Source organism: Candidatus Competibacter denitrificans Run_A_D11 (genome assembly GCF_001051235.1).
Taxonomy (GTDB): Bacteria; Pseudomonadota; Gammaproteobacteria; order Competibacterales; family Competibacteraceae; genus Competibacter_A; species Competibacter_A denitrificans.
The window spans coordinates 1-115,343 of record NZ_CBTJ020000042.1 but is presented as its reverse complement, the minus strand read 5'-3'; the positions used below and the strand labels follow the sequence as shown (position 1 = coordinate 115,343).

The 115,343-nt window shown below is 57.2% G+C and carries 108 protein-coding genes and 1 tRNA gene (1 of these 109 running past the window's edge); 46 read left to right on the top strand and 63 right to left on the bottom strand.

Annotated features, from left to right (window positions below):
* The 3 genes in view from BN873_RS09840 to BN873_RS09830 are tightly spaced (at most 50 nt apart) and all read left to right on the top strand, a layout consistent with a single transcriptional unit that may run on beyond the window.
* On the top strand, positions 1-630 hold the 3' portion of the coding sequence (locus tag BN873_RS09840) for a 6-phosphofructokinase (RefSeq protein ID WP_048673400.1). 609 nt of this gene lie to the left of the window's left edge; the window shows 630 of its 1,239 coding nt (coding positions 610-1,239); the start codon falls outside the window, past its left edge; it ends in the stop codon at positions 628-630.
* Between the two features lie 42 nt (positions 631-672).
* Positions 673-990: a ribosome biogenesis factor YjgA gene (gene yjgA, locus BN873_RS09835; RefSeq protein WP_053085293.1), complete on the top strand. Its 318-nt coding sequence runs from the start codon at positions 673-675 to the stop codon at positions 988-990.
* Positions 991-1,040: 50 nt separating this feature from the next.
* Positions 1,041-2,171, top strand: a complete 1,131-nt coding sequence (locus tag BN873_RS09830; RefSeq protein ID WP_053085292.1) for an Rpn family recombination-promoting nuclease/putative transposase — start codon at positions 1,041-1,043, stop codon at positions 2,169-2,171.
* A gap of 104 nt (positions 2,172-2,275) precedes the next feature.
* Here the strand turns inward: BN873_RS09830 and BN873_RS21470 are convergent, their stop codons facing one another.
* Both BN873_RS21470 and BN873_RS09820 read right to left on the bottom strand, forming a co-directional pair.
* Positions 2,276-2,488, bottom strand: a complete 213-nt coding sequence (locus tag BN873_RS21470) for a hypothetical protein (RefSeq protein ID WP_048673398.1) — start codon at positions 2,486-2,488, stop codon at positions 2,276-2,278.
* Between the two features lie 98 nt (positions 2,489-2,586).
* Complete coding sequence (locus BN873_RS09820; RefSeq protein WP_048673396.1) at positions 2,587-3,249, bottom strand: response regulator; 663 nt, start codon at positions 3,247-3,249, stop codon at positions 2,587-2,589.
* Positions 3,250-3,332: 83 nt separating this feature from the next.
* Between BN873_RS09820 and BN873_RS09815 the strand changes: the two genes are divergently transcribed.
* Together BN873_RS09815 and BN873_RS09810 are read left to right on the top strand one after the other, a co-directional pair.
* On the top strand, positions 3,333-3,827 hold the full coding sequence (locus BN873_RS09815) for a TlpA family protein disulfide reductase (protein WP_053085291.1): 495 nt from the start codon (positions 3,333-3,335) through the stop codon (positions 3,825-3,827).
* A 36-nt stretch (positions 3,828-3,863) separates the two neighbouring features.
* The gene (locus tag BN873_RS09810; RefSeq protein WP_048673394.1) at positions 3,864-5,648 is read left to right on the top strand and encodes a sigma-54-dependent Fis family transcriptional regulator; all 1,785 of its coding nucleotides are present in this window, start codon (positions 3,864-3,866) and stop codon (positions 5,646-5,648) included.
* A 73-nt stretch (positions 5,649-5,721) separates the two neighbouring features.
* On the opposite strand, the gene BN873_RS09805 is transcribed toward BN873_RS09810, so the two are convergent.
* The 3 genes from BN873_RS09805 to BN873_RS09795 all read right to left on the bottom strand — a co-directional run bounded on the left by BN873_RS09805 (position 5,722) and on the right by BN873_RS09795 (position 12,294).
* Positions 5,722-6,762 (bottom strand): hypothetical protein, encoded by a 1,041-nt coding sequence (locus BN873_RS09805; protein WP_048673392.1) that lies wholly within the window; start codon positions 6,760-6,762, stop codon positions 5,722-5,724.
* A gap of 355 nt (positions 6,763-7,117) precedes the next feature.
* Positions 7,118-9,082 carry a histidine kinase dimerization/phospho-acceptor domain-containing protein gene (locus tag BN873_RS09800; protein WP_048673390.1) on the bottom strand — a complete coding sequence of 655 codons (1,965 nt, stop codon included), beginning with the start codon at positions 9,080-9,082 and terminating at the stop codon, positions 7,118-7,120.
* A complete protein-coding gene (locus BN873_RS09795; RefSeq protein WP_139031684.1) occupies positions 9,079-12,294 on the bottom strand; it encodes a hybrid sensor histidine kinase/response regulator in 3,216 nt (1,071 codons plus the stop codon). The genes BN873_RS09800 and BN873_RS09795 overlap by 4 nt, the downstream gene beginning before the upstream one ends.
* Positions 12,295-12,594: 300 nt before the next feature.
* Here BN873_RS09795 and BN873_RS09790 point away from each other — a divergent pair, with 300 nt between their 5' ends.
* The 5 genes from BN873_RS09790 to BN873_RS09770 all read left to right on the top strand — a co-directional run bounded on the left by BN873_RS09790 (position 12,595) and on the right by BN873_RS09770 (position 15,622).
* A complete protein-coding gene (locus tag BN873_RS09790; RefSeq protein ID WP_048673386.1) occupies positions 12,595-13,041 on the top strand; it encodes a hypothetical protein in 447 nt (148 codons plus the stop codon).
* Positions 13,042-13,108: 67 nt separating this feature from the next.
* Positions 13,109-13,474, top strand: coding sequence for a cupin domain-containing protein (locus BN873_RS09785; protein WP_048673384.1), 366 nt, complete (start codon positions 13,109-13,111; stop codon positions 13,472-13,474).
* Positions 13,475-13,556: 82 nt separating this feature from the next.
* Positions 13,557-14,372 carry a class I SAM-dependent methyltransferase gene (locus BN873_RS09780; protein WP_048673382.1) on the top strand — a complete coding sequence of 272 codons (816 nt, stop codon included), beginning with the start codon at positions 13,557-13,559 and terminating at the stop codon, positions 14,370-14,372.
* Positions 14,373-14,483: 111 nt separating this feature from the next.
* Positions 14,484-15,113: a nitrous oxide reductase accessory protein NosL gene (locus BN873_RS09775; RefSeq protein ID WP_048673380.1), complete on the top strand. Its 630-nt coding sequence runs from the start codon at positions 14,484-14,486 to the stop codon at positions 15,111-15,113.
* Positions 15,110-15,622: a nitrous oxide reductase accessory protein NosL gene (locus tag BN873_RS09770; RefSeq protein ID WP_374727160.1), complete on the top strand. Its 513-nt coding sequence runs from the start codon at positions 15,110-15,112 to the stop codon at positions 15,620-15,622. Before BN873_RS09775 ends, BN873_RS09770 begins: the two co-directional genes overlap by 4 nt.
* 104 nt (positions 15,623-15,726) lie before the next feature.
* On the opposite strand, the gene BN873_RS09765 is transcribed toward BN873_RS09770, so the two are convergent.
* Positions 15,727-16,416 carry a tellurite resistance TerB family protein gene (locus BN873_RS09765; protein WP_048673378.1) on the bottom strand — a complete coding sequence of 230 codons (690 nt, stop codon included), beginning with the start codon at positions 16,414-16,416 and terminating at the stop codon, positions 15,727-15,729.
* Positions 16,417-16,749: 333 nt separating this feature from the next.
* Between BN873_RS09765 and BN873_RS09760 the strand changes: the two genes are divergently transcribed.
* From BN873_RS09760 to BN873_RS09740, 6 genes are all read left to right on the top strand, one after another.
* Positions 16,750-17,115 (top strand): cyclic nucleotide-binding domain-containing protein, encoded by a 366-nt coding sequence (locus tag BN873_RS09760; RefSeq protein WP_048673376.1) that lies wholly within the window; start codon positions 16,750-16,752, stop codon positions 17,113-17,115.
* A 6-nt stretch (positions 17,116-17,121) separates the two neighbouring features.
* Entirely contained in the window at positions 17,122-17,424 is a 303-nt protein-coding gene (locus BN873_RS09755) for a hypothetical protein (RefSeq protein ID WP_048673374.1), read from the top strand.
* A 148-nt stretch (positions 17,425-17,572) separates the two neighbouring features.
* Complete coding sequence (locus BN873_RS09750) at positions 17,573-18,457, top strand: HpcH/HpaI aldolase/citrate lyase family protein (protein ID WP_048673372.1); 885 nt, start codon at positions 17,573-17,575, stop codon at positions 18,455-18,457.
* Between the two features lie 335 nt (positions 18,458-18,792).
* A complete protein-coding gene (wsfD, locus tag BN873_RS20075) occupies positions 18,793-20,166 on the top strand; it encodes a glycan biosynthesis hexose transferase WsfD (protein ID WP_477021196.1) in 1,374 nt (457 codons plus the stop codon).
* Positions 20,167-20,225: 59 nt separating this feature from the next.
* Positions 20,226-21,269, top strand: coding sequence for an FAD:protein FMN transferase (locus BN873_RS09745; RefSeq protein ID WP_171820449.1), 1,044 nt, complete (start codon positions 20,226-20,228; stop codon positions 21,267-21,269).
* Positions 21,270-21,294: 25 nt separating this feature from the next.
* Positions 21,295-22,224: an ABC transporter ATP-binding protein gene (locus BN873_RS09740; protein ID WP_048673370.1), complete on the top strand. Its 930-nt coding sequence runs from the start codon at positions 21,295-21,297 to the stop codon at positions 22,222-22,224.
* Positions 22,225-22,248: 24 nt separating this feature from the next.
* Here the strand turns inward: BN873_RS09740 and BN873_RS09735 are convergent, their stop codons facing one another.
* Genes BN873_RS09735 through BN873_RS09715 form a run of 5 tightly spaced genes read right to left on the bottom strand, consistent with a single transcriptional unit; the run spans position 22,249 to position 27,727 of the window.
* On the bottom strand, positions 22,249-23,469 hold the full coding sequence (locus BN873_RS09735) for a CoA transferase (RefSeq protein WP_048673368.1): 1,221 nt from the start codon (positions 23,467-23,469) through the stop codon (positions 22,249-22,251).
* Positions 23,470-23,481: 12 nt separating this feature from the next.
* The gene (locus tag BN873_RS09730) at positions 23,482-24,402 is read right to left on the bottom strand and encodes an HpcH/HpaI aldolase/citrate lyase family protein (protein ID WP_048673366.1); all 921 of its coding nucleotides are present in this window, start codon (positions 24,400-24,402) and stop codon (positions 23,482-23,484) included.
* A 3-nt stretch (positions 24,403-24,405) separates the two neighbouring features.
* Positions 24,406-25,251: an HTD2 family dehydratase gene (locus tag BN873_RS09725; protein WP_048673364.1), complete on the bottom strand. Its 846-nt coding sequence runs from the start codon at positions 25,249-25,251 to the stop codon at positions 24,406-24,408.
* A 26-nt stretch (positions 25,252-25,277) separates the two neighbouring features.
* Positions 25,278-26,504 carry a CaiB/BaiF CoA transferase family protein gene (locus tag BN873_RS09720; RefSeq protein ID WP_048673362.1) on the bottom strand — a complete coding sequence of 409 codons (1,227 nt, stop codon included), beginning with the start codon at positions 26,502-26,504 and terminating at the stop codon, positions 25,278-25,280.
* Positions 26,505-26,539: 35 nt separating this feature from the next.
* On the bottom strand, positions 26,540-27,727 hold the full coding sequence (locus tag BN873_RS09715; RefSeq protein ID WP_048673458.1) for a CaiB/BaiF CoA transferase family protein: 1,188 nt from the start codon (positions 27,725-27,727) through the stop codon (positions 26,540-26,542).
* A gap of 301 nt (positions 27,728-28,028) precedes the next feature.
* Between BN873_RS09715 and BN873_RS09710 the strand changes: the two genes are divergently transcribed.
* The 4 genes from BN873_RS09710 (at position 28,029) to BN873_RS09695 (ending at position 31,972) form a co-directional block, all read left to right on the top strand.
* Positions 28,029-28,826 (top strand): ABC transporter permease, encoded by a 798-nt coding sequence (locus BN873_RS09710; RefSeq protein WP_242434406.1) that lies wholly within the window; start codon positions 28,029-28,031, stop codon positions 28,824-28,826.
* Positions 28,827-28,997: 171 nt separating this feature from the next.
* The gene (locus tag BN873_RS09705) at positions 28,998-30,014 is read left to right on the top strand and encodes a TRAP transporter substrate-binding protein (protein ID WP_048673360.1); all 1,017 of its coding nucleotides are present in this window, start codon (positions 28,998-29,000) and stop codon (positions 30,012-30,014) included.
* Between the two features lie 66 nt (positions 30,015-30,080).
* Positions 30,081-30,692 carry a TRAP transporter small permease gene (locus BN873_RS09700; RefSeq protein ID WP_048673358.1) on the top strand — a complete coding sequence of 204 codons (612 nt, stop codon included), beginning with the start codon at positions 30,081-30,083 and terminating at the stop codon, positions 30,690-30,692.
* Complete coding sequence (locus tag BN873_RS09695) at positions 30,689-31,972, top strand: TRAP transporter large permease (RefSeq protein ID WP_048673354.1); 1,284 nt, start codon at positions 30,689-30,691, stop codon at positions 31,970-31,972. Before BN873_RS09700 ends, BN873_RS09695 begins: the two co-directional genes overlap by 4 nt.
* 80 nt (positions 31,973-32,052) lie before the next feature.
* Here the strand turns inward: BN873_RS09695 and mepK are convergent, their stop codons facing one another.
* The gene (gene mepK / locus BN873_RS09690; protein WP_048673352.1) at positions 32,053-32,646 is read right to left on the bottom strand and encodes a peptidoglycan L,D-endopeptidase MepK; all 594 of its coding nucleotides are present in this window, start codon (positions 32,644-32,646) and stop codon (positions 32,053-32,055) included.
* A 346-nt stretch (positions 32,647-32,992) separates the two neighbouring features.
* Between mepK and BN873_RS09685 the strand changes: the two genes are divergently transcribed.
* Positions 32,993-33,481 carry an aminoacyl-tRNA deacylase gene (locus BN873_RS09685; protein ID WP_048673349.1) on the top strand — a complete coding sequence of 163 codons (489 nt, stop codon included), beginning with the start codon at positions 32,993-32,995 and terminating at the stop codon, positions 33,479-33,481.
* A gap of 4 nt (positions 33,482-33,485) precedes the next feature.
* Complete coding sequence (gene rlmKL, locus BN873_RS09680; RefSeq protein ID WP_048673347.1) at positions 33,486-35,651, top strand: bifunctional 23S rRNA (guanine(2069)-N(7))-methyltransferase RlmK/23S rRNA (guanine(2445)-N(2))-methyltransferase RlmL; 2,166 nt, start codon at positions 33,486-33,488, stop codon at positions 35,649-35,651.
* Between the two features lie 65 nt (positions 35,652-35,716).
* Here the strand turns inward: rlmKL and BN873_RS09675 are convergent, their stop codons facing one another.
* Positions 35,717-36,268 carry a cob(I)yrinic acid a,c-diamide adenosyltransferase gene (locus BN873_RS09675; protein ID WP_048673345.1) on the bottom strand — a complete coding sequence of 184 codons (552 nt, stop codon included), beginning with the start codon at positions 36,266-36,268 and terminating at the stop codon, positions 35,717-35,719.
* A 753-nt stretch (positions 36,269-37,021) separates the two neighbouring features.
* Between BN873_RS09675 and BN873_RS18785 the strand changes: the two genes are divergently transcribed.
* The 6 genes from BN873_RS18785 (at position 37,022) to BN873_RS09645 (ending at position 42,081) form a co-directional block, all read left to right on the top strand.
* Positions 37,022-37,699, top strand: a complete 678-nt coding sequence (locus BN873_RS18785) for a lytic transglycosylase domain-containing protein (RefSeq protein ID WP_053085290.1) — start codon at positions 37,022-37,024, stop codon at positions 37,697-37,699.
* Positions 37,700-37,827: 128 nt separating this feature from the next.
* Positions 37,828-38,403, top strand: a complete 576-nt coding sequence (locus BN873_RS09665; protein ID WP_048673343.1) for a DUF1285 domain-containing protein — start codon at positions 37,828-37,830, stop codon at positions 38,401-38,403.
* Positions 38,390-39,862 (top strand): hypothetical protein, encoded by a 1,473-nt coding sequence (locus BN873_RS09660; protein ID WP_048673341.1) that lies wholly within the window; start codon positions 38,390-38,392, stop codon positions 39,860-39,862. The genes BN873_RS09665 and BN873_RS09660 overlap by 14 nt, the downstream gene beginning before the upstream one ends.
* 20 nt (positions 39,863-39,882) lie before the next feature.
* Positions 39,883-40,812, top strand: a complete 930-nt coding sequence (locus tag BN873_RS09655; RefSeq protein WP_048673339.1) for an SPFH domain-containing protein — start codon at positions 39,883-39,885, stop codon at positions 40,810-40,812.
* Positions 40,809-41,273, top strand: coding sequence for an NfeD family protein (locus BN873_RS09650; RefSeq protein ID WP_048673336.1), 465 nt, complete (start codon positions 40,809-40,811; stop codon positions 41,271-41,273). The genes BN873_RS09655 and BN873_RS09650 overlap by 4 nt, the downstream gene beginning before the upstream one ends.
* A gap of 34 nt (positions 41,274-41,307) precedes the next feature.
* Positions 41,308-42,081: a YdcF family protein gene (locus tag BN873_RS09645; protein WP_048673334.1), complete on the top strand. Its 774-nt coding sequence runs from the start codon at positions 41,308-41,310 to the stop codon at positions 42,079-42,081.
* A gap of 58 nt (positions 42,082-42,139) precedes the next feature.
* On the opposite strand, the gene BN873_RS09640 is transcribed toward BN873_RS09645, so the two are convergent.
* The 9 genes from BN873_RS09640 to BN873_RS09600 all read right to left on the bottom strand — a co-directional run bounded on the left by BN873_RS09640 (position 42,140) and on the right by BN873_RS09600 (position 52,576).
* On the bottom strand, positions 42,140-42,898 hold the full coding sequence (locus BN873_RS09640; protein ID WP_048673332.1) for an SDR family oxidoreductase: 759 nt from the start codon (positions 42,896-42,898) through the stop codon (positions 42,140-42,142).
* A gap of 45 nt (positions 42,899-42,943) precedes the next feature.
* Entirely contained in the window at positions 42,944-44,866 is a 1,923-nt protein-coding gene (gene cysN / locus BN873_RS09635) for a sulfate adenylyltransferase subunit CysN (protein ID WP_048673331.1), read from the bottom strand.
* Position 44,867: 1 nt separating this feature from the next.
* Positions 44,868-45,776 (bottom strand): sulfate adenylyltransferase subunit CysD, encoded by a 909-nt coding sequence (gene cysD / locus BN873_RS09630; RefSeq protein WP_048673328.1) that lies wholly within the window; start codon positions 45,774-45,776, stop codon positions 44,868-44,870.
* Between the two features lie 282 nt (positions 45,777-46,058).
* Positions 46,059-46,949 carry a fructosamine kinase family protein gene (locus BN873_RS09625; RefSeq protein WP_048673326.1) on the bottom strand — a complete coding sequence of 297 codons (891 nt, stop codon included), beginning with the start codon at positions 46,947-46,949 and terminating at the stop codon, positions 46,059-46,061.
* 48 nt (positions 46,950-46,997) lie between these two features.
* Positions 46,998-47,786, bottom strand: coding sequence for an endonuclease/exonuclease/phosphatase family protein (locus BN873_RS09620; RefSeq protein WP_048673323.1), 789 nt, complete (start codon positions 47,784-47,786; stop codon positions 46,998-47,000).
* A gap of 29 nt (positions 47,787-47,815) precedes the next feature.
* On the bottom strand, positions 47,816-48,439 hold the full coding sequence (locus BN873_RS09615; protein WP_048673321.1) for a thiol:disulfide interchange protein DsbA/DsbL: 624 nt from the start codon (positions 48,437-48,439) through the stop codon (positions 47,816-47,818).
* 47 nt (positions 48,440-48,486) lie between these two features.
* Positions 48,487-49,665, bottom strand: a complete 1,179-nt coding sequence (ccsB, locus tag BN873_RS09610) for a c-type cytochrome biogenesis protein CcsB (protein WP_048673318.1) — start codon at positions 49,663-49,665, stop codon at positions 48,487-48,489.
* Positions 49,666-49,762: 97 nt separating this feature from the next.
* Complete coding sequence (locus BN873_RS09605) at positions 49,763-51,799, bottom strand: cytochrome c biogenesis protein ResB (protein ID WP_048673316.1); 2,037 nt, start codon at positions 51,797-51,799, stop codon at positions 49,763-49,765.
* 168 nt (positions 51,800-51,967) lie between these two features.
* Positions 51,968-52,576 carry a c-type cytochrome gene (locus BN873_RS09600; RefSeq protein ID WP_048673314.1) on the bottom strand — a complete coding sequence of 203 codons (609 nt, stop codon included), beginning with the start codon at positions 52,574-52,576 and terminating at the stop codon, positions 51,968-51,970.
* A 144-nt stretch (positions 52,577-52,720) separates the two neighbouring features.
* Between BN873_RS09600 and yihA the strand changes: the two genes are divergently transcribed.
* Positions 52,721-53,362 (top strand): ribosome biogenesis GTP-binding protein YihA/YsxC, encoded by a 642-nt coding sequence (gene yihA / locus BN873_RS09595; protein WP_082161199.1) that lies wholly within the window; start codon positions 52,721-52,723, stop codon positions 53,360-53,362.
* A 16-nt stretch (positions 53,363-53,378) separates the two neighbouring features.
* On the opposite strand, the gene BN873_RS09590 is transcribed toward yihA, so the two are convergent.
* From BN873_RS09590 to lptM, 6 genes are all read right to left on the bottom strand, one after another.
* On the bottom strand, positions 53,379-54,107 hold the full coding sequence (locus tag BN873_RS09590) for a DUF484 family protein (protein WP_171820448.1): 729 nt from the start codon (positions 54,105-54,107) through the stop codon (positions 53,379-53,381).
* An 8-nt stretch (positions 54,108-54,115) separates the two neighbouring features.
* Positions 54,116-54,946, bottom strand: coding sequence for a diaminopimelate epimerase (gene dapF, locus BN873_RS09585; RefSeq protein WP_048673310.1), 831 nt, complete (start codon positions 54,944-54,946; stop codon positions 54,116-54,118).
* A 41-nt stretch (positions 54,947-54,987) separates the two neighbouring features.
* Positions 54,988-56,535 (bottom strand): bifunctional GNAT family N-acetyltransferase/carbon-nitrogen hydrolase family protein, encoded by a 1,548-nt coding sequence (locus BN873_RS09580; protein WP_048673308.1) that lies wholly within the window; start codon positions 56,533-56,535, stop codon positions 54,988-54,990.
* Between the two features lie 81 nt (positions 56,536-56,616).
* On the bottom strand, positions 56,617-57,039 hold the full coding sequence (locus BN873_RS09575; RefSeq protein ID WP_048673307.1) for a CoA-binding protein: 423 nt from the start codon (positions 57,037-57,039) through the stop codon (positions 56,617-56,619).
* Positions 57,040-57,063: 24 nt separating this feature from the next.
* Positions 57,064-58,311 carry a diaminopimelate decarboxylase gene (gene lysA, locus BN873_RS09570; protein ID WP_048673305.1) on the bottom strand — a complete coding sequence of 416 codons (1,248 nt, stop codon included), beginning with the start codon at positions 58,309-58,311 and terminating at the stop codon, positions 57,064-57,066.
* Between the two features lie 3 nt (positions 58,312-58,314).
* On the bottom strand, positions 58,315-58,458 hold the full coding sequence (lptM, locus tag BN873_RS19435; RefSeq protein ID WP_082161198.1) for an LPS translocon maturation chaperone LptM: 144 nt from the start codon (positions 58,456-58,458) through the stop codon (positions 58,315-58,317).
* 134 nt (positions 58,459-58,592) lie between these two features.
* Between lptM and BN873_RS09565 the strand changes: the two genes are divergently transcribed.
* Positions 58,593-59,276, top strand: a complete 684-nt coding sequence (locus BN873_RS09565; protein WP_048673303.1) for an alpha/beta hydrolase — start codon at positions 58,593-58,595, stop codon at positions 59,274-59,276.
* A 204-nt stretch (positions 59,277-59,480) separates the two neighbouring features.
* Positions 59,481-60,710: a pyrophosphate--fructose-6-phosphate 1-phosphotransferase gene (locus BN873_RS09560; RefSeq protein ID WP_048673301.1), complete on the top strand. Its 1,230-nt coding sequence runs from the start codon at positions 59,481-59,483 to the stop codon at positions 60,708-60,710.
* A gap of 89 nt (positions 60,711-60,799) precedes the next feature.
* Here the strand turns inward: BN873_RS09560 and BN873_RS09555 are convergent, their stop codons facing one another.
* Positions 60,800-61,243: an energy transducer TonB gene (locus BN873_RS09555; protein WP_048673299.1), complete on the bottom strand. Its 444-nt coding sequence runs from the start codon at positions 61,241-61,243 to the stop codon at positions 60,800-60,802.
* On the opposite strand from BN873_RS09555, the gene BN873_RS20385 reads away from it, so the two are divergent.
* Entirely contained in the window at positions 61,228-61,632 is a 405-nt protein-coding gene (locus BN873_RS20385) for a hypothetical protein (RefSeq protein WP_048673297.1), read from the top strand. The two genes, BN873_RS09555 and BN873_RS20385, sit on opposite strands and share 16 nt — an antisense overlap.
* 87 nt (positions 61,633-61,719) lie before the next feature.
* Here BN873_RS20385 and BN873_RS09545 read toward each other — a convergent pair whose 3' ends face one another.
* The 6 genes from BN873_RS09545 to BN873_RS09520 are packed head-to-tail and all read right to left on the bottom strand — an operon-like array spanning position 61,720 to position 67,171.
* The gene (locus tag BN873_RS09545; RefSeq protein ID WP_071244115.1) at positions 61,720-62,088 is read right to left on the bottom strand and encodes an ExbD/TolR family protein; all 369 of its coding nucleotides are present in this window, start codon (positions 62,086-62,088) and stop codon (positions 61,720-61,722) included.
* A complete protein-coding gene (gene exbB / locus BN873_RS09540; protein WP_048673293.1) occupies positions 62,081-62,503 on the bottom strand; it encodes a TonB-system energizer ExbB in 423 nt (140 codons plus the stop codon). Before exbB ends, BN873_RS09545 begins: the two co-directional genes overlap by 8 nt.
* A complete protein-coding gene (locus BN873_RS09535; RefSeq protein WP_048673291.1) occupies positions 62,503-63,126 on the bottom strand; it encodes a sulfite exporter TauE/SafE family protein in 624 nt (207 codons plus the stop codon). Before BN873_RS09535 ends, exbB begins: the two co-directional genes overlap by 1 nt.
* The gene (locus BN873_RS09530; RefSeq protein WP_048673289.1) at positions 63,119-64,174 is read right to left on the bottom strand and encodes a 4Fe-4S binding protein; all 1,056 of its coding nucleotides are present in this window, start codon (positions 64,172-64,174) and stop codon (positions 63,119-63,121) included. Before BN873_RS09530 ends, BN873_RS09535 begins: the two co-directional genes overlap by 8 nt.
* Entirely contained in the window at positions 64,167-65,045 is an 879-nt protein-coding gene (locus tag BN873_RS09525) for a hypothetical protein (RefSeq protein ID WP_048673287.1), read from the bottom strand. Before BN873_RS09525 ends, BN873_RS09530 begins: the two co-directional genes overlap by 8 nt.
* Positions 65,046-65,053: 8 nt before the next feature.
* A complete protein-coding gene (locus BN873_RS09520) occupies positions 65,054-67,171 on the bottom strand; it encodes a TonB-dependent receptor (protein ID WP_053085289.1) in 2,118 nt (705 codons plus the stop codon).
* Positions 67,172-67,321: 150 nt separating this feature from the next.
* Between BN873_RS09520 and BN873_RS09515 the strand changes: the two genes are divergently transcribed.
* From BN873_RS09515 to BN873_RS09505, 3 genes are all read left to right on the top strand, one after another.
* Positions 67,322-68,557 carry an ATP-binding protein gene (locus tag BN873_RS09515; protein WP_048673285.1) on the top strand — a complete coding sequence of 412 codons (1,236 nt, stop codon included), beginning with the start codon at positions 67,322-67,324 and terminating at the stop codon, positions 68,555-68,557.
* Positions 68,554-69,099: a response regulator transcription factor gene (locus tag BN873_RS09510; protein WP_048673282.1), complete on the top strand. Its 546-nt coding sequence runs from the start codon at positions 68,554-68,556 to the stop codon at positions 69,097-69,099. The genes BN873_RS09515 and BN873_RS09510 overlap by 4 nt, the downstream gene beginning before the upstream one ends.
* A 275-nt stretch (positions 69,100-69,374) precedes the next feature.
* A complete protein-coding gene (locus BN873_RS09505; protein WP_048673279.1) occupies positions 69,375-70,202 on the top strand; it encodes a hypothetical protein in 828 nt (275 codons plus the stop codon).
* Between the two features lie 63 nt (positions 70,203-70,265).
* Here the strand turns inward: BN873_RS09505 and BN873_RS21150 are convergent, their stop codons facing one another.
* Together BN873_RS21150 and BN873_RS20380 are read right to left on the bottom strand one after the other, a co-directional pair.
* Complete coding sequence (locus BN873_RS21150; protein ID WP_048673277.1) at positions 70,266-73,121, bottom strand: DNA translocase FtsK; 2,856 nt, start codon at positions 73,119-73,121, stop codon at positions 70,266-70,268.
* 69 nt (positions 73,122-73,190) lie between these two features.
* Complete coding sequence (locus BN873_RS20380; protein WP_171820447.1) at positions 73,191-73,349, bottom strand: hypothetical protein; 159 nt, start codon at positions 73,347-73,349, stop codon at positions 73,191-73,193.
* Between BN873_RS20380 and BN873_RS09495 the strand changes: the two genes are divergently transcribed.
* The 3 genes from BN873_RS09495 to BN873_RS09485 are packed head-to-tail and all read left to right on the top strand — an operon-like array spanning position 73,348 to position 75,951.
* Complete coding sequence (locus BN873_RS09495) at positions 73,348-74,523, top strand: GNAT family N-acetyltransferase (protein WP_048673275.1); 1,176 nt, start codon at positions 73,348-73,350, stop codon at positions 74,521-74,523. The two genes, BN873_RS20380 and BN873_RS09495, sit on opposite strands and share 2 nt — an antisense overlap.
* Positions 74,495-75,229 (top strand): leucyl/phenylalanyl-tRNA--protein transferase, encoded by a 735-nt coding sequence (gene aat, locus BN873_RS09490; RefSeq protein WP_048673273.1) that lies wholly within the window; start codon positions 74,495-74,497, stop codon positions 75,227-75,229. Before BN873_RS09495 ends, aat begins: the two co-directional genes overlap by 29 nt.
* On the top strand, positions 75,226-75,951 hold the full coding sequence (locus tag BN873_RS09485) for an arginyltransferase (protein ID WP_048673271.1): 726 nt from the start codon (positions 75,226-75,228) through the stop codon (positions 75,949-75,951). Before aat ends, BN873_RS09485 begins: the two co-directional genes overlap by 4 nt.
* A 48-nt stretch (positions 75,952-75,999) precedes the next feature.
* Here BN873_RS09485 and BN873_RS09480 read toward each other — a convergent pair whose 3' ends face one another.
* From BN873_RS09480 to mutY, 18 genes are all read right to left on the bottom strand, one after another.
* Positions 76,000-76,257: a YbdD/YjiX family protein gene (locus tag BN873_RS09480; protein ID WP_048673269.1), complete on the bottom strand. Its 258-nt coding sequence runs from the start codon at positions 76,255-76,257 to the stop codon at positions 76,000-76,002.
* Entirely contained in the window at positions 76,241-78,319 is a 2,079-nt protein-coding gene (locus tag BN873_RS09475; protein ID WP_048673266.1) for a carbon starvation CstA family protein, read from the bottom strand. The genes BN873_RS09480 and BN873_RS09475 overlap by 17 nt, the downstream gene beginning before the upstream one ends.
* A gap of 190 nt (positions 78,320-78,509) precedes the next feature.
* Complete coding sequence (locus tag BN873_RS09470; protein ID WP_048673264.1) at positions 78,510-81,803, bottom strand: efflux RND transporter permease subunit; 3,294 nt, start codon at positions 81,801-81,803, stop codon at positions 78,510-78,512.
* Positions 81,800-82,861, bottom strand: a complete 1,062-nt coding sequence (locus BN873_RS09465; protein ID WP_048673262.1) for an efflux RND transporter periplasmic adaptor subunit — start codon at positions 82,859-82,861, stop codon at positions 81,800-81,802. The genes BN873_RS09470 and BN873_RS09465 overlap by 4 nt, the downstream gene beginning before the upstream one ends.
* Before the next feature lie 99 nt (positions 82,862-82,960).
* Complete coding sequence (locus BN873_RS09460; RefSeq protein ID WP_102047024.1) at positions 82,961-83,713, bottom strand: adenosylcobinamide-GDP ribazoletransferase; 753 nt, start codon at positions 83,711-83,713, stop codon at positions 82,961-82,963.
* Positions 83,713-84,318 carry a histidine phosphatase family protein gene (locus BN873_RS09455; RefSeq protein ID WP_048673258.1) on the bottom strand — a complete coding sequence of 202 codons (606 nt, stop codon included), beginning with the start codon at positions 84,316-84,318 and terminating at the stop codon, positions 83,713-83,715. The genes BN873_RS09460 and BN873_RS09455 overlap by 1 nt, the downstream gene beginning before the upstream one ends.
* Entirely contained in the window at positions 84,315-85,373 is a 1,059-nt protein-coding gene (gene cobT / locus BN873_RS09450; RefSeq protein ID WP_048673256.1) for a nicotinate-nucleotide--dimethylbenzimidazole phosphoribosyltransferase, read from the bottom strand. Before cobT ends, BN873_RS09455 begins: the two co-directional genes overlap by 4 nt.
* Positions 85,370-85,888 (bottom strand): bifunctional adenosylcobinamide kinase/adenosylcobinamide-phosphate guanylyltransferase, encoded by a 519-nt coding sequence (cobU, locus tag BN873_RS09445; protein ID WP_048673254.1) that lies wholly within the window; start codon positions 85,886-85,888, stop codon positions 85,370-85,372. Before cobU ends, cobT begins: the two co-directional genes overlap by 4 nt.
* On the bottom strand, positions 85,888-87,264 hold the full coding sequence (radA, locus tag BN873_RS09440; RefSeq protein ID WP_048673252.1) for a DNA repair protein RadA: 1,377 nt from the start codon (positions 87,262-87,264) through the stop codon (positions 85,888-85,890). Before radA ends, cobU begins: the two co-directional genes overlap by 1 nt.
* A gap of 78 nt (positions 87,265-87,342) precedes the next feature.
* The gene (gene dnaB, locus BN873_RS09435; protein WP_071244107.1) at positions 87,343-88,845 is read right to left on the bottom strand and encodes a replicative DNA helicase; all 1,503 of its coding nucleotides are present in this window, start codon (positions 88,843-88,845) and stop codon (positions 87,343-87,345) included.
* A 162-nt stretch (positions 88,846-89,007) separates the two neighbouring features.
* Positions 89,008-89,457: a 50S ribosomal protein L9 gene (rplI, locus tag BN873_RS09430; RefSeq protein ID WP_048673250.1), complete on the bottom strand. Its 450-nt coding sequence runs from the start codon at positions 89,455-89,457 to the stop codon at positions 89,008-89,010.
* 19 nt (positions 89,458-89,476) lie between these two features.
* Positions 89,477-90,394, bottom strand: coding sequence for a DUF2232 domain-containing protein (locus tag BN873_RS09425; RefSeq protein ID WP_048673248.1), 918 nt, complete (start codon positions 90,392-90,394; stop codon positions 89,477-89,479).
* A 48-nt stretch (positions 90,395-90,442) separates the two neighbouring features.
* Positions 90,443-90,667, bottom strand: coding sequence for a 30S ribosomal protein S18 (gene rpsR / locus BN873_RS09420; protein WP_048673246.1), 225 nt, complete (start codon positions 90,665-90,667; stop codon positions 90,443-90,445).
* A 31-nt stretch (positions 90,668-90,698) separates the two neighbouring features.
* On the bottom strand, positions 90,699-91,028 hold the full coding sequence (gene priB, locus BN873_RS09415; RefSeq protein WP_048673244.1) for a primosomal replication protein N: 330 nt from the start codon (positions 91,026-91,028) through the stop codon (positions 90,699-90,701).
* Positions 91,029-91,051: 23 nt separating this feature from the next.
* Positions 91,052-91,480, bottom strand: coding sequence for a 30S ribosomal protein S6 (gene rpsF / locus BN873_RS09410; protein ID WP_048673242.1), 429 nt, complete (start codon positions 91,478-91,480; stop codon positions 91,052-91,054).
* Between the two features lie 211 nt (positions 91,481-91,691).
* A tRNA-Phe gene (locus BN873_RS09405) sits at positions 91,692-91,767 on the bottom strand.
* Positions 91,768-91,827: 60 nt separating this feature from the next.
* On the bottom strand, positions 91,828-92,100 hold the full coding sequence (locus BN873_RS09400; protein WP_048673240.1) for an oxidative damage protection protein: 273 nt from the start codon (positions 92,098-92,100) through the stop codon (positions 91,828-91,830).
* Entirely contained in the window at positions 92,100-93,185 is a 1,086-nt protein-coding gene (mutY, locus tag BN873_RS09395; protein WP_242434405.1) for an A/G-specific adenine glycosylase, read from the bottom strand. Before mutY ends, BN873_RS09400 begins: the two co-directional genes overlap by 1 nt.
* Before the next feature lie 49 nt (positions 93,186-93,234).
* Between mutY and BN873_RS09390 the strand changes: the two genes are divergently transcribed.
* Positions 93,235-94,137, top strand: a complete 903-nt coding sequence (locus BN873_RS09390) for an SDR family oxidoreductase (protein WP_048673236.1) — start codon at positions 93,235-93,237, stop codon at positions 94,135-94,137.
* Here the strand turns inward: BN873_RS09390 and BN873_RS09385 are convergent.
* Positions 94,134-96,563 (bottom strand): EAL domain-containing response regulator, encoded by a 2,430-nt coding sequence (locus tag BN873_RS09385; RefSeq protein ID WP_048673234.1) that lies wholly within the window; start codon positions 96,561-96,563, stop codon positions 94,134-94,136. The genes BN873_RS09390 and BN873_RS09385 overlap by 4 nt on opposite strands.
* A gap of 129 nt (positions 96,564-96,692) precedes the next feature.
* Complete coding sequence (gene ilvD / locus BN873_RS09380; protein WP_048673232.1) at positions 96,693-98,540, bottom strand: dihydroxy-acid dehydratase; 1,848 nt, start codon at positions 98,538-98,540, stop codon at positions 96,693-96,695.
* 210 nt (positions 98,541-98,750) lie between these two features.
* Between ilvD and BN873_RS09375 the strand changes: the two genes are divergently transcribed.
* Positions 98,751-99,365, top strand: a complete 615-nt coding sequence (locus tag BN873_RS09375) for a c-type cytochrome (RefSeq protein WP_048673230.1) — start codon at positions 98,751-98,753, stop codon at positions 99,363-99,365.
* A 28-nt stretch (positions 99,366-99,393) separates the two neighbouring features.
* On the opposite strand, the gene BN873_RS19425 is transcribed toward BN873_RS09375, so the two are convergent.
* Entirely contained in the window at positions 99,394-99,696 is a 303-nt protein-coding gene (locus tag BN873_RS19425; protein ID WP_242434404.1) for an SUMF1/EgtB/PvdO family nonheme iron enzyme, read from the bottom strand.
* A complete protein-coding gene (locus tag BN873_RS20870) occupies positions 99,617-100,795 on the bottom strand; it encodes a caspase family protein (RefSeq protein ID WP_053085288.1) in 1,179 nt (392 codons plus the stop codon). Before BN873_RS20870 ends, BN873_RS19425 begins: the two co-directional genes overlap by 80 nt.
* Before the next feature lie 435 nt (positions 100,796-101,230).
* On the opposite strand from BN873_RS20870, the gene BN873_RS09360 reads away from it, so the two are divergent.
* The 4 genes from BN873_RS09360 to BN873_RS09345 all read left to right on the top strand — a co-directional run bounded on the left by BN873_RS09360 (position 101,231) and on the right by BN873_RS09345 (position 104,610).
* Positions 101,231-101,911, top strand: coding sequence for a YMGG-like glycine zipper-containing protein (locus tag BN873_RS09360; protein ID WP_048673225.1), 681 nt, complete (start codon positions 101,231-101,233; stop codon positions 101,909-101,911).
* Between the two features lie 64 nt (positions 101,912-101,975).
* Complete coding sequence (locus BN873_RS09355) at positions 101,976-102,476, top strand: hypothetical protein (protein ID WP_048673223.1); 501 nt, start codon at positions 101,976-101,978, stop codon at positions 102,474-102,476.
* Positions 102,477-102,508: 32 nt separating this feature from the next.
* Positions 102,509-103,222, top strand: a complete 714-nt coding sequence (locus BN873_RS09350) for a tetratricopeptide repeat protein (RefSeq protein WP_048673221.1) — start codon at positions 102,509-102,511, stop codon at positions 103,220-103,222.
* Positions 103,219-104,610 (top strand): trypsin-like peptidase domain-containing protein, encoded by a 1,392-nt coding sequence (locus tag BN873_RS09345; protein WP_048673219.1) that lies wholly within the window; start codon positions 103,219-103,221, stop codon positions 104,608-104,610. The genes BN873_RS09350 and BN873_RS09345 overlap by 4 nt, the downstream gene beginning before the upstream one ends.
* Before the next feature lie 41 nt (positions 104,611-104,651).
* Here the strand turns inward: BN873_RS09345 and BN873_RS09340 are convergent, their stop codons facing one another.
* Genes BN873_RS09340 through BN873_RS09330 form a run of 3 tightly spaced genes read right to left on the bottom strand, consistent with a single transcriptional unit; the run spans position 104,652 to position 109,743 of the window.
* A complete protein-coding gene (locus BN873_RS09340) occupies positions 104,652-106,382 on the bottom strand; it encodes a hypothetical protein (protein ID WP_048673217.1) in 1,731 nt (576 codons plus the stop codon).
* Positions 106,363-108,747 (bottom strand): FtsW/RodA/SpoVE family cell cycle protein, encoded by a 2,385-nt coding sequence (locus tag BN873_RS09335; protein WP_048673214.1) that lies wholly within the window; start codon positions 108,745-108,747, stop codon positions 106,363-106,365. The genes BN873_RS09340 and BN873_RS09335 overlap by 20 nt, the downstream gene beginning before the upstream one ends.
* Positions 108,748-109,743: a hypothetical protein gene (locus BN873_RS09330; RefSeq protein WP_048673212.1), complete on the bottom strand. Its 996-nt coding sequence runs from the start codon at positions 109,741-109,743 to the stop codon at positions 108,748-108,750.
* A 103-nt stretch (positions 109,744-109,846) separates the two neighbouring features.
* Here BN873_RS09330 and BN873_RS09325 point away from each other — a divergent pair, with 103 nt between their 5' ends.
* Entirely contained in the window at positions 109,847-112,654 is a 2,808-nt protein-coding gene (locus tag BN873_RS09325) for a protein kinase domain-containing protein (protein ID WP_048673210.1), read from the top strand.
* A 75-nt stretch (positions 112,655-112,729) separates the two neighbouring features.
* Here the strand turns inward: BN873_RS09325 and BN873_RS09320 are convergent, their stop codons facing one another.
* Positions 112,730-114,532, bottom strand: a complete 1,803-nt coding sequence (locus tag BN873_RS09320; protein WP_048673208.1) for an acyl-CoA dehydrogenase C-terminal domain-containing protein — start codon at positions 114,530-114,532, stop codon at positions 112,730-112,732.
* Positions 114,533-114,965: 433 nt separating this feature from the next.
* Between BN873_RS09320 and BN873_RS21145 the strand changes: the two genes are divergently transcribed.
* Positions 114,966-115,100, top strand: coding sequence for a hypothetical protein (locus tag BN873_RS21145; protein WP_277921591.1), 135 nt, complete (start codon positions 114,966-114,968; stop codon positions 115,098-115,100).
* Positions 115,101-115,343: the final 243 nt, after the last annotated feature.

Genomic DNA, 115,343 nt, shown 5'->3' with positions numbered 1-115,343 from the left:
CCGCACCTGATTTATCTGCCGGAACGGCAATTCTCGATTGAGCGCTATCTGGCCGACATCGACCGCCTTTATAAACGGCATAGCCGCTGCATCGTGGCGATTTCTGAAGGGGTCTGGGCGAATCGGGACGCCAAGGGCAAGGAGATTCCGCTGGCGGCTGACCTGATGCGCAAGGCGGGCCGTGAACCGGAAGTGGATGCCCACGGGAATGTGCAGCTATCCGGCGGGGCGCTGGCCGATGAACTGGCAGCGACCGTGCAGCAACAACTGGGTATCAAACGGGTGCGCTCGGATACGTTCGGCTATCTGCAACGCTCCTTTGCAGGCGTGGTCTCCGATGTCGATGCCCGCGAGGCGCGGGAGGTGGGCGAAAAAGCGGTGCATTACGCCTGCGGACGTTACGAAAGCGGCTCGGTGGTGATTAAGCGCGTCGGCGATTATGCGGTGCGCTATGAACTGGCGGATGTGAAAGCCATCGCCGCCAAAACCCGGCACATGCCCGACGAGTTCATCAACGCCGAGGGCAACCATGTCACGGAAGCCTTCCGCCACTATCTACGGCCGTTGCTGGGTAGCGACCGGCCGGTGCTGGAACGGTTGTGGGCGCCAGCGGTAAAATTCGGTGACTGACTGCCCCTTTGACTTCTTATTGCCTGAGCGTAGCGACTCCAAATGACGCAAAACGATCCCTTTTTTGATGATGAATCGTATGAGATGGAGTCGCCGCGCCCGCCCAGCAAAAGCCAACTCAAGCGGGAAGCCACTGCGTTGCAGAGTTTGGGCGAAGCGGTGGTCAAATTGTCCGCAACCCAGCTAAAACAGATGCCGCTCAGCGATGAGTTGCTGGCGGCCGTCAAAGCGGCTCAAGCGATGCCACAACGTGGGGCGCATAAACGGCAACTGCAATTTATCGGTAAGTTGATGCGAGGTTTGGATGAGGCAGAAGTTGAAGGGATTCGCACCGCCTTGGCCGCTTTCCGCACAAAATAGGTCACTCATACGGTTAATTTCCGTCTAGGTTTCGCAACGACTATACCGTTATGATCTATGATCCGGCCTATAAAAAACTGTTCTCGCAACCTCGGCTCATTGAAGATTTATTGAAAGGTTTCGTGCCGCAGCCGTGGGTGGCTGAACTGGATTTCAGCACCCTGGAAAAGCGCAATGTGCATTTTGTGACACCTCAACTGGGCTGGCGGCAGAGCGATGTCATCTGGCGGGTGAAGTTACGCGATCACTGGTTGTATGTGCTGATCCTGCTGGAATTCCAATCCAGCATCGATCGGTGGATGCCGCTGCGGTTGTGGGTGTACCTGGGGCTGCTTTATTTGGAGCTGCTGGAACAGCAACAACTGCTGCCTAATGGCAAACTGCCGCCAGTACTGCCGATTGTGCTCTACAACGGTGCGCCGCGTTGGCGCGCCAGCACCCAACTGGCCGATTTGCTGGAAACGCTGCCGGGATTGGCGCCCTATCAGCCGCGCTTTGAGTTTTTACTGCTGGATGAAGGCCGCTACAGTGAGCAGGATCTACGCTTGCCGCGTAATCTGGTGGCGGCCTTATTCCGATTGGAACATTGCCAGGAACCGGCGGATATTCTACGGGTCCTTCAAGAGGTAATTCCGGCGATTCAGCAACACCCAGAACTGGACAAGGCTCTGCTGGCCTGGCTGAAAACGCTGCTGGTGCGCGTACAATTTCCCGAAGAACAACTCACCGGAATAGATCACTTGTATGAGGTGACGAGCATGTTAGAAGAGCGGATGCGAAGTTGGACCGAGCGCTGGAAGCAGGAAGGTTTTAGGCAGGGTATCGCGCAAGGCTTAGAACAAGGCTTGGAACAAGGCTTGGAGCAAGGCTTAGAGCAAGGCTTAGAGCAAGGCTTAGAGCAAGGCTTGGAGCAAGGCTTGGAGCAAGGCTTGGAGCAAGGCTTGGAGCAAGGCTTGGAGCAAGGCTTGGAGCAAGGCTTAGAACGCGGCTACTTGGTCGGCGAACGGGAAACTTATGTGCGTCTGACTCGTCTCCGTTTTGGAGAGGCAACGGCGAACCAGCTTGCCCTTTGGCTAGATCGCATTCATGACCGCGAGCGATTGGCGCACATCGGCGACTGGTTGATCCAGTGTGAATCGGGTGCGGAGTTGCTTGAGCGGCTACCGAAGTTGCTGGATTAGGCGCTCTGAAGCCAATGATGCTGGCCAATGCTTTAGCTTACGGCCTCTGATTTAGGCGGTCGCTGTATTTGCAACCCGGCCCGTCATAAAACGGGCCGGATTTTTTATGCCTTCAGAACATTACCCGCCGCCGCATCCAACCACCTATGCCAAGCAGTACGGTCAACAGCAGCATGGCCCATTGCGACCATCGCCGAGCCGTTGTACCAAAGCTGCTGGCCGGTGTCGTTCAGGCTGGCGGCCAGCACCAGCGATGAGAAAGAGAGACTGACCAATCCACTCGCTGCAATATAAAACAGAATGTTATGACGACGCACAGCGCGGTATCCCTTGAAATTTTCCTGATCGAACGAGCAGTAACAGCCCTGGGCAAACGCCTGGCGCTCTGCTTGGATTCACATGGCCCCAGCACTGATCAGCCAGTTTCCCCCAGCCGATAGCCCACCCCACGCACGGTGCGGATGATGTGCGGACTCAGCTTGCGCCGTAGATTATGGACGTGAACCTCGACGGCGTTGCTCTCCACCTCCTCGCCCCAGCCGTACAAGCGTTCCTCTAACTGCTCCCTGGACAGCACCGCACGCGGCGAATCCACCAAGGCATGGAGCAAGGCAAATTCTCGCGCCGAGAGAGCAACGGCTTCGCCTTGATATTCAACGGTATGCGCCACGGGATCGAGCCGCAACGCGCCAATTTCCACCCAGCCCCGCGCCCGGCCCGCTTGCCGCCGCAACAAAGCCCGCATCCGCGCCAGCAGTTCGCTTAAATCAAACGGCTTGACCAGATAATCATCCGCGCCGCTATCCAAGCCCGCCACCCGATCCGGCACCGCATCGCGGGCGGTCAGAATCAACACAGGCGTTGTGACATCCCGCTGCCGCCAACCGCGCAGCACGCTCAAACCATCCTTTTTCGGCAGACCCAAATCCAGCAGCACCAAGGCATAGTCGGTCGTCTCCAGCGCCAGTTCCGCGCTACGGCCATCCTGCACCCAATCAACGGTAAAACCCTCCAGGCGCAACCCCTTGCGCAAGCTCTCCCCGATCATCGAATCATCTTCCACCAGCAACACTCGCATCGCCTCTACCCCGGCAAAATCGGTTACGCTTACTCGGTACCAGAGCCACCCGTTCGTATTCCTTTGACCGATAGGTTGTTCTCATGATGGCTGCTCAACCGCTGTTGACCCTTCTACTGCTCGTGCTACTCGTCGGCTGCGAGGCAGAATCTCCCCTGCTCAGGATCGGCACAGCCGCACCGGCTTTCACGCTGAATCGGCTGGATGGCGTCACCAGTCATTTCCCGGAACAGTATGCTAATCAAGTGGTTGCTATCCGCTTCTGGGCGGATTGGTGCCCCTCTTGCCGCAGCGAAATGACCGCGCTGGAGCCGGTTTATCGCCAATATCACGACCGGGGCTTGGTGATTTTAGCGGTGAATGTGCTGCAACCGGCGGAAACGGTGCGGCCATTCGTTACACAACTCGGCATCTCCTACGATGTGCTGCTGGATACTCAGGGCGAGGTGACGCGCCAATATCAAGTCATGGCGCTACCCGTCACCTATATCATTGACCGCAAAGGTATCATTCGCACTCGCATTCTCGGTGAGTCCACCCCTGAGGTGTTTACCAAAGAAATCACCGGTTTGTTATAAGCAGCTAGCCGATCAAGACATGTCGAGGTCTTCACCATGACCGATATTGCTCAGTCAGCCCCCGCCGTTTTGATGGTCGATGACACGCCAGCGAATCTCGGTGTTTTGTACGAAGTCCTGAGCGCTGCGGGCTATAGCGTTTTAGTGGCTGAAGATGGTGAGAGCGCACTAGAACGAGCGGCCTATGCCCAACCTGATCTTATCTTGCTGGATGTGATGATGCCGGGTATTGACGGTTTTGAAACCTGTCGCCGCTTAAAGGAGCAGCCGGAGACCCAAGCGATCCCCATCATCTTCATGAGCGCCTTAAGCGATACGGTGGATAAAATCAGGGGATTACAGCTTGGCGCAGTGGATTACATTACCAAACCCTTCCAGCATGAAGAAGTGCTGGCTCGCGTCCACACCCACCTGACGCTGCAACAACTCAAGCGCACCCTGGCGGAGCGCGAGGCACGGCTATCGGCCTTGGTAACCAGCGCCATGGATGCGATTCTGACTTTCGATGCCGATGGCCTGATCACCCTGTTTAACCCTGCCGCTGAAGCGATGTTTGGTTGCAACGCTGCCGAGGTATTGGGCCAACCCCTGGATACCCTTCTGGCCGCGCCACTGCGCCAAGTGGTGCATGACTATCAGCGGCAAAGTGAAGCCCGGCTCTGGCTGCCAGAGGGTTTGCAGGCGCTTCGGGGCAACGGACAGCCTTTTCCCATTGAGGCAACACTGTCACGGACCCTCGTCACCGGACAGCCGTTTTATACGATGATCCTGCGCGACATCGAAGCCCGTCAGCAGGCGGAAGCCGAGTTCAACCGCTTACATGGCTTAAACCTTTACCTACGAGATGAAATTCAAGCCGAACACGATTTCGAGGAAATGATCGGCGCCTCGACGGCGTTGCGCGCTGTCCTACAAGAGGTGGAAGCCGTCGCAGGCACACAGGCTACCGTGCTGATTACCGGCGAAACTGGCACCGGCAAGGAACTGATCGCACGCGCCATCCACAACCGCAGCACCCGCCAGGCTAAGCCGTTGATCAAGTTAAACTGCGCGGCGATTGCGGCCAGCCTGGCCGAAAGCGAGCTGTTCGGCCATGAAAAAGGCGCGTTCACCGGCGCACTGACCCGCAAGATCGGCCGCTTCGAACTGGCCAACGGCGGCACTTTATTCCTTGATGAAGTGGGCGAGCTACCGCTGGACTTGCAAGCCAAGCTGCTGCGGGTGTTGCAGGAAGGCGAATTCGAGCGGGTGGGCGGCTCGCAAACACTAAAAACCGACGTGCGGGTGATTGCCGCCACCAATCGTGATTTAGCCCAACGCTGCCGTGAAGGGCAATTTCGCGCTGATTTGTACTATCGATTGAACGTGTTTCCGGTGGAATCGCCCGCGCTGCGCTCGCGGCGCGAGGATATTCCGCTGCTGGTGCGCCATTTTGTTCAGAAATACGCAGCCAGCCTCGGTAAGAGCATCGACACAGTACCGCTGGCGACGCTGGCGCGGCTGCAAGCTTATTCCTGGCCAGGCAATGTGCGGGAATTGCAGCATGTGATCGAACGCGCAGTGATCATCAGCCGGAGTTCAACGCTAGAATTTGGCGACTGGTTACGCGAACCCACAGCCGAGGCCGGGCCAGGCAAGGTGTCGGTTTTGACCCTGGAGGAAATGGAGTACGAGCACATTCTCAAGGCGCTGGAAACCACTAGCTGGCGGGTCAGTGGCGAGCATGGCGCCGCACGCCTGCTCGGCCTGAAGCCAACCACGCTGGAGGCGCGGATGAAAAAGCTCGGCATTGAGCGCAAGCGCGGCGGCTTCGAGGCTTGAAGTTGGAGACTTGGCGAATCTGCCGTCAGCCTATTGGAATCAGCCGCTTTGAGCGATTTAAAAACCGGCATTGCTATTCGGTATTCGAAAACACCCTGAATGCTCTCTCGAAAATACCTCTATCCTTGGCAGGTCCATCGTAAGCGTAATAAAGATGGTCAGGCGACTCTAAAAGCTTTTGCAGGTGCTCGACGAACGGCCACGCACTCTTATAAAGAGTGCCGCCACCAGATCGTATCTTGGAAAGGTCGGCGCTAATTTTGTTAATACCAGTGAGCATTCTTTGGTCGTACATGAGCACATCCTTCGTAACCCCGTTGGTCATTTCAACCAAATCCTTTAGGCCATGTTTTTGGGCCATTTCCCTAAAAGGATACGTTCTCCAATGCGATGATGTATAAGCGCACCGACCATCAAAAGGCATGGCGCCATTTGTTGCTTTTGTCATCTCTTTCTTTTGTGAATTAGTCGAATTAAAAATGTAAACCCGCATCGGATTATAATTGTAATACCACAAATCCCATGCTTTATGGCTACCCAGACGCTCTGCAATACCCGCCATTTTCAAAATTCGATTAAATTCTTCGCCTGGCTTGACAGAATTTTGGTATGAAAATGACACCGCAACACGAATGATTTTACTCATTGCGGTCATTTGAAGTTCCTTAACTCGATTGCGCCTTACAATCACGATCTCCCCATCAGATTCATCAAAATTAATCTCATCAGCGCTGGGTTTTTCGAAAAACATTTCCATCATCCAGCGGTTAGCAGCTAATGGGTCTTGGCGCCGATATAAGGTCGCCACCAGCTTGACAGAGCTGCCAGGGGGCACTTTATTTTCATTCCAGTATCGATGAAGCTTCTCCAAGCTACCGGATTTACGCACCAATGCCCTGGCAAATCGGCCGCCATCGGTTCGATAAACAATCCAATGCCGCAATTTGTGAGCGACATTGGCGGCAAAATCATCAAATGCGAGAGCGTACTTGACAGTTATTGTGCTGGTTGAGCCAACGTATTGATCGCGGCGTTCCATTGCTGCATTGTCACGCTTTTTGAGTACCGAAAGAGGTGTGTGATCGGTACGTAATTTCTGGCTTTCGTTACCCATTCTCATTACCTCGATAAAGGAGAAATTCTGTTAGCCAATCGTTAGCAATAAACCCAGCGCTTTTAGTTAGCTGTTTACTGATATTGGCTTCACTCCGTCATAAGCAAACCTTTCGCCAAATTGCCGAAAAAACATAAAAAATATATAATCATTTGATTTCAATATATTTTTTGAAAAAAACAATACAGCTATTAAAGTGATTCTTGCTGAGGGTCGTCGGTATCCCCAAAATATTGGGAATAACCCAACATCTTGGTAATGGTTGGGATAGGCTGAAAGCGGGAATAAATCGATTGCGGGGGTTGAAAAATCAACCGCCAAATTGCTTGGCAAACGCTACTGCAAAAGCCATCCGTCAGAATCGAAGCCGAGGATCGCTCAACAACCGCACCAGTTGGTTGACTTGAAAAGCGCGCGCCATCTCGCGCAATTGCTCGACGAATGGCCGGTAGTCAGCATCGCGCTGTTCCAATTCGTCCATCTGAACCAGTAGGCTCTTGACATCGCCCCGCTGGGCGAGAACCCGCAGCGCGGCGATGTCCGAGGCGGGGGGTAAAAAGCATTGATCGAGGATGAGATCAGATACCCCAGAATCTGCCGCCGGTCGTGCTGCACGCCGCGCCACGAATCCTTCTACATCCGGTGCTGCCAGTTTGGACAGATCCAACAAGTCATTGATCAAACCCGCCAGTCGCTCGCCGGACTGGTGGATGGTTTCGACGCCCGCCCGCTGCTTGTCGCTCAGACCGGCGTCACGCAGCAGGATTTGGGTGTAACCCAGGATACTGTTGAGCGGCGTGCGCAACTCGTGGCTCATGTTGGCCATCAAGGTGCTCTTGGCTTGATTGGCCTGTTCGACCTCCACCTTAGCCGCGCGCAAAGCGTCCTGCACGCGCTGGCGGACTTCCATTTCCAGCCGAAGATCCCGGTTGGCATTTTCCAACTGCCGCGTTCGCTCTTCGACCCGCTGTTCCAGATCGGCGTTGAGAGTCTGAATGGTTTGCAAATAGCCTCGATTATTCTGAAAAGTAGTCGTTACCACCTCAAACCAGGGTTGCCACTGCACGGGCACGGCCGGTGGTACGGATAGCGATTGGCCGGTCGATTCGGCCCGCAGATAATCGACCAGCGCCAAGGCTGGTTTGATAAAGCGCTGGCGCAACAGGTCATGAATGATAAGCAACGTCAGCGCCAGCCCGGCAATCACGATCAGGGCCGGATACAAACGCGGCAACAAGCGAGCGGTGATAGCCGAGGACGGAATGCTGTGCAACAGATACCAGGGCGCCGACTTCAGACGCTGCGCGTGCAGGTAGTCGCTGCCCACGCGGCGAAATTCATCGGACGATTGCAGCAAGCTGCTGATAGGCACGGAACGCAGTGACTCTGGCAAAACATCTGCCAAGGTTCTGACCCGTTGATCGGCAGCGGTGTAAGGATGATCGGGATCGGCCAGCACCTGGCCGGTTTCACTGACGATCCAGACTTGACCCCAGCGTTCGCTAAAACTTTGCAATAACTCAGTGAGAAAGCCCAGCAGCACATCAGTGCCGACCATCCCCACATAACGACCTTGCTGGTAGACCGGCGCCGCGTGCGAGACCATCAACCCCGCGCCGGCGGTATCCAGATACACGTCCGTCCAGTAACTGCTGCCGTCCGGGTTACGTTCCGGCGTCGCCAGCCGATACACATCATAAGCAAACCAATATTTAAGTACGTTCTCAATGGTGCTGGCCTGCGCCGATTTCACCGTTACGGCGTTGTCTTGCCAGGGAAAAGCGGTGACGAAATCTTCCTGCCCGGAAAAATAATAGCTCCAGCGAAAGAATGGGGTGGTCGCATGATCGGCTCGCTGGAGCGCGAATAGCGCAAGTGCCATATCGAGTTCAGCCTGTCGCGCAGGTTCGCTTAAGAGTGCCATCCGGCCGATGATGGTGCCGCTCAATGCTTTGAATGCGGTCTGCTGGGCTGGATCGAGGCTGAGAGTGGTCAAAACAGCGCCGTCTACCGCGATCTGACTCGGCACCAGCCAAGCCCGCCATTCGCTGGGCTGGCGCTCGCTGGCGGTGGTCAGAAAATCCTCGGCCTGCCGACGCATGGCACTGACATGCAAGTTGGCGGTTCTGATGAAGGCGTTCAACATCACCCGCTGCTCGGTGACAATCTTATGCAGTTGGCCGAGTTCGTTTTCCCGCTGGTTAAAGAATTGCTGGGCAGTGAGCAGGATGATGACCAGCGATAACGGCGCGGCGCTCCAGGCCAGCAGTCGGTTGTAATGTCGGGTCAAGCGCCCTTGCGGTGTGGTAGTGCCGCTCATGGCGTTAGATCCCCACCCGCCAGTAGCTCATTGATTTTTTTGAGCTGGAATCGTTCAGCCAGATCGCGCACATGCGCCGTGAATGGCGCGTAAGCGGTATCGGCGCGTTCCAGCCGGTCGAGTTGCACCAGCAAATTCTTGATATCGCCGCGTTGGGCGAAATCGCGCAGGATGGCTAGATCGGTTTCCGGTGGAGCCAGCACGGTTTGCGCGCTGGGGCGCTCACTGGGCACCGACCGACTCGTCGTATCGGCATAGACCAGTTCCAGCTTCAGATGCAGGCGCAACAATTCCAGCAATTCATCCTGCCGGAATGGTTTGGACAGAAAGGCATCGGCGCCAGCCGCCAGATATTGCGCACGTTGGTGGCCGTAGGCACTGGCCGATACTGCGATGATGACGAGTTCGCGGGCCACCTCGGACTGGCGCAACCGGCGGGTGGCCTCCAGCCCATCCAGCACCGGCATCCGCATATCCATCAGCACGGCATCCGGCTGGAATGGCCCCACCAGATCAAGTGCCGCTTGACCGTTGGCCGCTTCCGCCACCTTAAAGCCGAGCGGAGCCAGCATGTCCACCAACACTGCACGATTTTCGCGCTTGTCATCCGCGATCAGCACCCGACGGCGCGGCCCGCGATAGCCAATCACCGGCGCGTTTGGGGCCGTCTCTATCCGCGTTGGTGCAGCGACCGCCGGCAAGGCCAACGCGAACCAGAACCGACTACCCTGGCCGAACGTGCTCTCGACGGACAGCACGCCGCCGAGCAATTCCACCAGCCGGCGGCTGATGATCAGTCCCAAGCCGGCCCCCTCGGTGGCTTGCGAGCGCTCACCGACCCGACCAAACGGCTGAAACAACTGGCTCAGTTCCTCGGCGCGAATGCCGCAGCCCGTGTCGGTCACGGCGAAGCGAATCCGCCCTTCATCAGTCGTGATAGCAAAGCCGATCTCGCCCGCGTCGGTAAATTTGATGGCATTGCCGATCAGATTGAACAGAATTTGCCGCAGCTTGCGTTCGTCGCCTCGGACATGGACGGGCAAGCCTGGATCGGCGTCGGTGCGAAAATGCAGATTCTTTTGCTTGGCTCGCACCGCAAACGCACCGGCGATCCCTTGCACAAAATCGCACAGATCGAATGTTTCGCTCTGCACGTCCAGTTTGTTCGACTCGATCTTGGCCAGGTCCAGAATGTCGTTGATCAGGCCCAGCAGGTGCTCGCCGGATTGCTGGATGATGGTGAGACCGCCGTGCGCTTTCTGCGCTAAACCAGCATCGCGCAGCAGAATCTGGGCGTAACCCAGGATGGCGTTCAAGGGCGTGCGCAACTCGTGACTGATGTCGGCCAGAAAACGGCTTTTGGCGCGATTGGCCTTGTCCGCTTCTTCCTTGGCTTCCCGCAACGCCTGTTCGACGCGCTTGCGCTCGCTGATATCCTTCATAGTACCGAGCATCCGCCGGGAGCGATCCTTGATATCGGTCAGCAACACCCCCTCATCTTCCAGGTAGATATAGCTGCCATCCGCGCGGCGAAAACGGTATTCGACCTGGTATTTGCGGAATTCGCTGCGCGCTTGCCGCAGAGCTTGCAATGCTTGGGCACGATCATCGGGATGGATGCGCTCTGCCCAGCCGTCGATGTTCAGTTCCGCGAATTCCTGAAAACGGTAGCCGGTAATCTGCGGGATCGGGCCAGCCCAGTCGATCCGGCCGCTGGAGAGATCGTAGTCATAGACGATGTGGCCGGTCTGCTCGGCAACGACACGATAGCGGGTTTCGCTAGCCTGCAACGCTTGGTAGGCCTGCATCCGACCCGAACTTTCCTGCTGGAGATTCCAGTCGCGTTGGCGAATTTCATCCGCAACCGACTGAGCGGCGATGGTGAAGGCGGCGGCCAGCTTGCCGATTTCGTCGCGGCGGGTGGTATCCAGTGGGATGAGTACCCGCTGTTGGCCCATCTGGCGGACGGCGACCAGCAATTGCCGCAGCGGCACGGCGATCTGCCGGTGCAGCAGCATCGCCAGCACCGCCAACACCAGCGCCAGCGAGGCAAAACCAGCCCACAACACCCACTGCGCGGCTTTGAACGCCTCGCTTCGAATCAAACTGCCCGGCAGGGTGGACGCAAAATACCAGCGCGGCCCCTGCAAGCGGCTGATGGCGTAATACTGGTCGGCATCCGGGTTGTAGCCGTAATCCGGTAATACCGGCGCGTGGGTGGTCAGCGCCAGCAGAGCACGCAACCGCGCGTCGCTGGTCTGCTGGATAAAGTAAATACCCTCATGTTCAATAATTTTCGGCTGATAGGTTCGGTCGATGATCAATCGACCGTCGTCCCGAAACACTGTGTGAGCGGCGCCTGGAATATCGGCGCGCAGGATGCTGGCTTCCAAATCGTCGAGCAGCGTATCGCTGGCCACGGTGGCGATATGTTCGCCGTTCAGATCAATGGGGGTAACCGCTGGCACCAACAATTGCCGGTAGGCCGGCTCGTACTCCGGGCCGGCCCAGACCGTTTCCCGACGGGCGTTGCGAGCTGGGGTCGCCATCAAGAAAGAATCCTGCTGGTTCAGCACCCAATCGGCGGGCGTGTCGGCGGCCCAATGCACCTGGTTGGATCGCGCGGGATCATCGTAGCCCATATTGGCGGATTCAGTGGGGTGCAGAAAATATAGGTTGACGAACCGGGTCGTCGTCAGCCGGGAAAACTGTTCCGACAGATCGAAAAACAGCATCCATAGTCGTTTGAATTCGGGGTTGGGCCGCACGTCCTTATGAATCCAACCGGTCGAATACCGAGTGATATCGGCATATTCCGGCCGGTTGCGGAGCGCCCCGTCGGGGTAACGCACCATCAATTGATCGAAGCGCCGTTCGAAGTCGGGTGATGGTTCCTGGTAGCGCCGCAGAAACTCCTGCTTGATCACCTGATGAAATTCCCGTGCCAGCGCGAAGTGGGCTTCGTGAAATTTGGCGCGCTGCACCGCATATTCACGTAACTGATCCACCGCCCGTCGTTCGATTTCCTTAAAGAGGATCTGGTAGCTAACGCCGCTGGCCAAGGCGATGATCAGCGTAATGCCGAGCGCGATCTTCAGTAGCGCCTTGCCGACCAGGGTTTGCCAATAGGCTTTGATGCGCATGGGGTCCAGATCAAGCAGTGATGGGTGTGGTAACGATGCGGCGTTTTGCTTGTGAGCCGATTCAATCAACTATAGCGTATTCGTCGGCTGGCCTACCGCTGCGATTTCAGGGCATCGCTTGCGAAGGGAACTGATTAAGCTTTTCCCAATATTTTGAAAAATTCGCAACATTTTGCGAAGGGAAAAGACCGAGCCAGATCGACACGATCACCGTTTCATAGCTACCGCCACTTGGCAATCAAGACCTTACAACCCGTTCTCCGAAGACTCCTCATTGGCATCCGGCTTGCTATTAACCCATTGGCGGAATCTTGAGTCTGCTGAAAGCTTTTATCTTTCGATTAACAAAAAATCTTTGGAGAACGTAACGTGGTTGCTTTAGAACAAACTCTTCAATCCACTGCTCCCAAGCGCCGTAGCGAAATCGGCTGGATCAGTAGCGGTATTTTAGCCCTCTTCTTATCGCTCATAGGATTTGGGATCGGCGCCAAGATTTACTTCAACGGCAATGAGGAATGGTTACGTTCCGCTGTGTTCGGCGCCTTCATGTTAGTAAACTCTTTGCGTATCCTGGCCTATGTCCCGCAAATGGTGGCTGCGGCCAAGGACACCAATGGTGCGTCTGGGGTTTCTTGTGCAACCTGGAGCCTTTTTTTGGTGTCGCATCTCACAACGATTGTCTACGCTATCGTCTATGTCGGTGATTCAGTGATGGCGTTGATCTTTTTTGGCAATGCATCGGCCTGCCTGGTTGTCCTCACCATTACTTTTATCAAACGTCGGCAGTATGCTATTGATCTCATGCAAAGAATATAATACAGGCTGCCAGCCATCATTGGCTATTAAATACAGCCAATCGAAATCAACAGGTTGAGAACGATCAATGCCAAAATCCACGGTAACCTACTGGAACCCTTTAGCGCCTGAACACCAAAAGGACTGGATTCCGATTCCAGGATTGGAAGGCTTTGTTGAAGAATTAACGCTCAGCATTGACCTAAAGACCGGCGAGTACTCCAGACTGACTCGTTTTTTGCCCGGCGCTGACACCGCTATGTTTGGTGGGAAAAGCCACTTGTACCCTGAGGAGGTGCTTATCATCAGTGGCCGTCTCTATGATCAGGCTTTCGAGCTTTGGCTTGAGGCTGGGCATTACGCCAGCCGACCACCAGGCGAATTACATGGGCCATTTAGAACGGACGTGGGCTGTGTCGTTTTTGAAGTGTCATTCCCCAACCGTGTTTCCTGAGCATCGGCAACGCTATAACCGGCACTATGCTTTCTCACTTCGCGAAGACGCCAAAGTTTCAGCGAAGCATTAAAGGCGAGTGATGATTGAAAAACATTACATTCACACCTTTTCAAAGCAGGAGCAGGATCGGCTTTTGAATCAGGCGCAGTTTCTCGAACGCTATATTTATCAGAATATTGATTTTAGCGATTGCCACCACCTTTTGGAGATTGGTTGTGGCGTTGGCGCGCAAATTTTGCTTCTTGCCAAGAAATTTCCCCATTTGAAAATAGATGGGATTGATTCGGCGTACTCGCAGATTGCGCGTGCCAATAATGTTCTTAAAGATTGCATTGCTAGTGGCACCGTAAAACTTCAAGTAGCTTCCGGTTATCAGTTACCCTTTGCTGACGGTTCTTACGATAGCGTTTGTATTTTTTGCGTACTGGAGCATACCAATCATCCCCTGGCTATTTTGCAGGAAGCCTACAGAGTATTAATGCTAAACGGTATTTTTTATTGTACGGAAGTATTCAACTCAGGTCTTTATATTTATCCGAACTGCCCGGCAATCAATGACTATTGGTACGCATTTAACCAGTATCAAATTGACGGCGGCGGTGATCCAGATATCGGAATAAAGCTGGCCAATCTAGCGATTGAAGCGAAGTTTAAGCAAATCAGTTTTTATGAGATATCGCCGCTGCTGGATGGCAGGATGCGATTGAAATCCCAACGGATTAAATTTCTAAATTATTGGAAGTCGCTTTTTCTCAGTGCTGCGGAAAATCTGCTTGCTGAGGGCAGAACAACATCGGCGATTGTATCAAGCCTACATCAAGAGTTTGCTGCATTGGTTGAAAACAGAAAGGCGATCTTCTGCTACTCAGGCAAACAGATCGAATGTTACAAATAATTTACAAAATATGGATTAAAACGCATAGTCATGATGAATAATCTCTATTTTAGAATGGTAAAAGCTCAGCGTATAATGACGATGGCCTTTCCAAAACAAGAGATCGCTCAAATGAACAATAACCATAACCCTGAACGCCGCCAGATCCTTCGCCTGCTCACCGTGGCAGGAGCCACCGTCGGTGTCGCTGCGCTCAGTCCGCCGGTACTGGCCGCAACGTGCGAGAACGACGGTACGCCACTGCAATTCATCCCCAAAACCGCCGCCGATGCCAAACCGCTCGACAACGAACTGAGCAAATACCCCAAATGCCCTTACTGCGGGATGGATCGCAAGCAATATCACCACAGCCGCCACCTGGTGCATTATCAGGATGATCTGGTAGACGCCACTTGCTCGCTGCATTGCGCCGCTTTGAGTCTGGCCATCAACCTGGATCGCGGGCCTAAGGCGATTTATGCGGCTGATTTCGGTGCGAAGGATGATCTCAAACCGCTGGTCGCTGTGGAGGCGGCCACCTACCTGATCGGCTCGAAATTGCCGGGTGTGATGACCAAACAAAGCAAGGTCGCTTTTGCCGCCAAGACCGCCGCAGAAGCCGCCAAAGCGGAACACGGCGGTGAATTAGGCGACTTCGACGCCGCCCTGCGTGCCGCCTATCAGAGCATGGCAGGCGATACGATGATGATTCGCAAGAAGCGAGCCGAGAAACGCCAGCAAGGTGCCGGGCACGGCCAATGAAATGGGCGGGCGCTCCACTAGCGGGCGCTATCTGGCTGATGCTGGCACTAGGGTTTAGCAACCTGTCGCCAGCCTGGAGTGAGGGTTTATCACTCCCTGGCCCTGGCCCCAAGGACACCTGCCCGGTGTGTGGGATGTTCGTCAGCCTCTATCCTGGCTGGGTGGCAACCGCGTTCTACAAAGACGGCCACGCCCATCATTTCGATGGCCCCAAGGATTTATTCAAATACCTGCTGGATTTGCCTAAATACGCGCCCGGCCATACCCAGGCGGATATCGCCACCATCGGCGTCACCGAGTATTACGGCGTCACCAAAATTGACGCGCACGCCGCCTGGTATGTGATCGGCTCGGACGTCCTGGGACCGATGGGTCATGAACTGGTACCGCTGGCTTCGCAGGCCGAAGCCGATGAGTTCATGAAGGATCACCACGGCCGCCGCATCCTTCGGTTTGAGGCGGTGAACTCAGCCTTACTGGAAAATCTTGACCACGGCAAGTTCGATTAGCGGTTTGATTCAGCAGTGCTGACCCTGGCGAGTCTGGGGATAATCCACAGTCCAGGGTCAGCGCTTGCGCTGTTAGCAAGATGGCAAATGCCTTGCGATCTGTCTCAGGTTTTGACTTGATCCAACAGCTCTGCAATCAGTTCGGGCGGCAATTTCAACTCTCTGGCCAGATCGTCCAAATAAGTCCGCTCGGCTTCATTATCAGGACTCATCGCCAACAAGGAAGTCAGATAGATTTCAACGGCAGCCGCTGGAGAATCCGCGCCGGCTGCTACCTCCTTCACGTTCAATGGCCCGGTGATTTCATCCTTTACGAAATGCAAGGCTTCGGGATCAAGATTGAGCTTTTGCAGGTAAGCATCGATCTTGGCCTGTTCGGTCTCATCAATATGCCCGTCTGCCTTGGCGGCGGATAACATGGCCCGCAAGAGTGCCTTACCGCGTTTGTCGAGTTGTGAACCACTGAGAGCCGTTACGGGTGGGCCTGGATCGACAACCGTGGTTCCGCTTTGCTTGGCCTGCCAATCCTGGAAGGTTTTATAAGCCAGGCCACCAATCGCCCCCAAGCTGCCGAGTTTCAACGCCAACCCGGTCAAGCCCCGCCCAGCACGGGTACCCAGCAGCAGCGCCGCGACCCCTGCCGCAGCGGCACCCTTACCCATGCTCGACCAGGCGGCATCGCGCTGAGAACCACTTTCGGGAATGTCGAGTTTTTGCTCGATCATATCCTGGCCCTTGTTCACCAGATCGCGCCCAGATTGCAAAAGCTGATCGAATAACGCGCCAACATCCATCGGAACACTCCTCATCGTGATTTTGACATCGCCGGCGGTTCAGAACCCGCGTTCAGCACGCCCCATCGGAACGGGGCCGCTTAGGCTAGTTTAGCTGCCAACTATTGCACAACACCAACAAACATCGGGGCCAGTCACCGACAATAGCGGTCATCAATGCGGCGCAATTGCCCGGTGGCTTTCTACCCCGGCCATACGGCAGCCTCGAAACCAAGTAGTTCACTGTTAAGGCCCCAGAAATCCGCTAAACTCCAAAAAATTATCGCGCAGACCATTCCTGCCGAGCCTTGGACAGGACTTTCCCACCTTATTCAGCACGACGCGGAGCATCGCATGAAAAACCAGGACCTGTTCAGCGCTATCGAACAATATCAATCCTTTACCGCCGGTCAAGCCATCTTCCGCGAAGGTGATTCGGCCCAAAACATGTACATCGTCGCCGAAGGCCAAGTTGATATCATGCTAGGTGAACGCATTCTCGAAACGATCAATCCGGGAGGCATCCTCGGTGAGCTGGCGTTAATCGATGACAAGCCCCGTAGCGCCTCCGCCATCGCTAAAACTGATTGCTTGCTCGCGCCTGTCAATCGGGAACATTTTCTGGTTCTCGTCCAGCGTACCCCGCTTTTTGCTTTACAGGTGATGCGCGCAATCACTGAACGGTTACGCCGCGCCAATAACCTACTGGCCAGTCGCTGAAATCCCATGATCTGGTTGGCTCTCTACTGGGCGGTGAAGGGCTATACCATCGGCGATATCATTGTCCGCGTTTTTGGCGAGAACATCCGCTTTCTGGTCAGCGCAGTGTTGTCGTTGGCATGGCCGATGTTATTGGCCGACCAGATCATTGCTGGTGGTAATTTACTGAATGCATTCGTAAATAATGAAATCCTGGCTTATGCCCTGTTCACGCTAATTTTTACCGTTTATACGTTGCTGGTCGGACAAGCCGGCACGGTCAAAATCGGGTTCTTGCGTTTCAGCGGTTATCGCTTCGCCACTCACTGAGCACCGCGCCGGACTTGATCAGTTATCTCCCTCCTGGCAGACGAGAAGGTGTAAAATTCTTACTGTTTTAGGCCACCACCGTTGGTTTTGGTGGCCGGTCCTGCCTACCTACCTGACCCACAACACACATGACCAAGGGAGAATAACGATGCCTAAATCCGCGCGTCCTCGCCGCAGTATGCTGTACATGCCAGGCTCCAATGCTCGCGCCCTGGAGAAAGCCCGCACCTTACCCGCCGACAGTTTGATTCTCGATTTGGAAGATGCCGTTGCCCCTGATTCCAAGGAACTCGCCCGTCAACAAGTGTGCGAGGCGGTGAAGGCCGGTGGCTTCGGTTTGCGCGAAATCATCATTCGGGTCAATGCACTATCGACCAAATGGGGTTATGAAGATATCGCCATGGCGTCAAAATCGGGTGCTAATGCGCTGTTGCTGCCCAAGGTGGAAAGCGCCGATGCGATCCGTCACATGGAATCAATCATGCGCGCCAATGGCGCACCCGATTCGATGACGATTTGGGCGATGATGGAAACCCCCCGCAGTATTCTGGAATCGCAGCGGATCGCGGAATCGACCCCACGGATGGAGGGTCTGGTGATGGGCACGTCCGATCTGGCCAAAGAACTGGACTGCGCGCACACCCACGAGCGCTTGCCGTTTATGAGTTCGCTGGGCCTGTGCCTGTTGGCGGCCCGCGCCGCTGGCTTAGCCATTCTGGATGGCGTTTACCTTGATTTAAATGATGAAACCGGCTTTGAGTTCGCCTGCCGCCAAGGCCATGAACTGGGTTTCGACGGTAAAACCCTGATTCATCCCAAGCAGGTCGGCCCCTGCAATAAGGTCTTCACACCTAAGCCGGCTGATGTCGAGTGGTCACGGAAAATCATCCAAGCCCATACCGACGCAGCGGCACGCGGCGAAGGTGTAGCGGTGGTTGACGGTAAATTGATCGAAAATCTCCACGTCGAAAGTGCCCGCCGGGTGGTCGGCATGGCCGATGCCATTGCGGCAATGGAAGCAGCCCATACCTGACGATTATTGCGTCAATCGCTCGCCTCAGATATTCAGTATCATTCCTCGCCACCTGGGATAAGGGTGGCGGGATTACCCAAGAGAAAAGAAAAACAGATCTATGTAAAAAAGGATCTTTTAAAATCATGAGTAACTATAAACAAATCTATTATAAATACCTATCGAAAATATCTTTAACCTCTATTTTTATTTACAGCATAACGTTATTAACAATTAGGAGTTACGCAGTTGAAATTCTAAGCGATTGATTAATGGAAAATTTCGGTTGTCTACCGCACAAGTCGATTTCTTTTAAAATCAGAGTGTTAGAGATCCAACTGCGTAACTCCTAAACAATAATAAAAATTATTGCTACTGTTTTTACAAGTCCTATTATGGGTTATGCTAATAATTATGATTTTCTTAGACAATCTAGTTGCATAGGAATTTGGCAATCTATCCAAGATAAGCCAAAAACCTCTGAGCATCTGGAAGGGCCTGTCAATTCGTTAATTTATGATGGTTCTAAAGATAGAAATCTTTGTATGAATTCTATTGATAATGCCTTTCCATGGATCGCAAAATCCTTTCATAAAATTGGCGATAAGATTGATTTTAGAGAAATTTCACTTTGGAAAATTATAATACTGTTTTTAGGGTTCTCATTATTAATTCACATCGCTACAGAAAAATATAAAAAACTAGCAATCTCCCTTATGTTTTTTTTGGTTTTTGGTGATATCACAAATTTACTTTATATTAATACCTTATATTTAGAATTTTCTGTCATCACCAGTTCTTTTTTTGCTTTATTTTTCACTATCCTTTTAATCTTATCGACATCAAAAAATATCCCTCTCTTTATTCTCGCATCCATATCAATCGTATGGCTTGGTTTAGCCAAGCTACAATATATGCCGCTGGCCGTTTTATTAGGGTTAATTTGTACAATAAGCCTAATTAAAAATTGGAAAGAAAAAAAGTTCTATCTTCTATTTCTTCTTATATCAATAGCCATCCCAATTATTTATAATAAAATGAATCCGCCTGACCATGGCCATATGAAAGCAGTCAATTTTGCAAATAAAACGGACACTTTTCTTGGAGCAATTTTACCAGCATCAACCAACAAAGAAGCCGCACTTTTAACTTTGAGTTTACCTAAAAATTGCCTCATAAGTATTGGTCAACACTGGTACACACCAGGGATTCATCAGAATTTTCCTTGTCCAGAAGTTGAAAACTTAAGCCGTTTTAAATTGATCAAACTTTTTATTAGAGACCCATCAACATTTAAAGAACCAATACGTAATGCAATACTTGGCGTCCTTCCTTTTTATCCACCATACCTTGGCCATCTTGAAAATAAAACAGATGAAAATTCACTAAAATATCTATTCTTAAAGAAGTCTTCTTTATCTTATATCTTAGCCAATATAACAAAAGAGGATTTTTATAATTTTATACTAATTTCTATTACTTTTGGTTTATTTTCATTAATCTTATGGATTACATTAAAAAACATTAATTCGAGTTACCGATTTCTCTTGATGATGGTTTCTATGGGTAGCTTAGTCATTTTTTACTCAATCTCTTCATCAGTATTTGGTGATGGCTATATCGCATTACAGAAACATGCAGTGGGGTTGTTGATTGGTGTTGCATTTCATTTAGTGGGATTAATTCTTTTATTTATAAATTGGATATCTGCTCGACTTTGTTTAAATTGACCTCAGCCAAGATGCCTTTGACAATTAGCTTTCAACACAGATACTTAGGACAACGCTTTTTGCGTTCTACACTTTTAACGCTTGTTAATTCTGTCTTCACCTGTATTTTACTCACTGGTTGCGACCGAGGCCCTCCCGATACGACCATTCGTATCACCGGCACCACCATGGGCACCAGTTATGAACTCAAGCTGGTGCCCGATGCGGGACAAGCGCTCTCACCTGAGCTGATCAAAAGTCGGGCCGATCAACTGCTGGAGTACATCAACCGGCAGATGTCAACTTATGACCCTAATTCAGAGCTGTCAGGTTTTAACCGCAATCCCAGCACCGACTGGGTATCCGTGTCTGCCGAATTGCAGCAGGTCATTGCGGAAGGCTTGCGGATTAGCGATCTCACCAGCGGCGCCTATGACATCACCGTTGGTCCACTGGTCGATTTATGGGGCTTCGGGCCGGAACCGCGTCTTGATCAGGTTCCACCCGATTCGGTGATCCTGCAAGCCCGCGAACGGGTCGGCTATTGGCGGCTACACACCCGCGAGCAGCCACCGGCGCTGAAAAAGGATCGTGCGGATGTTTATACGGATTTATCCTCACTCGCCAAGGGCTATGCCGTCGATCAGTTGGCGATCCTGATGGAGAGCAAGGGCATCTACAACTATCTGGTGTCTATCGGTGGCGATCTACGCGCCAAAGGCCGCAACGGTAAAGGTCAACCCTGGACCGTGGCGATTGAGCGGCCAGTACCGGGTCAGCGTGCCGTCGAGCGCCTGATTCAAATTAGCGATCACAGCGTCTCCACCGCTGGCGATTACCGCAACTTCTTTGAGCAGAACGGACGGCGCTACTCGCATATTATCGACCCACGCACCGGCCGGCCGGTCTTACAAACCTTGGCGTCAGTCACGGTCATCAGCAAAGCCGATATGGAAGCGGATGCCATCGACACCGCGCTGATGGCCCTGGGGGCCGATGACGGCTTCCGCCTCGCCACCGAACACCGGCTGGCCGCTTTCTTTATCATCGCCAGCGCCGACGGCAAAAGTTTTCAAGAGCGCTATACCCCTGAATTCGAAGCTTTTCTGCTCCCAAAAGATTGATAAAAAAGGCTCTTTCCAATCCGCCATGACTATTTCCGCTCTCGCCATCCGCAATCTGCGAAAAATCTACGCCAATGGCTTCGAAGCGGTGCGCGGCGTCGATCTGGCGATCCCCGAAGGGGAATTTTTCGCCCTGCTCGGCCCGAATGGCGCAGGCAAATCAACCATTATTGGGATCATCGCCTCGCTGGTGCGGAAAAGCAGCGGCACGGTTCAGGTCTTTGGCCATGATATCGATACCCAGTTGACCGAGGCCAAACGCTGCATCGGGCTGGTGCCGCAGGAATTCAATTTCAATCAGTTCGAGCCGACAGCGGAAATCGTGGTCAACCAGGCCGGCTACTACGGGATTCCCCGCGAACTGGCCCATCAACGCGCTGAAACCTACCTCCGTCAACTCGGCCTTTGGGACAAGCGCCGCGAAATGGCTCGCCAGCTCTCCGGCGGCATGAAGCGGCGGCTGATGATCGCCCGCGCCCTGGTGCATGAGCCGAAATTGCTGATTCTGGACGAACCGACGGCCGGGGTAGACATTGAAATCCGCCGTTCGATGTGGGATTTCTTGCGCACCATCAACGCTCGCGGCACCACCATCATTCTCACCACCCATTATTTGGAAGAAGCCGAGAGCCTGTGCCGCCAGGTGGCGATTATCGACCAGGGCCGCATCATCGAAAACGCGCAAATGAGCACCTTACTGGGGCAATTGGCGCTGGAAACCTTTATCTTTAATGTGAGCCAACCGCTGGCGGGATTACCGGACGTGGTTGGCTATCCATTGCGGCGGCTGGATGACTGGACGCTGGAAGTGGATGTATCGAAAGGTCGCGGTCTCAACGATCTGTTCAAGCAGCTTTCAGCGCATGGCATCACGATTTCCAGCCTGCGCAACAAAGCCAATCGGCTGGAAGAATTGTTTATGCGTTTGGTGGATAAAAATGAAGCCGCCGCTTGAATCAGCGGCGGTGAGATCGTGGGGTTAGCGGCGCGGCCCCGCCACGACTTTATCGGCGTGCAGCTTGGTGATCTCCACGTCGCTCAGGCCCAGTAGATCCGACAAAATCTCATCGGTGTGTTCGCCCAAGGTTGGCGCAGGCACTGGCGCAGAACGCTCGAACTGACCAAACTCGAACGGAGTGCCCGGCATCAGATATTCGCCGATCCCCGGCTGTTCCACCAGATCAAACATTGGGTGCCACGTCGAGCAATCGGGTTCTTCGGTAACCGCCTGTTTGAAGGTGCGAAATACCGACCAGGTGACATTGTGCTCGTCAAAAGCCGGGCCGAAGTCATCGACGGCCCTGGCGAGAAACCACGGTTTGAGCAGAGTGGTAATGTCCTCACGGGCCTTGAAGCGATCCCCTTCCCGATTCAAATCCAAACCCAAGCGCTGGCCCAGCGCGTCAAATTCCGCTTTCAAACCCGTGACCTGACACAGGCCATCCCACTGCCGGCGGGTCAAGCCCACCACCATTACTTTACGACCATCGGCCGTATCGAATTCATTGCCGTAAGCGCCGTACAGATAATTACCGTACTTGGGCCGGTCGAAGTTGTTGACCATCACTTCGCCGATGATGCCCAAATTGCCCAGCATCGCCAGCGCCACATCCTTTAGAGCGATTTCCACCGACTGCCCTTCGCCGGTCAAGCGCCGATGCCGCTCCGCTGCCAGCAACCCCAGGGCCGCCATTTGGCCGGTGATGCAGTCCCAGGCGGGCAAGACATGGCAGGTCGGATCGGTGGAGCCTTCCACGCCGGTGGCGTAAGGAAAGCCCATGCTGGGATTGACGGTGTAATCGACCGCCGGGCCGCCGTCGCGGGTGCCCAGCACGGTGAGCATGATCAAATCTTCCCGGTGCTGCTTGAGATGCTCATAATCCATCCAGCCGCGTACCCGAAGATTGGTCAGAAAAATGCCGTTATTCGGCCCCGGCGCGCAGATCAGTTGGGTCACGATCTCCTGACCGCGCGGCGTGCTGACATCGACCGCCAGCGAGCGCTTGCCCTTGTTCAGGCCCGCCCAAAACAGGCTCTTGTTGTCGTGGGTCACCGGCCAGCGGTGATAGTCCAAGCCCCCTCGGATGCGGTCGAAGCGAATCACTTCCGCGCCCATTTGCGCCAGGGTCATCCCGGCCAGCGGCGCTGCGACAAACGCGGTGCCTTCAACAATCCGCAATCCTTCTAAAATCTTCGCCATTGCTTATGTGCCTTAATTCAATATTCCCGCCAATTTGGCGCGTTCCACGATGGTGCGACACATCCGCAAGGACGCAACATCAATCATTTTGCCCTTGACGCTGATCGCGCCCCGGCCTTCGCGCAATGCGGCTTCGTAGGCGTCAAGTACCAGTTGCGCCCAGCTGAGTTCCTTTTCTGAGGGCACAAAGGTCTGATTGACGGTTTCGATTTGGCTGGGGTGAATACACCATTTGCCGTCGAAGCCCATCGCGCGGGCGATTTTACACGCTTGCAGCAAACCTTCCGGGTTTTTAATTCCGGCAAACGGTCCATCGACCGCGCGCTTGTCGTAGGCGCGGGCGGCGCTGACAATGGAATGCATGACATAATGCCAGCGATGGCCTGGATAGAGCTTATCGTTCTCATCCAGTTCACCGATGGACTCCAGCGGCATCCGCACCGAGGCGGCGTAATCACCGGGGCCATAGACAAAGCCCTGCAAGCGCTCGGAACAGGCGGCGATTTCACGGATGTTGACGCAACCCAGCGCGGTTTCGATCAGCGCTTCGACGCCGATCCGATTGGCATAACCCTTGTAACTCTCAATCTGGGTCAGCAAGGTGTCCACGAACAAAACGTCTTCGGGCCGACTGACCTTGGGCACCACGATCAAATCGATCTGATCGCCGGCCGCTTCCCCGATTTCGACCAGATCGCGGTACGCGAAATGGGTATCCAGCCCATTCATGCGAAACATCTTGAGTTTGCCGCCGAAATCCAGTTCGCGGTATGCCTTGATCACGTTGGCGCGGCTGGTTTCCTTTTCCTCCGGGGCCACCGCATCTTCCAAATCGATACACACCGCATCGGCTTTGGCCGCCGCTGTTTTCTGAATCATCCCCCAATTGGAGCCGGGCGCCAGTAGCACGGAACGTTCTAATTTTTCAGCCATCGCTCATTCTCTCCAGGACACTGTGGCCTGCATCCCAATGGCATCACCGCCATTGGCGGTATAGAGATCGCAACTCTGATCCGCCTTGGGCTGGCCACACAGCGAAATTCGATCAAAATCAAACATCGGCCGCATCCCTCGAAAGGTGTAGCTGGCCGGTTTTTGGCCGGGGTGGTGGCGCTTGGCCGATTCCAACAACAACAGCGCCTGTAACGGCCCATGCACCACTAAACCGGGATACTTTTCCTCATCGGCCGCATAGCGCCGGTCATAATGGATTTTATGGGCGTTGAAGGTCAACGCGGAGAAGCGGAATAACAACACCGGATCGACCGGATAGGCTTCCCGCCAGGCCACTGCGGCGGGCAATGCCGTCGGCGGCGGCGGATTAAAGGCGGTCGGTTTAGCCAAATACACGATATCCTGTTCTTCCGTCACCGCGACGCCGCGCGCCGATTTGACCTGGTGTTTGACCGTGACGAACACCATGCTGCCGGTCTTGCCCGCTTTTTCAGCGATCTTGATGATTTCGGCGTCCTTGGTGATCGCCTCGCCGATCAGCAAATCATCGTGGAAACGGATGCGGCTACCCGCCCACATCCGCCGTTCCAGGGCGACCGGTGGCAAAAAGCCGCCGCGCTTGGGATGGCCGTCCCCGTCGATCTGGGAGGCCGCCGCCATCGGTAAAAAATACAGCCAGTACCACAGCTCCGGCAGCGGTCGGCCTTCGCTGGGTTCAAAGTCCGCATTATCCAAGGTGCGGGCCAGCGCCTTGGCCGGGGTGGGATAAACCCGATCCGCCAGGGACTCCGTTTTCCCCAGCCAATCCTGCAAATTAATCTCACTCATTCCTGCCACTCTCCACCAACCCCGGGCTAAATCACCCGTTTTTTATGCAATTCGGCGATTTCATCAGCCTGAAGACCGAGCAACTCCTGAAGCACCGCATCGGTATGCTCGCCCAATTTTGGCCCAAGATGTTTGATGCGACCCGGCGTTTCCGACAGGCGCGGAATCACCGACGGCACGATCACGGTTTCCCCCAAATCCGGCACGTCGATGGACACCAGATTACGGCGGGCGTGGAATTGCCGGTCGCCAAAAATATCGGCGATGTTGTTTAAGGGGCCAGCCGGGGCGCCGGTCGCATAGCAGCGTTTCAACAGCTCATCGCGGGTCAGTGAACCGCACCAATCGCGGACGATTTCGTTGACATCGTGCCGGTTTTCCAGCCGGGTCTTTTGCTCGCCATACAGGCTGGAGGAGGCCAACTCCGGTCGGCCCATCGCTTCCGCCAGGCGCTCGAACAGTTTATCGGTGGCGCAGGCGATAGCCACCCATTTGCCTTCTTCCTTGGTCGGGAAATGGCCATAGGGACAGGCGAAATCGTTATGAGTCGGGCCGTGCCGCTCGCGCACTTGGCCGAACATGGCGTAAGCCGGGGCCAGTTCATCGGTGCAGCGGAACACCGATTCATACAGGGCGGCGTCGATGTATTGGCCAAGGCCGGTTTGTTCCCGATAGCGCAAGGCCATCAACACCCCCAGGCAGCCATAAATCCCAGTCAGATAATCGCCCAGCGTGGTCGAGCCGGGCGTCACCGGCGTGCCTTTGGGCATCCCCGACAGATAGGCAATGCCGCCGACTGCGTGGGCGATGCGGGCGAAACCGGGCCGATCTTTATAGGGGCCGGTCTGACCGTAACCGGTGACCCGCAACATGATCAGGCCGGGGTTGATTTCGTGCAGCGTCTCCCACGGCAGGCCCCACTTTTCCAGGGTGCCGGGCCGGAAGTTTTCGCACAGCACATCGGCCTTTTCGATCAGCTTCTTAAAGACTTCGACGCCTTCGCGGCGGTGCAAATCGATGGTGACTGATTTTTTGTTGCGGGCTTCGCTCAACCAGGCCAGCGTATCGCCGCGCTGGGTCGGCGTGCCGTATTTGCGGCAAATGTCGCCGCCCATCGGATGCTCGACCTTGAGCACATCGGCGCCAAACTCGCCGAGAATGCCCGCGCAATACGGCGCGGCAATCACGGTGGCCACATCGATGACGCGGATACCCGTCAGCGGCAAATTTTCCTGGGTTACAGAGGTGGTCATGCGGGTGCTCCTGAAAACGGGATGGCTCGAACGGGTCAGATGATTTTGCGCTGGCGCAGCCGCTTGATGTCATCGGGCGAGATATCGAGCAGTTCGCGCATGATTTCGTAGGTGGCGTTGCCCAGCGCTGGGCCTAGATTGTGAATCCGCCCTGGCGTCGCCGACAGTCTCGGCACCACACCGGGAATAACGACTTCACCCAGACCCGGTTCTTCCAGCGTGACCAGATTGCCGCGCGCCTGGAAATGTTCGTCCTCGAAAATATCGGCAATGCTGTTGAGCTTGCCGACCGGAACTTCGCAGCGCAGGCAGCGCTCCAGCACCTCCGAGCGCGGCAGCGAACCGACCCACTCAATCACGATCTGATTGACTTCGTTGCGGGCCGCCAGCCGCTTGCGCTGCTGGCCATAGAGGGCGGAGGAAGCCAGCTCCGGCCGCTCCATCGCCTCGGCCAGGCGCTCGAACATCTTATCGGTGGTGCAGGCAATCGCAATCCATTTATCGTCCTGAGTGCGGAAATGGCCATGCGGCACGGCGACGAAACTCCCCGACCCTTCCCGCTCCCGCACTTTGCCGAACAGGCCATAGGAGGCGGCGATTTCGTCCAGTTGCCGGAAGACCGATTCATAAATGCCGACATCAATGATCTGGCCGCGTCCGGTTTTTTCCCGTTGCCGCAACGCCATCATGATGCCGATAGCGCCATACAAGCTGGAAAAATAATCGCCCAGCGGCACGGTGCCGGGCACCACCGGGGTTTCTCCAGGGAAGCCAGCCAAATAGGACAGGCCGCCGAAAGCATGGGCGATGTGCGCAAAGCCCGACCGGCGACGATACGGGCCGGTCTGGCCATAACCCGATACCCGCAGGAAAATCAGTCGAGGGTTGGCCTCGCTGAGCACATTCCAGCCCAAGCCCCATTCCTCCATAGTGCCGGGCCGGAAATTCTCGATCAGTACATCGGATTTGGCGATCAGCTTCAAAAAGAGTTGGACACCTTCGGCCTGGCGCAAATCGAGCGTGACGGATTTGCGATTACGCGCTTCGCTCAGCCACGCCAGCGTCGCATCATGGCGCTTGGTGGGCGTGCCAAAGCGGCGCATTGGATCGCCCGCGATAGGGTGTTCGATTTTCAGGACTTCTGCGCCGAACTCGCCCAGCACCGAGGCGGCATGGGGTCCGGCCAGGAAGGTTCCCAAATCCAGCACTCGGATGCCGGCCATCGGCAAGCTGGTTTCGGTTTCAGATTCTTCTTCAGACGGGAACGCATCAGCCGCTTGGGAAGTATCAGGGATGGGCGTTTCAGTCTCGGCATTCTCGGTGGTCATGATTAGTTCCTGTGATCGTTCTGGCGGACTTATATTCACAATGGCAGAGAACAGCAAGCCAAGCGGCTGAATCTCGATGAGTTATGGGTCCTACCTAGTTGAGCGGTGAGGGCGCTCTGGCATCTAAAGCGCCGTAAAATCGTTGGATCGAAGTATAGTAGGCATTTTCTCCACCTGCTTTGCGAGCAACCCGACGGTGATTCTCAATTTCGGCTCTCTGGCGAACGCGCGAACCCACGCCATCGCGCTGCAAACAATTTTGCTGAAGGAAACGCTGCGTTTTGTACGCATTTGGATTCAGACTCTGTTGCCCCCGGCGATCACCACCGCCTTGTATTTCATTATCTTTGGCAAGCTGATCGGCAGCCAATTAGGGCCGGTGGATGGCTTTTCCTACAATCAGTACATTGCGCCGGGTTTGATCATGATGGCGGTGATCACCAACGCCTATTCCAACGTGGTGTCCTCATTCTTCAGCTCGAAATTTCAGCGCCACATTGAAGAGATGTTGGTGTCACCCTTACCCAATACCGTGATTGTGCTGGGGTTCGTCGGCGGCGGCGCCGCCCGTGGCCTGGCGGTCGGGGCCGTAGTGACTGGCGTTTCGCTATTTTTCGCTGATTTGCACTGGCAACATCCTTTATTAACCGTGCTGGTCATCTTCCTGACTTCGGTGCTGTTAGCGCTCGGCGGGCTGATCAACGGTATCTATGCGAAAAGCTTCGATGATATTTCTCTGATCCCGACCTTTGTGTTAACACCGCTGACGTATTTCGGCGGGATTTTTTATTCCATCCAGATGTTGCCGCCGTTCTGGCAAGACGCTTCCCTGTTCAACCCGATCCTGTACATGGTCAACGCCTTTCGTTATGCGATCCTGGGCGTATCTGACATTGATATTACCCTCGCCTTCTCCATCCTGGTACTGCTCATCTTGATTCTGTTCGCTTACAGCCTGTGGTTGCTGCATCGAGGCACCGGCATTCGCAGCTAAATTTGGCGCTGCTCACTGCCCGGCTTGTCACGTTCGCGCAACTTGCGCGCATTCTCGATAAATTCATCTACTCTTAATTTCAAGGTCGGTTTCTAACGTCACCGACCTCCTACAAATGCGGATCACCCTGATTCGCTCGAAAACTCAAAACACCAAAGGAGCAATCCCTCTATGCGCAGCCAACTTCCCGCCGTTCCAGCCCTCTTAGCCAGCCTGCTGTTGACCTCCCTCGCCGGAATCGCCCCTGCCGCTTGGAGCGCAGAGGCTATCGTGATCAAATTCAGCCATGTGGTCGCCCCGGATACCCCGAAAGGACGCGCCGCTGACAAATTCAAGGAACTAGCCAACACCTACACCAGCGGCAAGGCCAAGGTCGAGGTTTATCCCAACAGCCAGTTGTACAAGGACAAGGAAGAACTGGAAGCGCTGCAACTCGGCGCGGTGCACATGTTGGCCCCGTCGCTGGCCAAGTTCGGGCCGCTGGGCGCCAAGGAATTTGAAGTCTTCGATTTCCCCTGCATTTTCCCCAATTATACCGGCCTGCATAAAGTAACGCAGGGACCGCTTGGCAAACAACTGCTCGACAAGTTGGATTCCAAGGGCATCACCGGGCTGGCCTATTGGGACAACGGCTTCAAGATTTTCAGCTCGAACAAGCCCATCAAGGCGGTGGAAGACTTCAAGGGGCAAAAACTGCGGATTCAGTCCTCCAAGGTGCTGGATGCGCAGATGCGCGCGCTCAGCGCCATCCCGCAGGTCATGGCCTTTTCCGAGGTCTATCAAGCCTTGCAAACCGGCGTTGTGGACGGCACCGAGAATCCACCGTCCAACATGTACACGCAAAAAATGCACGAGGTGCAGAAGTTCGCGATGGTCTCCAATCACGGCTACCTGGGCTATGCCGTCATTACCAACAAGAAGTTTTGGGAAGGTCTCCCCGCCGATGTGCGCACCGGTCTGGAAAAGGCTATGAAGGAAGCCACGGTCTACGCCAATGAAGTCGCTGGCAAGGACAATGAGGATGCCCTGGCGGCGATGAAGGCATCGGGCAAGACCGAGTTTTATCAACCCTCGGCGGCTGAGCATGAAGCGCTCTGCAAGGCGATGGCGCCCGTTTACGAGGAAATGGGCAGCCGGGTCGGCAAAGATCTGATTACCTCCATTCAAAAAGAAGCGGCGGCGAAGTAATCGCTGCTTTTTGGCGACGCCCGCCCCCATCCGGCGGGCGTTACACTATTTGCGAGGCCAATCATCATGATCCTCCGCTTTCTCGACCGCTTTGAAGAGGTGATGATCACCTTTCTGATGGCGGCGGCGACCTTGATCATTTTTGTCGCTGTCGTTCACCGTTACGCTTCAGGCCTGGCAATACCCGGCTTGCAGGATTTTCTTCTCAAGATCAACCTGGCCTGGGCGCAGGAACTCTGCATCTACATGTTCGTGTGGATGGCGAAGATCGGTGCCGCCTACGGGGTTCGCACTGGCATCCATGTTGGCGTCGATGTGCTGATTAACGCCTTAAGCCCGAAAAACCGGAACAAGCTCATCATTTTCGGCCTGCTGGCCGGCGCGCTGTTCACCGGTACAGTTGGCACCTTTGCCACGATGTTCGTCCACGAGCTTTATTTTACGGAACAGACCTCGGCGGATATGGAATTGCCGATGTGGCTGGTTTATTTGGGGATGCCGATTGGCTCGTTTTTGATGTGCTTCCGCTTCCTGCAAGCCTGCTACCGCTTCATCAAAACCGGCAGCTTGCCACGCCCCGATCACACCAAGGTGGAAGGTATCGAGGCTATCGAAATTCTGCACGAATCCCCCGAAAACCAAACGGATAACGCCAGTCACACGGGAGGTAAGCCATGAGCACTCTTTTTATCTTCGGTCTGCTCATTGCCCTGATGCTGACTGGAATGCCGATCTCGATTTCGCTTGGCCTCACCGTGCTGACTTTTTTGTTTACGATGACCGAGGTGCCTATCGAGAGCGTCGCCTTGAAGCTGTTCACCGGCATCGAAAAGTTCGAGATCATGGCGATTCCGTTCTTCATCCTGGCCGGCAATTTTCTCACTCACGGCGGCGTGGCCCGACGGATGATCGCCTTCGCCACCGCCTGCGTTGGCCATTTTCATGGTGGTCTGGGCCTGGCTGGCGTTATGGCCTGCGCTCTGTTTGCCGCCGTATCAGGCTCCAGTCCGGCCACGGTGGTGGCCATCGGCTCGATCCTGCTGCCGGCGATGGTGGCGCAAGGCTTTCCCAAACGCTTTGGCGCGGGCGTGATCGCCACCTCCGGGGCATTGGGCATCCTGATTCCACCGTCCATCGTGATGGTGATGTACGCAGTTGCCACCAACACCTCGGTCGGCCAGCTTTTCATCGCTGGCGTCGTGCCCGGCATCGTGCTGGCCACCATGCTCGGTCTCACCACCTGGTACCGGGCTTGGAAAAACAATTATCCACGGATGCCGCGCGCCGACTTCGCCACGGTGTTGCGCACCTTCAAGGACAGTATGTGGGGTTTGTTGCTGATCGTCATTGTCATTGGCGGGATTTACTCCGGCATGTTCACGCCCACCGAAGCCGCCGCGATGAGCGCGGTGTACGCCTTTGTCGTTTCGGTGTTCGTCTACAAGGATATGACGCTCAAACAGGTGCCGAAAGTGCTGCTCGATAGCGCCAACATGAGCGCGATGCTGCTCTACATCATCACCAACGCCATTCTGTTCTCGTTCCTGATGACCCACGAGAATATCCCCCAGGCGATGGCGCAGTGGATGATCGACCAGAATCTGAGCGTGTGGATGTTCCTGCTGGGCTGCAACATCCTGCTGCTGCTGGCGGGCAATGTGATGGAGCCGTCGTCGATTACCCTGATCATGTCGCCGATTCTATTCCCCATCGCGATCAAGCTGGGCATTGATCCGGTGCATTTTGGCATCATGCTGGTGGTCAACATGGAAGTCGGCATGTGTCATCCACCGGTCGGATTGAACCTCTACGTCGCCAGTGGCATCACCCACATGGGCATCACCGAACTGACCGTGGCAGTCTGGCCCTGGCTGCTGACCATGCTGGTGTTCCTGGTCATCGTGACCTACTGGCCACCGCTGTCGCTCTGGCTGCCTAAACTGCTGGGAATGATGTAGCGGATTGACAGTTACCTATTGAAAAGGGGCGGCCCAAAAAGCCGCCCCTGTTTCATTATCAGGAATCCAAACGGCTGAATTTAACTCCAGTAACGTACCGGACCACTGTCGATATGGACGAAATTGGAGCGGGGATAATAACCGACGCCACCGGCCCCCAACGAGCGCGCCGCTCGGCACAATTCGCTATTACGGCCGCCCGGCACTCTGACATCCATTGCCATCGCTTGCATGTGGTAACTATTACGGGCTACACCGCGTCTGCTTTCACACAGCATCCAATTGGTGGACGGTGATCGATACCCGCTGATGACATTGACTGGATTTCCTAATCCCAATTGCAATTGCAAGGCGTATAATTGGTCTAAAACACCGGGATCAAATGGTTTTACTTGATTGTTATGATGATCACGCAGTGCCCAACTAATCTCGCTAATTGACTCCTGGACATAACCATCTCTCGGTGTCCAATAGACACGCCTTACTGTTTCACTGGTATTAGGGTTATAGAAGAACAGGTAACGCTCATTGAGAAACGCGGCATTAAGCAATTCAGGCGCTAACAGCAGAGAACTCGTGCTGGCAATGGTCCATTTGAGAAATTTACGCCGGTTAATTTCCGGCTGTTCTGCATTTTGTTTGCTGCTCGGTTGAAGCGTAACATTGGCTCGCATCTCTCAGCATCCTCCCAGCAATTCGACTTTTCCGCACTCTAAACAAATTAGCTTCTCTAACGCAAGCCTCTACCTCACAAAAATACTTTGGCGGTCAAACAACATATTTTTTTAGTAAGCTTTTTAACCGGGCCTTTTGTAAGGCTGGGTAGAACAAAAAAATAGCAATTCACTAAAATCTCAAAATTAAAAATATTTTCATAAAAATCAATATTAAATAATTTTATATCTGCAAATTAAAGGCCATATCGCAGACAGTTGTGTGATTTTTAATAAGGAGAACTTATCAAAAATACAATTATTATCAAATCTACAAATAAACAACAATCTCAATCGAACAATGTTCATGAATAAAGAAAAAATTCCAGTGACCCCAGCCATTCGGCTATTGCGCGAAAACAATACAGTGTTCAGTAGCCATCTTTATCCTTACGAAGAGCATGGGGGTACCGCTCATAGTGCCCGCTGTTTGGCGGTGGAAGAACATGCAATCATCAAAACGCTCATCATGGAAGAGGAGCACCACCAACCGCTGATTGTTTTAATGCACGGTGATCGCAAAGTCTCAACCAAAGAGCTGGCTCGTCTGTTAAACGTAAAGGCCATTACCCCGTGCGACCCGGCGGTAGCGAATAAACACAGTGGTTACCTGGTCGGTGGAACCTCGCCGTTCGGCACTCGCAAACCCATGGCGGTGTACATGGAAACCAGCATCCTGGAATTACCCCTGATTTACCTCAACGGCGGCAAGCGTGGTTTCCTGGTCGGGTTGGCGCCCACTGCGGTACAGCAACTGCTTAAGCCAACACTAGTCAATGTCGCGCTCATCGAGTGAACTGATGGATGTAGAAACGATTTTCTTTGCGACGGCTCCGTCCGGTATTGAGCCGCTACTAGCCAACGAGTTAAGCGCTTTGGGAGCAATTGAGCCGAAACCGGCCCGTGGCGGTATCCGCTTTGCAGGATCTATGGAACTGGCCTATCGAGCGTGCTTGTGGTCTCGCACCGCCAGCCGCGTGCTGCTGCCGCTCGTCCAGTTTCCTGCCGAGTCGGTCGCAGCACTCTATCAAGGCGTACATGCTTTTGCCTGGGAGGAACATCTGGCGCCGGATGGCACCCTGTCTGTCGAGTTTGCCGGAACCTGCCCCGGTATCACTCACAGCCATTTCGGCGCTCAGCGGGTCAAGGATGCCATCGTTGACCGCTTCCGCGCCCACTGCGGCCAGCGACCCAGCGTTGACCGGCAAAAGCCGGATTTACGACTTCATGTCCTCGTGCGAGCTGGTGAGGCCAGCGTCAGCCTGGATTTATCCGGCGATAGCCTACACCGACGCGGTTATCGCCAAGAGACGGTCGCCGCACCACTGAAGGAAACCCTGGCCGCCGCCCTCTTGCTGAAAGCCGGCTGGCCTGCCATCGCGGCCGCCGGTGGGCCTTTGCTGGATCCAATGTGCGGCTCCGGCACGCTGGCGCTAGAGGCCGCCTGGATCGCCGGCGATCACGCGCCTGGCTTGTTGCGAACGCACTGGGGCTTTGCGGGCTGGCTGGGCCATAGTCCGGCTCTTTGGAAACGCCTGATCAACGAGGCCATTGAGCGCCACGAAGCTGGCCGCAGCCAAATCCCCATCATCCTAGCCAGTGACCATGATCCGCGAGCGGTACGCGCCACATTGATCAATGCCGACCGCGCCGGCATGACCCGACAAATCCAAATAACCCAACGCGATTTGGCAGAGATCGAGTCGTTACCCGGCGCCGCTGGCTTGCTGATGGTCAATCCACCTTACGGCGAACGGCTTGGCGCTACCCAGGAGGAATGGAAACCGCTTTACCGAACGCTGGGCGAGCGGTTGAAAACGCACTTCACCGGCTGGCAGGCGGCGGTACTGACCGCTGATCCCGAACTGGGCAAACAGATGGGGCTGCGCGCCGAAAAAACCCATGTTTTTTTCAACGGCCCCCTGGAATGTCGGCTATTGCGATTTCGGATAGAACCTGGCTTTTTCGTGGATCGAGAAGCCGCTGATCGCCGTGCCTGCACTATGCGGCTGGAAAAAGCCAAAGCGGATGGTGCGGAAGATTTCATCAACCGACTGCGCAAGAACGTGCGTCACATCGGTCGCTGGGCTGAGCGAGAAGGCATCGGTTGCTACCGTTTATACGACGCTGATCTGCCGGATTACGCAGTGGCAATCGACCGTTATGAGCAATGGCTGCACGTCCAGGAATATGCACCGCCGGCTCACATTGACCCTGAGCGAGCCGCTCAGCGCCTAAACCAAGTGCTAGCGGTCCTGCCGGCGGTGTTGGAATTACCGGCGGATCAGATGTTTCTGAAAGTGCGCGAACGGCAAAAAGGCCCCAATCAATACCGGAAGCAAGCTGAAAGCGGTCACTTTTGTGAGGTTCGTGAAGGGCCGGCGCGGTTTTTGGTTAATTTCAGCGACTACCTTGATACCGGTCTGTTCCTCGATCATCGCCTTACCCGCCACCAAATCGGTGAATTGGCCGCCGGTCGGCGCTTTTTGAATTTGTTTGGCTACACCGCCACCGCCACCGTGTACGCCGCATTAGGCGGAGCCGCCAGCACCACAACGGTGGATCTGTCGAGCACTTATCTGGATTGGGCTAAGCACAACCTGGAACTGAACGGCATCCGTGGTACACGGCATCAGCTCATTCAGGCCGATTGCCTGCCCTGGCTGACCCACACCCGCGACCGTTACGATCTCATCTTCCTTGATCCTCCGACCTTTTCCAACTCCAAGCGGATGGCGGCAACATTCGACGTGCAGCGGGATCATGTCGCGCTGTTACGGCAAGCTCTCCGCCTGCTGGCTGAGCATGGCAGCTTGATCTTTTCGACCAACCGGCGCAAGTTTCAACTGGATCAGGCCGCCCTGGCCGATTGGCAGATCGAAGATTGGAGTCGGCGCACCTTACCGCTCGACTTTAGCCGTAATCCCCACATTCACCAGTGCTGGCGTTTCACTCGCGTGTTGTGAAACGAGGCAAGGATTTGCGCCTCACCGGGATGCAAATACCACCGCAAACCGGTGAAGCAAAATTCTTAAGCGCGGCCCGGATTGCGCCACAGCACCTCAATGCCGCCTTCGTCTCGGGCCAGAATGCGGCACATCACGAATAAGAGATCGGATAGCCGGTTCAAATAAATTTGCGCGTTCTCGCCAACATCCTCGGCCCGTGCCAGTGAAACTAACCGCCGCTCAGCCCGCCGACAGATCGCACGGGCAACATGGCAATCCGCCGCCGCGCGGCCACCGCCAGGCAACACGAATTCTTTCAAGGGCGGCAGTTGGCTGTTCAACTCGTTCAACGCTTCTTCAAGCCGCTCCACATCCTCGGCCTTGACGGCCTGATGGCCCGGAATACTGACTTCTCCACCCAGATCAAACAGCTTGTGTTGCACCTCTTGCAAGCGCTGCCGAATGTTATCGCGCAAGTCGTGCACTAAAACACAACCGATGGCGCAGTTCAGTTCATCCACCGCGCCGATAGCCTCAATACGCAGACAATCTTTGGCAACCCGTTCACCATTACCTAAACCAGTCGTACCACCATCGCCGGTGCGCGTGTAGATTTTCGAAAGTCGGTTGCCCATCACTGTAACCTCTCACTAGCTATTTGCCATTTACTTTATTGTACGCCTGTTGCTGATCTACGGCTCTATCAGAGTCGTGACAGGAAGGGTAGATCGCCACTACAGCGTTCCAGTCATCGCACCAGTCAAATTCGTCTAAATAAAATTATTATATATTTCAAAAATTTATATTGTTTTCTCAATCGGTTGAGAATATATACGGAATTAATTGTTAATTCATTGATTAATAATATAAATTTAAAAATACGATTTCTAATAGACCTGCTTACTGCTCAGTCGTTCCCTGTTTTTCTCATTCAAGGAATAATAAAAAATCTCTAAAAATATAAATATTTTTTATGTAATTGTTTTTTAAAAAGTTTATATTTTTTATTTTTCTATAGTTCAAATAAAGCAAGATATTGTTTTTTAAAGAAAATTAATCAAAAAATCAATGATCAAAAAAATTCAGAAAATAAATAAAAAATAATCTTCCGTTAATTTAATCACTTGCAAAACAATTTTTTTTTGTGTTTTCATAGCGCCATATTGCTGTACCGCAATAAGTTCCTGCCATAGGGTCACAGACAGACAAAAACCGCCCTAGGAACGTCACCCGACATCGGAAATTAGGCTGGCAGGCCCATCACCGGAGTTGCTTGGGTCAGGCTTAAACGACCGGAATGATCCGGTCAAACGGGGAATAAGGTATCTCCCCGTCAAGCCACCGGGCTTCAAGCACTATCAGTTCACGCTGATATGACGGAGGTTTTTATGATATTTGCGGATTTTACTCGGGAGCGGATGCTCCCAGCGCTCAAACTAAGTTTACTCAGCACGGCCCTGTTGGCACCCCTCGCCGCTCTGGCCGATCCATCAGGCGCCAATGGTGAAATACCCCCACCCCCCATCACGGTGGCGAGCATTCCCAACATTCAGGTAACCCCTAACCCGGCGATGGTTGCTACGGATAAAGTCGTGCCCTCAGAGGCCCTCGAAGCTGCCGAGCATCCTAAACTTGCCACTCTTTCAGAACATATCCAGCGCACCTACAAAGTTTCTGAGTACAAAGCCACCTCTATCGTCCGTGAAGCGCTAAAAAGCGCGGATCGCCATCAAGTTGAGCCTGAGCTGATTCTTGCCGTTATTGCTATCGAGTCAACATTCCGGGAGCGGGCGGTTAGTCGGGTGGGCGCCAGAGGGCTGATGCAGGTCATGCCGGGTGTACACCGAGAAAAACTAAAGCACATCGGTGGCTCACGGGCCTTGTTCGATCCGGCGAAGAATATTCATACCGGTTCGCAAATTTTGGTGGACTATCTCAACGACCACTCCGGTAACCTGCGCAGAGCCTTGCTCAATTACAACGGCAGTCTTGGGATGCGCTCTTCCTTCGCTGACCGCGTTATGCGGGTCTATCGCGACTTTCAGAAAGTAACGACTCCAGGCTGAGCAGAGCAACCGCCCATCCTCTTGCAGACTGTTTAGCGCGAAGATGGCTAGTGGCCGAACGTGCCACTGTCGCGGAACAAGCGCTATTCATACTATGATGGACGCGAATCCACCACTCGGTCGCGTCCATGCAGCGCCCTGATCCCAGCCCTACCGCTTTAGCAGCCCGACTTGATCACCAGAACCCGCTGCCCCCAGTAGACCGTTGGCAGCCGCCTTTGAGCGGTGATATTGATTTGCGCATCGCTCGCGATGGAACGTGGTATCACGAAGGAGTTGCATTCCAGCGGGAAGCGCTGGTGCGGCTATTCGCCTCAATCTTGCGCCAAGATGAAGATGGCGCTCACTATCTGGTGACGCCGGTAGAAAAATGGCGTATCCAGGTGGATGACGCCCCCTTTGTAGCGGTACGGCTTGATACCGATGGCACGGGATCAGACCAGTCGCTCCGTTTTACGACCAACCTCGGCGATACGGTGATAGCCAGTACCGAGCATCCCCTGTGGGTCGAATACCGTGTGGCTGGGGGTGAACCTGCTCCTTACATTCACATCCGGGGCAGGTTGCGTGCCCTGCTCAGCCGGGCGGTGTTTATCGAGCTGGCCGAACTTGGCGAGGAACGAGCGACCCCAGCAGGCCGCGATTATGGCGTGTGGAGCCAAGGCCAGTTCTTCTGTCTTGGGCAACTGGATGCCGCCGGCTGAACCACGAATTGCTGACGTGCGCCACGCTTTCCTGCTGTCCCTGTTACGCAAACTCGTTTTGCTGCCGTCGTATGTCCTCGTCTTGCTCGTTCGCTTGATCAAATGGCTGATCGCGCCGCCTGCTTTACTGCTGCAACTGGTCATTGGCGTGCCAGTCGCCCTGAAGCGGATCAGGCAACCGCTACAGGCGCATTTCATCCCGCTCGCAGAAGTTGACCTCAGCAATGCGGCGTGGATCACCATGATCGATGCGACCGAAGATCTGAGCGCTGAAGGCTTCGTCGCCAGTGGCGATTTTCGCTGCGACGATTGGGTGCAAGGTGCCGTACTGTGGCTACGTCTGTTGAATCCACCGGATAAGACGATGAGCGCGCTGGCGGCCCATGTCGAAATCAAAGGCAGCGCACGGCCAATGCGGCAATTTGTCCAATTTTCGACCGAATTTGACGATGGGCGGGTCCTGACCACTAACAATTTTGATCTACCCTATAGCCTGCCCGCCCCCTCGTATCTGGCCAGAGTGCAATTGAAGGATATCTGGGACCCTCGCGCCTTGCTCGTCTTGCATCGCGGACTGGTGGCCTCGCTGGGTAAATCAGTCAACCGCGACAAGCTGGCGCAAGCCGTCCATGCCCCCGCCCGCTTTCTAGCGGAGAATTATCAGCGAGAAATCCAAGCGCTGATCGAAAGTGGCTGGCTCAAACCGACCAGCTACCAGCGTCAAGTCCGTTTGCGGCTCTGGGCGGCAGTCGTCGGTGTCTGGCGCCAAGCATGGCCACTGGCGATTTTGCACTTGCGCGCCGCTGACCGTCACTCGCGCCGCTTACTAGCCAAACACGGTTTGGACGCGGAGGATTTCGCAGGCGGCGCCACCACCATTGTGGTTTCGCGCCAGGCGCTGCCGGCAACCGTCAAGACCCTTGAGGCTTTCTCCGGCTACGAACAGATTCGCTCACTGGCTAGTCAGACCGATCCGCGCGCCGTGTTGGAAGCCATCGTGGTTGAACTGGATGAGCGCACGGACCATCCCTTGCTGCCCCAAGAGCTTCGCTATTCCTTTCGGAGTTACGAGGATCACCCGCAACGCTGGGTCCGCCGGCTGTGCAGTTTTGATATTCTGCTCGATCCCGCAGCAGGCACCCTGGCTGTCACCGCTATGGAACGGGAATGCGAACAAGCAGCCGATGAAGCGGCATGGGCACGGCTCACTGCCAGCAGTCCGATCACGCCGTTGCCGCTCAGCCCCTGGCTACGCGATCTCGACCGGATACTCCCCACAGCTCGAACCGCGTTATTAGCCGAACGGCCGGGCCTTGGCCATCCAAGGCTCGACTCGGCCTCGCTCTATCTTGATCACGGCATCCCCTGTTGGCAGGTTGTCGCTTGGATCGACCAGGACATACCATTGGTCGTCGTGCTAGATGCGCGATCAGGCACGATTGTGAAACATTCATCATGAACTGATAAAGGAGTTTGATTATGGGAGGTTTTGCTACATTTGTGGTCGGACTGGCGGTCCTGGTAGCCATTCTGATTTTTCTGGGTGTTAAATCGGTTCCGCAGGGGATGGAATACACCGTCGAGCGTTTTGGTCGTTACACCCAAACGCTCATGCCAGGTTTGAATTTCATCATTCCGATCATGGATCGAATCGGTCGGAAGATCAACATGATGGAAACGGTGCTGGATGTGCCCTCCCAGGAAATCATTACGAAGGATAACGCCATCGTCCGGGTGGATGGCGTGGTGTTTTATCAGGTACTTGATGCCGCCAAGGCGGCTTACGAAGTCAACAACCTAGAATTCGCCATTTTGAATCTGACCATGACCAATTTGCGGACTGTCATGGGTTCGATGGATCTTGATGAATTACTGTCCAAGCGCGATGAGATCAATGCCCGCCTGCTGGTGGTGGTGGATGAAGCGACAACGCCGTGGGGAGTGAAAGTGATTCGCATCGAAATCAAGGACATTGCGCCCCCGAAGGATCTGGTGGATTCCATGGCCCGGCAAATGAAGGCCGAGCGCGACAAACGAGCCTCCATTCTGACCGCCGAAGGCGAGCGCCAAGCGGCGATTCTGGCGGCAGAGGGTCAAAAACAAGCCGCGATTCTGGAAGCGGACGGCCGCAAGGAATCTGCTTTTCGTGACGCCGAGGCCCGCGAACGCCTCGCGCAAGCTGAAGCGCGTGCCACGCTGATGCTGTCAGAGGCTATTGGTAAAGGGAATGTGCAGGCGATCAACTACTTCATTGCACAAAAATACGTGGAGGCTATTGGAAAGCTGGCAGCGGCCCCCAATGAGAAAGTGCTGTTGATGCCGCTGGATACCGCCGGACTGGTCGGCACCCTGGCCGGTGTCTCTGAGCTTGCCCAGGAGGCATTACGTAAAACGGCGGTGCGCTCGTGAGCGGCTGGCTACTGGAGCCGGTCTATTGGAACTGGTGGTTGCTCGGCGTCGTTCTGTTGGGCATCGAAGCCATCGTTCCCGGTTTCTTTCTCCTGTGGCTGGGAATCGCGGCACTGCTGGTCGGACTGCTGCTAGTAGCGATCCCAGGGTTACCTTGGACCTGGCAAGTTCTGCTGTTTGCGGTACTGGCCGTGGGTTCAATTACCGTGTGGCGCTGGCGACTGCGGCACTACCCTACCCGAACCGAAGACCCCCTGCTCAACCGGCGCGGTCACCAGTATGTCGGGCGGTTGTTTACCCTGGATGCGCCCGCCATCAATGGCTACGGTAAAATCCGCGTGGACGACAGCACCTGGAAAGTTGCGGTGGAGCAGGATTATCCGGCCGGGACCCAATTGCGGATTATCGGGGTGAATGGCGTTATTTTGCAGGGAGTCGCCGAGGAAGCGGATCAGCCTTGACGGCTGGCTACCTCACCCGGCCTGCTCATCCGCCATGCTCTTGTTTGCCAAGCTTCTCACCCAATTCGCTTACCCGCTGCTCACCTCCCTGCTGCTCGCTGGAGCAGGCAGCCTGCTACTGTGGACCCGCTACCGGGGAGCAGGTGGGGTTTTAGTGGGGTTCGCCTTGGGTTGGCTGTGGCTATGGTCCACACCGGTGTTTAGCGATTGGCTGCGCGCTACCCTGGAACAGCGCTACCTACCGGTTCTGGTTGAAGCACTGCCTACCGCCGATGCCATCGTCGTTCTGGGAGGCACCATGCAAGGCGCCAGACCCCCGATGCGGCTTTATTCCAACCTGGAAGCCGCCGCCGATAGAGTCTGGTATGCCGCCCGCCTGTTTCGGGCTGGCAAAGCGCCGCAAATCCTGCTCACTGGCGGAAATTTACCCTGGGGTGGGATTGAACAACCCGAAGCCGATGGGATGGCGGAGTTGCTCGAAGATCTTGGCGTCCCTAAAACCGCTCTCCTTTTGGAAGGCCGTAGTCGCACGACCGAACAAAATCGGGATTACTCCCTGCCGATCCTGCATCGGCTCGGAGTAAAACGCATTTTATTGGTGACTTCTGCCCTGCACATGCCGCGTGCCATTCGACTCTTTGAGGCCACGGACTTGACTGTCGTCCCGGCGCCGGCGGATTTCGAAGTGTTCGACCGCGATAACGCACATCCCCTGCGCTGGCTCCCCGATGCCCAAGCGTTGGCTGACAGTAGCCGGGCCTATAAAGAATATCTGGGCACCTGGTTGCTCCAACTGAGTGGTCGGTAGGAAACTGTGTCGGTGGCGCGGGAATAACCGGGCCGAACCGGAGGTCTCTGCCATAGTCTCAGCTTTCGCGATGGATGGCGAACGGCGCAAACGCCTGGCAGACCGGCATCACCTCGATGCTGTTAAGGTTGACGTGCGCGGGACGGGACACTGCCCAATAGACGATATCGGCAATATCCTCGGAGCGCAGCGGCTCGGTCCCTTGATAGACATGATCGGCCTTAGCGCTATCGCCTTTGAACCGCACCAGTGAAAACTCGCTTTCCGCCAGGCCGGGTTCAATGTTGGTGACGCGCACACGGGTATTCACCAGGTCAGCCCGCAAATTCAGTGAAAACTGTTTGACGAAAGCCTTGGTGGCCCCATAGACGTTACCCCCTGGATAAGGGTAAGTACCCGCCACCGAACCGATATTGACCACATGACCCTGATTACGGGCCACCATGCCCGGCAATATCGCACGGGTGCAATACATTAAGCCTTTAATGTTGGTATCTACCATCCGTTCCCAATCTTCCATGTCACAACGCTGGGCCGGTTCCAAGCCCAACGCCAAGCCGGCGTTATTGACCAGTATCTCGATGTCGGCAAACTCCGCTGGCAATTCAGCGACCGCTCGCTTGACAGCAGCCTCATCACGCACATCGAGCACAAAGGCATGCACCGAAACCTTGGCAGCTAACTCCGCTCGCAGTGTCTCTAGACGTTCCTGGCGCCGACCACAGAGAATCAGCGACCAGCCATTAGCGGCAAACAAACGCGCACACGCAGCGCCAAAACCCGAGGTGGCGCCGGTGATGAAGGCAATTTTGGCCATGATTTTACCTTTGAAAACAGGTACTGGATAAGCTGCGATCCGGCGTTAATTTCCGCGCAAAATTCGACGCTCGTTCAGATAGGCCAGCAACTGATCCAGGCACGCTTCCGCTGATTCATGTTCGGTATCCAGCACCAGTTCCGGCCGTTCGGGAGGTTCGTAGGGCGAATCGATACCGGTGAAATCCTGGATAACCCCGGCACGCGCCTTGGCGTATAAACCTTTCGGATCGCGCCGCTCACACGCTTCGAGCGACGCTTTTACATAAACCTCAATGAATTCACCCTCTTGCACCAGCGCCCGCACCAGCGCACGATCCGCTTGGAACGGCGAGATGAACGCAGTGATGACAATCAGCCCCGCATCGACGAACAGGGCGGCCACCTCGCCAATCCGGCGGATGTTCTCGATACGGTCTTCCTTGGAAAAGCCTAAATCCTGGTTCAAGCCGTGGCGAACGTTATCACCATCCAGCAAATAGCTATGATAACCGCGCTGCAACAGCCGCTGTTCCAGCGCATTGGCCATCGTCGATTTACCTGATCCCGACAGTCCAGTCAGCCAGACCACACACGGTTGCTGGGCCTTTTGGTTGGCCCGCTGCGTCTTGGCGACCTTATGTTGGTGCCAAACCACATTCCTTGCCTTGTCAGACAGCGCCTGAGTTGCGCGCCGGACGATCATGCCGGCACCCACCGTGGCGTTGCTCACTCGGTCGATGACGATAAACCCCCCGGTCCCCGGACTCTCTTCATACGGGTCGAACGGGACGGGCTGGTTCAGCGCGAAGCGACAGTAGCCGATTTCGTTCAAATGCAGTTCTTCGGCGTGCTGATGCTCTAAGGTATTCACATCAATCCGGTGGTGCAACAAGCTCAAGATGGCCGGAACCAGCCGCGTACCCAGCTTAAGATCGTATTGTCGGCCTGCCAACAAGGGGGTATCCGCCAGCCATACCACGCGCGCATCAAAAGTATCGGCTACCGCCGGAAGATGATTGGGATCGACCAGTAAATCCCCGCGGCTAATATCAATCTCATCATTCAGGGTCAGCGTCACCGCTTGCCCGACACAGGCTTCGGTCAATTCACCCTCAGCGGTGACGATGGTCGCTATCTGGCTACGCCGACCCGACGGAAATACGACCACCGAATCACCAGGCCGCACCGTACCGGCGGCGATGGTGCCGCAAAACCCGCGAAAATCCAGATTGGGTCGATTCACGTATTGGACCGGGAACCGGAAAGCGCGCAGGTTGCGGTCGGCGGAGACTTCGACGTCTTCCAGTAGATGCAACAGGGTCGGCCCCGTGTACCAAGGCATCACCTCGGAAGGATCAACCACGTTATCGCCACGCAGCGCAGAAACCGGCACGCAGCGGACATCCCGCACACCCAATTTATCGACAAATTCGCGGTAATCCTCACGAATGCGTTCGAATACCGCCTGATCGAAACCCACCAAATCCATTTTGTTGATCGCCAACACCAAATGGCGGATGCCAAGCAGCGAGACGATGAAACTGTGGCGACGGGTTTGTACCTGGACACCCTTGCGGGCATCCACCAGCAGGATCGCCAATTGCGCAGTCGAGGCACCGGTGGCCATATTGCGAGTGTATTGCTCGTGGCCAGGCGTGTCGGCAATGATAAATTTGCGTTTTTCAGTGGAAAAATAGCGGTAGGCGACATCGATAGTAATGCCCTGCTCGCGCTCCGCCTGCAAGCCATCGACCAGCAGCGCCAGATCCAGTTCCTCGCCAGTCGTACCGTAACGCACCGTATCGCGGCGCACAGCGGCTAATTGATCCTCATAAATTAATTGGGTGTCGTACAACAGCCGACCGATCAGCGTACTCTTGCCATCGTCAACGCTACCGCAAGTAATAAAGCGCAGCAGGTCTTTGCGCTCGTGCGTTTCCAGATAGGCGGCGATATCCTGCTCAATCAACGGCGAGGCATGAGACATATCAAAAGTACCCCTGGCGCTTTTTCTCTTCCATCGAACCGGCCGCATCATGATCGATCAGGCGGCCCTGGCGCTCTGAATGGCGGGTCATCAGCATCTCCTGAATGATCTCTGGCAAGGTTGTCGCGTGTGAACGTACCGCACCCGTCAACGGATAACAGCCCAGGGTACGAAATCGCACCTGTTCCAGTGTCGGCTTTTCGCCGGGATTCAGCAGCATTCGCTCATCATCGACCATGATCAGGGTGCCATCCCGTTCCACCACCGGGCGTTCGGCAGCCAAATAGAGCGGGACGATGGGAATATTTTCCAAATGGATATATTGCCAGATATCCAGCTCGGTCCAGTTGGACAGCGGAAAGACCCGAATGCTTTCCCCTTTATGAACCCGACCGTTGTACAGATTCCATAATTCTGGCCGCTGGTTTTTTGGGTCCCAACGATGGCTGCGATCACGAAATGAATACACTCGCTCCTTGGCCCGCGAGCGTTCTTCGTCGCGGCGAGCACCGCCAAAGGCGGCATCATAGCCATGTAGCTCCAGGGCTTGCTTCAAAGACTGGGTTTTCATCACATCCGTGTAGACCCGCGAACCGTGGGTAAAGGGGTTGATGCCCTCCCGCAACCCATCCTGATTGGTGTGAACAATCAATTCCATGCCCACTCGTTGAGCGTGCTCATCACGAAAACGGATCATCTCCTGAAATTTCCAGGTGGTATCGATATGCAGCAGCGGAAACGGCGGCTTGCCCGGATAAAAGGCTTTTAGCGCCAAATGGAGCATCACCGAAGAATCCTTACCGATGGAATACAGCATCACCGGGTTTTGGAATTCGGCGACCACCTCGCGGATGATGTGTACGCTCTCGGCTTCGAGCTGTTTGAGATGGGTAAGCTTATAGGGGTCCATGAGGGTCATTTCGAGCAGCGGAGCGCTCGGCAAGAGGTTCACGAGATCAATAGGGCAGCATCAAGAAAGCACTGGCGGGCGCATTCGGCAGATGGAAACCCAACAAGCCCCCCGCAGCGCCGCTCGTGGGTCGTAGGCAGGCAGAGCCAACACAGCGGATGGCCAACAACACCGGTTTGCTGGATAAACGGGGCGCATTCTAGCGGTACCCAGCCGATTAGGAAAGCTGATAGTCCCAGCAAAAACGGTCTTATCCGGCCGCGATCCATGCCAGTGGGCATCTTATCCCAGTTCGGCCAATAGCTGGGTCAGCATCGCTTCTGCTTGGTGGCGATAGCTGGCGCCAAACAAATTGAGGTGATTGAGGATATGATACAGGTTATAGAGTGTGCGCCGCCCTGGATAACCACAATCCATCGGTAGCGCTTCACGATAGGCGGCATAAAAGCGCTCTGAAAAACCGCCAAACAATTCCGTCATCGCCAGATCGGTTTCGTGGTCGCCATAATAGACGGCCGGGTCAAACATCACCGGCTCACCGCCTGCCGTACAACCGACATTACCACCCCATAAATCACCGTGTAATAAGACTGGTGACGGCTGATAGCCCACAAATAATCCCGCTAACCGTGCCGACAACTGTTCGCCGGCGCGCTGCAATGCACCACCATGGCCGTTGGTGGCCGCCAATTGCAGTTGAAACCCTAATCGCCGTTCACGCCAAAACGTGATCCACTGCTCATGGCGGCCGTTGGGCTGTGGCGTCGAACCGATGGTGTTATCCCGATGCCAACCGAAGTAAGGCCGCCGCTGCTGATGTAACGCGGCCAGTTGGCGACCGAGGGTTTCCATAGCCAAGGCATCACCACCCTGCAAGGGTAAATATTCCAGGACGAGGTAAGCTGGCCCCTCAGCACTGCCATGGCAGATCGGCTTAGGCACCCGCACGGTCGCTGTCTCGGCCAGTTCTGCCAATCCGGCCGCTTCGGCCGCGAACATCGACAACGCGCCGGCGGCCGCGTTGACCTTGACGAAATAGTCGCGTTTGCCATCACTGGCTCGCCATGCCTGATTGATACAGCCACCACCTAGCGGCTGATGCCGACCGATCTGCAAAGGCTCGCCGGTCGTGGCCCTGATATGCTGTTCGATGACGCCCCAAAAATCGCTCATAGGCCGTTTTAGTGAAGCGCTGGGCTGCCGATTGGGTCCGGTCCAGGCTCAAGGCTTGGCTCGGCCAGTTAACCGCAATCCCTTGGGTAAGCGCACATCCATGGCAATCGGCAAATGATCGGAGTAGGCGTGGCCCAGAACCTGGACACGCTCCACGGTGAGCGAGGGTGAGACCAGAATATGATCCAGTTGGCGGTTGGGGCGCCAACTAGGAAAGGTATACAGCCCAGGTGCGGGTTCAGATAAACGGGCAGCCGCTAATAAGGCCATCAACTCCGGGCTGTCCGAACCACAATTAAGATCACCCATCAGAATGACGTGATGGCAATCACGCACCAGATCGATCAAAAATTCGACCTGCCGCAACCGGCCACGCCGACCCAACGCCATGTGCAAAATCAAAACATGCAGCGCGTCGGGTCCACTGCCGAAGCGGACGGCCAGTACCCCGCGACCCGGTATCAATCCCGGCAACTTGTGCTCGGCAATAGCGGCTGGGCGCACACGGCTGAGCAAAGCATTGCCGTGCTGCGAGATCATGCCGATTTTGCGGTTGGCTTGATCGTATACGTGTTTGAAACCAGCGGAGTCAGCCAAATATTTAATTTGATTAACAAAACCGCTTCTTAGGCTGCCTGCATCGACTTCTTGCAACGCCACGATATCGTAGTCGGCCAGAATCCGGGCGATCCCATCCAAATTGGCCATACGCGAAGGCACCGGCACCAGATGCTTCCAGCTTCGGGTCAGATATTGCGAATAATTGTGGGTCGTCAGCCCGCTTTGGATATTGTAGCTGAGCAGTCGTAATCGACGCGATTGACTTGGACCCGCCATGGTGTACCGCCTTCGCTCACACGAGCCGCTCAGCGGGCCAACAAAAAATCCACGACCTCAAACATCCGTGGGGAGCGCACGTCATACTGCCCGTTGACGACGAGCATGGGCACACCGCGCACGCCGTAGCGCTGGACTAGCTGGTTAGCCCGTCGCATTTGCGTTTCAGTTTGGAAGGATTTGTAGGCTTTGCGGAAAGCCGCTTCATCAACCCCATTCTCGACAAACAACGCCGCCACCTCATCTTCGCTCGCCAGGCTGCGCTTGTCGCGATGGATCGCCTCGAACAGAGGCCGATGCATTTTTTCCAAAACACCGAGGCTTTCAGCCACGTAGTACGCACGGGATGTCACTTCCCAACTCGGATTAAAGGAGACAGGAACCCGGATGAACTGAACATCATTCGGCTTGCGCTTAAGCCATTCCTGAGCTGTCGGTTCAAGGTCATGGCAATGCGGGCAGTTATACGAAAAAAATTCAATGACTTCCGGTTTACCGGCCACCATAGGCGGCATCGGGGTCGTGAGCTTGCCATACTCCTTGCCTTCCTGAAACGCCGGCGGCGGCGGCGCGGGGTCAGCGGCACGAACAGCCATCAGCGGCAAGCCACAGGCAAAGACGACCAGTAACAGGCGACGAAAAATAGGTGTCATGGGAGTGATTTCTCTCAGTTCGATAGCAAAACGCGGTGCTCGGCTGCTCACAGGGTGCCGTAGGAATGCAGCCCCGATAAAAACATGTTGACGCCCAGGAAGGCGAATAAGGTGACAAACAAACCGATCACCGCCCACCAGGCCATCGGAGCGCCACGCCATCCCTTGGTCAACCGCAAATGTAACCAGGCAGCATAGTTCAACCAGACGATCAGCGCCCAAGTTTCCTTCGGGTCCCAGGACCAGTAGCCACCCCACGCCTCGGCCGCCCACAAGGCACCGAGAATGGTGGCAATGGTAAAAGCGGCAAAGCCCAGCGCGATGGCTTTATACATTACGTCGTCCAACAGCTCCAGTGGGGGGAGCACACGCGCTAAAAGCCCAGTCGGTTGACGGGCCTCCACCGCAACCCGCAAAAGATAAGCCACCCCCAGCATCGCCGCCAGGGCAAAGGCCCCGTAACCAATGAAATTGGCCGGAACGTGAATCTTCATCCAATAGCTTTGTAGCGCGGGAATCAGCGGCTGAATGTGATGGGCTTGACGGTCTAAGGTATACCACAGCAGAAAAGCCACAGCGCCGCTGATGGCCAGCAAGGCAAATCCACCCATGGCGCGGGTGCGGTGGCGATCCTCGTAGAACAGATAAAGCAGCGCCGTGATCAGCGCAAACAGGATAAACACTTCATAAAGATTACTCACCGGGATGTGACCGATATCCGCGCCTAACAGATAGGATTCACGCCAACGCACAAGCAACCCGGTCAACCCCATCACCGTCGCGCTCCAGGTCAACGCGGTAGCGGTACGGCCGGTAAAGTCAGAGCGGCTCAACAGAGCGCCGAAGTAGGTCAAAGTGGCGAGGACATACAAGGTGCTCATCCACATGAACGCCGCCTGGCTTTCCAGGAAATATTTCAGCAAAAAATTGCTGCGGCGTAATCCCAGATCGTTGCCATAGCGCCACAACGCTATCACCGCCAACCCGGTCACTACCAGGGTAAAGGCTCGAGCCGGCTTCCAATATAAGCCCCAGGCGATCAACGCCAGCGTCGCCCCGCTTTGAATCGCTACCTCGTAACCGTCCATATAAGGGCGATACAGCATGTAGGCATACCCGGAGCCGGCCAATACCAGCAATCCCCAGAGGACATCCCAAGCCCTCAAGCTGCGCCAGGGGGCGGGCTGATCCCAAGATTCCAGCATTACCTCATGTGTTACGGCCATGGTCGCCACCCTCTCGCGGCTGATTGATTGGTTGCGGGGATATGCTCATTATGCGTGATGTACCGGTAAAAACTCAGCATGACGCTGGGTATTCTTTTCACAGATGGGTCGGCGGCACCGGCTGCGGCTGCGGCTCAACACCGAACCGGCGGGCCATAACCGCTTCGATGCGGGCAAACTCTCGTGCGAAGTCGGCCTGGCGCCGACCACTCGTGCCCGCCAGCACCAGTCGAGTGCCCCCCTCTTCGGCAGCCAGCCATGCCCAAACTCGCCGATGAGCGGTATAAAACATGATAAAAACGCCCGCTATCAACAAGGCAAAACCGATATAGACTACGGTGGTGCCGCCGCTGTAGGTGACTTGCAAACCAGACGCCTCCACTTGTTGAAAACGGGTCATTTGCAGAAAGAACGGTGCTCCATAATCAGGGAGTGCCGCCAACGCCGATACGGCATCGTTGAAAAACGCATCTTCGGCGGCGCCGACCCCCTGCTCTACTGGGACCCCTTCCTCGCGCAATATCTCCAGAAAAATTTCCGCCAAAGTATCCCGCAGGATGCTCAAATACAGTTTGGTCGCTTCCGGTAGCCGATCCGGCGGTACCACCGCTTTGGCCCGTTCGGTGATCGCGGCGAAACCGCCTTTGACGAACAAGTCGAGTAAATTCGCCCGTACCAGATTCAGGTCGTGCTGAAACTCCGGCTTATCCGCCGCTGGCGTGGCGCGCTCCAGCAGTGCCCGCACCCGTTCAGTATCATGCACGCGGGCGTTAAATTTCAGGAACCGCTCAGGGCTATTATTGGCAGCGGGGATATGCAGGTAGGTGAAGGCATCGCCCGGACGGGTTCGCATCCCGGTGATAAAGAACAGGCGATCTTCCAAACGCGCTGGGGCCATGTAATTGAAGTATTCGCGTGCTTGCCCGGCCGCATCGCGCAGTTTGAAACCGACGCTGGGACCGAAGTTGCGAAATTTACGATCTCCAGGCTTGGCATCCGGCTCTGGCAGCAGATTGAACAGGCGAAAATCATCAAGCTCCACGCGCAGCGACCCGGCCGATCCGGTCAACTTGAGCGTACCGCCGATTTCTCCTTTCAGCTCCAGCGGTTCAGATCGGGAACCAGCCAAGGGCCAGGCGCTTAATTCCAGCTTGGAGCCGCCATCACCAAAATCAGACTGATAGATCGCATAGCCGCGATACACCAACGGATGGTTGACCTGGATGGTCGCTTCCAGGGGCTGATCACCAAGATGTTCACGATCATGGATGCGGACTTGGCTGATAAATGTTTTCGGCTGCCCGGTATCGTAATAAGCGACCTGGAATTCCTTCAACTCAATGGCGAAGGGTAGTTCCTGGACCAGATAGCCATCGCGCAACCGCAAAAAGACGAAATTGGCCGCCGAGCCTTCCGGCAACATCACATTGCCGCGAAAGGCCGGAATTGTGCCAGGTTGTAACCGGCTGATCGCCGGCACCTCGCCAGAGGCCAAATCACGCCGCTCGATAGCGATCTGCCCGCGCCATTCCTTGAGTTTCAACCACAAGTTGCCATCCATCAGCCCGCCGATCCCGATCACTACCACGGCGGCATGAGTAAATAAATAACCTAATCGGTGATAACCGCCCCGCATCCCTGCGGCCACCCGATGATCTCCATAATTCTGTAACCGCCAACGGTAGCCGCAAGCACGCAATGCACTGGTTGCTTCCGCTGTGACCCGTTCACCATCCCAACCCGGCAACAGCCATTCAGCCCGCTGCTGAAATCCCCGCAAGGAATCAAGCTGGACTTGAGTACGAAACCGCACCATCTCACGCAGCATGACCGGCACCTGCCGATACAAGCAAACACCGGTGGACAAAATCAAAAAGCCAAGGATGCCGATAAACCAACCGCTGCCATAGACATCATACAAACCGAGCCAACCAAACACTTCAAACCAAAACGGCCCAAATTTGAGGACATAGTTTGCATAGGGCTGGTTTTGCTGCAAAACGGTCCCGATGACCGAGGCGACCGCGATAATGACCAGCAAGCTGATCGCCAAATTCATCGAACCGAAAAATTCGAGCAGTACCCAACCCAAGGGACGGCGTGAGGGGGTTTCGCGCGCGGTAGCTTCGTTCACTGATCAATTTAGACGTCGTGGAGAGAACGCTTTTTCGACCGAGCCGATCTGAAAGCGTTCATCACTTGAGAGAAAGCATGGCTCGGACGACACAAAAAAGGGTGGCCAAAAGGCCACCCCACGAACTGACAGCTTTTAGCCGGATTTAACCGGATGTAGCCTCGGCCCTCATTGCAAGCCTTGAATGTAAGACGAAACAGCCTTGATCTCAGGATCGGTCATCTTGGCGGCGATGCTCCGCATCATCTGGCCCGCATCATTGGTTCTCTCCATAGCACGGAAGGCTTTGAGCTGTAGCTGGAGATATTCCGCGTGCTGGGCTGCGATAGCGGGGAATTTGGCAAGGGGATTACCGGCACCCACAGTTCCATGGCAGGCGGCACACGCCGAAACACCGCTGGTCAGATTGCCACCACGAAACAGCGCTTCGCCTTGAGGGGCCAAGGCCGGATCGGCAGCGGCACGAGCGACTTGTTGAGAGGCGAAATAAGCGGCCAAATCCTCCATATCTTGCGGGCTGAGCGGTGCAACCATACCCGCCATGATCGGATTAACCCGGACGCCCGCCTTATAATCTTGCAACTGTTTGAGCAGATAATCGGCACCTTGCCCGGCCAGCTTGGGATACTGCGGATTGGCGCTATTGCCATCGGCATTATGACATGCGGCACAGGTCGCGGATTTCGCTTTGCCGGCCGTAGCGTCACCGGCGGCCAATGCGGCGGTTGCGGAACCGAGCAGTGCACACGTCGCAGCGATCACAACGAATTTTTTCATTTTTAGAATGCTCCTGTACGATAACGGTGTTCGGTTCGGGCGATCAGCCAATGGCGTTAGGTGGACGGAAATCAGCGCTTACCCCGGCAGATCCCGCCCAGCGAAAGCAGTGGTTTTATATATCAGTTTCGGCTGCCAAGTTCAATGAGAAACCCCATTAAGCCTACCTTTATTGCCCCTACTTCCCCTGCCAGCACGCGCTATCGTGCCACTCGTTTTCTAAGCAGTGCCGACACGCTCTCCGGGTTGCCGCCAGACACGGGGCGGGAAGTGGCTTTTGCCGGCCGCTCCAATGCCGGCAAGTCAAGCGCCCTGAACTTGCTGGCGGGCCAGCGTGGCTTAGCGCGGATCAGCAAAACACCTGGCCGCACGCAATTACTCAATGTGTTTGAGGTGGCAACGGCGCGTTATCTGGTCGATCTTCCCGGCTATGGCTATGCCCAGGTACCCGAAGCCACCCGCCGACACTGGCAAGTGCTGGTAGGGCAGTATTTGCGCGAGCGTACCGCTCTGCGCGGGCTTTTGCTGCTGGTCGATGTCCGACATCCCTTGACCGCGCTGGATCGGCAGTTATTGGCGTATCGTGCAGCACGCGGCTTGGCGGCGCACATACTCCTGACCAAGGCCGACAAATTGAGCCGAGGCCAGGCGACGACGGCGCTCCGTCAACTCCAGGCAACGCTGCAAAGTGACTTCCCCGGCGTCAGCGCTCAACTCTTTTCCGGGTTAAGCGGCGAAGGGGCCGACCAAGCGCGCGCCCAACTGGATGATTGGTTAGGCTATTGAGCAAAAATTGGCGGATTTATTCACCGCCGCTAGCGGCCGATGAGTCATCGTCCGTTGGATTCATCTGCCAACCGCGCGCCAACAACCGGGCTTGCAGCGCCTGACTGACCAGCTCGCCCATCCGCTCCAGAAAAAAGGTGCCGACCCCGGCATGAAACCGGTCAGGATCGGAACTCCCCAACACCAGCAGCCCACGCCACTCGTCGCCGCCCAAAGGAATCAACGCGGCCGACGCCGCGCTGGCCCCCTCGTCACAACGCAAAACGGCGGCTTGCTCGGAACTTAAACGACTGCATTGCGGCTGACCCAGGCGAAATACCTCGGCGAACAACGCCACGATATCCGGGCGCAACAAATCTTCCGCCGCGCGAAAGCCACCGCTGGGCGGCTCGGTGAAGCACAACATGATGCAATCGGCCTTGAACTCGTCGAGCAAAATAGCCTTGATGCCCTGCAATAACTCGTCCAGCCCACCACGCGCATCAAGCAGGTTCAGCGCCAGACGCTGTACTCGCTCAGCCAGCCGGTCGTTATCCCGCGCGATGGCCACCAGATCGAGCAATTTGTCGTGCAGGCGTTGGCAGCGCCCCCGCAGCAGGCGATTCTGGTATTCCAATAAGGAGACTGCCGGTTCGCAAGGATGTGGGATACGCAAACTTTGCGTCAGCTCTGGATGACGAACAAAAAACTCTGGATGATCGCACAGATAAGCAACCATGTTCGCTTCGGGATCTGTTTCGGCCATCTCATCCTTCACCATTCGAGCCACCCCTCGAATACGGTTGCCACAGGGCCAGTCATGGTGACCGATTCTCCCTCCCCGGCCCAATGAATATTCAAATCACCCCCAGCGAGTTGGACACGGACCCTGGGCGCTAACAGCCCCTGCAACCGACCGACCACGACCGCCGCACAGGCGCCGCTGCCACAGGCCAGGGTTTCACCGACGCCACGCTCGAACACCCGCAAGCGGATGTGATCAGGAGCAACGATTTGCATGAAGCCGACATTAGCACGCTTTGGAAACCGGCCGTGGCGCTCCAGCAAAGGACCCAGATGGGCCACCGGTGCGTGGTCCACCTCATCGACCACAACCACCGCATGGGGATTGCCCATTGACACCACCCCGATGTCCATCTCGATACTATCGGCAGCTATCGGATAGTGTGCAGCGCGCTGCGTGGCGAAAAAGGGAATTTGAGCCGGCTCCAACACCGGCTGGCCCATATCCACCGCCACTTGGCCATCCGGTTGGATGTGCAGCCGCAACAACCCAGCAGCAGTCACTACCCGCACATCATCGCGGTCGATCAAGCCTCGGTCGCGTACAAAGCGGGCGAAACAGCGGGCGCCGTTGCCGCACTGCTCCACTTCGCCACCGTCGGCATTGAAAATGCGGTAACGGAAATCGGCATCGGGCCGGTCAGAGGCTTCCACCAGAAGCAACTGGTCGCAACCGACACCGAAATGGCGGTCGGCCAAGCGACGAATCCGATCTGGATCGAGTGCCACTGTCTGAGTGATGCCGTCGATCACCACGAAATCGTTGCCCAGGCCGTGCATCTTGGTAAATCGCAGTGTCATGCCGTTGCCTTTACGGATACAGCCCAAACGGTCAGGCCGGCTTAATTCCGGCCAGTCCAGGCGATCTTGTACAAGTCCAGCCGCCGGTCACGAAAGTTGCGCACGCTGCCATGGGTGCGCATTTCCTTCAAATTATCCAAATCCAGATCGACGATCAGGGTCATTTCAGTGTTTGGTGTGGCTTCGGCAGCGATGGCATCATGGGGAAAGGCGAAATCGGACGGTGTAAAAACCGCCGCTTGAGAATATTGCATGTCCATGTTTTCCACCTTCGGCAAGTTGCCGACACTACCGGAAATCACCACGTAACATTCGTTCTCAATGGCGCGGGCCTGAGCGCAGCGCCGAACCCGCAGATAAGCGTTCTTGGTATCGGTCCAAAACGGCACGAACAGGATTTGCATACCCTGGTCGGCGAGCAAGCGAGGGAGTTCCGGAAATTCAACATCATAGCAGATGAGGATACCGATCTTGCCGACATCCAGTTCGAACACTTGCAGCGTGTCACCCCCTTGCAGACCCCAGTACGACCGTTCGTCCGGGGTGATATGCAGTTTGGACTGTTTTTCCCAAGTCCCGTCACGCCGGCATAGATAAGCTGCGTTATACAACGCGCCGCCCTGATATTCGGGCATACTGCCGGCGATGATATTGACATTATAGGCGATAGCCAATTCCAAAATCGCATCGCGTAAGGGTTCGGTATATTCGGCGAGCTGGCGCACGGCCTCAGCGGTATTGCTCTGGTGAAATTGGGCCATCAACGGGCCGTTGAAGAACTCAGGAAAGAGCACGATGTCGGTCTTGTAACCGGCGACCGCATCCACGAAATACTCGACCTGCTGCAACAATTCTTCCAACGAAGCGGTCTGGCGCATCTGCCACTGAACGGCCCCGATCCGCACCACCGACTTGCGCCCACCAATCAGGATTTCCTTCTCCTCATAATAGATGTTCAGCCATTCCAACAGCACGGCATACGCCTTGGAATCGGTATCGTCCGGCAAATAACCAGTGACGATCCGTCGGACATGGAAATCATTAGCCAACTGGAAGGTCAAGATCGGGTCAACCAGTTCCTTGGCCTTCACCATCTCGACGTACTGCTGCGGACTCATTTCGGCAGAATATTTGCCATAGCCGGGAATTCGGCCCCCGACCATGATGGCGCGCAGGTTGAGCTTTTCGCACAGCTCCTTGCGGGCATCATACAGGCGCCGGCCCAGCCGCATGTCCCGATAATCCGGGTGGACGAAAATATCCACGCCATACAAGGTGTCGCCGTTTGGGTCGTGCGTGGTGAGATAACCGTCGCCGATGATCTGCCAGTAGGTGTGTCGGTCACCGTAACGGCCGTAATCGACCAGCAGGCTCAGGGCGGACCCCACCACTTTACCGTTGTCTTCGATACAAATTTGGCCCTCAGGAAAGCGGGCGATTTGCGAGGCGAATTGCTCGCGACTCCACGCGCCATCCATATTGTGATAGACCAATTCCATGATCTCCTGAACGTCGTTGTAATCCGACAAACGGAGATTGCGCAGCTTGAGTCGGTGCTGAACCGGATGTTCTGTCGTTCGTTCGATCATGATGCGACTTGCAATGAAGGCTTTTTTAGTCGGTAGGATAAGAGCCAGCGTATTCAGTGATCACGCGGTAGCGACAACCAATCAAGCCAGCAACCGCGCGTAATCCCGATAGATGCAACGATCCATTATCACAGTCAGTCCGGCCTCGCGCGCCCGCAGCGCGGCTGCTTCGTCTAGCACGCCATCTTGCAACCACAACGCAGGCACTTTCAGGCTGATACATTCATCGACCAACCCAGCAACATGGCGCGACTCACGGAACACATCCACCAAATCGACCGGCCCTGGTAAATCGGGCAGGCTATGATACGCTTTCTCGCCGAACACGTCCGCCACGGTTGGATTGACCGGGATGATGCGATAACCAAAACCGCGCAATGCCCTGGCAACCCCGTAACTGGGCCGGCTCGGCGAAGCGGACAGCCCCACCACGGCGATGGTTTTAACCTGTTTGAGCAGCGCGCGAATCTGCTCTTCGGAAGGATTGGTGAATCGTGCACCCATGGCGTTATCTCTCGAAAGCTGGAATCAACTTAGGATAGTCTCTCCCGCATACAGTTCCGTAACCGTCTCTCGTCGGCGCACCACCTGAAACTGCGCACCGTCCACCATAACTTCAGCGGCGCGCGGCCGGGAATTGTAATTGGAACTCATGGAAAACCCATAGGCACCGGCGGAACGCACCGCCAATAAATCGCCGGCGGCCACGCTTAACGCGCGATCTTTACCGAGGAAATCGCCAGTCTCACAAACCGGGCCTACCACATCGTACTGGGACGGTTCGCCGGTACCGCCCGCTTCGACCGGAATGATCGCCTGCCAGGCCGAATACAGGGCAGGACGCAGCAGGTCGTTCATGGCTGCATCCACGACCGCGAAGTTCTTATCGGCGCCTTGTTTAAGCAGTTCGACCCGCGTGACCAGAATCCCCGCATTACCGACCAACGCACGGCCCGGTTCGAGTAAAAGTTCATACGGTCGCCCTTGCAGACGTTCGAATAGGGCAACGGCGTACTCAGCAGGCAACGGCGGCTCCTCGTCGCGGTAGCGGATGCCTAGCCCGCCACCGACATCAATATGATGGATGCGGACCCCCTGCGCTTCCAGCCGCGCCACCAAGGCCAGCACCCGATCCAGGGCATCCACGAACGGCGCGAGGCGCGTTAACTGCGAGCCGATATGGCAATCCACTCCGACAATTTCAAGGTGGGGCGATGCAGCCGCGCGCTGATAAACCGCCAGTGCGCGCGCCACGTCGATGCCGAATTTATTTTGTTTCAGACCAGTGGAAATATAGGGATGGGTGTCGGCATCCACATCTGGATTGACGCGCAGCGATACCGGCGCCCGCCGACCCTGTGCGGCCGCTACCTGCATCAGCATGGCCAATTCCGCTTCGGACTCGACATTGAAGCAGCGGATGCCGACCTCCAAAGCGCGCTCCAACTCATCGCGGCGCTTGCCTACTCCCGAAAAAACCACCTTACCGGGATCGCCGCCGGCTACCAAGACCCGCTCCAGTTCGCCGACTGAGACGATATCGAACCCTGAGCCTAACCGCGCCAGGCTATTCAATACCGCCAAATTGCTGTTGGCCTTGACCGCGTAACAGATCAAATGCGGATGGGCACCAAAGGCTTGATCAAAGGCGTGCCAGTGCCGCTCGATGGTGGCGCGGGAGTAGATATAACACGGCGTGCCGACCACCGCCGCGATGTCGGCAACCGCTACATCTTCGGCGTACAGCCGGTTATCCCGATACTCGAAATGATCCATGCGTCAGGGCCTCGGTGGCGCCGGGTCGGATGCAGGCGGCGACGCGGGTGATTTGGGCAGATACAGCGGGCCTTTTTGACCGCAACCGGCCAACAGCAGCGCCAACACCAATCCGGCCAACAGGGGCCCGGCACGAAACTCGGACATTTCAGCGATCCCTTAAAAGCGGCTCTCAAAATTAGGCGCCAGTATAGCCTGCATTTGGTCGGTCAGGGCGGCTTGACAAGCCACTCGACATCACGGCTAATGCCAATCCAAGGTCTTCCACAGGAACGTTTGCCATGAACCCCTCACTACTGACCACCGTCGAAATCGAACCCAAGACCGCTGCCCGTTCCAGCGTCATCTGGATGCACGGCCTTGGCGCCGATGCGCGTGATTTCGAGCCTATCGTCCCCGAATTACGCCTCCCGGACGAGTTGGGGATTCGTTTTGTGTTTCCCAACGCGCCCATTCGGCCGGTAACGGTCAATGGGGGAATGCGGATGCGCGCCTGGTACGATGTGCTCAGCATGGATTTACCGCGCCAGGAAGACCCTGAGGGCGTTTACGCCTCTGAGCGGGCCCTCTGCGACTTACTCGAACGCGAGAAACAACGCGGCATAGCCGCCGACCGGATCGTGCTGGCCGGCTTTTCCCAAGGTGGGGCGATGGCGCTGCACACGGCACTACGCTACCCCGACCGCTTGGCCGGGATTTTGGCTTTATCCTGTTATCTTCCCTTGATCAGCAAGTTCTCTGATGAACGACGGCCCGCGAACCAACCAACGCCGATCTTCATGGCGCACGGCGATTACGATGCCGTGATTCCGATGCGCTATGGCCAACAAAGTGCCGAGTTATTGGAAAATCTGGGCTATTCGGTGGCATGGCAAGATTATGGGATGGGTCATGAAGTGTGCTGGGAGGAAATCCGCGATATCGCCCAATGGCTGAGCCAAACCTTGGCGGTAGTGCAGGCCTGAAGAGAACAGGCTCCCCCACTCACTGGCTACAAAGCCTTCCCTGATCGCCCGCTGAGATGGCGCCCCTAAGCGGACAGCAGGCGAAAAAACTTCGCTGCCTCTGGCGCGTTTTGCGTTGTTGAATGGCGGAATGTACCCTACATTTTAGTTTGCTTTGGACCTCTTTTGCCCTTTGCTGTCAATCTAACAAGGTAAATACCCATTATGAGCAAACCCAAAAAAGTGGCGATTCTTACGGCCGGCGGTTTGGCCCCCTGCCTTAGCTCAGCAGTTGGTGGCCTGATCGAGCGCTATACCGAGATTGATCCAAGCATCGACATCATCTGTTATCGCAGTGGTTATAAAGGATTGCTCCTGGGAGACTCTTACAAAGTGACCCCAGAAATCCGGGAAAAAGCCGGGTTGCTGCACACCTTCGGCGGTTCACCCATCGGTAACAGTCGTGTCAAACTCACTAACGTCAAGGATTGCGTCAAGCGCGGCCTCGTTAAAGAGGGACAAGATCCCCAGAAGATCGCGGCGGATCAATTGGTCAAGGATGGCGTGGATGTTCTCCATACCATTGGTGGCGACGATACCAACACCGCTGCGGCCGATCTTGCGGCGTTTCTGGCGAAAAATAACTACGGCCTCACCGTCATCGGCCTACCCAAGACCGTCGATAACGACGTGTATCCCATCAAGCAGTCGCTGGGCGCTTGGACCGCTGCCGAACAAGGCGCTCGTTACTTCAAGAACATCGTTGCGGAAAACAATGCCAATCCCCGCATGTTGATCATTCATGAGGTAATGGGTCGCAATTGCGGCTGGTTAACTGCCGCCACCGCGCTGGAATATCGCAAGTTGCTGGACCGCACCGAGTGGCTGCCCGCCATCGGACTGGACCGCTCCGCTTTTGAAGTCCATGCGGTCTTTGTGCCGGAAATGCACATCGACATCGCCGCCGAGGCTAAACGCCTGCGCAGCGCGATGGATAAGGTCGATTGCATCAATATTTTCGTTTCTGAAGGTGCGGGCGTGGAAGCCATCGTCGCCGAATTACAGGCCAAGGGTCAGGAAGTTCCGCGTGATGCCTTCGGTCATATCAAGCTCGACGCAGTAAACCCCGGTAAATGGTTCGGTGAACAGTTCTCCCAGATGATTGGTTCGGAAAAAACCCTGATTCAAAAATCGGGTTACTTTTCACGCGCGTCCGCCGCCAACATTGAGGATATTCGCCTCATCAAATCATGCACCGACCTCGCCGTCGAATGCGCCATGCGGGGTGAAGCCGGCGTCATCGGCCATGATGAAGACCATAACGGCGTATTGCGAGCTATCGAGTTTCCGCGTATCAAAGGTGGAAAACCCTTCGACATCGATACGCCTTGGTTCACTGCTATGCTGAAAGCCATCGGTCAGAAGAAAGGCAAGAAGGTCACCGTCAGCCATTAAGCATTCCGCACAAATGCACCGGGAGCAGTAGCCAGGCCATCTCGCCGCTGCTCCCGGCGTGTCCGCTGCAATCCCCTGCTTTGCGATCATCAATCCAGGCGATAGGCGACCGGGATCTCCAGCCGACTCTCGCCAGGCGGCGACCATTGACCGCGCAGAGCGGCCACCGCCTCACGAACCAGCGCCTTGGCTGCCTGATCAAGCACCGGGAAACCGGAACCCTGGCGCACTTCCGCCAGACGCAATTCTCCATTCGCTCCGATCTCAATGGCCATCGTCACCACTCCCTCCTGGCCCAGACGACGGGCCACCGGAGGATAGCTGCGCATTTCCCGCAACTTCCGGGTCAGGGCTGCATACCAGAGTTGCCTGGCCTGGGCACGGTCAGGCTCCGGTGGGGCGGCTTTGCTACTGCTGCCCGCAACGGAGGGCGCTATGAGTTTGCGAGCGGGTAAGGTTACACCGCTGTCACCCTGCCTCTCTGGCCAGCGTTCAGTGGTGGCTGGGGATGGTTGCGATGGCGTTTCTGTCATCCAACGCCGGTTCTCCTGGCGCGGAGCACGGGGCGACGGTTCCGCAAAGGGAGCAAGCGGCATTTTGGGCTGACGCGGCGGGGGCGCAGCTTCAGCAACCGGGCGCGGTTGATGCTGTTTTAGTGGTTGCGCCACCACTTTGGCAGGCGGGGGCGGGATTGGCTTGGATCGGGGCAGTACCGGCGGAGTTGGCCGGGGCCGAGAAGGTGCGGCTAATGCGGGCTTCGGTTTGGGAGTCGCCGGGGCTGGAGCAGGAACAAGTGGGGGTGCCTCGGGAGGTGCACTGGGTGGAGCCGGAAGCGTTGCTGGCGCTGGCGAGATTGGCGGAGTGGCCGGAGCCGGTGGCTCTGGTGCAACGGCCAGTTTTACCTCCCACCGGCTATGAGTAGGCACGGGCGGATCAGCGGAAGCAAGGCTCAGCAACAAACTCACCATACCCGCATGGAGGGCGATAGAAGCCCCCCAGGCCCGCCAACTCATGTGCGTTTAACTTCCAGACTGACCTGGGAAAAGCCCAGCGCCTTGACCCGATCCACCAGCTCGATGAAATCACGCAGGGCCAAACCCCCATCGGCCCGTACCACCATCGGCGTGGCAGGCGGCAAACCGTTCAGGGCGGCAGCCAGATCGGCGATGGGTTGATCGTTCAGATAAAGGGTGCGTTGCAGGGTGAGGGTCAGTACCACCGGACTATGCTGGCTCTGTTCCGCATGGGCGGCGTGCGCCAGATCGACCGGAATCTGGCCCGTAACGATAAACGTGGCGGTGGTCAACACAATCGTCAGCAGCACCAGCATGATGTCCACCAGCGGAATCACATTGATAGAGGCGATTTCCTCATCCATGATGCGCATCCCAGCGGGCCAGCAACAGCTTCACTTTCCGGCGCAACGCATTGTTCAACGCGACGCAGGGAATCGCTACCACCAGACCGGCAGCGGTTGCTTTCAGCGCCAGCGCCAGCCCGGTCATGATGCTTTTTACGTCGATGTCGCCCGTCGCGCCCAAAGTCTGGAAGGTCAGCATGATGCCGAGCACGGTGCCCAGCAGACCGACATAAGGAGCATTGGCCGCCACGGTGGCGATGGTGGTCAAGCCGGCGGTGAGGTCGGCTTCCAGTTCCACGCGCTGCTTCCAGGCAGCGACATTGACCCGCCGGTAGTAAAAAAAGCGGGCGATGCCGATGGCGACCGCCCAGATCGAAAGCACCAGCAGCAAGCCCAGCACGCCGTATTCAACCCAGTCTTTCAACATGTTCATCACATCCCCAGAGACAGACGATAGCCACCCAGCGCCAACAGCACCAACCCCGCGCCACGTTGCAACCACAGACCCAACCAGCGCTGCTCCGTTTTCAACCGTGCGCCAAAAGCCGCGAGCAGCGGCAGCACCAGGAGCAAGGGCGTCACCGCTGCACCGAGGCCAAACGCCAGGCCCTGGGCAGCCCCGAAGGTCGCAGAACCGGACTGGGCGGTGAAAGCGAGCAGAGAAGCCAGCGGGGCGCAAGGTGTGAGGCTCAGCGCAAAGCCCAACGCCAACGGTGGAGTATGTGCGGCGCGCAATGGCGTACAACCGCGCGGGCGGCCCTCACCCAACAGTAACCAAAGGCCAGCGGCCACCGACGCGATGCCGATGGCGACATGGCCCAGGCCACCGTGCAATTCAGCGCTCAGCCGAGCACCCGACAGACCCGCAACCCAACCCAGCAGCGCATAGGCGCTCACCCGGCCTGCGAGAAACCAGCCGGTATCGGCCAGTACCACCGCACGTTGACGCGCCAGCACCCATGTGCCCATGAAGGGCAGACAGGTCACTGTGCAGGCGGTCAGGCCCAGGGACAGACCGAGCAGCCAGGCAGAGAAAAGACCCGCCGACTCAACCATGGCCGCCGGTCCTGGGCGGCAACCAGCGCACGATTTTCGGTTCGCCTTGCGGGCTTTCCTGCTTAATCCGCGCCTTGTAATACGGGCGTGATGCGCCAAACAAGCGGGCGGGGCCAAACTTGATTTGGATCACCGCATCGTCCGGGCAGAATTCGGCGCAACGGCCGCACAGAGTGCAATCCTCGTTAAACGCTTTTTGGCCAGACTCGTGCCAGATTTCGGGAATATCCATCGGGCAGGCTTTGGTGCAGATACCGCACTTTTCGCATCGGTCATGGGCTTGCTTGACCAGCCGCAGCGGCGATAAGCGCTGAAACGTGGCGTTGATCGCCAGCAGTGGACAGATGCGGCAGAACGGCTGGCGCACAGCCAGACTGGCAATCAGCACAAAGCCAAACAAGGTATTGGCCAGCGCCCCAAACGCGAAATCGAGAATCCCGCCGGTGCGAATGGCGGCCTGTTCGGTATCACCGGTCAGCAGTGTGGTGGCGAGACGGGAGGGACAAACCTGACAGAAGGCATCGCCGGTGGCGTGCGGAGTCACTCCCAGCCCGGCGGCCAACGGCAAGCCCAGCACCAACACCAGCAGCACCAGCCATTTCAGGGGACGCAGGCGTCGTGCCGCACGTTCGGATAAATGGCGAAAAGGCCGACGCAGTACCCGACCCAGCCGATAGAGTCCTTCCTGCACTGTGCCCAGCGGGCAAATCCAACCGCAAAACGCCTTGCCGATGAAGAAATAAAAGGCATAGAACGCCGCCACCGTGAAAACCAGCGGCAACAGCAGGCTGAGGGTGAACTTCCCGGTCTGTTGGATCAGTTCGCCGACCCGGTGATGCATCTGGTGTTGCAGGGGAATCAGCACGCAATACGCGCCATTGGACTGATCGTAGGCGCACGACAAGGAGGGCAAGGCGTTGGAGATTTTCTCGGCGGCGTAGTGGCCAACCAGCGCGCCGCCCCACACGGTCAGCGCCAACATGAGTAACTGGACGCCCAGCCGCAGACGGCTCAGGCTAAGAACGGCAGATTGAGCAGCTTCAGGCATGAGTGGGTTCCTTACGGCGCATAATCAAAGGTAGGCCGAGCAAACCGCCCAAGGCCAGAAAACCGCCGCCCCAGAGCAGGCTCCTGCGGGCATAGGCATTCGCGCCATAGCGGTAGTTAAACGCGGTCAGATAATGGCGGCCCTGGGCCTCATGCTCCACCGCCAAAACGAAGCGGTTGGCGGCAGGCTGGCCGTGTCCGCCCTGGCCTTCCGCTGGCTTGACATCAGCGGGAAAATTCACCAGGACGCGGCCAGCGGCATCGCTGACGAAGCTGGCGCGAGTGCCCGCATCACTGACAAAGCGCAGCGTCGTCCCAGCCAGCGGCTTACCCTGAAACCGCAGCATGAAAAAGCGCTTCTGATTTTCGCGGTACTGGTTGTGCTCACGCGGCAGCGGCGCGGGTACGATTTCCAGTTCGCTCTTAGGCCGATCCAGCAGGTCGGTCGGGGCCGGGCCAGGATTGGAGAAAAAATGCGCGGTACTGGCGACAGTCACCCCATCCGTGCTCTCCTGACGCGCTTGCAGCCAGTGGTAATTGCCCACGCCGGAGGATTGCAGGGTGAAGCGCCCGTCTTGCGCCGTAATGTCCCATTCCAACCGGTCGGTTTTGAAGCGGAGACCTTCGGGGAGCGGTGCCCGATCGCCGGGAGCGTAAGCTTTTACGGTGTCAACGCTCAGATTGCGCAGGCGAAAGGTGGCGGCGGCACGGTCGCGGCCCGGTGCCATCTCAATCAGCGGCAGGTCTGTCCAGACGGGAGCGGCTGAGGCAGAACCTCCCGGTGCAGAGTCTCCGTGCCCGCCGTGGCCGTTCTCGGCAGCCGCGACGCTCAAGCTCCAGACGCATAGCACTACGACGGTAAGCGCACGCATGGCCGACCTCACTGGAAATCGTAGCGGTAAGTGAGCATGAGCGTGCGCGGTGCGGCCGCCGCGTAAGTGACCTTGCCGATGGTGTCCTTTTTCACCTCCATCGCGTAATGCTGGTCGAACAGGTTATCGGCATTCAAAGTGACCGAATGACCTTTCTGTTCATAACTCAGGGAGAAATTGGTCACCCAATCCCAGCCTGCATATTTCTCGGTGTTGGCGTTATCCAGCCAGTAGCTGCCCCAGGTGTTGGAGGACAGCCGCGCTTTCCAGCCGGTGGGCGACGCCCAGCCGAGGAAAACGCCGTATTGGTTTTTCGGGACGAACGGCACCGTGTTACCGGCCCGATCCAGATTCTTGCCACCCACCGGCTCGCTGAAACTCTCATAGGTGTAATCGGCATAGCCGTAGTAGCCGCCCAGCTCGAAACCTCCAGCCAGATTCAGGCTACCCGCCAGTTCCAAACCCTTGCGCTCGGTTTCCCCGGCATTGACGAAGTTGTTGACGCCACCGGTCGTGATGGTGACGATTTCCTTCTCGACGTTGTTTACATATACGCTGGCGTCAAAGCGCCAATCTTTGCTGCGCCCTTTCAGGCCGATTTCGTGATTGCGTGAAATCGGTGCCTCCAGTGCTGGGTTGTTGGAAAACTCGCTCTGCGAGGGCACCTGTCCGGCCTGGGCGATCATGCCAAACAGATTCAGCGTATCGGTCAGCTTGTAATTCACTGCCAGCTTGGGCGCGGGCAGACGATAGGTTTTTTCAGAGTGACTCGGCCCTGCGCCCTTAATGTATTTTCCGGCTGCATAGTCGTATTTCCAGAACTGCTGGTTGTCGTCGGTGAAGTTGATCAGGTCGTAGCGCACGCCGATGTCCACAATCCAGCGTTCCGCCGGACGCCATGACTCCTGAAGGTAAATGCCGGTGAGCAGGTTGGTCGCATCGTCGATTTCGGCAAGCCGACCCTTGGCATCGGAACAGGTAGCGAGAATTCGCCCGGTCGCTGTGGCCGAATCGACACAGGCCCCCCGGCTGGTGGTGGTTTTTACCTGACCGTACTGGTATTTGCGGGAGTCCGGGGTTCTTTCCTGACGGGCGGTCAGCCCGCCCACCAGGGTGCCGCCGCTGTGTTTCCACTGGCCTTCCAGGTCTGCGCCCAGATTCCACACCCACTCCTCGCTTTCGTTCACAATGCCGGTGACCGGGTGGTAGTGATACCAGGTGTTGTAATAGAGCCGGGGCTTGAAGGTGAAATCGCCGGATTCAACTTCATATTTACTATTGAGAAACAGCACCTTGGAATAACGCCCGGAGTGCTTCCACGCTTCCGAGGTGTCGGTTTGCTTGCCCTTGTCAACAAACTGCTCATACAGCGTCTTGTCCATCGCACCGGGCAACTGGATATTGGCTTCGGCGTAGGACAGCTCGCTTTCCAGACTGCCCCCGTCCAGCAACAGGCCATGCTTCAAGGAAATCTGGGTGGTGTCGAACTGATTCCAGATCCGCCAATCGTTATCCATGTTGCGATAGGTGGCAGTCAGGGCCACGGCCTGCCGTTCGCCGGTCAGCCCATAGCGCAGGTGATAGTTCTGGGTGCCTTGCGTGCCAAAGCCCAGCTTGAGATTGTTGGCGGCATCATCGAAGACCGATTTCGAGAAAATTTGGATGGCGCCGCCGCTACTGCCTGCCGCGAACAGATTGCCCGGCCCCTTGGCGACTTCGATGCGTTCGATGTCCTGGGTATCGACGAAATCCAGACGACTGAAACTGTCGGGATCGGTCAGCGGCACACCGTCACGCAACACCATGATTTCACGGATGCCATACGGCGCTTTCAGCCCGGCGCCGCGAATGATAAGCCGGGCATCAAAACCCCCGTTCTTGCTATCGACAAACACGCCGGGAATGGCCTGCAAGGCTTCCTTGACATTGAACATCTTCTTGTCTTCCAACTCCGCCTTGCCCACCACAGCGATGGCCTGGGGCACCTCGCCGCTGGCGCGCTCTTCACGAGTGGCGGTAATGGAGATTTCATCCAAGCGCGTTTCTTCAGCATCAACGCGCGTTTCTTCAGCATGGACAGCCAGCGGTAGAGCGGTCAGGATCAAGGCCAGACGGTGAGGTTTCATTCCAGGTGTTCCTGTCGAAAATTCGCCCATTGTAGAAAGGGGCTTAGTACGCTTAAATGCGACAAATTGCCGCACCTGCGACAGGACAGGGGAATATCTTTACAATACAAGCACTCTCGTTACCGCTTGCTGGAAAATCGACGGAGACCGATGAAAGACTTGCGCCGTTTGTTGTTGCTCCGCCTGCTGGTGGTGCTGGGGCCGGGCGTTATGCTGCTCTGGCTGCATTTCGGGCTGACGCCGCCGCTGCCATTGCCGCCGTGGCTCATCGCACTGTTTTTAGGCGTGATCGCGCTGGCGTTCATCGCCTTGCATCCACGTACCCGACTGTTGAAGCCGGTCGGGCCGTGGGAGTTATTCGCCTATTTGCAGCTCGACGTGCTGGCGCTGGCCGGGCTACTGTATTTCAGCGGTGGGGCCAGCAACCCGTTTATTTCGCTGCTGCTATTGCCCTTGCTGATTACCGCCACGCTGTTACCGATCCGGTGCGTTTGGGCGATGGCGGCTGTCACGGTCTCGGTCTATACCGGCTTGATGGTTGATTATTTGCCGCTGCCGGGAATGCTCAGCGGTCATGGCCCTGGCTTTCACGCCCACCTATGGGGGATGTGGCTGGTGTTCGTCATCAGCGCCCTGCTGGTCGCCGGTTTCGTGGCGCGGCTGGCGGCAGCGCTGCGCCAACGGGATCGGGAGGTGGCGCGCCTGCGTGAAAAGGCGTTGCGCGATGAACAGATATTGGCCCTGGGCATGTTCGCAGCGGGCGCGGCGCACGAGTTGGGCACGCCGCTTTCGACGATTGCGGTGCTGGCGAAAGAGTTAGAGCATGAATATCGTCAAGACCCGGTGCTGGGTGACGATTTGCACACGCTGCGCGAACAGGTTGAGGTGTGCAAAACCATTCTCGGCGATTTGTTGCGCAGCGCCGACCTGGCCACCGACCGCGAGGCGGCGCAACCACTGGACGCGCTGCTGGAGCGCACCCGCAACCGTTGGCAATTGCTCCGGCCCTGGGTGCCGCTGCGGGTTCACTGCGCGGGTTCATTGCCGCCACCGACCGTGGCTGCACCGCACACCGTCGGCCAAACCCTGATCAGTCTGCTCGCTAATGCGGCGGACGCTTGTCCTGAAGGCGTTGATCTAGCGGGGCGCTGGGACGCGCAGCGGGTGGTGATCGAGATTCGTGACCGTGGGCCGGGCTTACCGGCCGAGATGCCGCATCCGCCGGGAAAGGGCTTTTTTTCCACCAAGGAGGGCGGCGCGGGGATTGGTTTGTTATTGGCCAATGCCACGCTGGAGCGCCTGGGGGGGCAGGTGACGCTGTCGCACGATGCTCAGGGTGGAACCTGCACCCGTATCGACCTCCCTGCCCGGCTGGCAGCGGCATGATAGCCGCCGCTGCACAGCCCCGCCTGCTGCTGGTGGACGACGATCCAACTTTCTGTAAGGTGCTGGGCAATGCCTTGGGTCGGCGTGGTTTCGCCGTGATCGTTGCGCATCGCAGCGATACCGCCTTGCACCAGGCCCGCATCGACCCACCGCAATACGCTGTGGTCGATCTCAATCTGGCGGGTGATTCGGGACTGCGTTTGATCCCGGAACTCTTGGCGTTGAATGCTGCGATCCGTATTGTGGTACTAACCGGCTATGCCAGCCTGGCCACGGCGGTGGAAGCGATCAAATTGGGCGCGGTGAACTATCTGGCCAAGCCAGCGGATACCGATCAGGTACTGGCCGCGTTTGCAGCGACGGCGGGCGATCCCGCTGCACCGGTTAGCGCTCGTCCGTTAAGCGTGAATCGTCTGGAATGGGAACACATCCAGCGGGTATTGCGCGATAACGATGGCAACATCTCCGCGACCGCACGCCAGTTGGATATGCACCGCCGCACCTTGCAACGCAAGCTGGCCAAGCGGCCCGTCAAAGCCTGAACCCAAGTCCAAGCCCAAGTCCAAGTCCAAACCATCGCCTCCGTCTATTCCCTCATCGCTTTGCTGCGGATTTTGCTTTACCACTAAAGTCGAGCCTTCCTTTGGCAAAAAAAACATTGCAGATCGGCAATAATGTAATATAATTACATCAATGTTAATTTTTTTAATCAAAAATTCCGCTGTGCCACTAGTTTTTGTGTATGGCAACCAATCCCGGTAGACCGCCATCGGTTGCGCTTAGGGGCCGGCATAAAAATTTCTTAAGGATGACCGAAATGTTGATAAAAAAACTTCGTGCTGCTCCGTTGTTTGCTATCTCACTGGCTGGCCTTTTGGTGACCGCTGGCAACGCCAGTGCAGCCGTTTGGCCTGATCACCTTGCCCAGGCTCAAACTTACGTCAGCCAGATTAAAGCTGCTAATAATGCGTTCAATTCCCCTGCAACGCTCGCTTACGACGCATCCCAGACTTTGCAAGCGCAAACCAAATGCAGTTCATTCGTCAATCTACTGCTAAAAAACACCTATCCCGGATTTGTGACTGATCAGGTCTTGGTTGCATTGACGGGTAGCAGTTCACCCTATGCGGACGAGTGGTTTACGGCGATCAGAAACCGGGTGAGCGATGCGCAATCCAAATTAGCGCTTAAATCCAGAGCGACTGTCTCTCAGATGAGAGCCGGTGATTTGATCGCATCCAGCTATACCACCAGTGGCAACACGGGGCATGTGATGGTTTTAGCAAGCATGGATTTGGCTGATGCTAACATCGCCCCGCCTTATCCCATCCCTGATGTGGTTACCGTCAATCGTTACCTGGTCAAGGTTTATGATTCGACCAACAGCCCGCACGGCAATTACTTTTCGAATACCAACCCCGACTCTCGCTACGACAAAGAGTGGAATGGCACCAACTGGGTCGCCGATCAGGGGCTTGGTTCCGGATTCATCACACTTTACGAAGATGTTGTCACCGGAAAACCGGTGGCGTGGGCGTGGAACACCAGCAAGACCACCAAGGCGTTTTATTACGCAGTGACACCGCCGGCCGGCAATACGCTGGACTATCGGCCATTGGCTATCGGTTACTTGGCGGGCTTGTAAAAACAAGCGCTTAGTCGAACGAAAATTCCTTAGCGAGGACATAGAGTACCCCCCACGCCCAACCTACGGCGGTGGAGGTGCCAAAACCTCGCGGCTGCCATTGGATTGCAGCGGACCCACAACCCCGGCCACTTCCATTTCTTCGACCAACCGCGCCGCCCGGTTGTAACCGATCCGTAGCCGGCGCTGCACGCCCGACACGGAAGCGCGCCGCGATTCAGTCACGATCCGCACCGCATCATCATACAAAGGATCGCTCTCACCGCCACGCCCGCCGGTCTCACCCTCCTCGCTACCCTCATCCTCTTCACGCGGTTCGACCAACACATCGTCGATGTAGTCCGGCGTGCCGGTTTGCCGCAAATAATCGACGACCTGATTGACCTCGTGATCATCCACGAAAGCGCCATGGACCCGCTGCGGCAAGCCAGTACCCGGCGGCAAATACAGCATATCGCCGTGACCCAACAATTGTTCCGCGCCCATCTGATCCAAGATGGTGCGCGAATCGACTTTCGAGGACACCTGAAACGCGACCCGGGTCGGGATATTGGCTTTGATCAAGCCGGTGATCACGTCCACCGAGGGTCGTTGCGTCGCCAAAATCAGGTGAATACCGGCCGCGCGGGCCTTCTGCGCCAGCCGCGCGATCAATTCCTCCACCTTCTTGCCGACAATCATCATCATGTCGGCCAGTTCGTCGATGACCACCACAACGAACGGTAGCGGCTGTAGCGCCGGAATCTCCCCACCGCTGGCACCGTCCGGTTTCCAGAACGGGTCAGGTAGCGTTTCCCCTTCTGCCAACGCATCTTCGATTTTGCGGTTAAAACCTGCGATATTGCGCACTTTCAACGCTGCCATCAGCCGATAACGGCGCTCCATCTCGCCGACACACCAGCGCAGCGCATTCGCAGCCTCCTTCATGTCGGTCACTACCGGCGTTAACAGATGCGGGATATCCTCATACATCGATAATTCCAGCATCTTCGGGTCCACCAGAATCAAGCGGACTTCAGTGGGTGACGCCTTGTAGAGCAAACTGAGCAGCATGGCATTGATGGCGACCGACTTACCGGAGCCAGTGGTCCCTGCCACCAGCAGGTGGGGCATTTTCCCCAGATTGGCCACTACCGGATTACCACCGATATCCATACCCAGAGCGAGCGTCAACGGCGAGGCCGACTGCGTGTAAATCGGCGCTTCCAGGACTTCACGCAGATACACCATTTGCCGCTTTCGGTTAGGAATTTCAAGACCGATCACTGACTTACCGGGAATCACTTCCACCACCCGCACGCTGATCACCGACAGGCCGCGTGCCAGATCCTTGGCAAGATTGCTGATCTGGCTGACTTTCACACCCGGTGCCGGATCGACTTCAAAGCGAGTAATGACCGGGCCAGGCTCGACCGCTACTACGCGGGCGACGATCCCAAAGCTCTTGAGCAGCGCCTCAACGTGGCGCGACATATCCTCCAGAGTTGCCGACGAATAATCCGACGTTCGTTCGACCGGTCGATCCAATAAATCCAGGGACGGCAAGGCATTTGTTTGGGGACGCTGCGGCAAAGCCACCCGCCGCACCATGCTGGCCACGGGTGGCGTGGCCACGGCAGAGAGGGTGTTTCCTTGCGGTATTAAGGCCGGCGCCACCGTGATCGGGTCATTCGAAGCCGGTTCGGAAAATCGCTCAGCCACCACCCAGGGCACCTCCACCGCAGGAGCCATCGTGGCCGCATTCCGCGATGGTGGCGGTAGGGTAGGCACGGATCGAGTAACCGCCTTCGGTGGGGGAACCGCACTGGGGAGCAAGGTCAAATCTGATAATGGCATTCTCGGTGAGTCGGGAACAGCCACCGGTGTCCGTGGTTCCAACTTGACGGCAACACGCTCCTCACGCTCATGTGGCAGATGTAAGACGGGTTCAATACGGCCGCCGTGACGGCTCATTCCGCTGGAGGGCATCTCTTGGGCAACGGGAGACGGCGGTTCAGCCGTGGGCGTGAATCCGGGCTGATCCCCAGCGACAGAATCCGGCTCTACCGTATTTTTGCGCTCGAATGCCGCGCGACCGGCACGCCACCCTGCCCGCGCCCCTGCCCGCACCAGGCTCGCCATACCGCCTAACCCACGCCCCATCCAATGAGCCACTACGGCAGTTCGCTTCTCCATCGACGTGTTATCTGGCTTCGAAGAGGCTGTTTTAGTCGATGGCTTAATAGGATCATCAGGCGGCGTATGAATAGAGCGAGATGGCTGTTTAGGCGGTTTTTTGGGGGGGCCACCGAAAAGCCCACCGCCTCTTAATACCACGCCTCCGACCCAATCCAGGAGTTTGAGCCAGGAAAAACTGGTGGCGAGAGTCACGCCGGCTAACAATAAAACCACCATCAACAGGTTACCCCAACCGTAGCCGAAGGCTTCGATGAGAAAGCGGCTGACGTAAACACCCACCAGTCCGCCAGCAGAGGCATCGGTGCCAGGTAGGGTGGCTGGTGTAGCGTGCAAGTGGACCGTGGCCAATCCGCCGGCGGTGGTCAATGCCACAGCGAAGCCCAAGACTCGAAAAAAAACGATCTCGGCATCCAGTTCCAGCAACGCGCCACGCTTGAACAGCCGCCAGCCAGCCCACAACAAACCCAGCGGCAACAAATAGGCGGGATAACCGAAGAAATAGAGCAGAATATCGGCGAACCAGGCCCCGGCTACGCCACCGGCATTCTGAATCCGAGTGACGTTCGCGGTATGGGTCCACGCCGGGTCAGCCGGATGAAAGGTGGCCAGCGCGACGGTCATCGCCAAAGCGATGGCAGCGACCAGCCAAAAACTTATTTCCCGGAAAATCCCTTGCAAAAAACGGGTGAGACCTGCCCGAATGGCGGGTGGTTCGGTCTTAACGCGGTGTGCCTGCGGCAAAATTCAATCCTATTGGTGTGCGAAATGAAGTGGCGACCGGTGGCCGCTCTGTGATGACTCAGGGCATGGTTATTGTCCCATCCCGAAGCGCTCAGGTGAAGGGTAGCGAACGGACAAGCCCCTATGGCCACCGCTGAACTGATCGGCCAATTGCCGTTCCAATACCAACGGCTGCCCATAACCGAACTGTAACAATCGCTTGCCCACTACCACCGCTCTATCACTCATGCAGATTCAACGCCTTGATACGCTGACCGCAATCCTCGCACTCGAATGGAATACCTTGGTATCGGAACAAAACCCCTTTCTCAGCCACGAATTCTTGGTGGCCCTGGAGCGGCATCAGTGCGTCGGGGAGCGGACAGGCTGGCTCCCATGGCATCTCATCTGTCGAGACGACACTGGGCGTTTGCTTGGGGCTGCGCTGTTGTATCTCAAATTCAACTCCTATGGCGAATTCGTTTTCGATTGGACCTGGGCTGAAGCTTACCGTCAACAGAATCTCCCCTATTATCCCAAGTTGGTGGGAGCGATTCCTTATACGCCAGCGACTGGCCCCCGACTGCTGCTGGCGCCAGACCAACCGCAACCCGCCGCAACCCGCCGGGCGCTCATCGATTTTGCATTAGCGGAAGCGAAACACCATCAATGGTCTTCGGCCCATTGGCTATTCCCGGCCACCGAAGATCTGGAACCGTTACTGGAACAGGGTTTGCTGCACCGGGTAGGCTGCCAATTCCACTGGGAAAACCCAGGCTACCGCGACTTTCAGGATTTTCTCGATACGCTCACCGCCAAGCGGCGTAAGAATATCAACCGAGAGCGTCGGCTGGTGCAGGAGGCTGGCTGTGAATTACAGGTGTTGCACGGCGGCGAGATCAGCGAGGCACAATGGCAGACGATCCACGGATTCTACCGTTCGACGTTCGAGCGGTTGGGTGGCGTCCCTACTTTGAATTTACCCTTTTTTCTCGACATCGCTGCGACATTGGGCGACCGCCTGGTCGTGGTGCTCGCTGCTCTGGCAGGCCATGAGATCGCAGCCGCGCTCTGCTTTCGCAGCGCCACTACCCTTTATGGACGCCATTGGGGTTGTCGGGCTGAGTACGATAGCCTCCACTTTGAAGCCTGCTATTATCAGGGCATCGACTATTGCATACGCCAAGGGTTACTGCGTTTCGAGCCGGGGGCGCAAGGTGAACATAAAATTCACCGGGGTTTTTTGCCAACGCTCACCCATTCGGCTCACTGGATCGCCCACCCGGCTTTCCGCCGGGCTATCGCGGGCTTTTTGGCTCGGGAGACTCCCGCCGTGCGCAATTACGCACGAGAATTGCTACAACATTCACCCTACCGCAACAAGGTGATGCACGATGCGCCTGCCGTGGCTGGACCCGTCTGACGATGACCAGCCGTTCCCGCATCCAAACCGGGCGTTGATTGAACCGGACGGGTTGCTGGCCGTCGGCGGCAACCTGCATCCGCGCCGTCTGTTGCGCGCTTACCGGCTCGGTATCTTTCCGTGGTATTCCCCCGGCCAGCCTATTTTGTGGTGGTCTCCCGACCCGCGCCTGATCCTGTTTCCGGAACGGGTCAAGGTCTCGCGCAGCTTGCGCAAAACCCTGCGCAAGGGGCAATTCAGCATCACCCTCGATACCGACTTCCCGGCAGTGATCGCCGCTTGCGCCGCCCCACGCACCCCGGGCACCGGTACCTGGATCACGGCAGACATGGACCGAGCCTATTGCCGCTTACACCGTCTCAACCATGCTCACTCGGTCGAAGTCCGCCATGAGGGCCATCTGGTGGGCGGTTTGTACGGGGTGGCCATCGGCCGAATTTTTTATGGCGAATCCATGTTCAGCGTGATGAGTGATGCCTCCAAGGTTGCCCTGGTCTTTCTGGCCGCTCAGTTGAAACGCTGGGAATTCGCGGCCATTGATTGTCAAATGCGCACCGATCATATGCTACGGATGGGAGGGGTCGAAATTCCTCGCGCGCTTTTCCTGAAGCTGTTGCAAGCAAGCTGTTCATTGCCTGGTCGGACAGGGCTTTGGCAGTTCGATACCGACTTGCTGACCGACCTACTCAGTCCTTCGCTGCCATGAACTACCCCCGAGACGCCCTGTACGATTTGCGGATGTTTCTGACCACTGACTACCCGTGCAGTTATCTGCCGGGCCACCAAGCCCGCAACCTGGTTGCGGACCCGACCGTAACCGACTTAAGCCTGTACAGCCGATTAGCAGAATTGGGCTTTCGGCGCAGCGGAGACCATGTTTACCGGCCCCATTGCCGAACGTGTGCGGCGTGTCGCTCCTTACGTATTCCAGCTCACCGGTTTACGCCTAATCGCTCGCAGCGTCGTATCTGGAAGCGTAATCAGGATTTACAAGTTCAGGTGGTCGAGGCGGAATTTAAGGAAGAGCACTTCAATTTATTCGCTCGCTATCTAGGGGTCCGCCATACCGGCGGTGGGATGGACCCGGCGAATCCAGAAAACTACTGGTCGTTTATCACCTCACGCTGGAATCCCACAGGGTTGGCCGAATTCCGTTGCGAGGAGGCGTTGCTTGCAGTAGCGGTGACCGATCATCTGGCAAACGGACTCTCCGCCGTTTATACCTTCTTCGACCCGACGCAAGAAGAGCGCGGACTCGGTACCTTCGCAATCCTTTGGCAACTCACCGAGGTAAAACGCCTGGGACTCCAATGGCTTTATCTGGGCTACTGGGTTGAGCACTGCCATAAAATGGCTTACAAATCACGCTTCAAGCCACACGAAATTTTTATCACGGAACGGTGGCACTGGGCGCAATCGGAGTCTTAACGCCTCCACAAAACCCCGCCGCCATTCGGCAGCGGGGCTAAACTGCCTTCAACAGCAGCGCGGACCCGCCTTGGCATAGCGCCGGTCAATGGCGAAACGGAAAAACTCCTTTTCGTTCATCGGTATCACATCGGGGTGAATCTGCTGATGCCGAATCAGATAAGCCTGATAATCCGGCGCACCGATGATCCGGCGGAGGGCTTGATTAAAACCAGCAAGCCGCTGCGAGAAGGTTTTCGCAGCCCTGGCTGGTTGCTGCTCCTGGCAAACCAGCGTACTGGTTAACGCCTCAGTGGACGGTTGCATAATCGACTCCCGGATCTCTGGTTTGATAAGCGCTTTCCTTGATGGTCGGATTGGGATTACGAATGGCGCGTAAAGACATCCGAATCGCGAACACCGCCATGGCGATCACCAGCGCCACAAACAGCGCGGTAATCGTGCCGCACAGGTAGTTGTTAAACGCCACCCGCTGCATATCGGCGATGCTCTTGGCCGGTGCAATAATGGTCCCGGCGGCGGCCGCGTCGCTGTACTTCTGGGCAATGGCGAAGAAACCGACTGGTAAGGGTGAAAACACTTTCTGCCAGCCGGCGGACATCGTGCAAACCAGTAACCAAGCGGTCGGCACCAGCGTCACCCAGATATAGCGCTCCCGTTTCATCTTGATCAGCACCGTGGTACAGAGCAATAGCGCAATCCCCGCCAGCATCTGATTGCCGATGCCAAACAGTGGCCAAATAGTATTCACGCCGCCCAGCGGATCGACTGTGCCTTGGTAGACGAAATAGCCCCACATCGACACACACAGCACCGTGGCGATGACATTCGCAAAAATCGATTGGGTCTCACCCAGCGGGGCGTACACCGTGCCGAGTAAATCCTGGATCATGAAGCGGCCCGCACGAGTGCCCGCATCGACGGCCGTCAAAATAAACAGCGCCTCAAACAGAATGGCGAAGTGATACCAGAAGGCCTTCAGCGTTTGGCCGCCGACCGCCGCCGCCATAATCTCCGCCATACCAACCGCTAGTGTCGGTGCGCCACCGGCCCGATTCAAAATGCTGTGTTCGCCAATATCTTTGGCGGTCTGGGTAATCATCTCTGGCGTAATGGCCCAACCCCACTGGGTGATCACTTGCGAGGCTTTTTCGACCGTGTTGCCAATCACCGCCGCCGGACTGTTCATGGCGAAATAGATACCCGGATCAAGCACGCAAGCCGCCGTCAGCGCCATGATCGCAACAAACGATTCGGTCAACATGCCACCGTAACCGACGAAACGGGCGTGCGATTCCCGTTCGATCATCTTCGGTGTAGTCCCCGACGAAATCAGCGCATGGAAGCCAGAGACTGCGCCACAGGCGATGGTGATAAACAGGAACGGGAACAGAGTGCCGGAAAACACCGGGCCGCTACCGTCGATGAAGCGCGTGACCGCTGGCATCTTGAGATCGGGGGCGACGATGTAAATACCGAGTGCCAGCGCCACCACCACGCCAATCTTGAGGAAGGTGGACAGATAATCACGCGGAGCCAGCAGCAACCACACCGGCAACATCGACGCCACCGCGCCGTAAATAATGATCGCCCAGGCCAGTTGCGGGGCGGTGTAGGTGAACAGCGGGCCGAGCGTGGCATCGACGGCAACATGCCCGCCATACCAGATCGCCAACAGCAGCACGATGACGCCGAAGGCCGACGCCTCACCGATCTTACCCGGCCGCAGATAGCGCATGTAAATGCCCATCACCATCGCCAGCGGAATGGTCGCCGCCACAGTGAAAGTGCCCCACGGGCTTTCACCGAGCGCCTTGACCACAATCAAGCCGAGCGCGGCCAAAATAATGATCATAATCGCCAACGTGCCGACCAAGGCGATGCCCCCGGCGACCGGCCCCATTTCCATCTTGACCATCTCGCCGAGCGAACGGCCATCGCGGCGCATTGAGCAGAACAGCACCATGAAATCCTGTACCGCACCGGCGATGATGACACCAGCCAGAATCCAGATGGTGCTGGGCAGATAGCCCATCTGCGCGGCCAATACCGGGCCGACCAACGGCCCGCCACCGGCGATGGCCGCAAAATGGTGGCCATAGAGCACCCATTTATTGGTCGGGACGTAATCGAGGCCGTCATTACGAGCGACCGCTGGGGTCATCCGATTATCGTCCAGTTGCAAGACCCGCTCGGCAATGAATTTGCTATAGAAGCGATAGCCGATGAAGTAGATACAGAGTGCGGCGGTGACAAGCCAAACTGAACTGACCGTTTCACCCCGATTGAGCGCGACGGCCCCAAGGGCAAACGCACCGAGCACCGCGACCAAGAGCCAGCCGATATACGACAAGAGCTTGTTATTCATAGAATAAATGATCTCCTGCGTTCCATTGCACCTGTGGAATGGATTGCATCGCTCCAGGAATTGATCCGGGTCGATAAAAAATCATCGGCCTTGGAGCAAACACCGGAATATCGATCTGATCAGGCAGCGTGGATTGGCAGACAGTGCCGCTGCCGGACCTCATTCAAGTATATTCCCAAAAATTTGGAAATCAGGTGCTTGTCGGCTCCAGCCGCCGCCGGAAGGCAGCGTAATACAGCACCGGAATGAAGATCAGCGTCAGCAGCGTGGACACCATGATGCCAAAGATCAGCGAGATGGCCAGCCCCCGGAAAATGGGATCATCCAGAATAAACAACGCGCCCAGCATCGCCGCCAGCGCGGTCAGCAGGATCGGCTTGGCCCGCACCGCACTGGAGCGGATCACCGCTTCCTGAAACGGCACCCCGCTGTCCACCTCCAGATTGATGAAATCCACCAGCAAAATCGAATTGCGGACGATGATTCCGGCCAGCGCGATCATGCCGATCATCGAGGTCGCGGTGAATTGGGCGTGCAGCAGCGCATGACCCGGCATCACACCGATGATGGTCAGCGGAATCGGCGCCATGATGATCAGCGGGATGAGATAGGAACGAAACTGCGCCACCACCAGCAGATAAATTAGAATCATCCCCACGCCGTAGGCGATGCCCATATCGCGGAAGGTTTCGTAGGTGATTTGCCACTCACCATCCCATTTCAGGCTGTAGCGATAGGGATTGTCCGGCTGGCGGATAAAGAATTGCTCCAGCTTGCCACCGCCGATGGCCCGATCTCGCAAACTGCCGAAAATCTCAAACATGCCATACAGCGGACTATCCAGGTTGCCGGCCATATCGCCGAATACGAACACCACCGGCAATAAATCTTTGTGATAAATGGCGTTTTCCCGCTGGCTGGTTTCGAGGTTGACCACCTCCGACAGGGGCGTCAACTGACCACTCTGACTACGGGTCTTCAGCGCCAGCACCGAAGCCGCAGCGGCCTGATCGGCAACCGGCAAGCGTAGCCGCAACGGGATCGGGTATTTAGCACTTTCGGAATGCAGGTAGCTGACATCCTCGCCGCGCAGAGCGGCATTGATATCGGCGGCGACCGCTTGTTGTGAGACACCCAGCAACGCGGCCTTGACCCGATCCACATGGACGATGAGCCGTTCGGACGGCGCTTCCACCGTATCATCCACATCCACGATGTCCCGCGTGGCCTTGAACAAAGCGCCCACCTGCTGGGCAACGGCAATCTGACCGGGATAGTCCAGGCCGTACACTTCCGCGACCAGCGGTGACATCACCGGCGGGCCGGGCGGTACTTCGACGACTTTCACGTTGGCGTTGTAGGGTTTGCCAATCGCTGCTAAAGGCCCGCGCACGGCCAGCGCGATTTCATGACTCTTGCGGTGACGGTGTTTCTTGTCCACCAAGTTGACCTGAATATCGCCAACATTGGCCCCGGCCCGCAGATAGTATTGCCGCACCAGCCCGTTGAAATTGATCGGGGCAGCCGTACCGGCATAGACCTGATAGTCGGTCACTTCCTCGACCGTGCCGAGATGACGACCGAGTTCACCCAACACCCGTGCGGTCTGTTCCAGAGTGGTGCCTTCCGGCATATCCACAATGACTTGAAATTCCGATTTATTGTCGAACGGCAGCATTTTCAACACCACCAGTTGGAAATACGCCAGACTGACCGAAGCGGCAATCAACAGCAGCACGCCGCCGCCGAGCAGCCAGCGCAGTGGCTTCCCTTGCCGTCCGCGCAGAAACGGCCCGACCACTCGCCGGAACAACCGATGAGAAAAATCCTCCTGCGCAGTGCTCCCCTCGCCCTCCAGGAGAGGGGTCGGGGGTGAGGGTGCAGTACTCCCCTCGCCCTCCGGGAGAGGGGTCGGGGGTGAGGGCCGCCGCAGCACCTTATAAGTCAACCACGGCGTAAACACGAAGGCCACCGCCAGCGAAATCAACATCCCCATGCTGGAGTTGATCGGGATGGGACTCATGTACGGCCCCATCAAGCCGGAGACAAAAGCCATCGGCAGCAGCGCGGCAATCACGGTAAAAGTCGCCAAAATAGTCGGGCTACCGACTTCATCCACCGCCAGCGGGATGGCCTCGACTAAGGTATGCCCGCCCAAGTGAATATGGCGATGAATGTTCTCCACCACCACGATGGCGTCATCCACCAAAATACCAATGGAGAAAATCAGCGCAAACAGCGACACCCGGTTGAGGGTAAATCCCCACGCCCACGAAGCGAACAAGGTAATGGTCAGGGTCAGAATCACCGCCGCGCCGACGATGAATGCCTCGCGCCAGCCCAGCGCCAGCCACACCAGCCCGATCACCAGCGCGGTGGCGAAAATCAGCTTGGTGATCAGCGTCATCGCCTTGTCATTGGCGGTGACGCCGTAGTTACGGGTCACGGTAATATTGACGCCTTCCGGGATGAACGTGCCCTTAAGCTGTTCGACCCGCTCCAGAATTTGCTGGGCGATGACGACCGCGTTCTCGCCAGGCTTTTTGGCAATCGCCAGCGTCACGGCGGGAAATTCGCCCCTGACCGCAATACCGCTGGTCGCCGCCGCCGGGCCGGTGCCCAACCAGACATAACGCACGGGCTGATCCGGTTGCGGTTTAATCTCGGCGACATCCGCCAGATAGACCGGTGCGCCCTGATGCAAACCCACCACCAGACTGCCCACGTCCGCCGGGTCTACCAAAAAACTCCCGGCCTGCACCGGAATTTCGCGGTTATCGCCGACCAGCGCACCGGCATCGCTGGAAGCATTGGCCGCTTGCAGCGAACGGCGCAAGTCCGCCAGGGACAAACCGTGACCCGCCAGCCGGGCCGGATCGAACAAGACTTGCACCACCCGATCCGGGGCGCCGATGGTGTACAAATCGCGGGTACCGGAGACCCGCTTCAATTCGGTTTCCAGCGTGTGCGCGACCCGCGCCAGATCGTCCGCGCCGCGCTGCGGGTCTTGCGTCCACAGGGTCAAGCTGAGAATCGGCACATCATCAATGCCCTTGGGTTTGACGATGGGCGCACTCACTCCAAGATTGGCGGGCAGCCAGTCGGCGTTGGAATAAAGCTTGTTGTAAAGCCGGACGATAGCGTCGGTGCGCGCTTCACCGACCTTGAACTGCACGGTTAACACCGCCATGCCGGGCCGCGAGACCGAATAAACATGCTCCACGCCTTCGATTTCTGCCAGCATCTGCTCGGCGGGACTGCTGACCAACCGCTCCACCTCCCGCGCCGTCGCACCGGGAAAGGCGATGAAAACATTGGCAAAGGTGACGTTGATCTGCGGCTCTTCCTCACGCGGGGTCACCAGTACCGCAAACACGCCCATCAGCAGGCCGACCAACGCCAGCAGCGGCGTCATCTCACTGAGCAGGAATTTTTTGGCAATGGCCCCGGACAGGCCAAGAGACGGTTCAGTGGCGGCGCTCATTTCCCGGCTCCGCCATCCGCTGCACTTTGTTCCTTCAGATAGACACCAGCCTGAACGGGGTCCAGCGCCACCGGCTCACCGGCGTCCAACCCGGCCAGAATCTCCACTGTTTCCGCATCCATCCGACCGGGACGCACCTGCCGCAAGCGCGGCTTGCCGTCGCGTACTACATAAACACCGCTGACCTCCCCCCGTTGCACCAGCGCCTGACGCGGCACGGTCAAGCCGCTGGCTTCTCCGACCTGAAACGCGGCTTTGACGAACATGCCAGGATAGAATCCTTCGGTCTTTCGGGGCAGAGAGATCCGCACCTTGAACACATTGCTCTGCGGATCGGCATAGGGGAAAAAGGTCAATTTTTCGGCGGCGATGCCTTTGCCACCATTCGGAGGTAACACCCGCGCCTGTTTGTATTTGCGCACCGGCACGATCAGGCGCTGTGGCACATTGGCCACCACCCGCAATTCATCCAGCGAGAAACCGGTCATCAGCGGCTTGCCGGGCTGCACGGTTTCACCCAGTTGGACATGCCGTTGCAGCACGATACCGCTATAAGGCGCATTGATGGTGGTATAGCCCAACGATTCCTTAGCCTGAGAAACGCCCGCCTGCGCCGCTTCCAGTCGCGCCTTGGCGGCGGCCAAGCTGGCGGTGGACGCATCCATCTGGGCTTTAGTGACGACTTTTTTCTCGTATACGCTGCGAACGCGGTTGTAATCGGCTTCGGCCTCCAGGAAACGGGATTGAGTTTCCCGCAGATTGGCCTGCGCCTGCTCCAAGCCTGCGCGCTGCTCGATATTGCGGATGCGGATGATCGGTGCACCTTGCGGCACGTAGTCGTTGACATCGACCATGATGTTTTCGACTCGACCGGCCGTTTGCGCGGACACCGTGCTCTGGTTCACCGCCTCAACGACGCCATCAAGAATCTGCTCGTCGGGCAGGGTTTGCATTTTCGCTTCAGCGACGGGAAAGGGCAGTTCGGCGCCGGTGCTACCCGCTGACACCAGGCTCAGCAGGCTCCATATTAAAAACGCGGGGCGATGTGACATGAGCATCAAGCAATCTTCCAAACCAGAATATTAATATATTAGCTTAGTCTAATATTTATGATATTCAGGGGCAAGGGTTGCAACTCGCGTATCGTCCCGCAAAGTCTAGAAAAGCTCTAAATCCGTCACGAGCACCAAGGTCAATAAAATGATGGTCTCGGCCAGTTCACAGGCTGCGCCCAAGGTATCCCCGGTTACACCACCCAGTCGGTGCATCAACGCCAGACGAATAGCAAGAAAGCTCAACCCCAAAATACCGAGCAACACCCCACCCTGCCACTGAAGCAGAACCAGGGTGCTCACCGCGATCACCAGCACCAGCAAGCCACAGCTTACGCGGGGCAAATAGCGTGCATAAGGCGAACCCAGTCCCTCAGGCCGGATATAAGGCGTCGTGACTAACAACAAAACCATCAGCGCACGCGCCAAGATTGGCGTTAATACCAGGATCACGCGGGCATCGCCGGCCAGCAGCACTTGTAGTGCAGTAAATTTATTGAGCAAAACCAATCCGACCGCGACGATGGCAATAGGGCCGCTGCGCGGGTCCTTCATGATTTCCAAGGTTCGTTCCCGCTGGCCCTGCCCACCGATCCAGGCATCGGCCGTATCGGCCAAGCCATCCAGATGCAAGCCGCCCGTCAACAGTACCCATGCGGTCAACACCAACCCTGCCAGCACACCGGGGTCGGCTAACCACAGCACAGTGTGCAATCCGGCCAGCAATGCGCCAAGCAAAAGGCCAACCACCGGGAAAAAAACCACCGAAAGCCCCAATTCCTCGGGGCGTGGCGGTAGACCTGTCAGCGGTACCGGTAAACGGGTGAGCAATTGCAGCGCCAGAATGAAGGCGCGAATCATGCCAAATGACCGTTATGGAAGACTAAATGCGGCTCGGCTTCGGGATCACAATGCCGACGAATCCGGCTGATCGCGGCATAGGGGACTTCAATCCGCCAAATGCGGTGCAAAGGCATATCCAGTAGCCGGCGGAGGATCATGCGGATAACACCACCGTGCGCAACCAGTAACACATGCTGGCCCTGATAATCTCGCAACAGACCATCCCAAGCCGCGCCGATCCGCCGGTCGAAATCGGCAACCGGTTCACCTTGCGGGATGGGATGACCGACTGGATCACGCCAAAATTGGCCTAGCGCTTGCGCATCGGCTGCATTGACCTCGGCAACAGCCCGTCCCTCCCAGATGCCGAAACTCAGTTCACTGAAGCCACCGGTTATCGTCAAGGGCTTATCAATCCGGCCAGTCAGCTCACGAGCAAACGCGGCGCAGCGAATCAAGGGTGAACTGATCACTGCATCCCAAGCCTGGTAGTTACCCACCGCTGTGCGCATCTGCTCCCAACCGAGCGCGCTCAAAGGATCGTCGATGGCACCCCGAAATTTTTGGCCTCCTTCAGGCTCGCCGTGCCGCAATAAATCCACGGTGGTAAACACGCTCATCCCTGCGATACCCCCGCCTCGGCAAAGGTGGCCATTCGGGCGTGTAAGGCAGCAGCAGCGCGCAGAATGGGCATCGCCACCGCCGCACCGCTCGCTTCACCAAGCCGCATTCCCAAATCAAGCAGCGGTCTGGCCGCCAGCGCTTCTAACAAACCACGGTGGCCTGGCTCGGCAGAACAGTGCGCATACCACAACCACGCCGCCAATTCCGGGCGCAGCCGCACCGCCACCAATGCGGCGACAGTGGTGATAAACCCATCCACCAGGACCGGCACGCCCAGTTGACCGCAGCGCACATAAGCACCCGTCAAGGCAGCGATCTCGAAACCACCCAAGCACCGCAGCGCGGCCAGTGGTCGATCCTGGAGCGAGCCATCCTGGCGATGATGGGCGAGCGCCCGCTCGATCACCTGCGCCTTGTGATTGACACCCACGGCATCCAAACCGGTGCCGGGGCCGGCCAATCGGTCAGCGGGTAGCGCCAACAGGCAACAACCGACCGCCGCCGCGCTGGTGGTATTGCCGATGCCCATTTCACCGCCGATAAACAATTGCGCGCCATTGATCGCACAGCGTTCGGCGGCAGCACGACCCGCGTTTAATGCCTCTTGCAATTGCTCGTCGGTCATTGCCGGCTGGGAAACGAAATTGGCCGTACCCGGCCCAACGCGGGCATCCATCACGCCCAGCAATTCCTCCAACTCGGCCACCGTACCCACATTCACCACTTCCAGCCGCGCATTCCATTCGCCAGCCAAGACGCTGATCGCCGCGCCACCAGCAGAAAAATTGCGGACCATCTCAGCAGTAACGGCTTGGGGAAAGGCCGATACGCCTTCCGCAGTCACGCCGTGATCACCAGCAAATACACTGATCCAAACCTTATCGATGCGTGGGTGCTGGGTTGCCTGCATGGCCGCCAGCGTGATACCGATTTCCTCCAGGCGCCCCAGTGAGCCAGGCGGCTTGGTTAATTGCGACTGGCGTTCGCGGGCGGCGGCCAGCGTTTTCTGGTCAAGACTGGCAGCCGGATTGTCATACCAGGAAAGGCTCATGCGACATGATCCTTGAGGGTAAGAGGCAGGCCGGCCACCACGAAGATCACGCGGTCGCAGCGGCTAGCGACCGCCTGATGCAGGCGCCCGGCTTCATCACGAAATTGTCGGGCGAGCGGGTTGTCTGGAACGATGCCCTGCCCGACCTCATTGCTGACCAACAGCACTTGACCAGGCAAATCGGCCAACGTGGTCAGCAAAGCGGTGGTCTCGGCGTGCAGCCGATCCTCTCCGGCAGCCAGCAAGTTGCAAAGCCACAGGGTAAGACAATCGACCAGAAGACAATGAGTTGGGGCAGCGTAGCGGCGCAGCGCACCCGCAAGATCCAGCGGTTCCTCGACCAAGCCCCACTCAGCGGGCCGTTCGGCGCGATGCCGGGCAATACGCTCGGCCATTTCCGCGTCACCCACTTCGGCAGTGGCGAAATAAATGACCTGTAAGCCACTCTCCAGCGCCCTACGCTGGGCGAACGCGCTTTTGCCCGAACGGGCACCGCCTAAAACGAACTCTTTCATTAAAAATTTCCCAGCACCTCGGCCAAGCGATTGACCCCCCTCATCGTCAAACCCTCCAGCCGATCACCACGCCGAGGCAGATTGGCGCGGGGGACAATCGCTTGCTTGAAACCATGCTTGGCTGCTTCCCGCAACCGCTCTTCACCATTGGGAACCGGGCGGATTTCGCCGGCAAGCCCCACCTCACCAAACACCACCAGATCAATCGGTAACGGCCGGTCACGAAAGCTGGACAGCGCCGCCAGCAGCACCGCCAAATCAGCCGCCGTCTCGTTGATTCGCACTCCGCCCACCGCATTGACGTAGACATCCTGATCGTACATCGCCACCCCACCGTGGCGGTGCAACACCGCCAACAGCATGGCCAGACGGTTTTGCTCTAGGCCCAGTGTCACCCGTCGGGGATTGCCGCCATGGCACTCATCGACCAGGGCTTGAATCTCCACCAGCAGCGGCCGGGTTCCCTCGCGGGTCACCATAATCACACTACCCGCCACTGGCGTTTCATGGCGTGATAGAAAAATCGCCGACGGATTATTGACTTCCTTCAAGCCCCGCTCGGTCATCGCGAACACGCCCAGTTCGTTGACCGGGCCATAACGGTTCTTCACCGCCCGCAACACCCGCAACCGGCCACCGGGATCGCCTTCAAAATACAGCACGGTATCGACCATGTGTTCCAGTACCCGCGGCCCAGCGATAGCCCCTTCCTTGGTCACATGCCCCACCAGGAACAGCGCCGTGTCGCTGGCTTTGGCGAAACGCACCAGTTGGGCCGCACTTTCCCGCACCTGGGCCACCGAGCCTGGCGCCGATTGCAGTCGCTCGGTGAATACCGTTTGAATCGAATCGATGACCATGGCTTGCGGCCGCTCGCTCTCGGCAATGGCCAGAATTCGCTCGACGCAAATTTCCGGCAATAGCCGCACTCGGTCGCGGGGTAATTGTAAACGCTGGGCACGCAGGCTGATTTGCTGGGGAGATTCCTCGCCGCTGACGTACAGCGTCCGATCCCGTGCGGCCAGATCGGTCAACACCTGCAACAGCAGCGTGGATTTGCCGATACCCGGATCACCACCGATCAGTGTCACTGAGCCGTTGACCAGTCCCCCGCCCAGCACCCGATCCAGTTCAGCGTTACCGCAGGACTGGCGAATTTCGGCTGTGGCGTTGACCTCGGCCAAAACCCGCACTTCTGCGGCAGCGGCCGGGCCAGCATAACCGGCTGGTTTTATTCCCCCTTTCGGGGCGATAGGCGGAGCAATGGTTTCCTGAAGTGTATTCCATGCGGCGCAATCTCCGCACTGGCCCGACCATTTGCTGGCTTGTGCGCCACACTCGGTGCAGACGTAGACAACACGCCCCTTACCGGTCATCGGTAGATACCGCACAGGATGCTTGGCGCTCGGCCAAACCGCCAAATAGCGCTCGGCAAAGAATTCATCTCTCTTCTTCTAGTCGCCACTGCCGGTTGGGGCTGGGGCTGGGCGTCCGCCCGGATGGGCGGGTGCTTGCGCGGGACCGCCCCTGGATTTCGGATTGCCCGCTGGATTTGGCAAATGCTTGGTGCTCACTGGATGGGATTCGGAAGCATAGCTTTCGAAACGAGTGTATTGGCCCATGAAGGTGAGAGGCACCATGCCGATGGGGCCATTGCGCTGCTTGGCGATGATGATTTCGGCCTTGCGCTTGTCCGGGCTGTCGGGGTTATAAACTTCATCGCGGTAAATGAAGCAGATCAGATCGGCGTCTTGTTCAATAGCGCCCGATTCCCGCAAGTCCGACATGATCGGCCGCTTATCGCCGCGCTGCTCCAAGGTGCGGTTGAGCTGGGAGAGCGCCAGTACCGGCACCGCCAACTCCTTGGCCAACGCTTTGAGCGAGCGGGAAATCTCGGACACTTCGGTAGCCCGATTCTCGTTGGTGCCGGGCACTTGCATCAATTGCAGATAATCGACCACGATCAACCCCAGTTGCCCTTCCTGACGGTGCAGACGCCGGGCGCGCGCGCGCAGATCATTCGGGCTGAGATTGGAGCTGTCATCGATAAACAGCCGGGCCTCTGACAGCATGGTGACGGCCGAGGTCACCCGCGGCCAATCTTCATCATCCAAGCGACCGGTACGGACTTTGTGCTGATCGATTCGGCCCAGCGAGGACAGCAGGCGCATGATAATACTCTCGGCCGGCATTTCCATGCTGAAGACCGCAACCGGGCATTTCGCCTGGATCGCCGCAAATTCGGCGATGTTCATCGCAAAGGCCGTTTTACCCATGGAGGGTCGCCCGGCGATCACAATCAGATCACCCCGTTGCAGACCGGCGGTTTTTTCGTCGAAATCGGGCCAACCGGTCGGAATGCCGGTGATGGGGTTATCACACTGGAATAAAAGATCAATCCGCTCGACCGTGCGCGTCAACAACTCCTTGATATTACTGAATCCCTGCTGGGTACGCAGGCCGTGTTCGGCGATAGCGAACACCCGTTTCTCGGCATCGTCGAGCAGTTGCTTGCTGTCACGCCCTTTGGGGTCATAGGCGCTGTCGGCCATCTCGGTGGCGATGCGGATCATATCGCGACGGATCGCACGCTCACGCACAATGTCGCCATAGGCGCGCACGTTGGCGGCGCTCAGCGCATCTCGTACCAGCACGCCCAGATAAGGTAAGCCGCCGGCATCCTCCAACTGGTTGTTGTCTTCCAGCCAGTCGGCGAGCGTCAAAAAATCGAACGGCTTGCCGTTTTCCGAGAGGTGGCGGATCGCTCGAAAAATTAGACGGTGATCATTGCGATAAAAATCACTTTCGTCCAGACGGTCGGCGATCTGATCCCAGGTCGTGCCATCCAGCATCAGACCGCCCAGCACTGCCTGTTCGGCTTCAAGCGAGTGCGGCGGCACCCGCAGTGCTTCCGCAGCGGTATCCTTTCGATTGGGAAACGGGGTGACGGGGTGCAATGACGGAACTCTCGGAATGAAACCGGTGATCCGCCGTCCGCAGTGGCTCTCCTGCGGTACGGCCTCCAAGCTCCCTGCCAAGGCTGCGGTATGTGGGCTAGCCGCGCGGGGAACAGCTTTAGTCTAGCGCAACCCGGCGCGGATGTTCCGCCAAAACGAGGATCAAGCTTCGGCGATGACGTTGACCCGAATTTGGCTCTTGACTTCGTTATGCAAATGGAGATCCACATCGTATTCGCCGATCTGGCGAATCGAGCCGGCCGGTAGCCGCACTTCCTGTTTCTGTAGCTCAATCCCGGCCGCCGCCACAGCACCGGCGATATCAGCAGCATTGACCGAGCCAAACAGCCGGCCTTCGCTACCGGTTTTCACTGAGAGCGTGACGATCAGCTCGGCCAGTTGCGCGGCGCGGGTTTGCGCCGTAGACAGGGCATTGGCGGCAGCGCGCTCCAACTCGGCACGGCGCGCCTCAAAGCGGGCCAGATTGGCCGGGGTCGCCTCAGTGGCTTTGCCAGTAGGAATCAGGAAATTGCGGGCATAACCCGGCTTGACTTTCACCCGGTCGCCCAGCGCGCCGAGGTTGGTGATTTTTTCCAGCAAAATGATGTCCATCAATCACTCCAAAGAGACTTTAATGTTTGCTTGAGCGCGGCCGAATCCGCTGTCGGAAATCGGCCCAGGCATCGGCGACGCCCAATGCCATCACCGCTTGCGACAACAGCGGGACGAGCAGTAGATAAAACAGCACCAGCCACGCGGGTGAGAGCTGCAATTTAAACAAAATCGCATGAACCAGTGCGATCCCCTGGATGGTATACAATGCCCCCAAAATCAGCGCGACATTGCTCAGCGGTGGCCAACCCGCCAGCACCCCGATCCCAAATACCGCCAAGGTGAATAGCGCCAGAGGCCGGCCCAGACGCATGACATGAAACTCGGCCCGAAAGCCGCCCGGATTGAACAGGGTAGCCTGCCACCAACGGCCCAATAACACGGCGGCCAAGACCAGCCACAACAACGCGCTGATCACCTGGCCTGGCAGATACGGCGCCCAACCCTTGAGCATCACCAATAAATCGTCCAGCCCCGCACCATCGGCCATGGCGCCCCCCGCAGCCGCACCCGACAACCCACGTCGGATGTTTTCCAGCACATTAGGCCACCAAATCGTAGGATCGCCCAAGGCGAAATAAAAACCGAGTAATCCCACCACCCCTAAAGCAGCGGCCGCATGAAACATCCGGGACAGTGATACGGTCTCACGCAGCACCAGCGCCAGCAGCCAAACGGCAAGCCAGCAGGGCACCAGAATACGCACCAATGGCCAAGCCTCCCCCCAGGCCAGCGAAACCACGCCGACGGCGGCTAGACCGCCTAAGGCCATGACCCCGATACCTGCGGTTGCTCCCTGACGCAAGGTCACCAGGGCGATAGCCGCGCCCGATACCACCAAAAAGGGGGGAAACACCAAAAACAGCACCGCCGAGCTGGCGGCAACCAGCGCCGCCGAAGCCCGGCCTCGCATGATGAAGGCAGCAAGCGAGCGCACTGTGAGCGTTTCCAGTGCTAAGCAGGCTGATTAACGTAAACGCAAGTGTCAGTGACGGTCGCAGTAGGGTAACAGGGCGAGAAATCGCGCCCGCTTGATCGCGACTGATAGCTGACGCTGATAACGGGTTTTAGTACCGGTAATGCGACTTGGTACGATCTTGCCTGTTTCAGTGATGTAGTTTTTCAGGGTGGCGATATCCTTATAGTCGATCTCCTTGACACCCTCTGCGGTGAAGCGGCAAAACTTCTTACGACGAAAAAAACGCGACATGATGGTTGAACCTCAATGGGGTAGCGCTGGATTAGTCTGCATTAAATATTTCAATGTGAGCGGCGTGTAAGACCAAACGGTATTCACCTTCCCGGTTATTAGCCCGCCCAACGAAACCGCGCACTCGCACGGCCTCTCCCGGCACCAGATCGCACACCACATTGGCAACTGGTGCGCCGCAGGCGACCACCGGAATTCGGCAGTAGACCTCACGCGCCAAACCGGCTTCCATTTGGCTTGAGCGATGCTCCAACAGGAAACGACCGATGGGAACGCCAGCCGGTGAAGTGCGCATTTCGCACTGGCCAACTACATAACCCGCAATAATGAGGCAATTATCAGTAGCCGATACGGCGGGCATAACGGTTCAAGGGCGACAATAGCTCAGGCGACTTCTTCGTCTGCGTCTACTTCGTCGTCATCAATCTCATCGCGGTCAATGCGATTCTCGCGCTCTCCCTGGCCATCGCGATCACTGTGGGTCTCACGCTCATCGCGGGATTTGATCAACGGCGAAGGCTCAGTCTCAGGACCATCGCGCTCAATAACCAGATTACGGATAACGGCGTCGTTGAACCGAAAAGCGCTTTGTATTTCCCGCAAGACGGTCAGGCTGCACTCGATATTCATAAGAACATAGTGTGCCTTGTGGATTTTGTTGATGGGATAAGAGAGCTGACGGCGCCCCCAGTCTTCCAGACGATGCAGATGACCACCGTCTTCCTCGATCATCACACGGTAACGCTCGATCATCGCGGGAACTTGCTCGCTTTGGTCGGGATGGACCAAAAACACAATTTCATAATGTCGCATCAAGGCTCCTTACGGATGCACTAAAGAGCCTCCCGCAGCGCGGTGAGGCAAGGAGTCGCGGTCAAGACGCACCGCAAAAGCTGGGTATTCTATGAGGAAAGGCGCACACGCGCAACGCTACTCTAACAAGCGATGGGAAAAGTTTACACACAGCACCTGAAGAATGAACAAACACTGAGGAGAGGCAATAGACAAAAAGCTGGTTCACAAATGGTGGCCAGGGACGGAATCGAACCATCGACACGCGGATTTTCAGTCCGCTGCTCTACCAACTGAGCTACCTGGCCAAATCGCATTACGCGAAAGATGCGCATTTAAGCAATTCGCACCGTTCGCGTCAAGGGCGTTCATTCCTTGGGCGGTACATACCCTTCGGGTAAAGTTACTCCAGATCCAAAAAAGAACTGCGTCATCTGCTCTTCCAAAAATTGGCGGGCTTTAGGCTCAAACGGCGTTAGCCGGTACTCATTGATCAACATGGTTTGTTGACGCAACCAGCTTTGCCACGCCTGCTTCGACACGTTCTCAAAAATCCGCTTGCCGAGTTCGCCCGGATAGGGCGGGCGGTCCAAGCCCTCCGCTTCGATACCGAGCTTGATACACTTCACTGACCGGGCCATTACTCGTTTCTATCCTCATAGTTCAGCAAATCATCTGTCAGCGCCGTTAGCAATAATCTGACCGGCACCGCCATGCCCAATCGTTGGACGTCATCGCTTTTATACCAGACAAACCGCTCCCCTTCCAGGACGGCCTTGGCGCACTCAGCCTCAGCGATCACCGGCACCGGGGTGATATCCAGATGGAAATGGCTGAACGTGTGCCGCAAGCTCTTCCACAACGGCTGGATGGCCACCCTTAAACCCAAGCGCTCCTGGCACCAATCCACGACATCGGCCTCTAACGGGCATTCTGGAAAACTCCAAAGGCCACCCCACACACCGACCGGGGGTCGGCGTTCGAGCAAAATTTCGCGTGTAGCCAAGCGCACCATCACCATACGAGTGGCCCGTACCGGCAAATCACGACGTGGCTTGGCGCCCGGAAAATCCATTTCGCGGTTTTGAGCATGGGCAACGCAGCCCATCGCCAACGGACAGAGGCGGCAATCCGGCCGACGCGGTGCACAGACCAAAGCCCCAAGATCCATCATCGCTTGCGTGTAATCCGCCACTCGCTCAGTGGGTGTGTAGCACTCCGCCAACGTCCACAAGCGTGCCAATACCGACGCCTGGCCCGGCCAGCCTGGCACTGCGGCAAACCGTGACAGCAAGCGCTTGATGTTGCCATCTAAAACCGGCTGCCGCTGCCCGGTCGAGAGCGCGAGAATCGCACCGGCCGTCGAGCGGCCAACCCCCGGCAGCGCTTGGACTAGCGCGATGTCCAGCGGCATCTCGCCGCCATGCCGGTCGCGCAAGATACCCGCTGCCCGATGCAAGTTGCGGGCACGCGCGTAATAACCCAGCCCCGCCCACAAGCTCAGGACCTCATCCAAATCGGCTTCCGCCAAGGTCCGAATACTGGGAAATCGCTCCACGAATCGTCGATAATAGGGCACGACCGTGACGACCTGGGTTTGTTGGAGCATGATCTCCGACACCCACACCCGGTAGAGCGTAGGATTTTGCTGCCAGGGCAGATGCTTACGACCGTGCGCATCGAACCACTCCAAAACCCGCTGGCCAAACTCATCAGCATTCATCATTGACCTGTAAAGGTTGCAAGCTCACGCTTCAATTGAAGAGGTTTTGACCATGGCACGCATTCTGATCGCGGGCTGCGGCGACTTGGGCACGGCGCTGGGGCAGAATTTGCACGCCGCCGGCCATGACGTGTGGGGGCTGAAACGCCAGCCCGCCGACCTGCCGCCGACAATCCACCCGCTAGCCGCCGATCTCACCGATCCGGCAACACTAGACCGGCTGCCGACGGCTTTGGATAGCGTCATCTATAGCGCGGCCGCCGCCAACTTCACTGAGGTGGCCTATCGCGCTGCCTATGTCAGCGGCGTAAGCCATCTATTGCAGGCGCTGCGCGCAGGGGGCCAGCAGCCGCAACGGTTATTGTTCGTCTCCAGTACGTCGGTTTATGCCCAGCATCAGGGGGAATGGGTGGATGAAAACACGCCGGCCACGGCCGACGGCTTTAGCGGTCGCTGTCTGCGAGAAGGCGAACAATTGATCTGGGATAGCCCATGGCCTGCGGTCGCCGTGCGCTTCGGCGGCATTTATGGACCAGGCCGCACGCGCCTGATCGACAGCATACGCAATGGCAGCGCCACTCGGCCAACCGGTGCCCCGATCTATACCAACCGCATCCACCGCGACGATTGTGCGCGTGTACTGCATCACTTGCTCGACCTGCCGGACCCACAATCCCTCTACATTGGGGTCGATGACGAGCCGGCACCGTTGGATGAGGTCCTCTGCTGGCTGGCGACGCAACTGGGCGTACCTAACCCGCCAGCGGCCCCGCTAGCGCCCCTGAAACCCGGCGCCACGCGAAATGAAACCGCAGCACGCCTAAGAGCGAGTAAGCGCTGTCGGAATGCGCGTCTGCGTACCAGCGGTTTCCAATTTCGCTACCCCAGCTACCGCGAAGGCTATCAAACGCTGCTGGCCGCTGAATCGATCACTCGCAACTCAGGGCATGATTAAAAGGCCGCATTCGCAAAGTCGTAACTCATTTCACGATACGGCTGTTGCAAGAAAAAGCCCTGGATCAAGTTAACGCCTAACGACCATAGAATCGGCATGGTTTTGACATCTTCCACGCCACCGACGATGGTGGCGGCGCCCAGCGCCTCCAAGCTCTGCACCAGATCCTGAAGCTGGGCCTGCTTCGCCCGATCTCTGGCCAGGCCATTGACTAAATACATATCCAGCTTGACGTAATCGGCACCCAGATTTTTGAGCAATCCCAAAGAGTCCGAGCCACGTCCAAAGCGGTCGAGACAGAAGCCACAGCCCAATAATTTAATGCCGCCGAGAAAGCCGAACATATCGCGTAAACTGCGTTCCGCCGTCGCTTCGGCGACTTCGAACACAATGCGTTCAGCCTCCACCTCAGCTTGTTCCAGGCGTCCCCGCAGCCAAGTGCTCAAGGTGCGATCCTGCAAGGTGATGGGCAGAATCTTGATAAATAGCGTGATTGGTGACCGCCGCTGCCGTAACACCTCAATCGCGTGCTCAATCACCCAACGGTCCAGTTTCAACCCTAGTTGGTGGTTGTGAACTACCCCAAACACGCTGCCTGGTACGATTTCCAGATTCTGGCGGTCACGCAATCTCAGTAATACTTCATAGCGTTCAACTGCATCGCCACGAATGCTGACGATAGGCTGGAAAACCAGCCAAAGCCGCTCGTGATCGAAAATATCCTGCACCTGTTCCAGAAGCTGCGTCCGCGAGGAGATCTCCTGATCGCGCTTGACAGCCAAGATATTCTGGTGAGCGTAAATGCGTTCGCTCTTCGCCTCCCGCGCCATGGTGCAAGCCGAATCCGCCCGCTGCACCAGCATCAAATGATCTTGCGTGCGATCAGTGGCCACCGCCATGCCGACACGAATGCGCACCAGCAACGCTTGTTCACCGACTTTGTAATAGCCGTTCTCCAGGGTGTCTCGGATGCGGCGCGCCAGATGCATCAACGGCTCTCCGACCAGATTGGGGACCATCACCGCAAAAACGGCATCGCCGAACCGTGCAGCGTGCTGGTCCTGCGCCAGTACCTGGTGCAAGCGGCTAGCCGCCTGCCCGATGATCTCGTCGGCCGTCGCCACTCCAGCGGCATCCCGGATCGAATGCAGATTATCGAGCACGACCAACAGCACCGCTAGCGACCGGGCGCGTAGTCCCAGCGTGTCGAAGGACTGCTCCAACAGCATCAGGAAGCGGCGGCGGTTGTGAAAACCGCTGACACCATCACTATTAGACAGCGCGCTTAACCTCACCCGCACAGAACGCGAGCGGCGTACCCTTTGCTTGACTTCCCAGCACAGATGGCTCGGCGGCATCGGCTTGACTAGCAGCGTAGCGCCCGGCAAATCCAAGTTCGCCAGGTAATGCGCCATATCCGCCTGGAAACACAGCAAGATAATGGGCAAAAAATCACACTCCCGATGCTGCGCGATCACTTGCGCCAATTCGGCGCCGGCCACCTCCTTGATATCCAGATCAATAATCAGCAAATCGGGCCGAAATCGGTGGATGTCTTGTAGAACTTGCAGGGGTTGGATCACAACCAGGGGGGTCACCCCCTGTTCTTCCAGAGTACCGGCTATTTCCCACGCCTCGCTGGGCCGGTCGTTGACGATCAGAACCCGATAATAATTGGCTGCCATCTGGGGTAACAGTAGCTCACCCAGTACCCCCCACAATTCATCATGATCCACTGGCTTGCTGAAATAGGCCGCCGCCCCGACCCGAACTGCTTCCAAACGCGCAGCCATATCGCTGCGCTCAGAACAAACCAACAACGGAACCTGTAGATAGGCTTGAGCGCGCAGATTGGCGATCAGCTCCAGAACTCGTTCCGGACCTTCAGGAAAATCCACATCAAGAATCACCGCTCCCGGTGGCCGCTCGCGCAGATAGCGTTCAGCCTCGGTTAAGTCGTTGATCCGAAGAACCTGATAGCGAGGCTCGTCCAGCTTCGCCAGCGTCGTCGTCGTTTCATCGGGCGTTATCAGAACGATTTGGGGAAATGGCGTGAAGCGGGCAAGGGTTAGGGGCTGGTCATAGCGGCTGCCTTCCTTGCCGGTGGCCAACACCTCATGCAGGGCCTCGATCAGCGCAGTTAGCCGCTGGCGGTCGGATTCCTGGGGTAAACCGGCCGCCGCCAGACAACTCTTGACATGATGTTCCAATTGGATGATGAGCTTGAGCAACTGCTCATCGCCGTCGCTTTGGGCACACTGGAGCATGTCTTGCGCCAAGCGCTCCAGCATCGCAAAAGATCTCGTGCTCCATTTGACGTAGAACAGTTTTTGCCACAAATCGTCAACCAGTTTCAAATGATTGACCAGAATGGCGCGCTGATTATCCTGATTATCCTGATTATCCTGAGCGTCGGCTTGATTCATCGCCTCTCTCCTCAAGGCATCCCTCGCACGATTGGATCGGGCAAGGGCGCCGGGCCTCTCTCACCGCACCACCTTAGCTTGATCGATCACCACCAGGCAGCGTTTGGTTGTAACTAAACCTTGGCAAGTTTAGCGCTCTACCTGGGCGATGTCGCGCACAGCGCCCTGGGCGGCGCTGGTGGTCATGGCGGCATAAGCGCGCAAAGCCGCCGATACCGGTCGTTGCCGGTTGGCCGGCTTCCAAGCCGACACACCGCGCGCCATCGCCATTGCCTGCCGCTTTTTCATCTCGTCATCGGCGATCACCAAGCGAATGGAGCGGGCCGGGATATCAATTTCAATAGGATCGCCTTCTTCCACCAAGGCGATGGCCCCACCTTCAGCCGCTTCCGGCGAGACGTGACCGATGGATAGCCCAGAAGTACCACCGGAGAACCGGCCATCGGTAACCAGCGCACAGACCTTGCCCAGTCCCTTGGATTTCAGGTAGCTGGTCGGGTAGAGCATCTCCTGCATACCCGGCCCACCTCTGGGACCTTCATAACGGATCACAACGACATCGCCGGGTTGGATCTTCCCACCTAAAATCGCTGCAACTGCGTCTTCCTGGCTGTCCACGACGCGGGCAGTTCCCCGGAAGACCAAGATGCTCTCGTCCACACCAGCGGTCTTGACAATACAACCCTCCTCGGCCAAGTTGCCAAACAGCACCGCTAATCCCCCATCCTGAGAATAGGCATGGCCTCGATTGCGAATACAGCCCTGTGCACGATCCAGATCCAGACTCGGCCAGCGCGTGTTTTGGCTGAAGGCTTCTTGGGTCGGGATGCCGGCAGGTCCCGCTAAATAGCGCAGGCGAGCTTCGGCGGTGGCGCTTGGACGCGCGATATCCCAAAGATCCAGCGCCTCGGCCAGAGTCTCAGCATGGACGGTGCGCACCTCACGGTGCAGCAAACCGGCGCGATCCAGCTCCCCAAGAATGGCCATCACCCCACCGGCCCGATGGACATCTTCCATGTGATAGTGCTGGGTGGCGGGAGCGACCTTGCACAGGTTAGGCACCCGGCGCGACAATCGGTCGATGTCGCGCATGGTAAATTGCACCCCGCCTTCGTGGGCTGCGGCCAACAGATGCAGTACGGTATTAGTGGAGCCACCCATGGCGATATCGAGACTCATCGCATTCTCAAAGGCTTTGAATCCCGCCACGCCTCGTGGCAATACTGACGCATCACCGTCTTGGTAATAGCGATGCGTCAGCGCGACGATGCGCCGCCCGGCCTCCAAAAACAACTCCCGACGATCCGCATGGGTTGCGAGCAAGGAGCCATTCCCCGGCAGGCTCAAACCCAATGCCTCCGTCAAGCAGTTCATTGAATTGGCGGTGAACATCCCGGAGCACGAACCACAGGTCGGACACGCCGAACGCTCGTATTCTGTCACCGTGGCATCATCAATGCGATCATCGGCGGCTGCGACCATGGCATCCACCAGATCCAGCTTGGTTTCGGCTAATCGGGTCTTGCCCGCTTCCATCGGCCCACCAGAGACAAAGATCGCCGGAATATTGAGGCGCATAGCCGCCATCAACATCCCCGGTGTGATTTTGTCGCAATTGGAAATGCACACCAGCGCGTCGGCGCAATGGGCATTGACCATATATTCGACCGAATCGGCGATCAGCTCGCGCGATGGCAATGAGTACAACATGCCGCCATGGCCCATAGCGATGCCGTCATCGACAGCAATCGTATTGAATTCCTTAGCGATACCACCGGCCCGCTCAATCTCGCCCGCCACCAATTGGCCTAAGTCTTTGAGATGGACATGCCCAGGGACGAACTGCGTGAAGGAATTGGCCACGGCAATGATCGGTTTGCCGAAATCGCCATCCTTGACACCGGTGGCCCGCCAGAGGGCGCGAGCACCGGCCATGTTGCGGCCGTGGGTGGTAGTGCGAGATCGGTAATCGGGCATGGCAAGCTCCACTGGACTGAATAACGGCGAAAGGATGACAAACTGGAGAGCAGATAAACGGTCTCCACAATTTTAAGACAATTTCAGTTAACCAAGAGACCCGGCATCTCCTGACTTGTAAAAAAGCGGTGATGGCTTAGTCTTATCGCTAGACAGAAACCATATCCACCCACTTTGGCTTTAATAGCGCTAGCAATTGCGAGGTTTTCCATGATTCGATTCATACCACGACTGTTTCTGACCCTGGCCCTACTCGGCGTCTCGGCTGGCAGCGCGCAGGCCGCAGGCGATGTGGCTGCTGGCAAAGCTAAATTTGAAACGTGTACCGGTTGTCACGCCATTCCAGGCTATACCAATGCCTATCCAACCTATCATGTGCCTCGCTTGGGCGGCCAGCATCTGGATTATTTAGTAACTGCGCTGAAAGGATACCAAAGCGGCGAACGCTTTCATCCAACCATGCACGCCAACGCCGCAGTCCTAACCGAGCAAGATATTCAGAACATTGCGACGTATTTGTCTGGTCTACAGATAATCGTCACGCCCAACCCGGTGCGCGGTGACGCCGCCAGCGGCAAGAAAAAAAGTGTCTCCTGCGCGGCTTGCCATGGCCCGGACGGCAACGGCCCCATCGCTCTCTACCCGCGTCTAGCCGGCCAATACGAGGATTATCTGCAAAAAGCCTTGGAGGATTACAAATCGGGTAAGCGCACCAACCCGGTCATGAAGGGAATGGTCATCCCCCTTTCTGAGCAAGATATCGCCGACTTGGCCGCCTATTTCGCCAGCCAGACTAAAGGTCTGGGAGTCGTAGCTCACGACTGAACCGGAAAAATCCACGCTCTGATATCGTTTACGGAAGCCGCACGACCCGAAACTCCAGATCATCGCTGAGCGGATCGGCGCCCGCTCGCCAGGTGTGGCCGCGAATCGCCACAGCCTCCGGTAGCCGATCCGCGCAACGCTGTTCTTGCCCACCATAGGTCTGTCGATATTCCGAGCAGGTCCATTCCCGATCTCGGCTGGCGGGGTCCGGCGCATTCGCACCGGGCTGGAAGGCACGCTCCCACTCGGCTTCAGTCGGCAACCGGTACTGGTGGCCGGTTTTCGACGTTAACCATACCGCATAATCGGTCGCTTCCTTCCAGGTGACCACCGCCGCCCCGCGCTCCTCGTCGGTCGCAGGATAACGGTCGGCGCGGCTGGTCTCCTCGGCAAACCGGCGAAAAGCCACCAAGCTGATCGGATCGCGCGGCTGATGGCGAACCCCCCCCCGCCACGTTCACCAGTGATGGCTCCAGCGGCGCAGTGGGATTGGCCGGCGGCGGCGTGGCGGGCGTTGGGTTAGCCGATGCTGGAGTTTCTCCCGCCGGTCGAGCGGCCGACCCCGCTTGGGTGCGTGGGTCAGGTGCTGCCGTTGAACTTGGCGCAGTGCTGGCTACCGGAGCCGAGAGCGGTACGGAAGGCGTCGGATTGAAGAAAAAATCGCCGCGCAAAGAAGAGGCGACCCACGGGATTTGTGCCCCGCCGGTCTCCCGCTCCACCGCCACCAACACCTGTTTGAAGATTTGCTCCAAGCTCAGACCGGGGGTGTTCATCGCCGCCAGTAGACCGCGTGTGTAAGGGCTGTTGCGCCCATCACCTCCATCCTGGGAAATCGCACCAGGCGCGGTCGCATAGGCGATAAAGGTTCCTGCTGGCCCATCCATGCGCGCCAATCCTCGGCCCCCGGCGCCATAACCGCGCACGAAGGGATTATTGCGACAGGCATCCAAAATCACGATGTTAAGCTCGTTACCGGCGGATTCCATCGCCCGCAACACCGCCTCTGCATCCACCGCCTCGTCGGGAACCTCAAATTCCTGCCGGATATCCGCACCAACCGGAATCAAGTAGTTTTGCCCTTTAAGCTGGACGCCATGGCCAGCGTAATAAAACAGTCCAACCCCACGCTGTTGGCGCAGCCGCTGTTCAAATTCCCGCAGCGCCAGCCGCATTGACTGGCGGTCGGCATCCAAGCGTTCGATGGTCTGAAACCCCAGGTCGCGCAACTTTGCGGCCATATCCCGCGCATCGTTGACCGGATTTTTAAGGGGTGCTTCCGGGTAAGCGCCGTTTCCGATCACCAGCGCAGTACGGGGTTCGGCCCAGGCTGTGGCGGCCGCCAACAACAAGCCCAACAGCGGAATCAACCAAAAACCAAGGAACCGGCCCGGTTGGGCTGGCGAGAAGCGTGCGATACACGCGCGAGTCATGGATTTCATGCTGGAAGTAGACTGGAATTTTGCGGTTTAGCGGAGAAAGAAAAGAGTTCGCGATTGACCGTGAATGCTCGCTTAACGAAAGCCCAATCTGGACTAACGAGTCACCTCACCGGCCAGCTTACACGTCCATTCACGAACAGGCAGCGGCATTTTCTGCTCTCCCTCATTGGAAACAGTGTATCTTTTTTTGAGGTTACTGGTCTTCAGTTGCGCCAATACACCCCCAGCCGTCTGGAATGCCACCAGCATTCATTTGCCGGTACTACAATAAGTCAGTCTTACGCTCCTTCAGCAAAAGCGTTGCATGAATCTCAGGATGCATCTTGCAGCCGTCATCGCTCGATTGGCTCTCTCGTCTCACGGAATTAAGCTTTTCGTGGGTTGTCACACTATGCAATCTCTTACCACCCTGGCCTGGAGATCCCCATGCCCATCAAATCGCTAGAAAAAAATATCTTGCCCGTCATGGTCGTGGGCGCCATTTTATCCGGTTGCGCGACGACCCCGGCCGGCGATGTCACCAATGATCGACAACGGACCGTCACCGAGGGTGCCGTAGTCGGTGCGATACTGGGCGGTTTGCTCGGTGCTGCCGTCAGCGATCACGATAAAGGCAAAGGCGCACTGATCGGCGCGGCGGCGGGTGGCTTGATCGGCGCCGGGATCGGCAGCTCAGTCGCTGACCGCAAAGCTCAGTACGCGCGCGAAGAGGATTTTCTAGTCGCCGAAATCGAACGCAACGAAGAATTCATCGCCGAAGCGGATGCCCAGAATGAGGACCTTGACCGGGAGATCGCGCGACTCGACCGCGAATCGGCGCGGTTGGCCCGCGAGTATCGGGCGGGCCGGGCAACGCGCGAGTCACTCGCCACCCAGAAAGCCAGCCTGGAAAAGCAATTAGCTAAGGCCAAGCAAGTCAATCAGCTCGCGCAAACGCAACTGGCGGATGCCAAGCAAGTTCACCAAGAAGCGCGGCAGCAGCGCGGGCCGCAAGACCGGTACACTCGACAGCTTGAAACCAATGTGACGAAGCTGGAAAGAACCCGCCAGCAATCCGGGCAAAACGTCGTCAACTTGCAAAAAGTCTACGACAGCATGTCGATCTGACTGCGACCTGCTCACCTGTCACCCTACCCTACGATCTCTTTCGAGCATGAGGAGTTTTTAACCCATGACACGATTCGGCGCTTTTATCGTCTGTCTTGGCTTAGCACTGGCCGGCTGCGCCACTGACCCCGGCAATGATCCCCATTCGGACGGTTTTTTCGGTGGCGTGCGTGGCCTGACATCCGGCGATTACGACGCTCGTCAACAGCAGTTGCACGGCGAGCGGAATCAATCTCTGAGCGAGTTACGTGCCCTGCGCGAGGAAAACGAGTCATTGGAAAGTACCCGCCGCATGAAGGCCGACGAGGTGGCTGTGCAACGGCGCGAGCTGGCCTCGCTTAAAGCCCGTAATCAGGCAATGGCCAGGAGAATTGATCAACTGGCGCGATCCAAGTCGGCTACGGAACGGCACACCGCGCAACTCCGCCACCAGCAGCAGCAAAAACTAGCCCAAAACATCCGCAAGTTTGAATCAGATCTCGATATGGGCCAGTTGACCGCCACCCAAGCCAATGCGCGGCGCCTTAGCTTGGAGCGCGAGTACAACGCGATTAAAGAGTTGTAAGCTCCGGCGATTGGCTGCCAGCGGTTTACGCCATGTACAACACCCTTTGCGTCGCCCTGGTGCCGTTGTTGGCCATCGGGGCGGGCGTCTTACCGGCGAGTGCGCAGACGACCGACCAAAATCGCTATTACATCCAGCAGATGATTGAATTGGCAGCCAACAACGATGAGCACGGCCTCACTGCCACGCAGCAGGTGCTGGCGCAAAGCCCCAAACCTCAGCCCAAGGATGCTGTCGGGGCGCGGGCCGCTTTCGAGCGTGGACGCGCCTTGCTGGAACAAGATCAGCTAGATGCCGCCCTAACCGCCTTGCGGCAAGCCAGCCAATCTGATCCCAGCAACGTCGAAGCGCTCAATTATCTAGGCTTGGCTTATCGCAAACTCAATCGGCTGCCAGAGGCCGAAGCCGCTTTACAGCAGACACTTGCCTTAGAGCCAACCCGCGCAGTGGCTTGGTTTCAACTCGCTCAGGTGTATGGGCTGCAAAACGATACCCGGCGCGCGGTGGGCGCCTTGGCCAATACCTATCGTTTTGCCGAGAATCCGATGCGGGCGGAGGAAATCCTGCGCAACATCGCGGAAAACGAGGCGGCTGATACCCTACGCAATGCTGCACTGGACACGCTGCGCCTCTACAAGCTTCCCGTGGCTACCCCCATCGTCCCGCCATTGCCGACCAATCCAGGCATCCGCCCGCTTAACTCCCGGTCTCGTTCGACCCAGGCCCAGCGCTCGGCAGCCTCATGAAACCTAGTTGGGCTGTGCTGGTGTTGGTGGTAGGGTTAAGCCACCTCGCGTCGGCTGGTGCGGCCAGTCCATATGAAACCATCAATTATCACGTTCAGCAGATGATCGCTCAGGCGGTCAGCAGCGACTCAACCGGTGTCCAGGCATTCCGAGAGCAACTGGAAAATCTGCCCCGACCTAAAGCAGGCGACTCGGCTAAAGCTCGCCCCTTACAACAGCGGGGTTTGGAGCAGTTGACCCGCAATGCCCTCAAGGAAGCGTTGGCCACCTTCCGGCAGGCGTTCATCGCCGATCCGACTGATCCAGAAATCGCCAGCCAACTCGCGCGCACCTACCTACGCTTAGAACGTTTTAAGGAAGCCGAACGCTTGTCGATCTATACCCTTTCCCTGGCGCCCACCCACGCGATAACTTGGCTTGGGTTGGGCGAGATCTACGGGCAAATGGGTGATGCCAGCCGGGCCGGTGGGGCTTTCGCCAACGCCTATCGCTTCGCCAGCGATCCACCCCAACTGACCGAGCGCTTGCGGCAGCTAGCGACCATCCATCCCACCGAGGCGGTGCGAGCGAGTGCCCAGCAGGCGCTCCAAACCATCAAAACGACCATAACCCCGCAACCGTCCGCCGCGCCGGTCTTGGCGCCCAAAACCTCTCCAGCAACCTCGGCTGTGCCGCCAGATCCCACAATCGCTGATACAGCCGTAACCGCAACACACCCTACAGAACCCTTCCCCAACAACGCCATACCGCTGAGCGCTCCCAGCGCCTCAACGCAAGAGCCAAACACCGCCAATCCGGGACAACGTATCTACCGGCAAAGCATTCCCCGTACGTGCCTGATCGTCACTTCCCGCAATGGTAAAACCGATAATCTGGGCAGCGGCTTGCTGGTATCGGCCGATGGCTTAGTCATTACCAATGATCACGTCATCGAAAAAGCCGATAACCTGGCCGTCAAATGTGGCGAACGCGAATCGACAGCCAGCGTGCGCAAACGCAGTAAGCAGCCGGATTTAGCCCTGCTGGCCACCTCGCTCAAAAACGGCGAAAGCTTCATCTTTAACGAAGCCTACAGCCAGGATCTGATCGGCCGCGACGTGTTCGTCATCGGTAATCCCTACGGACTGGAAGGCACCTTCTCGACGGGAGTCATCAGCGGGCTACGTGAAATCGACGGAGTGCGCTACATCCAGATTTCAGCACCCATCAGCCCTGGCAACAGCGGTGGGCCGGTAATCTTGCAGGACGGCACGGTGATCGGCATCGCCGCCATGGTGCTTAAAAAGGGGCAGAATCTCAATTTCGCCATCGCATCCAGCGAGGTGATCGTATCAGGCTTATTCGATCCCGCTCGGATGCAGAGTCGGCCTCTGGTGAAAGAACCGTAACCGATCCTCCCAGGCACCCTCGCGGCCTGTAGTCCGTCCGATCACCCCAGTTCCCCAAGCGCCAACACATAGCTACCGACCACCAGCAATTCTCCCGGCTTGGCCGTGGTAGCGGTATCGACGCCCGGACTGAGCACATCCAGCAAATCCCCGGTCGGGTTCAGCCGGTAAACGGGCATATTCTGACTTTCCAACTGCACCCACCAGTCCTCCTGGCGAGCCTGTAACTGCAAATGTCGGCGCGATAAACCCAAATACTCAGCGCTGATACCGACAGTTTTGGGTGAATTGCCATCCCAGCGTAACGAGCGTGGATCGGCCAACAAACGAGGGGCAATGTCCGCTTCCGAGCCACGCCCGAAGCTGACCGTCCGGTCGCGTGGCACCGGCAGCGCCAGCGGCGCGGGCAATAGCATCCAACCTGCGTAATGGACATCCATCGGCGGTGGCGCATCGTGTAGCTCCAACTCCAGTTCAGGAAGGGGTCGCCACACACCCGGCAACGCCAACGGCGTTGATAACCCGACGACCTCCCCGAAGACCCGATCCATGTTATCAACCCGCAGCCAGGCCACCGTATCGGGATGGCCACCCGCCACCATAGCGCCGGCGCGGTTAAAACTGATGCGCCAATCGGTGATTCCGGCCGAGGCATACGTCGATAGCCGCTGTAACGCCACACCCGCCACCCGGATGACCGTCGCCGGCCGTTGGGGAATCCAGGTCATCTGTTCTTGCAGGATCACCGCAGCCGCTTCAGGACTCGTTGACAGTTTCGGCAACGTCGGTGGTGGAGTCGGCCATTCCGCCACCGATTCGAACGGGCCACCTAATTCGGCGGCAAAGCCCAATACCGGTTCGCGCCGCCCCCAGGGATCGGTCACGGGATAATCCATGTCAGCGGTAGCCGGTGACCGCTCCGGTATCACAACCGACTCGGCCACTATCGCGCCGACGATGGCTGGATTTGGCCGGACAGTCGTCGTAACCACCCGATTCTCCCGGATCACCGTGCTGTCTACCCCAGCGATGCGCACCACCCGCAAACGCAACACGCGGTTACGGCGGTCTCGCACCACGAAGCCACCCTCGCCGTCGTCGGTCAGATTGAGGCAACCTGGCGGGTCGGCCAACACATCCACCAAGGATGAGACCGGGCCGGGGCGCAGCATCACCAACACCGATTCCCCATTCGGAAACGGCCAGCCAGGCACCGCGAAGCTACCGGCTCGCCGGTCACCGCTTAGCAAGGTCAAGCGCTGGCCTGCATAGATGACTCCCAATTGCCGCCAATCGCTCTGCCCTTCTCCAGTGGCTTGGATATGAAACGCGGGCACTTCGTCCTCAGCCGGCAGATAAATGGCCCGACCAAATAGAAATTGCACCTCGCCGGTTCGCAACACCGGATCACCTTCCAAGCGATAACGGACGGTGGCGTTTTCCCCCAATTGACGGCCTAGATCCCGTTGATGAAGCCGGTGCAGCTCTCGTAGCAATACGTCCCGACGGGCGCCCTCGTCCAGTCGATCATCACGCAGATAGTCCCGTTCGGGAAGGCGGGCAACGACATGGCTATAGCAGGTTTCCTTATGGTGGTGCCCGTAGGGCGCGCGGAGGTGGCGTTTCAGCGCTTCCAATAAAAAAACTCCCTCCTGGCCACCCCGCACCCGCTCCCACAGCAGTTCCACATTGAATACGTCTGGTACCTTGCGCAAGGTGGCGCAAACAACGTAATCAGAGACGACCAACGCATCAGTGGGAGTCGGTATCATGGTTCTTTTCCTCGGCCGCGACGGCCAACGCGATGATCGGCAAGACAAATAATACAAGATGACTGCCGGCAGCCGAGAGTAGCGACATCGGCTGGCCCATCACCGGCAAGAAACCCAGGTTGGTTCCCCAGGAAATCAGAAAATGCGCCCCCAGCAGGGCGGCACCACTGCACAAAGTAAAATAGGCGAACCCGCCGAACATCCCCGGTCGGTAACCGCCAGGCCAATCGCGCCCCAAGGCACGGTCAGCAATCAAGATTAATAGCGCAACGAGCATCGCTTGCAAGCCCGCCAGAATTAAACCGGCCAGACCACCGTAGCGGTTCAGAAAAAAGGCCGGTGCAAAATCGCTTTCCACGACCGGAACCGCCATCGCCCGGCCGTTGGCTGGCTCGCTCCAGACCGTTCCCGTCCAACCACCCGCCCGAATTGCCTCCAACGCCCGTCTTAATTGGTAACCGGCATGTGGATATTGTTCTGGCGCCGCCCATACCCGAATCCGGTCCATTTGAAAATCCAGCGAGAGCGTCTCCGGGCGGGTTTGCAGCCAAGCCAATCCCCAGACAAATGCGCAAGCCAGGCTAATGACGGCAATCTGCCCAAACCAGCGCCAAAGCGGCAGCGGATGCACCCGCAAATAAGCCCAAATTAGCGCCAGACCCCAGAACAACAACAGCATGAAGGGCGAGAAGTCGCGGAGGAACAGGAAAATAAAACTACAGACTGCCCCCAACAACCCCAGAGGCCCCAGATAATGCAGCCAAGGCACAGCGCGCTGGTAACTCCAGCCATGCACTGGGGAGCGGCCACGCAAGGTCAGCGCGCGCGCCGCCGCCGCGACGAGAACCAGTTGGCTGAACTCGAACGGCTGCCAACCTGCCCAACCCCCTTCATCCCCAACCACCACTTGGGTCACCAACAACCCCAATGAGCCGGCGCATAACCCGCCTAAAATCCAACTAAACCGCCGCTCGGTCAGCCAACCGGGCGGGGGTAGCCAGTAGCGCCGACCGTGCCAGCCAGCCCAGCTCAACCAGCCGAAAGCGCCGGCCAGCGCCGCAGCGCTGCTCCCATAGCGGTGCCAGCCGCTTTCCTCAACCCCCGCTCCCAACTGCAACAAAGCCATCAGCCCACCGCCCAGCAATAAAGCCAGCACAGCCAGCAAGCCAAGGCTCCATCGTGAGCGCACCGTGTGCAACCAGACTAACAGCGCCGGCCAGGTGATTAAATAGGGCCATAAAATCGGCACCACCAACACTTGAACATACAGCCCAAGGCATAGGCTGCCCAGTGCCAAGCCTATCGCTATGCGTTCTGACGCTCGGAGAACGAGCCGACGCCAATAACACAACCCAACCACCCCAAACAACAACGCCACCATCCAACCAAACCGCTGCATGCTCACCCACGGTTCGGCCGGCCACAACCAAGCCGGCCCACCCCAAGCCACCGATACCGTCGGCGGCAGAGCGGGCAACTGTACCCCGACCAAGTGGCGCTGGACACGGGCCACCGGTGCCAACAAAAGAGCCGATCCGGCCTCAAGCACCCGATACTGAGTGCGGCCGACCGCCAAGCCATCACCGGCAGTCAACGGCACTGAATGACGCCATAAGGGCACAGCAGCGGCAGTGCCGGTAGCCACCGTGACTGGCGGGCCATCCGGCTGCCCGGCGCCACCCAGGCGCAGACTGAATCCCATACCCGTTGGCTGAATTTCGGCGGTATCAATGGGTATATCAACCAACCCCAACCGATCCGCGCAATACACGCCACCCCCCAAACGTAGCGGCCGCCGAGTCAACCCCAACGACAACCCCACCGTAGCGAGCCATCCGCGCAAACGGTCGCGCCAACCCTGGCGGCATTCTGGCAAAAACCGATCATCCCGCTGGAGGTGCCAGCCGTTGTACTGCCAAAGCCACCCCCCCTGGCGCAGGATTAAACGATTTTTTTCCGCAGCCAGCACCGCCACGGTGTGTGCGCCTACCGTAAATGAAGTGCCCGCTGTCAGTGGCCATTGCCGAATGGGTCGTGATTGGGCCTCATACGCCGGTCGCCACCAGACCGGGCTGCCGGCGGACAGGTTTCTCAGCAACCAGCTACCGGTCATATCACGACGCAATAGGAGCTGTTCGCTATCCGCTTGCGGGGCTTGCAACGTGTCGCGTCCTAGCGTGAGAGCCTGGCCAGGCGCTAAGGTGACCCGTAATAGCCGTAGCTCCAGCCAGTTTGGCGACCCCCCTGCCGTCCACAAAATCCCCAACACCGGCAGAAACCAGAGCGCAAACAGCCCCCATCGGCCATCCAATGCGATCCAGCGAATCAACGATTTCGCTTTAACAGCCAGCGGCGGAATCACCATTTAGTCTTTACTCGTGACCGCCCACATCCGCCAGCCAGACTCTTCAGGCAAAGCAGCCTGCCGCTCTCGCCAGATCAGCCGCTCACCCTCCCGTCGAATGCGGCCTGAGCCGTAGGGCAAAAATCCAGGGGCCGTATCGGCCGGTAACGGTAAAACACTGACCTCTAATCCTGTCGCTCCCGCCGCCAGTTCCAGCCGCAGCCAACGGGCGACGGCATCCGATTCGGCGCACGACGCATCTTGCAGACAACGTGACTCACTTTCGATCAATCTCCCTCCGCTGACCAGCGTCATCTCACCCACCACGATTAGCTCCAACTGCTCACCCCCGCTTGCGGGCTGTGGCCAGACCAACTGAAAGTGTACCGGGGAACGGCCTTCCCATGCAGGCCAACGCGCCACTCGACGCCAGGGTTGCCAATCGGTCGTCTGCTCGGCTAAGAGTCGATCTAGAGACGCCGGCATGGTCCCGGTGAGCGTCAAGGGTGCTCCGGCCCAATCGGCCTGCCATACCCCCTCAATGCCCGGAACCGCTCGCCACCGGATCGCTGCCAATAGCTGGCGCGCGTTATAAGCGTCCACTTGTCGGCGCACATAGCGGCCAGCAGCGTTGAAATGCAATACCCTATGCAATCGACTGACGCGCTCGTCCCACACGCCATCCACCCAATCGCACTCGGCAGCGCGCGGAACCACCAAATCGGGGTGAAGACCGGCGTAAGCCCGCCGCAACGGCAGATCGGCCGGTGCCACGGCGATCCGGCCATCCGCCTGCAATCGCAGTAAGCCGGCGGCTAGCGCCTGTTCGAACAACAGGGCATCCTCACGCGGTGGCGGCGTTTTCACCGCTGTCTTGGGCAAAGCACTCGGCCGAACGTAAATCGCGGCTAGCCGTTGATAGAGCAAACCGACACAAACGGCGATAAAAACCGTCACTAGCAGTACCGAAAAGATTCGAGGCTGGCCCATGAGATTCAGTTTTGGTATGGGTTCCATGTGGAATAGTGTCAAAATAGCAAGACTTCATGACCCCGACGCACGCAAGCCAGTTGACTGGCCAGTCAGGCTGTCCTGAGGACGATACTCCGGAGAACTTTCCATGCAGAACGGCCAACCGATCCTCATTAACGGCCGGGAATACCGGCTCGACGGCGTATTATCGACCGGAGCCGGTAGTTACGGTCAGGTTTGGGCGGCTACCGATCCCGCCGGCCGGTCGGTTGCCTTAAAATTTATCAATGCCGAGGCCATGTCGCAGGCCGATCCCAGCCTGCACGGCCACTGGCGTGCTCACCTGCAACGCGAAATCGATTTCCTCGGAGACCTGGAATCCCCCCGATCCCGGCACATCATCGCCTTGCTCGATCACGGCCAAGCCGACGGCCAGCCGGTCTTGGTTCTAGAACGGCTACAGGCCAACTTGGGCCAATGGCTATTCCAACTGCGCCGCGATGGTGCCACACCCCCCGATCTCAACCGCATTCTCGATTGGACCGGGCAGATTCTTGATGGACTGGATGTTATCCATCGTGCCGGCTTTGTCTACCGTGATTTAAAATTCAGCAATATTTTAGTGGATGCCGAGGGAGCGCTGCTCAAACTGGCGGATTTCGGCTCGCTCAAACGCGAGGACGGCGACAGCACCAGCTCCTGTATCGGCACTCCGGCCACCATGGCGCCGGAACAAATTCTCCCGATCCGCCAAGGCGAGAACGGCTATGAGTACGCCGTTGATTTCCGCGCGGATTATTATGCCCTGGGGTTATTGCTCTTTACGCTGCTGACCGGACAAGCCACCACGGCGGCCCAGCGACGCCTCGGCCAGTTGCTGGCGATGTACGGCCAGGAAGGCGCCAGCAATCACCGCACCGAACTTGGCGGTTTGACCGACGAGGAGCGGATCTTACTGCGACGCGCTATCGAGTTCTGGACCGTGCCGGTCAACCCAGAGCAAGTCCAGGGCGGCGCGGCAACGCTGTTGATTGACCTGCTCACCCGTCTGTTGGCGCGAGACCCGGCCGAGCGCCCCAGCGCCAGCAGCGACATTCGCACGGTGCTTGCCACCCTACATTCCGGTCATGTGAGCACTCCGTCATTTGCGCCCTATAGACTGACGCTGCCGCCGGATACACCACCCAATCGACCTCATCGGCCAATCCGGCGCATGGCTTCCCCAACGCGACCTGCCGGGTTAAAGCGCGCCGTCGGTCTGATCGGTGCGGCGGGACTCGCCGGTGCTCTGGCTTGGGCAACTGTCATTCGCCCCATCATCCAAGCACCGCCATCCACCGAGCCAACTCAGGTTGCCCCATCCGCTCCGGTCGTGTCCGCACCTTCGGCCATAGCACCAGCGCCCGCTATGCCCGCCAACCCAACTCCCCAGCTTGCCACTAAACCACAGCAGCCCGAACCGTCGCCTGCCCCAACGCCCGCGACTGGTTCTGTTAATCCCGAAACTTCGGCTGCACCGACCACCGCGCTGGCGCCATCCCCGACTGCCCCGCTCACTGCTCCACCGGCGCAAGTCGAGCCACCTGAGTCAACGCCACCGCCAGCGGCTGAACCCGCTGTCGCTAACACGCCTAAGCCACCGGCTACCGGCTCTGACCCGGAAGCCGGAATTTCTTCAGCCGAGGCGGTGGGAAGCGCCGACAAACCGATGGAGGGGCACGAGCCTGATCCAGAAGCCGCCCCAATAACCACCACGGCAAAACCGACCGAAGTGCAACCTTCGATCATCGCACCGACTGAAGCGACGGCTCGATCTGAACCTAAACCATCCGCAACCAAATCAGCACCGGAAACGCCGGTCGTGCCGATGCAGCCACCTGGCAAAAAAGTGGCTACACCTCACCCAGAAAAAACCGGCGTGAGACCCCTAGACGCTTCGATGACCAGCAAACCTCATGCTGACAATGCGGGTACAACGACTGCCATTGAGCGCTCGCGGACGAAAACGAATACCACGAGAAAAACGCTCGCTGACAGAGTGCCCAAGCCTGCATCGACCGCTGTGGATACGACCACAAAACGCAACAGAGCACCGGCTCCAGAGATCGCTTCTCGCCCGCCGCCACGTCCGGTTACGAAGATATCACCGCCCTTCTCCAACACGGTGAAACCCGATCATCAATCCCTTGAGCCTGCCCCGCCGCTGGCTGCGCCGCGTCGGCTGCCCGCGCCCACTAAGGACACTGAACGCCGCACAACAGAAATAACCGCGTCTCCCTCAAGTAGCGCACCGGCTGCCCCCAAAGTGGCATCGCCCAAGGCTGCCTATCCCAGTCGCCACAATCCTGACTTACCAGCCATTGAGCTGATTAGTACCACTAACAGCCCCAAGACGTTATCGACCCCGGTACAGCCCCCCATCAAACCAGTCAATCGCCCCAATCTCAAAGCTGCACCGCCAGGCGATACCATACCGCCCATCGATCTGGTCAGCCGCCCACAGCGACCGTCGCCGCCGGCACCGCCACCTCGGCCTGAGCCCCCCCTTCCCCGGCATATCGTCGCTACCAGAACTCCCCCACCAGAGCCGATTCCTCCACCCCGCACCCGGTTGGCTCGTCCCACCGATCCGATCCGTGCCTTTCAAGAAGATGCCGGTCGCGCCGCTAACAATCTTCGCCGCGAAGCGGAAAATATTAGTGATTGGGCCAAGCGCACCGGTTCGTCAGTGGGGACCGAAATACGGCGCAGCCTCGATAGCGCCAACCAAGCAATCAGTGGTTTGGTTGGCAACTGCACCCCGGCCAATGGATGTCAGCCGGCTCGCCGGGTCGAGCGCCGCGACCGTTGGTCGCAGACCAACGACGGTATGACTCCAAACCCTCCGTCTCCCGGATTCCGCGATGGCGCTGGACTGGATGGGCCACCGGTGCGAAGGCCACCCGCCTACCGCTAAGAACCCTGGAAAACCTCCCTGGTGAGGATCAGTGCTGCCACCATCAGTGCAAGCGCGCGACACCGATGACAAGCGTTAGAATGCCTCGGCGGGCAGGATCATCAGCGAATCGGCCCCAGCCTGAATCTTGGCCAAATGAGCCGCCGTTTCCGGCAGGATCTTCTCCATGAAGAACTGAGCACAGACGACTTTGTTTTGATAAAACGCTCGGTCAAAGCTGTCGTCATCGGGATTGGAAAGCTTATTTTTACAGACACGGGCGACTTGCGCCCACTGGTAACCCAGCGCCACCAACGCCACCAGATACAAATAATCCATCGACACAGCGCCCCCATTATCGGGATTGGAAACCGCGTGCCGCATCAGCCATTGCGTGGCCGTCACCAAGCGTTCCAGGGCATCCGCTAGGGGTTTGACGAACGGCGACAACGCTGCGTTATCGGTATATTTTTCGCAAAAACCTCGCACGATTCCGAATACCAATTGGATGGCCCGGCCCTTATGAGCGGGTAATTTGCGACCGACCAAATCCAGGGCCTGAATCCCATTGGCGCCCTCGTAAATTTGGGCGATGCGGGCGTCACGGACAAACTGCTCCATGCCTGAGGCGACGATGTAGCCATGGCCACCCAGGCATTGCAGGCATAAGTTCGTTGAGACGAACCCCATGTCGGTGAAATACGCCTTCATAACCGGCGTGAGCAGCCCCAGCAAATCTTCTGCTTTCTGGCGAGCCTCGGCGTCGGGATGTTTTCGGATGATGTCCACCGTCACGCCAGCCCAGTATGCCAACGCCCGCGCGCCTTCCTGGAAAACTTTGACCGTCATCAGCATCCGGCGGATGTCTGGATGGACGATCAGCGGATCGGCGGCTTGGTCTGGGTATTGCGCACCCCTCAATGAGCGGCCTTGCAGCCGTTCCTTGCAGTACTGGAGCGCATTCTGGTAGGCCACTTCGGCTTGGCTTAAGCCCTGCACCGCGACCGCCAGCCGTGCGGCGTTCATCATGATGAACATGGTCGGCAATCCCTGATGCGCCTCACCGAGCAAATAGCCGATTGCGCCATCGTAGTTCATGAGGCAGGTCGCATTGCCATGAATGCCCATCTTCTCTTCGATGGCGCCACAGCTCAGCGCATTCCGCGCGCCCAGCCGGCCATCGGCTTCCACCCGATACTTCGGCACGATGAACAGGCTAATCCCCTTAACCCCATCCGGGCCGCCGGGAATCCTCGCCAATACCAAATGCACGATATTTTCGGTTAGGTCGTGCTCACCGGCCGAGATAAAAATCTTGGTGCCGGTGATGCGATAACTCCCGTCTGCTTGCGGTTCGGCTTTGCTCCGCAACAGCCCCAAGTCGGTACCGCAATGGGGTTCGGTCAGGTTCATGGTGCCGGTCCAACGGCCAGAAATCATGCTGGGCAGGAACAGCGCCTTTTGCTCGTCGCTGCCAGCGATTTCGATGGCTTCGATAGCGCCGGTGGTCAAACCGGGATACATGGTAAACGCCATGTTGGCCGACGCCATCATCTCGCTGACTGCCAACCCCAAAACATAGGGTAATCCCTGACCGCCGTAATCGGGGTGGCCGATCAGGCTGGGCCAGCCGCCCTCCGCCACAGCCGTGTAGGCGTCCTTGAAACCGGGCGGCGTGAAGACTACCCCGTTTTCCAGCCGACAACCTTCCCGGTCACCAATGGCATTCAGCGGCTGCAACACGTCCTCGCTAAGCCGCGCAGCCTCTGCCAAAATCGCTGCCACTGTTTCAGGCGTGGCCTCGGCAAAACCAGGCAAGGTGGCGACGTAACGGTCGATCTTGAGCAATTCGTGGATAACGAACTGCATGTCACGCACGGGGGCGGTATAACTGGGCATGAGTACGCTCCTGTGCCGTCGCTAAAACCGACGGTTCAAGAAAACCCTAAAAACTCATTGAATTCTTTAATGGTAGCGCAAATTTTTAGCCGTGATAGGGGCCGTTCTCCCCATGATCGTATGGCACCGGCCAGGAACGCCGCATAACGACTGTCAGGTTTTTTTTACAGCCGGACAGGGTGAGTACCGCCCACCTTCACCGTCATTCGAACACCACCGAAACGGCGGGCCATGTTCGCCTACATCCTTCTATCCTTCTGAAATGCATTAATTTTCTTGATTTTTCGTTAATAAGATTAGGAGTTACGCAGTTGTATCTCTAACGCTCTGATTTTAAAAGAAATCGATTTGTACCGCAGACAACAGAGATCATCTATTAATCAATCACTTAGAATTTCAACTGCGTAACTCCTAAAGATGTACAATTGTCAGAATGAATATTGTCCCTGACACCAACATTTTTCTGGCCAGCGTGCTTGATGAACCAGAAAAACAGCAAATCATTGAATTGACAATGGGCAGCTATCTTACCACCTATCAGTTTCTCATCACGGTGCAAGCAGGGTAGAAGGGGGGTAAGGGTTGGTGCATTTGGAGCCGTCTTTGGAGCAACCGTAGACCGCGTTTAAACCAGGAGAGCATGCTGCGTCCGATTTTCTTAAAGGTCCAATGGTGGGGATCGGTCTGTTCCTGGGTTTTTTTTCGAGCGGGGTCGGGTGCTGGCGGGCCTCCTCTTGCCCGGCGCGTACGCACCAGTGCATGGCGAGCGCCATGATCAACACGAGGCGATCCAAGCGATCCGGGGCCTGAA

Excerpts from the sequence above, each read along its gene's own strand:
- yjgA (WP_053085293.1), top strand. The coding sequence starts at position 673 with ATGACGCAAAACGATCCCTTTTTTGATGATGAATCGTATGAGATGGAG.
- BN873_RS09830 (WP_053085292.1), top strand. The coding sequence starts at position 1,041 with ATGATCTATGATCCGGCCTATAAAAAACTGTTCTCGCAACCTCGGCTC.
- BN873_RS09820 (WP_048673396.1), bottom strand. The coding sequence starts at position 3,249 with ATGCGAGTGTTGCTGGTGGAAGATGATTCGATGATCGGGGAGAGCTTG.
- BN873_RS09815 (WP_053085291.1), top strand. The coding sequence starts at position 3,333 with ATGATGGCTGCTCAACCGCTGTTGACCCTTCTACTGCTCGTGCTACTC.
- BN873_RS09810 (WP_048673394.1), top strand. The coding sequence starts at position 3,864 with ATGACCGATATTGCTCAGTCAGCCCCCGCCGTTTTGATGGTCGATGAC.
- BN873_RS09805 (WP_048673392.1), bottom strand. The coding sequence starts at position 6,762 with ATGGGTAACGAAAGCCAGAAATTACGTACCGATCACACACCTCTTTCG.
- BN873_RS09800 (WP_048673390.1), bottom strand. The coding sequence starts at position 9,082 with ATGAGCGGCACTACCACACCGCAAGGGCGCTTGACCCGACATTACAAC.
- BN873_RS09785 (WP_048673384.1), top strand. The coding sequence starts at position 13,109 with ATGCCAAAATCCACGGTAACCTACTGGAACCCTTTAGCGCCTGAACAC.
- BN873_RS09780 (WP_048673382.1), top strand. The coding sequence starts at position 13,557 with ATGATTGAAAAACATTACATTCACACCTTTTCAAAGCAGGAGCAGGAT.
- BN873_RS09775 (WP_048673380.1), top strand. The coding sequence starts at position 14,484 with ATGAACAATAACCATAACCCTGAACGCCGCCAGATCCTTCGCCTGCTC.
- BN873_RS09770 (WP_374727160.1), top strand. The coding sequence starts at position 15,110 with ATGAAATGGGCGGGCGCTCCACTAGCGGGCGCTATCTGGCTGATGCTG.
- BN873_RS09765 (WP_048673378.1), bottom strand. The coding sequence starts at position 16,416 with ATGGATGTTGGCGCGTTATTCGATCAGCTTTTGCAATCTGGGCGCGAT.
- BN873_RS09760 (WP_048673376.1), top strand. The coding sequence starts at position 16,750 with ATGAAAAACCAGGACCTGTTCAGCGCTATCGAACAATATCAATCCTTT.
- BN873_RS09755 (WP_048673374.1), top strand. The coding sequence starts at position 17,122 with ATGATCTGGTTGGCTCTCTACTGGGCGGTGAAGGGCTATACCATCGGC.
- BN873_RS09750 (WP_048673372.1), top strand. The coding sequence starts at position 17,573 with ATGCCTAAATCCGCGCGTCCTCGCCGCAGTATGCTGTACATGCCAGGC.
- BN873_RS09740 (WP_048673370.1), top strand. The coding sequence starts at position 21,295 with ATGACTATTTCCGCTCTCGCCATCCGCAATCTGCGAAAAATCTACGCC.
- BN873_RS09735 (WP_048673368.1), bottom strand. The coding sequence starts at position 23,469 with ATGGCGAAGATTTTAGAAGGATTGCGGATTGTTGAAGGCACCGCGTTT.
- BN873_RS09730 (WP_048673366.1), bottom strand. The coding sequence starts at position 24,402 with ATGGCTGAAAAATTAGAACGTTCCGTGCTACTGGCGCCCGGCTCCAAT.
- BN873_RS09725 (WP_048673364.1), bottom strand. The coding sequence starts at position 25,251 with ATGAGTGAGATTAATTTGCAGGATTGGCTGGGGAAAACGGAGTCCCTG.
- BN873_RS09720 (WP_048673362.1), bottom strand. The coding sequence starts at position 26,504 with ATGACCACCTCTGTAACCCAGGAAAATTTGCCGCTGACGGGTATCCGC.
- BN873_RS09715 (WP_048673458.1), bottom strand. The coding sequence starts at position 27,727 with ATGGCCGGCATCCGAGTGCTGGATTTGGGAACCTTCCTGGCCGGACCC.
- BN873_RS09705 (WP_048673360.1), top strand. The coding sequence starts at position 28,998 with ATGCGCAGCCAACTTCCCGCCGTTCCAGCCCTCTTAGCCAGCCTGCTG.
- BN873_RS09700 (WP_048673358.1), top strand. The coding sequence starts at position 30,081 with ATGATCCTCCGCTTTCTCGACCGCTTTGAAGAGGTGATGATCACCTTT.
- BN873_RS09695 (WP_048673354.1), top strand. The coding sequence starts at position 30,689 with ATGAGCACTCTTTTTATCTTCGGTCTGCTCATTGCCCTGATGCTGACT.
- mepK (WP_048673352.1), bottom strand. The coding sequence starts at position 32,646 with ATGCGAGCCAATGTTACGCTTCAACCGAGCAGCAAACAAAATGCAGAA.
- BN873_RS09685 (WP_048673349.1), top strand. The coding sequence starts at position 32,993 with ATGAATAAAGAAAAAATTCCAGTGACCCCAGCCATTCGGCTATTGCGC.
- rlmKL (WP_048673347.1), top strand. The coding sequence starts at position 33,486 with ATGGATGTAGAAACGATTTTCTTTGCGACGGCTCCGTCCGGTATTGAG.
- BN873_RS09675 (WP_048673345.1), bottom strand. The coding sequence starts at position 36,268 with ATGGGCAACCGACTTTCGAAAATCTACACGCGCACCGGCGATGGTGGT.
- BN873_RS18785 (WP_053085290.1), top strand. The coding sequence starts at position 37,022 with ATGATATTTGCGGATTTTACTCGGGAGCGGATGCTCCCAGCGCTCAAA.
- BN873_RS09665 (WP_048673343.1), top strand. The coding sequence starts at position 37,828 with ATGCAGCGCCCTGATCCCAGCCCTACCGCTTTAGCAGCCCGACTTGAT.
- BN873_RS09660 (WP_048673341.1), top strand. The coding sequence starts at position 38,390 with ATGCCGCCGGCTGAACCACGAATTGCTGACGTGCGCCACGCTTTCCTG.
- BN873_RS09655 (WP_048673339.1), top strand. The coding sequence starts at position 39,883 with ATGGGAGGTTTTGCTACATTTGTGGTCGGACTGGCGGTCCTGGTAGCC.
- BN873_RS09645 (WP_048673334.1), top strand. The coding sequence starts at position 41,308 with ATGCTCTTGTTTGCCAAGCTTCTCACCCAATTCGCTTACCCGCTGCTC.
- BN873_RS09640 (WP_048673332.1), bottom strand. The coding sequence starts at position 42,898 with ATGGCCAAAATTGCCTTCATCACCGGCGCCACCTCGGGTTTTGGCGCT.
- cysN (WP_048673331.1), bottom strand. The coding sequence starts at position 44,866 with ATGTCTCATGCCTCGCCGTTGATTGAGCAGGATATCGCCGCCTATCTG.
- cysD (WP_048673328.1), bottom strand. The coding sequence starts at position 45,776 with ATGGACCCCTATAAGCTTACCCATCTCAAACAGCTCGAAGCCGAGAGC.
- BN873_RS09625 (WP_048673326.1), bottom strand. The coding sequence starts at position 46,949 with ATGAGCGATTTTTGGGGCGTCATCGAACAGCATATCAGGGCCACGACC.
- BN873_RS09620 (WP_048673323.1), bottom strand. The coding sequence starts at position 47,786 with ATGGCGGGTCCAAGTCAATCGCGTCGATTACGACTGCTCAGCTACAAT.
- BN873_RS09615 (WP_048673321.1), bottom strand. The coding sequence starts at position 48,439 with ATGACACCTATTTTTCGTCGCCTGTTACTGGTCGTCTTTGCCTGTGGC.
- ccsB (WP_048673318.1), bottom strand. The coding sequence starts at position 49,665 with ATGGCCGTAACACATGAGGTAATGCTGGAATCTTGGGATCAGCCCGCC.
- BN873_RS09600 (WP_048673314.1), bottom strand. The coding sequence starts at position 52,576 with ATGAAAAAATTCGTTGTGATCGCTGCGACGTGTGCACTGCTCGGTTCC.
- yihA (WP_082161199.1), top strand. The coding sequence starts at position 52,721 with ATGAGAAACCCCATTAAGCCTACCTTTATTGCCCCTACTTCCCCTGCC.
- BN873_RS09590 (WP_171820448.1), bottom strand. The coding sequence starts at position 54,107 with ATGGCCGAAACAGATCCCGAAGCGAACATGGTTGCTTATCTGTGCGAT.
- dapF (WP_048673310.1), bottom strand. The coding sequence starts at position 54,946 with ATGACACTGCGATTTACCAAGATGCACGGCCTGGGCAACGATTTCGTG.
- BN873_RS09580 (WP_048673308.1), bottom strand. The coding sequence starts at position 56,535 with ATGATCGAACGAACGACAGAACATCCGGTTCAGCACCGACTCAAGCTG.
- BN873_RS09575 (WP_048673307.1), bottom strand. The coding sequence starts at position 57,039 with ATGGGTGCACGATTCACCAATCCTTCCGAAGAGCAGATTCGCGCGCTG.
- lysA (WP_048673305.1), bottom strand. The coding sequence starts at position 58,311 with ATGGATCATTTCGAGTATCGGGATAACCGGCTGTACGCCGAAGATGTA.
- lptM (WP_082161198.1), bottom strand. The coding sequence starts at position 58,458 with ATGTCCGAGTTTCGTGCCGGGCCCCTGTTGGCCGGATTGGTGTTGGCG.
- BN873_RS09565 (WP_048673303.1), top strand. The coding sequence starts at position 58,593 with ATGAACCCCTCACTACTGACCACCGTCGAAATCGAACCCAAGACCGCT.
- BN873_RS09560 (WP_048673301.1), top strand. The coding sequence starts at position 59,481 with ATGAGCAAACCCAAAAAAGTGGCGATTCTTACGGCCGGCGGTTTGGCC.
- BN873_RS20385 (WP_048673297.1), top strand. The coding sequence starts at position 61,228 with ATGGCGTTTCTGTCATCCAACGCCGGTTCTCCTGGCGCGGAGCACGGG.
- BN873_RS09555 (WP_048673299.1), bottom strand. The coding sequence starts at position 61,243 with ATGACAGAAACGCCATCGCAACCATCCCCAGCCACCACTGAACGCTGG.
- BN873_RS09545 (WP_071244115.1), bottom strand. The coding sequence starts at position 62,088 with ATGGATGAGGAAATCGCCTCTATCAATGTGATTCCGCTGGTGGACATC.
- exbB (WP_048673293.1), bottom strand. The coding sequence starts at position 62,503 with ATGAACATGTTGAAAGACTGGGTTGAATACGGCGTGCTGGGCTTGCTG.
- BN873_RS09535 (WP_048673291.1), bottom strand. The coding sequence starts at position 63,126 with ATGGTTGAGTCGGCGGGTCTTTTCTCTGCCTGGCTGCTCGGTCTGTCC.
- BN873_RS09530 (WP_048673289.1), bottom strand. The coding sequence starts at position 64,174 with ATGCCTGAAGCTGCTCAATCTGCCGTTCTTAGCCTGAGCCGTCTGCGG.
- BN873_RS09525 (WP_048673287.1), bottom strand. The coding sequence starts at position 65,045 with ATGCGTGCGCTTACCGTCGTAGTGCTATGCGTCTGGAGCTTGAGCGTC.
- BN873_RS09520 (WP_053085289.1), bottom strand. The coding sequence starts at position 67,171 with ATGAAACCTCACCGTCTGGCCTTGATCCTGACCGCTCTACCGCTGGCT.
- BN873_RS09515 (WP_048673285.1), top strand. The coding sequence starts at position 67,322 with ATGAAAGACTTGCGCCGTTTGTTGTTGCTCCGCCTGCTGGTGGTGCTG.
- BN873_RS09510 (WP_048673282.1), top strand. The coding sequence starts at position 68,554 with ATGATAGCCGCCGCTGCACAGCCCCGCCTGCTGCTGGTGGACGACGAT.
- BN873_RS09505 (WP_048673279.1), top strand. The coding sequence starts at position 69,375 with ATGTTGATAAAAAAACTTCGTGCTGCTCCGTTGTTTGCTATCTCACTG.
- BN873_RS09495 (WP_048673275.1), top strand. The coding sequence starts at position 73,348 with ATGCAGATTCAACGCCTTGATACGCTGACCGCAATCCTCGCACTCGAA.
- BN873_RS20380 (WP_171820447.1), bottom strand. The coding sequence starts at position 73,349 with ATGAGTGATAGAGCGGTGGTAGTGGGCAAGCGATTGTTACAGTTCGGT.
- aat (WP_048673273.1), top strand. The coding sequence starts at position 74,495 with ATGCGCCTGCCGTGGCTGGACCCGTCTGACGATGACCAGCCGTTCCCG.
- BN873_RS09485 (WP_048673271.1), top strand. The coding sequence starts at position 75,226 with ATGAACTACCCCCGAGACGCCCTGTACGATTTGCGGATGTTTCTGACC.
- BN873_RS09480 (WP_048673269.1), bottom strand. The coding sequence starts at position 76,257 with ATGCAACCGTCCACTGAGGCGTTAACCAGTACGCTGGTTTGCCAGGAG.
- BN873_RS09475 (WP_048673266.1), bottom strand. The coding sequence starts at position 78,319 with ATGAATAACAAGCTCTTGTCGTATATCGGCTGGCTCTTGGTCGCGGTG.
- BN873_RS09470 (WP_048673264.1), bottom strand. The coding sequence starts at position 81,803 with ATGAGCGCCGCCACTGAACCGTCTCTTGGCCTGTCCGGGGCCATTGCC.
- BN873_RS09465 (WP_048673262.1), bottom strand. The coding sequence starts at position 82,861 with ATGCTCATGTCACATCGCCCCGCGTTTTTAATATGGAGCCTGCTGAGC.
- BN873_RS09455 (WP_048673258.1), bottom strand. The coding sequence starts at position 84,318 with ATGAGCGTGTTTACCACCGTGGATTTATTGCGGCACGGCGAGCCTGAA.
- cobT (WP_048673256.1), bottom strand. The coding sequence starts at position 85,373 with ATGAGCCTTTCCTGGTATGACAATCCGGCTGCCAGTCTTGACCAGAAA.
- cobU (WP_048673254.1), bottom strand. The coding sequence starts at position 85,888 with ATGAAAGAGTTCGTTTTAGGCGGTGCCCGTTCGGGCAAAAGCGCGTTC.
- radA (WP_048673252.1), bottom strand. The coding sequence starts at position 87,264 with ATGACCGGTAAGGGGCGTGTTGTCTACGTCTGCACCGAGTGTGGCGCA.
- rplI (WP_048673250.1), bottom strand. The coding sequence starts at position 89,457 with ATGGACATCATTTTGCTGGAAAAAATCACCAACCTCGGCGCGCTGGGC.
- rpsR (WP_048673246.1), bottom strand. The coding sequence starts at position 90,667 with ATGTCGCGTTTTTTTCGTCGTAAGAAGTTTTGCCGCTTCACCGCAGAG.
- priB (WP_048673244.1), bottom strand. The coding sequence starts at position 91,028 with ATGCCCGCCGTATCGGCTACTGATAATTGCCTCATTATTGCGGGTTAT.
- rpsF (WP_048673242.1), bottom strand. The coding sequence starts at position 91,480 with ATGCGACATTATGAAATTGTGTTTTTGGTCCATCCCGACCAAAGCGAG.
- BN873_RS09400 (WP_048673240.1), bottom strand. The coding sequence starts at position 92,100 with ATGGCCCGGTCAGTGAAGTGTATCAAGCTCGGTATCGAAGCGGAGGGC.
- mutY (WP_242434405.1), bottom strand. The coding sequence starts at position 93,185 with ATGATGAATGCTGATGAGTTTGGCCAGCGGGTTTTGGAGTGGTTCGAT.
- BN873_RS09390 (WP_048673236.1), top strand. The coding sequence starts at position 93,235 with ATGGCACGCATTCTGATCGCGGGCTGCGGCGACTTGGGCACGGCGCTG.
- BN873_RS09385 (WP_048673234.1), bottom strand. The coding sequence starts at position 96,563 with ATGAATCAAGCCGACGCTCAGGATAATCAGGATAATCAGGATAATCAG.
- ilvD (WP_048673232.1), bottom strand. The coding sequence starts at position 98,540 with ATGCCCGATTACCGATCTCGCACTACCACCCACGGCCGCAACATGGCC.
- BN873_RS09375 (WP_048673230.1), top strand. The coding sequence starts at position 98,751 with ATGATTCGATTCATACCACGACTGTTTCTGACCCTGGCCCTACTCGGC.
- BN873_RS20870 (WP_053085288.1), bottom strand. The coding sequence starts at position 100,795 with ATGACTCGCGCGTGTATCGCACGCTTCTCGCCAGCCCAACCGGGCCGG.
- BN873_RS09360 (WP_048673225.1), top strand. The coding sequence starts at position 101,231 with ATGCCCATCAAATCGCTAGAAAAAAATATCTTGCCCGTCATGGTCGTG.
- BN873_RS09355 (WP_048673223.1), top strand. The coding sequence starts at position 101,976 with ATGACACGATTCGGCGCTTTTATCGTCTGTCTTGGCTTAGCACTGGCC.
- BN873_RS09350 (WP_048673221.1), top strand. The coding sequence starts at position 102,509 with ATGTACAACACCCTTTGCGTCGCCCTGGTGCCGTTGTTGGCCATCGGG.
- BN873_RS09345 (WP_048673219.1), top strand. The coding sequence starts at position 103,219 with ATGAAACCTAGTTGGGCTGTGCTGGTGTTGGTGGTAGGGTTAAGCCAC.
- BN873_RS09340 (WP_048673217.1), bottom strand. The coding sequence starts at position 106,382 with ATGATACCGACTCCCACTGATGCGTTGGTCGTCTCTGATTACGTTGTT.
- BN873_RS09335 (WP_048673214.1), bottom strand. The coding sequence starts at position 108,747 with ATGGTGATTCCGCCGCTGGCTGTTAAAGCGAAATCGTTGATTCGCTGG.
- BN873_RS09330 (WP_048673212.1), bottom strand. The coding sequence starts at position 109,743 with ATGGAACCCATACCAAAACTGAATCTCATGGGCCAGCCTCGAATCTTT.
- BN873_RS09325 (WP_048673210.1), top strand. The coding sequence starts at position 109,847 with ATGCAGAACGGCCAACCGATCCTCATTAACGGCCGGGAATACCGGCTC.
- BN873_RS09320 (WP_048673208.1), bottom strand. The coding sequence starts at position 114,532 with ATGCCCAGTTATACCGCCCCCGTGCGTGACATGCAGTTCGTTATCCAC.
- BN873_RS21145 (WP_277921591.1), top strand. The coding sequence starts at position 114,966 with ATGAATATTGTCCCTGACACCAACATTTTTCTGGCCAGCGTGCTTGAT.